General features: G+C 54.4%; 64 protein-coding genes and 1 pseudogene (1 of these 65 cut by a window edge). 26 read left to right on the top strand and 39 right to left on the bottom strand.

The features are described from left to right. Nucleotides 1–228 precede the first annotated feature (228 nt). A complete protein-coding gene (locus BN2106_RS14660; RefSeq protein ID WP_050699294.1) occupies nucleotides 229–1,509 on the bottom strand; it encodes a glycosyl hydrolase family 18 protein in 1,281 nt (426 codons plus the stop codon). A 513-nt stretch (nucleotides 1,510–2,022) separates the two neighbouring features. On the opposite strand from BN2106_RS14660, the gene BN2106_RS14655 reads away from it, so the two are divergent. Together BN2106_RS14655 and abc-f are read left to right on the top strand one after the other, a co-directional pair. Further along, the gene (locus BN2106_RS14655; RefSeq protein ID WP_050699293.1) at nucleotides 2,023–7,563 is read left to right on the top strand and encodes a beta-N-acetylglucosaminidase domain-containing protein; all 5,541 of its coding nucleotides are present in this window, start codon (nucleotides 2,023–2,025) and stop codon (nucleotides 7,561–7,563) included. 566 nt (nucleotides 7,564–8,129) lie between these two features. After that, nucleotides 8,130–9,608 carry a ribosomal protection-like ABC-F family protein gene (abc-f, locus tag BN2106_RS14645; protein WP_050699497.1) on the top strand — a complete coding sequence of 493 codons (1,479 nt, stop codon included), beginning with the start codon at nucleotides 8,130–8,132 and terminating at the stop codon, nucleotides 9,606–9,608. A gap of 139 nt (nucleotides 9,609–9,747) precedes the next feature. Here abc-f and BN2106_RS14640 read toward each other — a convergent pair whose 3' ends face one another. From BN2106_RS14640 to BN2106_RS14610, 7 genes are all read right to left on the bottom strand, one after another. Next, entirely contained in the window at nucleotides 9,748–10,515 is a 768-nt protein-coding gene (locus BN2106_RS14640; protein ID WP_050699291.1) for a sulfite exporter TauE/SafE family protein, read from the bottom strand. 3 nt (nucleotides 10,516–10,518) lie between these two features. Beyond that, the gene (locus BN2106_RS14635) at nucleotides 10,519–10,971 is read right to left on the bottom strand and encodes a MarR family winged helix-turn-helix transcriptional regulator (RefSeq protein ID WP_050699290.1); all 453 of its coding nucleotides are present in this window, start codon (nucleotides 10,969–10,971) and stop codon (nucleotides 10,519–10,521) included. Nucleotides 10,972–11,109: 138 nt separating this feature from the next. Continuing rightward, nucleotides 11,110–11,787 (bottom strand): hypothetical protein, encoded by a 678-nt coding sequence (locus BN2106_RS14630; RefSeq protein ID WP_050699289.1) that lies wholly within the window; start codon nucleotides 11,785–11,787, stop codon nucleotides 11,110–11,112. 108 nt (nucleotides 11,788–11,895) lie between these two features. Beyond that, complete coding sequence (locus BN2106_RS14625; protein WP_050699288.1) at nucleotides 11,896–13,140, bottom strand: ROK family protein; 1,245 nt, start codon at nucleotides 13,138–13,140, stop codon at nucleotides 11,896–11,898. Between the two features lie 453 nt (nucleotides 13,141–13,593). After that, nucleotides 13,594–20,115 carry a cadherin-like beta sandwich domain-containing protein gene (locus BN2106_RS14620; protein WP_050699287.1) on the bottom strand — a complete coding sequence of 2,174 codons (6,522 nt, stop codon included), beginning with the start codon at nucleotides 20,113–20,115 and terminating at the stop codon, nucleotides 13,594–13,596. Nucleotides 20,116–20,741: 626 nt separating this feature from the next. Then, entirely contained in the window at nucleotides 20,742–27,386 is a 6,645-nt protein-coding gene (locus tag BN2106_RS14615) for a cadherin-like beta sandwich domain-containing protein (protein WP_050699286.1), read from the bottom strand. 976 nt (nucleotides 27,387–28,362) lie between these two features. Continuing rightward, nucleotides 28,363–33,780 carry an NPCBM/NEW2 domain-containing protein gene (locus BN2106_RS14610; RefSeq protein ID WP_050699285.1) on the bottom strand — a complete coding sequence of 1,806 codons (5,418 nt, stop codon included), beginning with the start codon at nucleotides 33,778–33,780 and terminating at the stop codon, nucleotides 28,363–28,365. Between the two features lie 569 nt (nucleotides 33,781–34,349). Between BN2106_RS14610 and BN2106_RS14605 the strand changes: the two genes are divergently transcribed. The 4 genes from BN2106_RS14605 (at nucleotide 34,350) to BN2106_RS14590 (ending at nucleotide 38,447) form a co-directional block, all read left to right on the top strand. Next, nucleotides 34,350–34,562 (top strand): DUF378 domain-containing protein, encoded by a 213-nt coding sequence (locus BN2106_RS14605; protein WP_050699284.1) that lies wholly within the window; start codon nucleotides 34,350–34,352, stop codon nucleotides 34,560–34,562. 173 nt (nucleotides 34,563–34,735) lie between these two features. Further along, a complete protein-coding gene (locus BN2106_RS14600; RefSeq protein WP_050699283.1) occupies nucleotides 34,736–35,197 on the top strand; it encodes a VOC family protein in 462 nt (153 codons plus the stop codon). A 4-nt stretch (nucleotides 35,198–35,201) separates the two neighbouring features. Further along, nucleotides 35,202–35,567 carry an MmcQ/YjbR family DNA-binding protein gene (locus tag BN2106_RS14595; protein WP_050699282.1) on the top strand — a complete coding sequence of 122 codons (366 nt, stop codon included), beginning with the start codon at nucleotides 35,202–35,204 and terminating at the stop codon, nucleotides 35,565–35,567. Between the two features lie 276 nt (nucleotides 35,568–35,843). Further along, nucleotides 35,844–38,447, top strand: a complete 2,604-nt coding sequence (locus BN2106_RS14590; RefSeq protein ID WP_050699281.1) for a TasA family protein — start codon at nucleotides 35,844–35,846, stop codon at nucleotides 38,445–38,447. A 221-nt stretch (nucleotides 38,448–38,668) separates the two neighbouring features. Here BN2106_RS14590 and BN2106_RS14585 read toward each other — a convergent pair whose 3' ends face one another. Continuing rightward, nucleotides 38,669–40,051 carry a TrkH family potassium uptake protein gene (locus BN2106_RS14585; protein WP_050699280.1) on the bottom strand — a complete coding sequence of 461 codons (1,383 nt, stop codon included), beginning with the start codon at nucleotides 40,049–40,051 and terminating at the stop codon, nucleotides 38,669–38,671. Nucleotides 40,052–40,095: 44 nt separating this feature from the next. Further along, nucleotides 40,096–40,641, bottom strand: coding sequence for a QueT transporter family protein (locus BN2106_RS14580; protein ID WP_050699279.1), 546 nt, complete (start codon nucleotides 40,639–40,641; stop codon nucleotides 40,096–40,098). Nucleotides 40,642–40,894: 253 nt separating this feature from the next. Here BN2106_RS14580 and BN2106_RS15685 point away from each other — a divergent pair, with 253 nt between their 5' ends. After that, a complete protein-coding gene (locus BN2106_RS15685; RefSeq protein WP_330379849.1) occupies nucleotides 40,895–41,146 on the top strand; it encodes a helix-turn-helix domain-containing protein in 252 nt (83 codons plus the stop codon). Here BN2106_RS15685 and BN2106_RS14575 read toward each other — a convergent pair. Together BN2106_RS14575 and BN2106_RS14570 are read right to left on the bottom strand one after the other, a co-directional pair. Continuing rightward, nucleotides 41,118–41,624, bottom strand: coding sequence for a hypothetical protein (locus BN2106_RS14575; protein ID WP_154666549.1), 507 nt, complete (start codon nucleotides 41,622–41,624; stop codon nucleotides 41,118–41,120). The two genes, BN2106_RS15685 and BN2106_RS14575, sit on opposite strands and share 29 nt — an antisense overlap. 116 nt (nucleotides 41,625–41,740) lie before the next feature. Further along, nucleotides 41,741–43,138, bottom strand: coding sequence for a hemolysin family protein (locus BN2106_RS14570; RefSeq protein WP_082236531.1), 1,398 nt, complete (start codon nucleotides 43,136–43,138; stop codon nucleotides 41,741–41,743). 383 nt (nucleotides 43,139–43,521) lie between these two features. Between BN2106_RS14570 and nifJ the strand changes: the two genes are divergently transcribed. Continuing rightward, nucleotides 43,522–47,085 (top strand): pyruvate:ferredoxin (flavodoxin) oxidoreductase, encoded by a 3,564-nt coding sequence (nifJ, locus tag BN2106_RS14565; RefSeq protein WP_050699277.1) that lies wholly within the window; start codon nucleotides 43,522–43,524, stop codon nucleotides 47,083–47,085. A gap of 676 nt (nucleotides 47,086–47,761) precedes the next feature. Here the strand turns inward: nifJ and BN2106_RS14555 are convergent. Next, entirely contained in the window at nucleotides 47,762–48,901 is a 1,140-nt protein-coding gene (locus BN2106_RS14555) for a M15 family metallopeptidase (protein ID WP_050699275.1), read from the bottom strand. 860 nt (nucleotides 48,902–49,761) lie between these two features. After that, complete coding sequence (locus tag BN2106_RS14545) at nucleotides 49,762–50,721, bottom strand: WG repeat-containing protein (RefSeq protein ID WP_154666548.1); 960 nt, start codon at nucleotides 50,719–50,721, stop codon at nucleotides 49,762–49,764. Nucleotides 50,722–50,924: 203 nt separating this feature from the next. On the opposite strand from BN2106_RS14545, the gene BN2106_RS14540 reads away from it, so the two are divergent. The 4 genes from BN2106_RS14540 to BN2106_RS14525 all read left to right on the top strand — a co-directional run bounded on the left by BN2106_RS14540 (nucleotide 50,925) and on the right by BN2106_RS14525 (nucleotide 56,741). After that, a complete protein-coding gene (locus BN2106_RS14540) occupies nucleotides 50,925–51,644 on the top strand; it encodes a LytR/AlgR family response regulator transcription factor (protein ID WP_050699272.1) in 720 nt (239 codons plus the stop codon). A 605-nt stretch (nucleotides 51,645–52,249) separates the two neighbouring features. Continuing rightward, the gene (locus BN2106_RS16545) at nucleotides 52,250–52,969 is read left to right on the top strand and encodes a sensor histidine kinase (protein WP_195891855.1); all 720 of its coding nucleotides are present in this window, start codon (nucleotides 52,250–52,252) and stop codon (nucleotides 52,967–52,969) included. A 42-nt stretch (nucleotides 52,970–53,011) separates the two neighbouring features. Beyond that, nucleotides 53,012–54,331 (top strand): sensor histidine kinase, encoded by a 1,320-nt coding sequence (locus tag BN2106_RS15850; protein WP_082236529.1) that lies wholly within the window; start codon nucleotides 53,012–53,014, stop codon nucleotides 54,329–54,331. A gap of 166 nt (nucleotides 54,332–54,497) precedes the next feature. Next, nucleotides 54,498–56,741, top strand: a complete 2,244-nt coding sequence (locus BN2106_RS14525) for a vitamin B12-dependent ribonucleotide reductase (RefSeq protein ID WP_050699269.1) — start codon at nucleotides 54,498–54,500, stop codon at nucleotides 56,739–56,741. A 409-nt stretch (nucleotides 56,742–57,150) separates the two neighbouring features. On the opposite strand, the gene BN2106_RS14520 is transcribed toward BN2106_RS14525, so the two are convergent. The 3 genes from BN2106_RS14520 to BN2106_RS14510 all read right to left on the bottom strand — a co-directional run bounded on the left by BN2106_RS14520 (nucleotide 57,151) and on the right by BN2106_RS14510 (nucleotide 59,456). Beyond that, nucleotides 57,151–57,438 (bottom strand): helix-turn-helix domain-containing protein, encoded by a 288-nt coding sequence (locus BN2106_RS14520; RefSeq protein WP_050699268.1) that lies wholly within the window; start codon nucleotides 57,436–57,438, stop codon nucleotides 57,151–57,153. 397 nt (nucleotides 57,439–57,835) lie between these two features. Then, nucleotides 57,836–58,942 carry a hypothetical protein gene (locus tag BN2106_RS14515; RefSeq protein WP_050699267.1) on the bottom strand — a complete coding sequence of 369 codons (1,107 nt, stop codon included), beginning with the start codon at nucleotides 58,940–58,942 and terminating at the stop codon, nucleotides 57,836–57,838. Next, nucleotides 58,929–59,456, bottom strand: a complete 528-nt coding sequence (locus BN2106_RS14510; RefSeq protein ID WP_195891854.1) for an RNA polymerase sigma factor — start codon at nucleotides 59,454–59,456, stop codon at nucleotides 58,929–58,931. The genes BN2106_RS14515 and BN2106_RS14510 overlap by 14 nt, the downstream gene beginning before the upstream one ends. Before the next feature lie 188 nt (nucleotides 59,457–59,644). Here BN2106_RS14510 and BN2106_RS14505 point away from each other — a divergent pair, with 188 nt between their 5' ends. From BN2106_RS14505 to BN2106_RS14490, 4 genes are all read left to right on the top strand, one after another. Beyond that, a complete protein-coding gene (locus BN2106_RS14505) occupies nucleotides 59,645–60,334 on the top strand; it encodes a dihydrofolate reductase family protein (protein WP_050699265.1) in 690 nt (229 codons plus the stop codon). Nucleotides 60,335–60,356: 22 nt separating this feature from the next. Further along, nucleotides 60,357–60,986, top strand: a complete 630-nt coding sequence (locus BN2106_RS14500; RefSeq protein ID WP_050699264.1) for a CatA-like O-acetyltransferase — start codon at nucleotides 60,357–60,359, stop codon at nucleotides 60,984–60,986. A gap of 138 nt (nucleotides 60,987–61,124) precedes the next feature. Beyond that, the gene (locus BN2106_RS14495) at nucleotides 61,125–61,757 is read left to right on the top strand and encodes a GNAT family N-acetyltransferase (RefSeq protein WP_050699263.1); all 633 of its coding nucleotides are present in this window, start codon (nucleotides 61,125–61,127) and stop codon (nucleotides 61,755–61,757) included. A 133-nt stretch (nucleotides 61,758–61,890) separates the two neighbouring features. Continuing rightward, nucleotides 61,891–62,391: a GNAT family N-acetyltransferase gene (locus tag BN2106_RS14490; RefSeq protein ID WP_074017530.1), complete on the top strand. Its 501-nt coding sequence runs from the start codon at nucleotides 61,891–61,893 to the stop codon at nucleotides 62,389–62,391. A gap of 181 nt (nucleotides 62,392–62,572) precedes the next feature. Here BN2106_RS14490 and BN2106_RS14485 read toward each other — a convergent pair whose 3' ends face one another. From BN2106_RS14485 to BN2106_RS14465, 5 genes are all read right to left on the bottom strand, one after another. Then, a complete protein-coding gene (locus BN2106_RS14485; protein ID WP_050699262.1) occupies nucleotides 62,573–63,244 on the bottom strand; it encodes a peptidoglycan recognition protein family protein in 672 nt (223 codons plus the stop codon). A 14-nt stretch (nucleotides 63,245–63,258) separates the two neighbouring features. Continuing rightward, the gene (locus BN2106_RS14480; protein WP_050699261.1) at nucleotides 63,259–63,786 is read right to left on the bottom strand and encodes a cob(I)yrinic acid a,c-diamide adenosyltransferase; all 528 of its coding nucleotides are present in this window, start codon (nucleotides 63,784–63,786) and stop codon (nucleotides 63,259–63,261) included. 57 nt (nucleotides 63,787–63,843) lie between these two features. Then, a complete protein-coding gene (locus BN2106_RS14475) occupies nucleotides 63,844–65,352 on the bottom strand; it encodes a DUF5050 domain-containing protein (RefSeq protein ID WP_050699260.1) in 1,509 nt (502 codons plus the stop codon). Continuing rightward, the gene (locus tag BN2106_RS14470) at nucleotides 65,342–65,833 is read right to left on the bottom strand and encodes an RNA polymerase sigma factor (protein WP_074017529.1); all 492 of its coding nucleotides are present in this window, start codon (nucleotides 65,831–65,833) and stop codon (nucleotides 65,342–65,344) included. The genes BN2106_RS14475 and BN2106_RS14470 overlap by 11 nt, the downstream gene beginning before the upstream one ends. A gap of 138 nt (nucleotides 65,834–65,971) precedes the next feature. Next, nucleotides 65,972–66,271, bottom strand: a complete 300-nt coding sequence (locus tag BN2106_RS14465) for a DUF6809 family protein (protein ID WP_050699259.1) — start codon at nucleotides 66,269–66,271, stop codon at nucleotides 65,972–65,974. Between the two features lie 183 nt (nucleotides 66,272–66,454). On the opposite strand from BN2106_RS14465, the gene BN2106_RS14460 reads away from it, so the two are divergent. After that, nucleotides 66,455–66,661, top strand: coding sequence for a helix-turn-helix transcriptional regulator (locus BN2106_RS14460; protein WP_050699258.1), 207 nt, complete (start codon nucleotides 66,455–66,457; stop codon nucleotides 66,659–66,661). A 58-nt stretch (nucleotides 66,662–66,719) separates the two neighbouring features. Continuing rightward, nucleotides 66,720–66,929: a helix-turn-helix transcriptional regulator gene (locus BN2106_RS14455; RefSeq protein WP_050699257.1), complete on the top strand. Its 210-nt coding sequence runs from the start codon at nucleotides 66,720–66,722 to the stop codon at nucleotides 66,927–66,929. 81 nt (nucleotides 66,930–67,010) lie between these two features. Here the strand turns inward: BN2106_RS14455 and BN2106_RS14450 are convergent, their stop codons facing one another. The 4 genes and pseudogenes from BN2106_RS14450 to BN2106_RS14435 all read right to left on the bottom strand — a co-directional run bounded on the left by BN2106_RS14450 (nucleotide 67,011) and on the right by BN2106_RS14435 (nucleotide 68,592). Further along, nucleotides 67,011–67,376, bottom strand: coding sequence for a hypothetical protein (locus BN2106_RS14450; protein WP_050699256.1), 366 nt, complete (start codon nucleotides 67,374–67,376; stop codon nucleotides 67,011–67,013). A gap of 53 nt (nucleotides 67,377–67,429) precedes the next feature. After that, nucleotides 67,430–67,855: a helix-turn-helix domain-containing protein gene (locus BN2106_RS14445; RefSeq protein ID WP_330379848.1), complete on the bottom strand. Its 426-nt coding sequence runs from the start codon at nucleotides 67,853–67,855 to the stop codon at nucleotides 67,430–67,432. A gap of 205 nt (nucleotides 67,856–68,060) precedes the next feature. Continuing rightward, nucleotides 68,061–68,333, bottom strand: a pseudogene (locus BN2106_RS14440) (type II toxin-antitoxin system RelE/ParE family toxin). Continuing rightward, nucleotides 68,326–68,592 (bottom strand): type II toxin-antitoxin system RelB/DinJ family antitoxin, encoded by a 267-nt coding sequence (locus BN2106_RS14435; protein WP_050699254.1) that lies wholly within the window; start codon nucleotides 68,590–68,592, stop codon nucleotides 68,326–68,328. Before BN2106_RS14435 ends, BN2106_RS14440 begins: the two are co-directional and overlap by 8 nt. Before the next feature lie 447 nt (nucleotides 68,593–69,039). On the opposite strand from BN2106_RS14435, the gene BN2106_RS14430 reads away from it, so the two are divergent. Beyond that, on the top strand, nucleotides 69,040–70,737 hold the full coding sequence (locus tag BN2106_RS14430; RefSeq protein WP_242846341.1) for a S1C family serine protease: 1,698 nt from the start codon (nucleotides 69,040–69,042) through the stop codon (nucleotides 70,735–70,737). 158 nt (nucleotides 70,738–70,895) lie between these two features. Here BN2106_RS14430 and mglC read toward each other — a convergent pair whose 3' ends face one another. Together mglC and BN2106_RS14420 are read right to left on the bottom strand one after the other, a co-directional pair. After that, nucleotides 70,896–72,122 carry a galactose/methyl galactoside ABC transporter permease MglC gene (gene mglC / locus BN2106_RS14425; protein WP_050699253.1) on the bottom strand — a complete coding sequence of 409 codons (1,227 nt, stop codon included), beginning with the start codon at nucleotides 72,120–72,122 and terminating at the stop codon, nucleotides 70,896–70,898. A 33-nt stretch (nucleotides 72,123–72,155) separates the two neighbouring features. Continuing rightward, nucleotides 72,156–73,655, bottom strand: a complete 1,500-nt coding sequence (locus tag BN2106_RS14420) for a sugar ABC transporter ATP-binding protein (RefSeq protein ID WP_050699252.1) — start codon at nucleotides 73,653–73,655, stop codon at nucleotides 72,156–72,158. Between the two features lie 322 nt (nucleotides 73,656–73,977). Between BN2106_RS14420 and BN2106_RS14415 the strand changes: the two genes are divergently transcribed. Beyond that, a complete protein-coding gene (locus BN2106_RS14415) occupies nucleotides 73,978–74,403 on the top strand; it encodes a MarR family winged helix-turn-helix transcriptional regulator (RefSeq protein ID WP_050699251.1) in 426 nt (141 codons plus the stop codon). Nucleotides 74,404–74,484: 81 nt separating this feature from the next. Here the strand turns inward: BN2106_RS14415 and BN2106_RS14410 are convergent, their stop codons facing one another. Next, on the bottom strand, nucleotides 74,485–76,722 hold the full coding sequence (locus BN2106_RS14410; protein WP_050699250.1) for a type 2 periplasmic-binding domain-containing protein: 2,238 nt from the start codon (nucleotides 76,720–76,722) through the stop codon (nucleotides 74,485–74,487). 124 nt (nucleotides 76,723–76,846) lie between these two features. On the opposite strand from BN2106_RS14410, the gene BN2106_RS14405 reads away from it, so the two are divergent. Continuing rightward, nucleotides 76,847–77,551: a response regulator transcription factor gene (locus BN2106_RS14405; protein ID WP_407921753.1), complete on the top strand. Its 705-nt coding sequence runs from the start codon at nucleotides 76,847–76,849 to the stop codon at nucleotides 77,549–77,551. Beyond that, complete coding sequence (locus BN2106_RS14400; protein WP_050699249.1) at nucleotides 77,544–78,836, top strand: sensor histidine kinase; 1,293 nt, start codon at nucleotides 77,544–77,546, stop codon at nucleotides 78,834–78,836. Before BN2106_RS14405 ends, BN2106_RS14400 begins: the two co-directional genes overlap by 8 nt. An 84-nt stretch (nucleotides 78,837–78,920) precedes the next feature. On the opposite strand, the gene BN2106_RS14395 is transcribed toward BN2106_RS14400, so the two are convergent. The 7 genes from BN2106_RS14395 to BN2106_RS14370 form a co-directional block, all read right to left on the bottom strand. Further along, nucleotides 78,921–79,766, bottom strand: a complete 846-nt coding sequence (locus BN2106_RS14395) for a DUF4300 family protein (RefSeq protein ID WP_050699248.1) — start codon at nucleotides 79,764–79,766, stop codon at nucleotides 78,921–78,923. 397 nt (nucleotides 79,767–80,163) lie between these two features. After that, nucleotides 80,164–81,990, bottom strand: coding sequence for a serine hydrolase domain-containing protein (locus BN2106_RS14390; RefSeq protein WP_050699247.1), 1,827 nt, complete (start codon nucleotides 81,988–81,990; stop codon nucleotides 80,164–80,166). Next, nucleotides 81,987–82,475 carry a hypothetical protein gene (locus BN2106_RS14385; RefSeq protein WP_050699246.1) on the bottom strand — a complete coding sequence of 163 codons (489 nt, stop codon included), beginning with the start codon at nucleotides 82,473–82,475 and terminating at the stop codon, nucleotides 81,987–81,989. Before BN2106_RS14385 ends, BN2106_RS14390 begins: the two co-directional genes overlap by 4 nt. Nucleotides 82,476–82,531: 56 nt before the next feature. After that, a complete protein-coding gene (locus BN2106_RS14380) occupies nucleotides 82,532–83,779 on the bottom strand; it encodes a competence/damage-inducible protein A (RefSeq protein ID WP_050699245.1) in 1,248 nt (415 codons plus the stop codon). 16 nt (nucleotides 83,780–83,795) lie between these two features. Further along, nucleotides 83,796–84,383 (bottom strand): tRNA sulfurtransferase, encoded by a 588-nt coding sequence (locus BN2106_RS16980; RefSeq protein ID WP_407921752.1) that lies wholly within the window; start codon nucleotides 84,381–84,383, stop codon nucleotides 83,796–83,798. Further along, nucleotides 84,359–84,952, bottom strand: a complete 594-nt coding sequence (locus tag BN2106_RS16975) for a THUMP domain-containing protein (RefSeq protein WP_407921751.1) — start codon at nucleotides 84,950–84,952, stop codon at nucleotides 84,359–84,361. The genes BN2106_RS16980 and BN2106_RS16975 overlap by 25 nt, the downstream gene beginning before the upstream one ends. 25 nt (nucleotides 84,953–84,977) lie before the next feature. Continuing rightward, nucleotides 84,978–86,117 (bottom strand): cysteine desulfurase family protein, encoded by a 1,140-nt coding sequence (locus tag BN2106_RS14370; protein ID WP_050699244.1) that lies wholly within the window; start codon nucleotides 86,115–86,117, stop codon nucleotides 84,978–84,980. A gap of 1,694 nt (nucleotides 86,118–87,811) precedes the next feature. Here BN2106_RS14370 and BN2106_RS14365 point away from each other — a divergent pair. Genes BN2106_RS14365 through BN2106_RS14355 form a run of 3 tightly spaced genes read left to right on the top strand, consistent with a single transcriptional unit; the run spans nucleotide 87,812 to nucleotide 89,419 of the window. Then, nucleotides 87,812–88,225 carry a Fur family transcriptional regulator gene (locus tag BN2106_RS14365; RefSeq protein WP_050699243.1) on the top strand — a complete coding sequence of 138 codons (414 nt, stop codon included), beginning with the start codon at nucleotides 87,812–87,814 and terminating at the stop codon, nucleotides 88,223–88,225. Beyond that, entirely contained in the window at nucleotides 88,215–88,730 is a 516-nt protein-coding gene (locus BN2106_RS14360; protein ID WP_050699242.1) for a GNAT family N-acetyltransferase, read from the top strand. Before BN2106_RS14365 ends, BN2106_RS14360 begins: the two co-directional genes overlap by 11 nt. Continuing rightward, the gene (locus BN2106_RS14355) at nucleotides 88,727–89,419 is read left to right on the top strand and encodes an aspartate/glutamate racemase family protein (protein WP_050699241.1); all 693 of its coding nucleotides are present in this window, start codon (nucleotides 88,727–88,729) and stop codon (nucleotides 89,417–89,419) included. The genes BN2106_RS14360 and BN2106_RS14355 overlap by 4 nt, the downstream gene beginning before the upstream one ends. 130 nt (nucleotides 89,420–89,549) lie before the next feature. On the opposite strand, the gene BN2106_RS14350 is transcribed toward BN2106_RS14355, so the two are convergent. From BN2106_RS14350 to BN2106_RS14340, 3 genes are read right to left on the bottom strand one after another with little or no spacing between them, the layout of a single operon-like run. After that, on the bottom strand, nucleotides 89,550–89,747 hold the full coding sequence (locus tag BN2106_RS14350; protein ID WP_050699240.1) for a hypothetical protein: 198 nt from the start codon (nucleotides 89,745–89,747) through the stop codon (nucleotides 89,550–89,552). Nucleotides 89,748–89,750: 3 nt separating this feature from the next. Then, complete coding sequence (locus BN2106_RS14345; RefSeq protein WP_050699239.1) at nucleotides 89,751–90,875, bottom strand: MGDG synthase family glycosyltransferase; 1,125 nt, start codon at nucleotides 90,873–90,875, stop codon at nucleotides 89,751–89,753. Then, a complete protein-coding gene (locus BN2106_RS14340; protein ID WP_050699238.1) occupies nucleotides 90,872–92,005 on the bottom strand; it encodes an MGDG synthase family glycosyltransferase in 1,134 nt (377 codons plus the stop codon). The genes BN2106_RS14345 and BN2106_RS14340 overlap by 4 nt, the downstream gene beginning before the upstream one ends. A gap of 425 nt (nucleotides 92,006–92,430) precedes the next feature. On the opposite strand from BN2106_RS14340, the gene BN2106_RS14335 reads away from it, so the two are divergent. Next, nucleotides 92,431–92,759, top strand: partial view of a VanW family protein gene (locus tag BN2106_RS14335; protein ID WP_050699237.1) — the 5' end (the start) only. It continues 1,441 nt past the right edge of the window; 329 of the gene's 1,770 nt are visible here — the first part of the coding sequence; its start codon is at nucleotides 92,431–92,433; its stop codon lies beyond the right edge, outside the window.

Here is a 92,759-nt window from a genome sequence, read left to right as displayed (position 1 = left end):
GCCGGTGGGGGCGCGGGGGGTGGTGGCTGATCGCGGAAAGTGGAGGGGGCTTCGGGAGGAGGAAGAGGGGTACCCCCCGATTGAAAAAAGAGCGGGGCTTTCTCAAACCGCACATTTGGCACAAAATCCGGACAGGATATCAGGACCCCCCCCGCCATAGGCGGGGGGATTTGTCGTTCAGCCGGTTCTGTGTATGCTGCCCATGATGGGACAGACCCTTTTTTGTTCTCAGTCAATGCCGCTCCGGATATGAAACAATGCGTTGAGTACCAGCCAGTTCTGCGGAAAATACCGCATGACGTTCCAATAGCTGACGCCCTGCAATGGATAGCTGTGCGCCAGCACCAGCTTGGACGTGATGCTGCGCGCGTCCTCAAACCAGACTTCGTGTTCCCTGCCGGATGCATCCCAGTACCGAAACCAGGGAGACTGGGCTTTTGGGTCGTACCGGATGACCGCGCCGCGGTCGACCGCCAGCTGTACCGCCGCCGTGTTGGAAATGGAGGGCGCGCGCGACTGCCCATATATATAAGGTAAGGTCCAGTCGTAGCCGTAATTGGGAATGCCCATCAGCAGCTTGGCCGGTTCGATCTGCGTAACAGCGTAATCCATGACCCGGCGCACGCTGTCAAGCGGGGCGATTGCCATCGGCATGCCGGTCGAATAGCCCCACTCATAGGTCATAATCATCACACCGTTGGCGGCGCGGCCAAGGCTTGCATAGTCGTGGCCCGCGTAGAGGACGCCCTTCTGGTCGGAGGAACTCTTTGGGGCCAAAGCGGTAAAGACAACAAGACCGGCGGGGTTCAGTTTGGCGGAAAGCTCGCGCATCAGCGAGGCATAGGCCTCCGCGTCCTCCTCCAGAATGTATTCAAAATCGACGTCGATCCCTGCATAGCCCAACTCCAGGGCGCGGCTATACGTCTGCGCAACCAGCCGTTCGCGCGCTTCAGGGCTGTTCAGAATCCGGTGCGCCAGCTCGCTGTTGAAGCGGTCCTGACAGTCGAGGTTGGAAATCAGCATCAGCGGTGCGGTTCCGTAGGCGCGGGCCGTTGCGATCAGTTCGGCGTCGTCCATGTTTTTGAGCGACCCGTCCGCGTTGGCATGACAGCCGAACAGCGTCAGATAGGTGAGGAAAGGCAGCGTTTTGTACAGGGTGTCCCGGTTGATGAACGGATACGCATAGCCGTTGACGGCGAGCGGGCCGAGCGGCGGCGCCGGATACCGCAATACGACTGACTGCCCGGGCCGCACGGAGCGGTACAGGGCGGGGTTGTTGCGCAGGAGCTGCCGCACCGGCACGCCGAACCGCTGCGCGATCGACGGCAGCGTCTCGCCCGGCTCCGCAGTATGGACCTGTTCCGGGAACAGGATCACAAGCGTTTGTCCCACTGCCAGACGATCCGGCTGGGCAAGCTCGTTGTCGGTGATAATCCGTTCTGCCGGCACACCATAGCGGCGAGCGATGGTATAGATGCTTTCTCCCGGCTGTATCACATGTATCTGCATTTGCGGTCCCTCCCGGTGCGGTTTTTCTCTTCTATACTATGTATGGACAAGGTTTCCCGCATCCGGTTTCGTCAAAATACACGGTTACAGATTGTGGATTTTTTTTGCACCATTCCGGATTTGACTGATCAAAATATGAATAAATATAAGTTAAACTGAAGCTGTATGAATATTTATTCATCTGCGCGGCTGAAATCAAAGAGTGAAAGAGGTTGACCAAAAAAACATTAAGCGGACAAACAAAAAAATAAAAAAACCATCCACCAAAATTTGGCATTTTATCATAATTTCTTGTCCGCAGAAATATGAAAAATAAAAAAACATTAAACCTGTATACAAAATGTCTAAAAATTGACTAGTTTATCCGCTAAAACTATAATATAAATACTATTGGCGTACCGTGAAATGTTGACTGCCTCCGCGTCGTGCGGAGAAAACCAGCAAGGAGGGTGAGGCGTTCATTTGGCTTTTTGAAACTTTAAAGCATGTTTTTGGAAAGAAGGAGATGTGAAAATGAGAAAAAACGGCAGCAAAATCCTGTCCCTGCTCCTGGCGTTCGCATTGCTGATGAGCACCGTTACAATGGCGGCGTCGGCAGCAACAGCGGACTTGTCCGGTCTGCTTGGAACGGCAATCTCCAGCACACAGCCGGAAGACGGCACGAACCTGGCGCTGAACAAAACTGCTTCCGCTTCTGGTGTGGAGAGCGGCACGGGCCATATTGCGCAGCATGCGTTTGATGGTGATGTCAGCGGATCCCGTTGGTCTGTTGATAAAATCCGCAACCACGCGCCGCAGTGGCTGAAGGTGGACTTGGGGGAGGAAATGACCTTCAACCAGGTGCGTATCTACTGGGAAGCCGCGTATGCGAGCGGCTATGAAATCCAGGTATCCAATGACAATACAAATTTTACCACCGTTTATAAAACCGAAGATGGTCAGGGCAAAGCCGAACGGATTACACTGGACGAGCCCGCCACGGGCCGTTATGTGCGCCTGTGGTGCATCACCCGCCCGGATGACGGTTGGGACGGCGTTTCGGTCTATGAGCTGGAGCTTTACCATTTCACCAACGAGGCGATTGTCGACAAAGCGATTGCCAGGCTGAATGTACCGAAGATCATCAACGGCGACTTCAGCGTGATTGTTTCCGATGAGGACGGCGCGTCCATTTCCTGGGAAAGCGACAGCGACCTGCTCAGTATCGACCCGGAGACCGGCAAAGTCACCGTTACCGCGCCGGCGGAATCCACGGACGTTACGCTGACGGCCACGGTCACCTACAAGGATGTCACTAAGACCGTTTCCTTCACGGCGGATGTGCGCAGTGAAGCCGAGCGGCAGATTGAATACACGGTGTATCCGATCCCGCAGCAGATGACGCTGGGCGAGGGCCGCGTCACGCTGACCGAGGAAGTCAACGTTGTGCTGGAAGACGGCATCAGCGAGGTCACCAAGGCCCGTCTGGAAGAGGTTCTGGACAACGCGGGGCTGACCTATTCCTACAGCGCGGCGCCTGTGGCGGATAAGACCAACCTTCTGCTGGGAGTCAACGGTTCCGGCAAGGCGGCGGACGCATATGCCACAGAGCACAATGTCTCCCGCGACGTCTTTGCGCCGGGCGAAAACAAGTTTGACATGCACATCGTCCAGCTGAACAACAACAGCGAGCACGGCGATTTCCTGCTGCTGGGCAGGGATGACGACGCGGCGTTCTACGCCATCGCCACCCTGGAGCAGATGCTTGAACAGAGGATGAATGGGCAATTGACCACCGTCACCTTCGACGATTATGCTAACCAGCAGTACCGCGGCATGGTAGAAGGCTTCTACGGCTATCCGTGGAGCGTTCAGGCCCGTGTGGACTGGTTTGAGTTTGCGAAGAAGCTGAAGCTGAACGTCTTTGTCTATGGCCCGAAGGGTGACCCGTATCATCTGGGCCTGTGGGACGAGGAATACCCCGACACCGTGACCGAACAGGAACGCAAGCAGGGCGTCCTGACCAAGGACGACATCCGCGTCATCACGACAGAAGCGAAAAAATGCAACATCGATTTTGTCTGGGTCGCGCATCCCGCCATGCAGCGCAGGCTGAATATGAGCTCCAAAGCGACGGTAGACAGTGAAATTGATAACCGCTTGCTTCCGAAGTTTGATAGCTTGTATGAATTAGGCGTACGGGAGTTCGGCATTTTTATGGACGATATTAATATCAGCGACGCCTATAGCCAGAGAGAGACCCAGCCGTATCTGATTGACAAGACCCAGCGGCGTCTTTACGAGGTGTACAACACAGAGGATGCGGCAGAAGCAGATAAAGTCAAGCCTCTGTTCTATACCCCGACCTGGTATACCTACGGTTTAGGTTCATCCTCCACACAGAATCAATGTATGGATTATTTTAAAAGAGCGAATGTACACGAGGATGTTGTGATCTGCTTCACCGGCGATGCCGTGTGCGGCCCGATCAACAACAGTTCCTGTGAAAACTTTGCCACCCGCACGGGCCGCAAGCCCTGCATCTGGTGGAACTATCCCGTCAACGACTATGCGGACGCACAGCTCTTTATGGACCGTATCGACGCAAACTTTGCCGTCAGTACGGAGACAAAGGATATGATCGGCGTCATCGCGAACCCCATGAACCAGGCGGAAGCCTCCAAAGTCGCTTTCTTTGGCGTGGCGGACTTCGTCTGGAACACGAAGAAGTTTGACTCTCAGAAGAACTGGGACAACAGTTTCCCATATCTGATTGAAAAGGGCATCCCGGGCGTGTCTAGAGAAGAATTGCAGGAAGCCTACCGCGTGGTCTGCAAAAACATTGTGACCGAGCCGGAAGCAAAGGATATGCAGGAGATGTATACCAGGTTCAAGGCGGAGTATCCGCTCGGAGAACTGGGAACCGCGAAGAAGATGCTGGCGGTATTCAAGGAATTGAACGACGGCATCGCAAAGATCCGTATGATGAAAGATTGTGGAGATGCCTCCTATGAGCTGCTCTATACGGAACTGGAAGGCAACCTGAACCGCCTGTCCGACATGGCGCAGGTCATTGAGAATTCCCTGACTGTTCTGCTGAGCGACGATGACGAAGCCCGCTGGGCGGCGTTCAACGCGGCGTCCAAAATCCAGAACGAAGAGCTTTCCAAGAGCAATAATCCGCGCTACATCGTTCATGCGATGGAGGGCGCCGGGACGGAGTCTTCCTTCAGAGACTACCAGGCAAACCCGTCCAAGAACAACATGCGCCCGTTTGTCAGCTATATTCTGACACAGGCGGAAAGCGCGATCAACAATGTGGCGCCGGTCTCCAGAGAACCGCGCCTCTTCACCAATTCCAACGCGGCGTTTGCGCTGGCAAACAGTGGCAGCAGCCTTTCCGTAACCGTCCCGCAGGGAACCAGCCTGGGCCGGAACGAGTATGTCGGTGTTGCGTTCAATAAGGTGCGCAATCTGACCGGGACTGCCGATCCGCAGGCGGAAGGCCTGACAATGGAATACTCCGTGGACGGCAAGTCCTGGACGGCAATTACCGCCAAAGATGCGGCGCCGGAAGCGGCTTTTGTGAGAGTCAAGAACAACACGCCCGATCCCATTGCGTTGGGCGCCGCGTCCCTGACCTGGACCATAAAACCCGTGGGCCGTTTTGTGAGCGCGTCCGTGGGAGGCGTTGGGATTTATCAGAGCTACGGAACCCAGAACCTGACCGACGGCAACTACAGCACCAAGCTTTGGACCGGAGCGCCGCAGCAGGCGGGCCAGACCGTCACGATGGAATACAGCGATCTGATCAATGTCAACAAGGTCAAGCTGGTGTTCGAAAAAGGAAATGCCGACAGCGCCAAGGCTGCTGTCGTGGAAATTTCCGCGGATAACCTCAATTGGACCGAGCTTGGTTCCTTTACGGAACAGGATCTCAACAACAACGGCGGCATCTATGAGACAACCGGCAACGGACAGCCGGCCAAATATGTGCGCATGCGTCTGACCCAAAGCGCGTCCAACTGGCTGCAGTTCTATGAATTTGAAGTCAACAAGGGCGAGCCGGAGGGCGGAGAAATTCCGCTCGCGGCAACAGAGTCCGGCGCGGACGCCAGCGCGGTATGCGACCGCGATATTGGCACCTCTTACACCGCCAGAAGCGCGGGCCATGTGGACTACAAGCTGTTGCAGGGGCTGAAAGTCAATCAGCTCCGCGTCCTGTTCCAGCCCGGAGCGGCAGGCGAAGCGCCGGCTGTTTCCGTCAAATCGAACGGCGAATGGCAGCAGGTGGGCACACTGACGCAGAATCCCGCGGACTTCGATATTTCCGCCTATGCGAACGTCAGCGACGTCCGTGTATCGTGGACCGACAGCTTCCCGACCATCATGGAGATCATCGAGGACGGCGAGCCGTATGTCGAGCCCGACCGCGTCGACCTGTATCAGTACGTTGCGTATGCCAACGGCCTGAGCGAAGATGATTACACAGCGGACGAGTGGGCCGCCATTCAGACGGCGCTGGCCGCCGCGGAAGCGAAGCTCAACGGCGAGGCGAGCCAGAACGACGTCGATACGGTGAAGAAGGACCTGGAAGAAGCTGTGGGCGGCGTGATCGAACCCACCGCGCATACCCTCACCGTAAACTTCACCACCAACGCAAAACTGACCGCGGAGGACGCGGCGATCGCGAACCTCATCGGCAAATATGAATTGCAGCTCAAGGCGGGCGAGCCGTATGAGCTGACCTTTATCCCGAGAGTGGAAGGCCGCGAATTTGCAAAGGTTCTCGTCGGCGAGGAGGATACCTCCTTCAAGGATACGAAAGCCTTTACCCTTGATGGCACGATGGGCAATGCAAACAGGACCCTGAACGTCCAATTTACCGTGGTCGACAAGCAGGTTCTGCGCCTGACCATTGAGATCGCAGAGGGCTGCGTCGGTTCCGATGAGTATAACGACGCAATCCCGCTGGTGCAGGAAGCGCTTGACAAGGCGCTGGCAGCAGCGAAAAAGGTAGACGCGGACAAAGCAGCAGATCAGGAAGCCATCAACAACGCGTGGAGCAAGCTGATGAAGGTCATGCATTACCTGCAATTTGCCAGCGGCAATAAGGACGGACTGAATGACACGATCATCATGGCGGAGGGCCTGCTCGAAGAGAACTATACCAGCGCGAGCTGGGCGGTTCTGGAGGCTGCCTACGCCAAGGCGCTCGAGGTCCAGGCGGACGAAAACGCTTTGGAAAAGGACGTCAAGGAAGCCGCGGACGCACTCTATCAGGCAATTATGGACCTTGACTTTGCTGCAAATTACAGCTGGCTGGAGCAACTGGTGGAGACTGCCAATGCGCTTGATCTGGATGAATACCTTGACATCGACAAGGACGATTTTAAGACCTTCCGGGATGCGCTGGCAGCAGCGGAAGATATCCTGCTGAACAAGGATACAACACAGGCACAGGTTGACCGGGCGGCTGAGGCGCTTGACAACGCGATGATCGCGCTGCGCAAGATTCCGACCAAGGAAGCGCTGGAAACACGCATTCAAAAAGCGGAATCCATTCCGCTCGGCAAGTACACCGACGACAGCGCCGCCACGCTCGAAAAAGCGCTGAACGATGCGAAAGACCTGATGCGGAACGATCCGGACAACGGACCCGCGCGCGCCAAGGTTTATTATGCACTGGGCGACGCGATGGAAGGCCTGAAGGAAAAGACCGTCCGGAAATCCTCCGGTTCTGCCACGAGAATCACAGATAACAGCTATGGCGTCGCCGGTACGGCGATTGTCGGCGCGGCGGCTCCGTTCGTCCGCTCCGATACCACCGTTGATTTTACCGTCAGAAGGGGCGCGGCATATTGCTTTAAGATGACGGTTGTCAATGGAAACGGCCTGGCCCCGAGCTTTACCGTCGGCAACGGCGGTGTGCTCAAGACCCAGTACGTGACCCGCATCGGCAACGACTATTACTTCCGTGTGTGGGCCGTTGGTACACCGGGCCAGAGCGCGGGTGTGTACACGACCCTGCCGGGCGCCGCTGCTGTTAAGCACTGCACCGTGACAGTTGGCTGAAAATACAACACCGGCTGACGGAAAGGATCGCTTTCACCCTGCGGACAATGTTTAAAACAGGTCTTTCTATGTTTCTAAAAGCGGAAGGAGATGCTTGTTTAGAACGTCGAGCGAGGCTTTAGCCTCAAGTGAGCGGCCCGACCGGAGGTCCCTTCTCTCCTAATGACAATAGCAGAGCGCCCCGGCGGGTTCCGCCGGGGCGTTTCTGCGTTTGGGTGTTGACAAAGAGAAATTCTTTTGTTATATTGAGAAACAGACGGAACGGGCAGACCGTTCTGTGTAGAAATGAAATGATAGGAGTTGGGAACTTGCGTTATTTTTCTTGCTGAGTGTTGTACACGAACGGCGCTGACCAATCGGGGAGAAAGTCTCTCTGGTTTGTTGCGCCCTGCAGGAAGGATACGCTCCCGCAACTCCTTAATCCGGTGGAACCGTCCGCGCGTTCAAACGCTTTGCGCCTGAAAAGGGCCTGTGTTTGATAGGGGCGCGCTGTTTCCGCAGATAAGAGCCGCAGGAGAGCCATGCTTTCCTGCGGCTTATTTATTATGCTGCGGAGGGATGCATTTATGGCAATGATACAGGTAAAACATTTGACTTTTGGATACGATGGAAACCCGGATAATGTATTTGAGGACGTCTCGTTCCAGATGGATACGGATTGGAAGCTGGGCTTTATCGGCCGCAACGGGCGGGGAAAAACGACGTTTTTGAAGCTGCTTTTGGGAGAATATGCGTACAGCGGGCACATTTCCTGCCCGGTTCCGGTATCGTATTTCCCCTATCCCGTGCCGGACGCCGCGTGGAACACGCTGGAAATTGCGGAAGCGCTGGCACCGGAGGCGGAACAGTGGCAGCTTAGCCGGGAGCTGTCCCTTTTACAGGTGGACCAGGATGTGCTCTATCGCCCGTTTGAGACGCTCAGCAACGGCGAGCAGACCAAGGTGCTGCTGGCGGTGCTCTTTCTGCGGGAGAACCGCTTCCTGCTGATCGACGAGCCGACCAACCATCTGGATGAGGAGGCCCGGGAAACGGTCTGCCGTTATTTAAACGGGAAAAAGGGCTTTATCCTGGTTTCCCACGACCGGTGGCTGCTGGACCACTGCGTGGACCACGTGCTGTCCGTCAATCGTGCGGACATTGAAGTGCAGGCGGGCAATTTCAGTTCCTGGCGGGAGAACCGGGAGCGGCAGGATCAGTTTGAGCGCGCGGAACAGGAGAAGCTGAAAAAGGAGGTGGACCGTCTGGCAAAGGCGGCGCGGCGAACCTCCGACTGGAGCGACAAAACGGAAAAAGGAAAGTACAATACGCGCAATTCCGGCCTGCGTCCGGACCGCGGCTACATCGGGCACAAGGCCGCCAAGATGATGCAGCGTTCCAAGACCATCGATCTCCGGCGGGAAACGGCGGTGGAGGAGAAGGCGAAGCTGCTGAAAAACCTGGAGACGGCGGAGCGGCTGGTCCTGCGCCCGATGGAGTATCCCAAGCGCGTGCTGGCGGAGGCAAACGGCCTGTCCGCCTTTTACGGGGAAAAGTGCGTCTTTTCCAATGCGCGGTTCACTATCGAACGCGGAGACCGTATCGCCGTGTGCGGCCGGAACGGCTGCGGGAAATCCACCTTGCTCAAGCTGCTGCTGGGCGAGCCGGTCACGCATACGGGGGAGCTGCAAATTGGCGGCAATCTGGTGTGTTCCTATGTACAGCAGCAGACGGACGGACTGAAAGGGGACCTGCGCGCGTACGCGGAACAGAACGGGCTGGACGAAAGCCTGTTCAAGGCGATCCTGCGCAAACTGGACTTTTCCCGGCAGCAGTTTGAAAAGGATATGGCAGGCTACAGCGACGGGCAGAAAAAGAAGGTCCTGCTTGCCCGGAGTTTGTGTCAGCCCGCGCACCTCTATGTTTGGGACGAGCCGCTCAACTTTATCGACGTATTGTCCCGCATGCAGATGGAGGAACTGATTCTGGACAGCGGTCCCACGCTGTTGTTTGTGGAGCACGACCGCGCCTTCCGGGAGAGAATCGCGACGAAGTTTCTTGTATTATAGGCATTGTATACGAAAACGGAATAAGAAAAATTCCAAGACCGGAGGCAAATCCAGGGAAACACGTATGGGAAGGTATCAAGTGTTCGAAGCACAGGAAAACAGGGCTGTGGATTTACTTCCACAGCCCTGTTTCAAAGACTTATAAATAATTGACCGCCAGTATGGCAACGCCAAGCACGGTCAATACCACGCCGGTCGCCCGGTTGAGGACGATGGGGGAGGCCTTGTTGGCAAATTTGGCGGCGATCCGTGCCCAGAGCAGGGTGCTCAGCACGCAGAGGATCAGGATGACCGGATCGGGCATCCCGCCGATGGCAAAATGGCTGACGGAGCCGGTCAGCGCGGTAAATGTCATAATGAAGACGCTGGTGCCGACTGCCGTTTTCAGCTCGTACCCCAAAACACTGGTCAGAATCAACAACATCATCATACCGCCGCCCGCGCCGACGAAGCCACAGATCAGACCAATCAGCGAGCCGCAGGCAAGGGACTGAATCAAACGCTTTTTAGCGCTGACGCCCTCCATGTTGGCCTTGGTGGTCATGACCGGCTTGACGATGAATTTGATGCCCAGGAACAGCGTCATAAAGGTGGAAAAGCCGCCCATTGCCGTGCCGGGCAGCAGGCTGGAGAGATAACTGCCCACCAGGGTAAAGCAGAGAACGGAGGCCATCATGACCAGGCCGTTCCGAATGTCAAGGTTTTTATTTTTTCCGTAGGTGTATGCGGAGACGGCGCTGGCCAGCACATCACTGGCGAGCGCAATGCCCACTGCCGTGTATGGTTCCACATGCAGGAAGGTGATCAGCATCGGGCTGATCACCGCCGCCGCGCTCATGCCGGCAAAGCCGGTCCCCAGTCCAGCGCCGATTCCCGCGATAAAACAGATAAAAAATGTATAGATCACCTGTTAGGCCTCCGTTTCCACTGGATTCTTTTTTTGCAGTGCGGTCACGACGTTTGCGTCGATGCGCTCCAGGAACTGCCGCAGCGCGCCGCGCTCCTCCGATGTAAACCCCTCCAGCATAAAGGCGAAGCACTGCTGCTGCACCGCGGCGAGCGTGCGAAGCGGCTCGTCCATGGAAGCGGGCAGGGAAAGGCGCTGCACCTTGCGGTTCTCCGGGTCGGTTTCAGAAAGGAGGCAGCCTTTGCGTTTCAGTGCATCCACCGCGGTAGACACGTTTGATTTGGCCACCCCGCGCATGGCGACGATATCGCGCGCCGTATTATACGCCGGATTGTTGTAAAGAAACAGCAGAATATCAATTTCCAGCTGAGAAAGCCCCAACTGTGCGGCAACGGGTTGGAACAGCTGCCCGTATAACCGCTTAAAGTGGCTGACGTAAGCGAGAATCTCCCTCATTCTATCCCTCTCTCTATTTGTTATATTCAGAACGGTTATAATTATAACTTTATAAAGCGCGGTTGTCAACCGTGTGGAATCGCAAAACCGCCGGTGTGAAGCAGCGTTCACACCGGCGGCAAGAGAGCGGATAGAAAATTAGTCCACAGATTCAAGCTCCAAAGAGTCCGTCAGGGATTCGAAGATGGCCTCTCCATCTTCCTGGCTGGAAGTGGGAAATGCGTACGAGAAGGAATAGATGCTGTTGACATCGGTAAAACACAGGTTGTACATATCATAAGAATTTCCGTAAATATCATTTTGATAATGCAGCAGCATAGCGCAGTGGTCAAGAAACGTTCCCTGTTGAACCTCTGCATCCTCCGGATTGGTAACATTTTTCATCAGGCTTTTGGAAAAAGAGGCTAAAGTCACGTAGGCGTCGTTGTCGTTCGACAGATCAATTGTTCCAGTGCTGTCAATCACATGGCTGGTGTTAAACAGTCCGCCCGATGGGGTATGGTGGTTAAACCCTGCCTCATGCGTGTCTGTTGTCCATTCAGCGGGAATCCAATAAGTGGCCTCGCCGATGGTGTAATCCTCCATAGTTTCAAACTCGGTATCTGTTTTTTCGCCGGGTTCTTCACTGGAGACCGGCGGTTCAGACGAGGAGTTTGCTTCTTTTGAAGAAATTTTGGAAGATGGCGCTGTGCTGGAGGACTCCGCCTCGTGACGTGATGACGGCGGTGCGGAAGAGGGGGAAACCGCCGTTTCCCCGCAGGATACGGTGCATAAAAGCATGCCTGCTGCCAAAATGAGGCTAAAAATTTTTTTCATAATCTTCCCTCCTTGTTTTGATTCTAAGACAAGAATTTACAGGAGACAAGAAAAATCCCGCCGTGGTGAAAAACTTTCTCCAACCGGCGGGATTTCTGTTTGATGGGATTAAACTTCCGCGGCTACGGGGACCGCCTGCATCAGCTTGCCGGGGTCCGCCAGTATTTTTTGCGCTGCGATGGCCGCCGCACCCAAGAGTGCGGGGCTGCCCGGCAGGCGGTTAATTTCAATGGCCACGTCGCCGCTGGTCATCGGGTTCACACAGGAGCGCACTTTGGTTTGAACGGTATGAAGCAGCCGTTCCGGTGCGATTTCCGCCAGTTCGTCGCCGATGACGATCAGGCCGGGGTTAAACTGGTTGATCAGGTTGACAATGCCGATCGAGAGGAACCCGCAGACTTCGTCATACTCGCGGCAGGCGACGTCGTCCCCACGGCGGACCGCATCGGCAATGGCGGCGGCGCTCAGGTTTTGCGCCGTAAGAAGGGAGGATTGCCCCGCTTCCAGGCATTTTATGATATTTTCCCGAAGGACGATGGTGGAGCAGTATTTTTCCAGACAGCCGCGGTTGCCGCACGCGCACGGCAGGCCCCGGTAGTCGATAGAGTTATGACCGAACTCGCCCGCAATGCCGCGCTGTCCCATAACAAGTTTGCCGTTAGAGATCATGCCGCAGCCGATGCCTTCGCCCGCCAGTACATAAATCATATCCTGCGTTTCATATGTGTCGCCGTAATACCAGAGCTGCGCAAAGGCGCTGGCATTGGCGTCGTTTGCGATATAGAAGGGGAGGTCCAGGTTTTCCGTCAATGTTTTGCGGATGGGAAAGTCCTGCCATCCGGCAAGTTCCGTCACAAAGAACAGGCAGTCCCGTTCCTCGTGATAGGGGCCGGGCATCGCCATGCAGGCCGCGGCAATTTCCGTATCGGGATTTTCTGCCAGAACAGTTTCAACCGCCGCGCGGATGCGCGGAATGGTCGTTTGGACCGATTCACGGGGCGCGATCGGGTATTCATGCACGCTGGTCAATTTGCCGGACAGACCGGCCAGGGAGATATAAAACGCACTGCGCGTCATGCGGATGCCGATCACCTTGCAGCGTTCCTCGTTTAAAGTGATTCCGATGGAACGCCTGCCTTTCATGCCGCTCATCAGACCGGTTTCCACAACGAGCCCGCATTCAATGAATTCTGCAATAATGTTTGTAATGGTTGCCTGCTTCAGTCCGGAAAGGTGTGCCAGTGTTGCGCGGGAACATACCCCCTGCTGCCGCAGCAGGTCCATAATGAGCGCACGGTTGATAAACTGGCTCCTTTCCTGATTAATACTTTTGCGGTCAATGGAATCGTTCATAATCAATTCTCCAATCCAATTGTTGGCGGCTCGCCCCATGTCCCCATCATGTGGCAAGACCTTTCTGACTCTCAATATACACGATTTTTCGCAAATATTAGTTCTAATTCGATATTAACATTAATTTGAACAAATTTATATATCGAATAAACTGTATGGTGTATATTATCTATTATCTCTATAAATTATTGACAATAAAAATCAGAAGCGGTTTAAATAGATGAGAAATTACGGGAGCTAATGTTTAATGGATAAATGCTTTAATGAATCCTATTTGAAGATAGATGAAACAGCGGGCCGCCGTGCAGCAAATTCGCACGGCGGCCCGTATCCTTTTTCAGTTAGCGTCAAGGTGGAATGTTCAGGAAACAAACCCAAAGCGTATGGGCGTGCGGTCTTTTACACGGATACACAGCGTCCAACACCGTTTAGCGTGCGCTTCAGTAGAAGCAATCAGCGGATAGTTACCGTGCAGTGCTTCACCGGACTTTGTCCGCTCAGGGCCGTGTATACGCCGGTGCTCTGGCCCGGTGCGCCGGTTGCCCAGACTCTGTAATAGTAATCGTTGCCGACTTTGGCCACATACTGCGTCTTGAGGACGGAGCCGTCGCCCACGGTGAAGTTCGGGACGGTATTGCCGTTGACAACCGTCATCTTGAAGCAATACGCCTGCCCTCTCTTGAGAGTGAAGTTCATCGTGGTATCGGAACGGACATACGCCGCCGCATTTTGTACGGAACCTGCCGCGCTGATCACGCCCGTATTGCCGTAGCTGTTATCCTGCATCTTGCTGGAGCTGCCCTTGCCGCTGTTGTTCGGCTTCGGCGTGTCTTTCCGCTCCAGCGCCTGATAGGCGGTGGTCAGCTCGTCGTTTGCCGCGTCGACCTCTTTCTGGTCGGCGGTGTCGCTGTTCAGAACGGAGAGTGCGTTGGAGAGTGCCCGGTTCAGCCGCTGGACGGATTCTGCGGTGTACTTGCCGGAATCGACGGCCTGTGCGGCTTTGACGTTTTCTTCCAGATAGGATTTATCCGGGATGATGCGCAGGGCCATCATCGCGTTGGTCAGACGGTCGAGCGCCGCGTTGATTTCCGCCGGTGTATTCGCACTGGTGATCTTCCTGGCGGCTTCCAGAGCGGCGAGGAATTCTTCCTGGCCTACCGCCAGATACTGGTCCTTCAGCAGGGGAACAATGGCGTCCGCCTGGTCGATGACCGTCTGCAAGGAGCTCAGGTCATTCTGGCGGACCAGGCTTTCCACGGCCGCGCGCAGCTCTTTGTATGCTTTGTCCACGTCTGCCTTGAGCGGCTCTTTGTCGGAGAGGACCACGTTCGCCGCCTGTAGCCTGGCCTGCATGGCCGCCCAGCTTTCCGCGGTGTAGTCGCCTTCGGTGAGCATACCGGCGGATTCCACCAGCTCTTTCAGGCTGTCGGTGTTGCCCAGCTCGAAGCTCAGCAGGTGGATGGCGTCGATCAGATTGCCCCATGCCGTGTCAATTGCCGCCTGCGTTGCGGTCTTGTTGCCCTCGACGGCCTGCGCCGCCGCCAGCTTGTTCCGCAGATTGGTCTGCACGGTCGGCGTGGCGAGCTGGAATTCGTCGCTGTCGATCAGCTGGTCCGCGGTATCGATCACCGTGCGCAGGATCATCTTGTTGACAACGGTGAAGTCGATCTTGACGTTTGCATCCTGGGTCAGATTGGCAAAGGTCATAGAGAAGGCGTTCGGCGTGAAGGTTTCCTGTGCGGCGCCGTTGACGGTTACGCCCGCAAATTCTCTGCCTTCCACCGCCGGGGCGAAGGACAGGACGCTGGTTGCGTTGGGCTGGAGCGTCGCCTGATAGGAACCGATGAGGTCCGCAAGCTTCTGGGCCTCGCCGTCCACGGTCAGCTTGGCCTGACGGCCGCTGTAGCTGACGGAGATGCTGTGTTCGGTGGGTTGCGTCTCTTCCTTGCCAAAGGCCTCGATCTCTGTGATGCAGGTGTTGCCCCATCCCGCAAGACCGGCTTTCAGCACCATGCGCAGATTCGTTACATCGGTGACCGGCTGAGCCAGAGAAACAACTTTATTCTCATGTTCTTTCGTCTCGTATTTCCATTCCGCGGTGACGTCCGCCGCAACGGTTTCCCAGGTGTCGCCGTTGTCTTTGGAAATCTGGTAGTCCCACTTGGTCGGGCCCTGCTTTGCACCGTAGAAGGTCCAGACTGCGATGTGCTGGAAGCTCTGCGGCTCGTCCCAATGGAGGGTAATCAGGTTGTTTTCGCCGCCGGGAGCCACAGTAATGTGAGTATCGGAGGAACCGTCCTTGCCGTGATGGCCGTCGATCAGGCTCATCGGGTTGGTCGCCGGGCCCTGGATGCGGGTTGCGGTGACATCGCTGGCCTTCAGCGCCACGTTTTCATAATCGCCCATGCTGGTGACGGTCAGTGTATAAGTGGTTTTGGTTGTCTGATACTGGGACTTGACGACGACCGGGATCACCTTGGTATCAAAAGCATTCATATTTAAAGTATAGCTTTCGCCCGGCAGAACCTTGGTGCCGTTGACATAGACGGTGGCGGTTTCGCTGCTGGCGTCCGGCGTGATTGCGATCGCACCGCCCTCGGAGCCTACATCGAGCGTATAGTCCAGGACGTCTTTTTGGAATTCTTTGTCGAAAGTTCCTTTGTTGACAGAAATGCCGTTCAAGCTGGAATCCTTGTCGCCCTCCTGTAAGTCGGCGGCGTTTTCCTTGGTGGAAACCCAAGCCGGCAGGCCTGCCGCAACAAGAGCGGATTTATCGCCGTCGTAGAACTTGACAGTCACATGGGTGTCATGGTTGACCTGTACGCTGACGTTGGATACCACATCTTCGTTCGGTGTAATCACCAAGCCGCCGTCCTTCTGCTCGACGGAGCAGTTATAGGCTTCAAAGCTGCCGTCCGCATTCTGTGCGACATAGGCCTTGGTCAGGGCGACTTCACCCAGCGCTTTAAAGATTTCGTGTACGTCGTTGTCGCATGCCGCGCCCTGTGTGCCGGTGCCGTAGCCCGGAACCCAGGTGTTCTTCGGCGCTCTCCACCAATAGGAGATCATATCGACGTATTCCTCACCGATGACCGTATCGATGTATTTGCCCTTGATCACGTCGCCCTGAGAGGCTTCCTCATCCTTGACCCACTGCCTGGTCTTGCGGTACGGGTCGGGGACAAAGGCCCAGCGCAGGGTTCCGTCAAAGCTCATCAGCTGTGCGCAGGAGCCCATGGCGTTCATGCCGCGCTCCAGATACTGCTGGTCGCCGGTCAATTCGTACAGGTTGAACAGCGCGTAGATATTCCAGCCGGACCAGCCATGCGGGGAGTTCATCATATTCGGTGAATCCTCCGTCGGCCAGATGTTGACGTCGTACTGTGCCTCCCAGAAGCGCAGGGTGCCGCCGTTGATGCGAGAATCCGGAATGATGGACTGCTGGTGCGAGGTGTGGAAGCCCATGATCTTCAAGGCGGCGTTGGTGTATTTCTCCCGTTCCGGGGAGCCCTCCGGGAACATCAGTGCAAATTCGGTGAGCTGTGTGGCGGAGCAGGAGTTCGCGCCGTCCTCAAAGGTCTGCTGGCCTTCCGTCTCAAAATGGCCGTCGCGGCGGACCAGATTGTCCATCGCACGCGTCACGGAGGCAAAATGGCGCTCATAGCGTTCCGCCCATTTGGCGCGGTCCTCTGCCGTCAGGCTGGGGTCGTCTTGCAATGCTTGTTCCACATGCATCAGTTCCATGATGGACTTGGCGGGGTAAATGACGGAGGTGTAATCCGTGCCGCCGTTATAATAGCCGCCGCTTTCCCTCTGGCTGGAGATAACATATTCCGCCAGATTGACCGCGCTCTCCAGATCGCTCCAGTTGCCGGAGCTTTGGAATTTATCCACAAACACGCCCAGCATACCGGAATGGTTCTGGATGCGGGACTGCTCCGCGGTCGGCAGGTCGGTGGTGACGTCGTACATCAGGGGATAGATTTCCTCAAATTTCTCGTCGATGGCGTCGTCCAGCTCGGCGTCCGGGAAATATTTCTTTGCAATATAAGCGGAGTACAGGCCGTACCAGGACTCCGTATGGGAAGCCGCCTTCTGCGGCGCTTCCACCGCGGCCTTGCGGGCCTGCTGGGTGTACCAGGACCAGGATTTGCGGATGGAGAACGTGCCTTCCGACTTGTAGCCCGCTTCGTTTTCCGCCCAGAGCTTGTAAACGCCCTCGTCCTTGTCCGCCGCGTCAAACACACAGGAGAAGCTTCCGTCGCCGTTGTCGGCTGCGTCAATTGTGCTCTGTGTGCCGTCGGGCGCCACCAGCGTGGCCTTGCCGTCCTTCAGCGGTGTTTCGGATAGAATCGTGACGCGGGATTGTTCGCCCTCCGCCATGGTGTACCGGTCGGCGTCGATGGTGGGCAGCCCGGTGCTTTCCGCGATGGTGGGCTTGATTTTTTCGATCGCGTTCAGGTCTTCCACGGGTTTCAGATAGACGTTCCAGGTCTTGGTTTCCTTGGCGCCGAGGTGATCCAGGTCCTCCGGATGGCGTTCCGGCAGCTCGCCGGCTTGGAGCACGTCGAGGGAAGCCGTATAGATGCGGTGTGCGCCGCTCTGGTAATCCAGAGAGTAGGAGGCAACCGGCGCGTCGGTCGCAACCGTCATCAGCCGTCCGGACGGGGTGGAGAAATAGCCCCACAGATGGGTTTTCTCACAGCGCAGCAGGGTGGGGAAGAGCTGGTCGTTGTACTGCGGATAGCGTTCCAGATAGGTGTTGAAGCCCAGGTTCAGGGAGAGCTTGTCCACCGGCTGTTCGGTATCCTTGTTATTGGTGACGGAGGCGGTGATGACCAGCTGCTTTTCTTCACTGACGGAATAGCGCATGGTAAAGGTCAGATCCTCGCCGTTTTTCTGGTAGCGGGCGCTGTACGCGGAGACATTGCCGTCCGGGTCGGCGTCGCCGGAAACCAGAGGGATGTCTGTTCCATTGTATTTCCACAGGAATCCGCCGCGCTCATCGGTGCGGACCGGAATGGTGTACATTTCCCCGGCGATTTTGGCTTTCAAAGATTGAAGCTGTCCGCCGGTATGGTCGACTTCCCAATCCTCCGTTGTGATCTTTTCGTTGGCGGAGACCGGCGCGGTATCGGAGAGGGTAACCGCCTGAATGGACATGTTGCCCCATTTTGTGTCATAAACTTCGGAGGTCAGCACGCGCACCTCCACGGTGTCGTCCGCGCTGGGGGTGCTGTACTGCAAACGGGCAACGTTGCAGACGGCGGGCGTGCCCGCGGTGGTGACGTCGCTACCGTACGTTTCGCTGTACTGCACTTCTCCGTTGACCAGCAGTTCCAGCGTGACATCCGCCGCCCACTCGCCGGTATAGAGGCTCAGGTATTTCATATCCGGGCCGCCGGGGACGTTAAAGGAAACGCCGCCGCCGTCGCCGACGAATACATATCCCTCGTGCAGGTCGCTGCCGCTGGCTGGATTGGTTCCGTCGGTAAAGCGGTAGCCGGTTTTGCCGTTGTTCATGACCGGGTCCGCGCGCGGCGTTCCATGCGGCTCCACATCGGTAATCAGGGTGGAATCGACAGCTTTCCGGTTGTATTCACCGAACGTCTTGCTGTTGAAATACGCCCAGTCCAGATTTCCCTCTTTGGTCAGGTTTGCGTACAGCGGCGCGCTGGATACCTTGCCGCCGACGATGCTGCCGTCGTCCTCGACCAGGCAGTCGCTGAGCGCGATGGCGGAGATATTCATATTCCCCCAATTGGAATCGTAGGTGTGGGAGGGCCAGAGCTTGACGGTCACTTCGTCGTCGGCCTCCGGGGTTTGATACGCGATGCGAAGCATATTGTATTTGGCGGGCGTACCGGGTGTCGTTACGCTGCTGCCGTAGGTCTCCGTGTACTGCACTTCGCCGTTTATGGACAATTCCGCGGTGATGTCCGCCGCCCACGCGCCGGTGAAGATGGTCAGATAGCGAATTTCCTCACTGGCAGGCACGGTGAATTCCATACCGTTGTCCTGCCCGGTGAAGACCAGCGCTTTGTGATTTCCCTCCAAAACCTGCTCCGGGGAGGTGCCGTCCACAAAGATAAAGCTGGACACTGCTTTTGTGTCGATACTGTTGCCGCTGCCCAGATGCTTCAGGTTGGAGATTGCCGGAGTTTCCGTGTTTTTATGGTTGAACCGCTCAAAATTGGTGTTGTCCAGGTTTACCCAGTCCAGGTTTCCCAGCTTGGTCAAATTGGCAACCGCCGGTACGTCCAGCACTTCACCGCTGGCAAGGTTGGAATCCCCCGGAAGCTGGTCGGAAAGCGCGATGGCCTGGATGCTCATATTGCCGCCATTGCTGAAGGTATCGGTGATCTCAACGGTTACCGTCACGTCGTCGCTTTCGGAATCGGTCTGATATTGGATTGCGGAAAGGAAACAATCCGCGCCCGAACTGGTTGCCGATTTACCAAATGATTTGCTGTAGGCAGCCTCGCCGTTAACGGAAAGGGTCAAAGTCACTTCCGAAGCCCAGGAGCCGATGTACGTCCGCAGGTAGCGGGGCTCGGTGCTGCCCGGGACGTGGAATGTAAAGCTGCCGCCCTTCCCGTTGACCACCTGTCCTTTGGTGTTTTTAGCGTCCGCCCCGGGATACACAAAATTGGTCCGGGTGTCTTCGGCGATCTGCGCCATGGTGCCGGAAAACGCGTAATCGGTGATTTGGTTGTTGCCGTCCATCTTCGCGCAGTCGTCCAGAACCTTATTGTTGAAGTGAATCCAGCCGAGCGGCCCCAGCTCCTCCAAATTGGCTTTTGTGGGCGCGGTGCGCAGCGTGCCTGTGACGCCGGCGGCCACCGCCTGTACGGAAATGCTCTGTGCGGCGTCTGCGGAGACAGTCTCCGCGGCAGCATTTGCGATGCCCGTGCCGGAAGCCGCCATCAGGGTGGCCAGCATCAGGGCGATCGCTCTTTTTCTCATTTCAATCATCTTTCTCCTCCTAAATGCTTTTCAAAATTCCTCATCCATCGTTTCGCTCCCAGAGCGAGTGGCAGATTCCTTTCCCCCTTCCCGGTAAGAGAAGTCCGCGCTTCCCAAACGCTTGTCTGAGTGCGCAGCCAGTGCATTTTAAATTTACTATATCAGGCGAATTTAAAATGACACGAGTTTAATAGTTTTTTCAGTTAAATCGTAATTTTATTAAAACATTTGCTTTTTAGATTGTCAACTAATTTATAATAATTTTGTACAGATAACGGAAATTCAAGCTATATTGCCAAAAAGGAGAGCGGGATTTATGAAAAATCCCCTTCAGCCAGAGGACGAATCCACGGCTGAAGGGGAATTTTTTTGATCTTTTTATGCGGTTTTCAGTGGGAGCAGTCAGCAAACGATTCCCGTGGACCTGCGGTCAGCACGCGGACGCGCAGCGTCCATCACACCTACGGTGCTTTTCAGTGAAAGCCTCTTTCAAAGCAGGGTATTTCCATGCTCTGTTTTAAAAGAGGCGATTCTCTCAATCGGCTCAAACGAATCTCTTAGCCAATTGTAACCACATAGTGTTGCTGCGGACGTACAACGTCATTCGCACCTACGGTGGTTTTCAGTGGCAGCAATCAGCCAACCGTTACCACACAGTGCTGTTGCGGTGCTTCACCCGCCATCGTGGTATACACGCCGGTGCTCTGGCCCGGTGTGCCGGTCGCCCAGACTCTGTAATAGTAGTCGTTGCCGACTTTGGCCACATACTGCGTCTTGAGGACGGAGCCGTCGCCCACGGTGAAGTTCGGGGCGGTATTGCCGTTGGCAACCGTCATCTTGAAGCAATACGCCTGCCCTCTCTTGAGAGTGAAGTTCATTGTGGTATCGGAACGGACATACGCCGCCGCGTTCTGTACGGAACCTGCCGCACTGATCACGCCCGTATTGCCGTAGCTGTTATCCTGCATCTTGCTGGAGCTGCCCTTGCCGCTGTTGTTCGGCTTCGGCGCGTCTTTCCGCTCCAGCGCCTGGTAGGCGGTAGTCAGCTCGTCGTTTGCCGCATCGACCTCTTTCTGGTCGGCGGTGTCGCTGTTCAACACGGAGAGTGCGTTGGAGAGTGCCCGGTTCAGCCGCTGGACGGATTCCGCGGTGTACTTGCCGGAATCGACGGCCTGTGCGGCTTTGACGTTCTCTTCCAGATAGGATTTATCCGGGATGATGCGCAGGGCCATCATCGCGTTGGTCAGGCGGTCGAGCGCCGCGTTGATTTCCGCCGGTGTATTCGTGCCGGTGATCTTCCTGGCGGCTTCCAGAGCGGCGAGGAATTCTTCCTGTCCCACCGCAAGATACTGGTCCTTCAGCAGGGGAACAATGGCGTCCGCCTGGTCGATGACCGTCTGCAAGGAGCTCAGGTCATTCTGGCGGACCAGGCTTTCCACAGCCACGCGCAGCTCTTTGTATGCTTTGTCCACCTCTGCCTTGAGCGGCTCTTTGTCGGCAAGAACCACATTTGCAGCTTGCAGTTTGGCCTGCATGGCCGCCCAGCTTTCCGCGGTGTAGTCGCCTTCGGTGAGCATACCGGCGGATTCCACCAGCTCTTTCAGGCTGTCGGTGTTGCCCAGCTCGAAGCTCAGCAGGTGGATGGCGTCGATCAGATTGCCCCATGCCGTGTCAATTGCCGCCTGCGTTGCGGTCTTGTTGCCCTCGACGGCCTGCGCCGCCGCCAGCTTGTTCCGCAGATTGGTCTGCACGGTCGGCGTGGCGAGCTGGAATTCGTCGCTGTCGATCAGCTGGTCCGCGGTATCGATCACCGTGCGCAGGATCATCTTGTTGACAACGGTGAAGTCGATCTTGACGTTTGCATCCTGGGTCAGATTGGCAAAGGTCATAGAGAAGGCGTTCGGCGTGAAGGTTTCCTGTGCGGCGCCGTTGACGGTTACGCCCGCAAATTCTCTGCCTTCCACCGCCGGGGCGAAGGACAGGACGCTGGTTGCGTTGGGCTGGAGCGTCGCCTGATAGGAACCGATGAGGTCCGCAAGCTTCTGGGCCTCGCCGTCCACGGTCAGCTTGGCCTGACGGCCGCTGTAGCTGACGGAGATGCTGTGTTCGGTGGGCTTGACATCCTTCTTGCCGAAGGCCTCGATCTCTGTAATACAGGTGTTGCCCCAGGCGTGCAGGCCTTCCTTGAGAACCATGCGCAGGTTGGTGACGCCGGTGAGCGGCTCGTCGAAGGAGACCGTATAGCTCTCTTGCGTCTTATCTTCCTTTTCCCAGGTGGCGGTTACGTCTGCCGCGACAGTCTCCCAGGTGTCGCCGTTGTCTTTGGAAATCTGGTAGTCCCATTTGGTCGGGCCCTGCTTTGCGCCGTAGAAGGTCCAGACGAGTACCTTCTCGAAGCTCTGCGGCGCATCCCAGTTGAGGGTGATCCAGTTGTCCGGCGTGCCGTCCGGTGCAACGGTGATATGGGTGCTGCTGGAGCCGTCCAGGCCGTGGTGGCCGTCGATCAGGCTCATCGGATTGGTCGCCGGGCCCTGGATGCGGGTCGCGGTGACACTGCTGGCCTTGCGAGCGACGTTTTCATAGCCGCCCATGGTGGAAACAGTGACGGTATAGGTGGTTTCGGCCGCCTGATACTGCGACTTTACCACGATCGGAATGGTTTTTTCCTGCATCGCGCCGTCAACCGTGACAGTATAACTCTCTCCCGGCAGGACGCGTGTGCCGTTGACATAAACAACCGCGTGCTCGCTGTTTGCGGCGGGGGTGATGTCCACACTGCCGGCTTCCGCGCCGATGTCCACCGTGTAAGCGGTGACGTCCGCCTGGAAGGCCGGGCTGAGCTCGCCCTTGCTGACGGTCAGGCCGCGCAGGCTGGAATCTTTGTCCGCGTTTTCAAGGTCAGCGGCGTTTTCCTTGGTGGAAACCCAAGCCGGCAGGCCCGCCGCAACAACGGCGGATTTATCGCCGTCGTAGAACTTGACGGTCACGTTGGTGTCATTGTTGACCTGTACGCTGACGTTGGATACCACATCTTCATTCGGTGTAATCACCAGGCCGCCGTCCTTCTGTTCGACGGAGCAGTTGTAGGCTTCAAAGCTGCCGTCTTCCTTCTGGGAGACATAGGCCTTGGTCAGGGCGACTTCGCCCAGCGCTTTAAAGATTTCATGCACGTCGTTGTCGCACGCCGCGCCCTGTGTGACAGAGCCGCCCATGCCGGTGTAGCCCGGTACCCAGGTGTTCTTCGGCGCTCTCCACCAGTAGGAGATCATATCGACGTATTCCTCTCCGATGACCGCATCCACATGCTTGCCCTTGATGACGTCGCCCTGAGAAGCTTCTTCGTCTTTCACCCAGAGCTTTGTTTCACGGTACGGGTCTGCGATAAAGGCCCAGCGCAGGGTTCCGTCAAAGCTCATCAGCTGTGCGCAGGAGCCCATAGCGTTCATGCCGCGCTCCAGGTACTGCTGGTCGCCGGTCAGCTCATACAGATTGAACAGCGCGTAGATGCTCCAGGCGGACCAGCCGTGCGGGGAGTTCATCATATTCGGGGAGCCGCTGGTCAGGCCCATCTCCACGTCGTACTGGGCTTCCCAGAAGCGCAGGGTGCCACCGTTGATGCGGGAATCCGGAATGATGGACTGCTGGTGCGAGGTGTGGAAGTTGATGATTTTCAGCGCGGCGTTGGTGTATTTCTCGCGCTCGGCGGAACCCGCCGGGAACATCAGCGCAAATTCGCTGAGCTGGGTGGCGGAGCAGGAGTTCGCGCCGTCCTCAAAGGTCTGCTGGCCTTCCGTTTCAAAATGGCCGTCCAGACGGACCAGATTATCCATGGCGCGGGTCACGGACGCAAAGTGGCGGTCGTAGCGTTCCGCCCATTTGGCGCGCTCGTCTTCGGTCAGGCTTGCGTCGTCCTTGAGGTCCTTTTCCACATGGATCAGCTCCATGATGGACTTGGCCGGGTAGATGACGGAGGTGTAATCCGTGCCGCCGTTGTAATAGCCGCCGTTATCCTTTTGCTTGGTCAGCAGGAAATCCGCCAGATTGACCGCGCTCTCCAGATCGCTCCAGTTGCCGGAGCTCTGGTATTTGTCCACGAAGATGCCCAGCATGGCGGAATGGTTCTGGATGCGGTTTTCCCAGGAGGTGGGCAGGTCGGTGGTGACGTCGTACATCAGCGGATAAATTTCTTCAAACTTCTCGTCGATGGCCATATCAAGTTCATCGTCCGGGAAATATTTCTTTGCGATGTAAGCAGAATACAGGCCGTAGAATTCTTCCGAATGGGACCCGCCTTTTTGCGGCGCTTCCACAGCGGCTTTACGGGCCTGCTGGGTGTACCAGGACCAGGATTTACGGATGGAGAACATGCCCTCCGACTTATAGCCCGCTTCGTTTTCCGCCCAGAGCTTATAGACGCCCTCGGCCTTGTCTGCCGCGTCAAAAGTGCAGTGATAGACGCCCTTTCCGTTGTCCACGGTGTCGAGTGCGGTTTCCGTGCCATCCGGCGCAACCAGTGTGACCTTGCCGTTTTTCAGCGGGGACTGGGAGTAGATCGTGATTTGGGAGGACTCGCCCTCCGCCATGGTATAGCGGTCCGCGTCGATCATCGGCAGCAGGGTGTTGTTGGAAATGGTCGGCTTGACGTCCTCAATGGCGTTCAGGTCCTCAACAGGTTTGAGGTAGACATTCCAGGTTTTTGTTTCGTTCGCGCCAATGTGGTCCGCGTTCTCAGGATGGCGCTCCGGCAGTTCGCCGGATTGCAGCATGTCGAGGGAAGCGGTGCGGATGCGGTGTGCGCCCCATTCGTAGTCCAGCGTATAGGAGGCAACCGGTGCGTCGGTGGAAACGGTCATCAGCCGGCCGGACGGGGTGGAGAGATAGCCCCACATATGGGTCTTTTCACAGCGCAGCAGGGTGGGGAAGAGCTGGTCGTTGTACTGCGGGTAGCTTTCCAGATAGGTGTTGAAGCCCAGGTTCAGGGAGAGCTTGTCCACCTGCTGCTCGGTATCCTTGTTATTGGTGACAGAGGCGGTGACCACCAGCTGCTTTTGTTCGTCCACCGAATAGCGGATGGTGAAAGACAGGTCCTCCGAAGCAGTGCGGGAACGGCCTGTATAGGTAATGGTTCCATCTTCATCGGTCTCGCCCGCGGTCATGGCGATCTGGCGGCCGTTGTAATTCCAGACGAAACCGCCGCGGTCGTCCGTGCGCATCGGAATGGTGTACAGTTCGCCGCCGATCATGGTCTTCAGGGACTGGATCTGGCCGCCGGTGTGGTTGACCTCCCACTCGGGCGTGGTGATCTTTTCGTCCAGGCTAGCGGGGGCGGTGTCGGACAGGGTAACCGCCTGGATGCTCATGTTGCCCCAATCGCTGTCGTAAGCGTTTGAGATCAGCGCGCGCACCTCCACGGTATCGTCCGCGCTGGGCGTGCTGTATTGCAGGCGGGCCACATGGCACACGGCGGGCGTGCCGCCCGTGGTAACGCTGCTGCCGTAGGTTTCGCTGTACTGTACCTCACCGTTGACCACCAGCTCCAGGGTGATATCGGAGGCCCATTCGCCGGTGTAGACGTTCAGGTACTTCATATCCGGGCCGCCGGGGACGTTGAAGGTTACGCCGCTGCCTTCTTTGACAAAGACAAAGCCGTTATGTACGCCGGCCTCGGACTCCGGGCTGACGCCGTCCGTGTAGCTGTAGGAAGTTTTTGCGTCCTTGATAATGGGCTGGCTTTGCTGGGTGCCAACATTTGTGACGTTGGTAATCAGGGAATCCGCCAGATTTTTCCGGTTGTAGTTGCCAAAGGTAGCGTTGTTAAAGTATGCCCAATCCAGATTTCCTTCGCTGGACAGGTCGGCGGCGATTGGTGCGCTGGACGCTTTACCGGATACAATGGAGCCGTCGTCTTCTATCTGGCGGTCGCTCAGCGCAATGGCGGAGATATTCATATTGCCCCACTGGCTGCTGTACGCCTTGGAGACCCAGAGCTTCACCTTGACCTCGTCGTTTGCATCCGCCGCCTGATACTGGATGGAAAGCAGGTTGTATTTGGCGGGCGTACCGCTTGTGGTGTCGCTGCTGCCGTATGTTTCCGTATATTGTACTTCGCCGTTGACGGAGACCTCCGCCGTGACGTCCGCCGCCCATGCGCCGGTGTAGATGTTCAGGTACTGGGGGGTGAGGCTGGCCGGAACGGTAAACTCCAGGCCATTGTTTTCACCGGTGAATACCAGGCCCTTGTGGTTGTCGTCTCCCAGGGACTGCACGGGGGACAATCCGTCCAGATACAGGAAGTTGGTCTGCGTGTTCTTTGTGACATAGTCCTGTTTACCGATCAGCGTGAGGCCGCCGATCGCCGGGTCCTCGGTGTCCTTGCGGTTGAACGCGTCAAAGTCGGTGGAGTCGAGCATGACCCAGTCGACATTTCCCTGTTTGGTCAGGTTGGCGGTTGCCGGTGCGTCCAGCACCTCGCCGGAAGCGAGCGCGTCCTCTTTTACAGGCGCTTCGTCTGTGACGGCGATGGCCTGTATGCTCATGTTGCCGTAGACCTCGTCCATCACTGCGGTGACTTCAGCAGTAACCGTGACAACATCGTCTTCGGAATCCGTTTGATACTCGATGGTGGAAAGGTAGCTGTTCGCGCCGGAAGAGGTCTCCGTTTTGCCGTAGACGCGGCTGTACTGCTCATCGCCGTTCACCGCGACGGTCAGCGTGATCTGGGAGGCCCAGGAGCCGGTGTATAAACGTACATACCGCGGGTCCGTGCTGCCCGGCAGGTCAAAGGAAACCCTGCCGCCTTTTCCATTGATCACCTGGCCTTTGGAGTTCTTTTCCGCGGCATCGGTATAAAGGAAGTTGGTGGCGGCGTCGGTGGCGATCTGCGCCAGCGTGCCGGAGAGCTTCAGGTTGGAAATCGCGCTGCCTTCGCCCATCTGCGCGCAGTCCTCCAGTGTTTTGCTGTTAAAGTGAAACCAGCCGAGCGGCCCTTCCGCTTCGAGGTCCGCCTCAGCGGGGGCGGTGCGCAGCGTGCCCTTGACGGCCGCCGCCGCGGCCTGCATGGAGACGCCCTGTGTGATGCCGGTGGAGGACACGACTGCCGAGGGCTCTTTTAAAATAATCCCTTTTCCATCCAGATAAATTTTTGTCGTGGACTGCATGGAGACGCCCTGTGTGATGCCGGTGGAGGACAGCTCCACAGCGGCGCTTGCGATGCCCGTGCCGGAAGCCGCCATCAGGGTGGCCAGCATCAGGGCGATCGCTCTTTTTCTCATCTCAATCATCTTTCTCCTCCTAAGTTGTCTTCCTGTAAAACCCGGTTGATTTCCCATTCCCAGGGGATAAGTCCAGTTGTTTTGGCCGCCTCCTTCCCGTCTGTGCCAAGCTGCGCCTTTTGCAGTGAAGTGTGGTCCCGCACAGCCCCGTGCCTCTTTACATTTTTTGTAAAATGATATGACACGAGTTTAATAGTTATTTCAGTTAAAGTGTAATCTTATTAAAGCATAAGGGTTTTGGAAAGTCAACCAATTTCATGAAAAAGGTAAAAGAATCGGTAAAACTTCCGTATATTTTGTATTTAAGCAGATTAACAGGGCGCGAAAAACGCTTGTTACGAGACTTATAAAAGATACTTATGTAAGAATATGCGAAAAGTATAGCGCGGAGGTGGCGATTTGTCAATGGAGTTTGAAAAATAATTGGATAAAAGCTTGTGGGAGATAGAATCGCGTGAAAAACAAAGAATCCCTGCCAACAGGCCGTGGCCCATTGACAGGGGTTCTGGAATGCATAAACCGGTCTTTACATTGCAGTTCTGACGCGGATCACGAGCCGAATCGTGTCTGCGCGGTGTTGTTCGCGTCTACGGTGATCCTTTGTTTGCCATAACTGTGTATCGCCCGGGAGGCGGACGCGCAGCATCGTTCGCGTCTGCGATGATGTTCCGTGACAGCCTCTTTTAGAGTAGAGCACCTTCCGGCGCTGTTCATAAACAGGCGGTTCACTGGATCGATCCATACAAGTTTTTAGCCGATGGTTACCATACAGCGCTGCGGCGGTGCGGCGGACGCGCAGCGTCCATCACACCTACAGTGCTTTTCAGTGGAAGCCTCTTTCAAAACAGGGTATTTCCAAGCTCTGTTCGCCAAGAGGCGACTCTCTCAATTGGCTCAAACGAATCTCTTAGCCAATTGTAACTACACAATGCTTCTGCGGACGTACAACGTCATTCGCACCTACGGTGGTTTTCAGTGGCAGCAATCAGCCAACCGTTACCACACAGTGCTGTTGCGGTGCTTCACCTGCCAGCGTGGTGTACACACCCGTGCTCTGGCCCGGTGCGCCGACGGCGTAGACTCTGTAATAGTAATCGCTGCCGATCTTCGCCACAAACTGGGTCTTGAGCACATTGCCGTTGCCGACGGTGAAGTTCGGGGTCGCATTGCTGCCGTTGATAACCGTCATCTTGAAGCAGTATGCGCTGCCTCTCTTCAGGGTGAAGTCAACGGTGGTGTCGGAACGGACGGAAGCGGTTGTTACAATGTTCTGCGCCGCGTTCACAACCGCGACACCCTGTGCACCGTAAAGGTTGCCGTAGGACGGTGTACGGCTGCTGGAGCCCTTGGAGGTGTTGTTTTCCGGCTTCAGCTTCAAGCTGCTATAAGCGTTGGTGACAAGCTCAAATGCATCCGCGACTTCCTCGTCGGTTGCGTTCGGATCATCCAGCACGCCGTTCGCCAGATTGATAGACGCTTTCAGCGCCGCAACACTGGTATCCGTGTACTTGCTGTAATCCAACGCTTCGACCATGCCGAGCAGGTCCTTCAGGGCGTCTCTGCTCGGGATCAGGCGGAGCGCCGACATGGCGTCGGCCAGGTTCTGTTCCGCTTCGTTGATCTGCTTCTGGGTGGCTTTTTCGTTTTCGAGAACGTCTTCCGCCGCCGCCAGCATGTCGCTGAAGTGCGCCTTGCCGTCGTCCAGGTACTTGTCGAGGTCAAGGTTCTGTGCTTCTGTCACCAGGGTGCGCAGGCTGTCCTTGTCCGCCAGGTACTTCAGGGAAGTGGCGGCCTTCATCAGATCGTCGTAAGCCTTGTCGATGTCCTTTTGCAGGGCGTCTTCATCGTCCGCGACTGCCTGTGCTTCTGCGAGAGCCGTCTCGTAGGCCGCCCAGCTCTCCGCGGTGTAGTCTTCTTCGACGAACAGCGCGCAGTTCTCCAGCAGTGCGTTCAGCGCGGTCTTGTCGCCCGCCTGGAAGCTGAGCATCTGGATCGCCTTGAGCATGTCTTTCCACGCGTTGTCGATGGCAGTCTGGGTGGCCGCCTTGTCGGTTTCCACCTTGACAGCCGCATCCAGAGATTTGTCGAAGAACTTCTTGACTGTCGGGATAGCGGTCTTGTACTCGTTGCCCTCCTGGAGGCTCTCGGCGGTTTCGATTGTGGAACGCAGGATCATCTTGTTGACGATCGTAAAGTCGAAGCGCAGCGTGGTGTCCGCGTTCGGCATGGTGAAGTCATAAGAGAAGGCTGCGGAGTCGGTCACCGTCTGCGCCTGTTCGTTGACAGATACACCGGCGATCTCTCTGCCTTCCACCGCCGGCGCAAAGGCCAGCAGCAGCTCCGTCTTGGAGAGGACGTCCGCCTTGTAGGAACCGAGCAGGTCCGCCAGGCGCTGTTCCTCACCGTCCACGGTCAGGCTGACTTTCTTACCGCTGTAGTTGACGGTCAGCGCGCGCTCCGTGGGTACGTCCGCCTCGAATTCCGCATCCGCGGCGACGTCCGCCTGGACGTTCTCCACGGTGTAGGTATTGTCCGCGGTCAGGGTAACGGCTTCGCCGTTGATGGTCGCGGTCTTGACACGGTATCCATCGTTGGGGGTAAAGGTAAAGGTGATATTTGTTCCGGCAGCTACCTTTGTGCCCGCAACGATTTCGCCACTGTCTGTAGCTGCCGAAATCTTACCGTTAACGGGCTCCGAAAAATTTACAGTTACCTGATTGTCTGTCTTGGAATTCATGCCAAAGGCCTGGAACTCGGTGATTACGCCGCCGTTCCACTTGAGGTTGGCCTTGTTGACCATGATGCGCAGGACGTTCACGTTCTTTGCGGTCTCACTGAAGACGACCTCTTTCACGGCCTGCTCTCTTTCCGTAGACGGGGACGGCCAGTTGATGTCGCCGGAAGACGCTGCTTTTGTAAAGGTTGCGCCGCCGTCGGAGGAAACCAGCACGTCAAAATTGGTAACGCCCTGATCCTTCGCAAAGTACGTATAGAGTTTTACGCTGTCGAGATCGACCGGGTTGTCCCAGGTGAGGTCCAGATATTTTTTGTCCGCGGTTGTGTTGCTTGCGAACGCGAATACGCCGTTGCCGTTTGCACCCGGCTCCTGGTCGTCAAAGATGTTGTCGTTGATAAAGCCGGCTTGCTTACCAGAGGCAGCAGCGCCGCTCGGGCAGCTTGCGGTTGCTTCCGGCGCAACGTTGCGCGCGGTTTCTTCGCCGACATTGACAACGGCCTTCACTTCCACGCCGTTGCTGTTGACAATGCAGGCTGGCAGCGTCAGCATACCGGTGATCGTCTGTGCGCCGGACTGAACCGGGCTGTAATCCTCGCTGTTCCAGACAACCGGAACCGTCGCGGTCAGGCCGCCTTCCAGCTGCAGGGCGAGTGTCTTCGGCAGGTTAAGCGAAGCAAACGCAGTGCCAAAATCGACTTCCTGCGCGTCCACGGAACCGGCGGAAACGATGGCCTTCTGTGTGCCGGTTTCGCCTTCCTTGACAAATTCAGCGGAAATGTCCAGATCCGTCTTGACGTTGGATACGGTGTGCTGGTTGTTTACCGGAACGACGACCTCGTTGTTGACGATCGCCATGTGGGTGGTATAACCCTCGTCCGGCGTAAAGGTAACGGTTACCGGCATGCCGTCCATAACAGTATCGGCGGGATCGGTTGTAACAGTACCATTGAGCGTATCAGCAATGTTGATCTGATAGGTCTTCACGTCGTCCGTCTTTGTCAGGGTTGCATCCGCCCAGTCGCCGTGGTCGGAACCGATGCCGTCGCCCGCGTCGCCGATGTGCAGGGTCAAAACGCGGCAATCGGTAATGTTAAGGTTGACCTCTTTGCGCTCGTTGGCCTTCATGACGCCGGAGTTGTAGATGCTCTTGCCGTCGGCCAGAACCTCGAACTCAATGCTGGAGGTATCAACCTGCATCTCCTGGTCCACACCAATGAAGGAATGGAAGTTGTAGCTGCCGCCGCCCAGATAAAGGGTGATGTCAGAGACGGCGTGTACGCCGATACCGGAGGTGTAGGTTTCGCCGCCCAGGCGAAGCACATTGCCATCGATGGACTTGTTGCGCTTGATGGTTCCCCAGCCGGTGGTGGAGCTCAGCCACGGATGGTCGCCCAGCTTGGTCACCGTATTCTGCGGCGCCACGGCGACTTTGATCGCCTTGGTGGCGAGCTTTGAGGTATCCTCAGTGTCGCCGTCGTAGCGATAGGAAGCCGTTGCGGAAAGAATATAATCGTCCGCGGGCTTCGCAATGGTGTTGGAAGCCGTTTCCGGCATGGTTACCTCAAAGGTAACGGTTTTCTTCTCATTCAGAGCCAGAGCGTCGATGGTCTCGCCGCCGGTGATCGTAAAGCCTTCCGGTGCGCTGAACGCGACGTTGACATTTTTCATGGTTTCCCTGCCGACGTTTTCAACAACTACGCCGACGGAAGCGGTTTCTCCCGCGCTGAAAACCGTGTTGGGCATATCGATCTTGATGGTGCCCAGCTTGTCGACCGAACCAGCCTCCACTTTGCTGACGCGGTACATCTGCGTGCCGTGCGTCGGAATCGCACCGGAATTCAGAGAAGTGCCGATTACGGCTTCTTCACCGCTCCACAGATCCTTCACTTTATAAGCAGAAGCGGAGGGAAGTGTAATGCGGTCATCCATCTCTGCCAGAGCAGAGAGGTCGATGCTGGCGGACGCGCCGTTAGCCGCATTTTTGTTCAGGAAGAGAACAGCCGCATCGCCGCCGGAAAGCGGCTTGACCAGGATGTCAATGCCGTCCGCGGTGGAAATGCGCTTGCCCTGCAGGAGCAGCGGGTCCTGATTGATGTCGATAACATCCTGATTGGTGATGATGTCATACGCGTTGTTGTTGGCAGAATGGTCCACACCGTCCGGGCTTTCCGGATCCACAAAGTTACGGACGTCGCAACCGAGAATCAGCGGGGAGTTCATCATGCACCACAGGGAGAAGTGCGCCTGGTTTTCATCCGCTGTCAGATTGCCGACGCCGACTTCGAGCATATCGGGGTCGTTATAGGTGCCCGGCTTCTGATAAGACCAAAGATTTACGTTTATCTCATAGTTGCCGATCATGGAACTCCAACTGTCGGAGATGTCGTGGGTGGTTCGCCAGGAGTTGGCAAAATCGCCGGCCCAGGTCCAAGGGCTGGTTCTGCCGTGCTCACACACGGAGAAGAAAAGCGGCTTTTCCGGATTGCCGGTTTCCTCCGCGACCTGCGCGGTTGATTCCTTGAGCGCATTTCCCATCTTGCTGTAGCGGCGGATGGAGTCCGCCTTCTGGCCGTCGATGGGATTGAAAATTTTAATGGTATTTTCGCCGGCTTCCAGATCAATATACATCTGCTGTCTGCCGGTGCCGCTCCAGCCGCTGGTGCGCGGAATCTCGGTGTCATATACCTTGCCGCCGTTTACCTGTGCAGAAATAAATTTGGAAACGATGGATGCCGACTTGTGGAAGCCAACGGTCAGCACATAGCGGCCCGCCTCTTCCACGGTCTTTTTGAATGTGATCGCACCGCCGTTGGCGTTCAGGCCGGTTACATAGCCGGTGCCGTCGCATTTGCCGCAACGGACAGTGGATGCTGCGCCGGAGAGTTCGGCGGTCTCCGCCTGGATTCTTTCTCCCTCAGGCGTGCCGGCCTTTGCAACGGAGAGGTAATCCACATCGGGTGCTTTAATGCTGTGTGTATAAGAATCGGTTTCCATGTCCACTACATGGCAGTAGTCGTATTTGAGGTATTCGACGCCCCACTCGGCAAAAGTCCGGGCGTCTTTTTCCTCGTAGCCTGCTGCGCCGGGCATGTCCTCACAGGTGAGGTCGCCGCAGGAGCTGTACACGCCGACACGGAGCGGATGCTCGGAATCCGGGCCCGCGAGGGCATTGACGTTCTTGATGAACTGCGGGCCGCTCGGGAAGCCCGTCAGGTCAAACTGCATGTTGCCGTTTTCGTCGCGCATACTGGACTGCCAGCAGTCGTCCAGGTTGAAATAGACATAGCCGTGCTCGTTCAGGCCGGTGCTCACCAATGCTTTGGCGGCGTCCATGGCCTTTTCCTCATTGATCTTTTCACGGAAGAAATTCCAGGTGGACCAACCCATCTGGGGCGGCAGCTTCCCGGCTGCCTCTGCTTCCTGCTGTGCCAGCAGGTCCTCTTTTGCTTTTGCGCTTTCCGCTGTTTCTCCAACAATCCTGTTGGAGCCGGAAAGGGTCAGGGTATTCTGCGCAACGCCCGCGGCTGCCGTGGGCAGCGTCGTCAGGATGTGCGGTGCAACTTCGCTCGGTGCGGTGATGTCCGATGCGGCAAAGGCCGCGGTGGACGCCGGGCAGAGCAGTGCGGCGCAGAGCAGGATACTAATGAGTTTCTTTGCTCTCTTCACTTTTCTCTCTCCTTCTCACAGATAATGACAACAGTCTGTCTATGCAAAAAACGGCTGCTGGGCCGCTTTTACATCTGGATAAAAAATGCCAGGGAATGGAGGTTTCGATAAATTTATATAAAAATAAAATCACAAATAAATTAATTTATATTAACATTTTTACATCAAAAAGGAAGATGTTTCTAAGAAATTAAGACATAAATACATATATTGGCAACAAAAATCCATAAAAGCATAAATTGTGACAAGTTTGTAAAACGGTTCGTTTTGTGGAGGGGTTGTGTTTTGATCAAAAAACCGCCAAAAGCCTGCAAACGCAGGCCTTTGGCGGTTGAGGGATGCTTCTATTTTAAAATTCAGGAAAGCGAGCGGATGGTTTTTCTGTTTTCTATCATACCCTTGTTAAATAAAGGGAACGTTTTGATCCGGTTAAATTTGGTTTAAAAACAACCGTTTTTCGGAAGCCTTCGCCGATGAACGTATAATTTGCACCAAACGGGAAAAACTTTCAGCGTGCGGATTGTTCCGCTAAAATCCATTTTGAATGAAACATTCAAAGGAGAGAGATTATGCTTGATAAAATTGCCTTGACTCTGCTGATCATCGGCGGATTAAACTGGGGCCTTGTAGGCCTGTTCCAGTTTGACCTGGTCGCCTGGATCGGCGGCGGTACGGCGGGATTGATCAGCCGCATCATCTATGTGATCGTTGCGCTCTCCGCCGTCTGGTGCGTTTCCATGCTGTTCCGTCACAACGACGACTACGTGCCGCACGCCAGTTAGCGGACCGTGATTTCGTGAAAAGGACTCCGTTTTCCGCCTGTCATTCCGGCAGGCAGAAAATGGAGCCTTTTTGCATATGGAGGAAGTCTGTTTTTTACAATTCCGCGAATACCCCGCCGCCTATAATATATATAAGGTAAGCTTTTACCAAAAAAATTGTTGAGGTGAAGGATATGACATTTTGTGCGCCTTTAATCGCAGTAAAAGATGTGGAAGTTTCTAAGAAGTTTTACGGAGAGTTGTTTGGCCAGAAGGTCGCTATGGATCACGGCCTGAATGTTGTGATGGACGGCGGTTTCTCCCTACAGCAGGATTATGCGTGGCTGACAGGCCTGCCGGCGGATTCCATTCTGGAAAGACCCCACAATATGGAATTGTATTTTGAAACGGACGATTTTGACGGGTTCCTTGCATTGTTGAAAGCGCATCCGGAGGTCGAATGGGTTCATGAGGTGAAGACATACGACTGGAAACAGCGTGTTATCCGCATTTACGACCCGGACAAGCACATCATCGAGGTGGGCGAGTCCATGGTATATCTGGCGAAAAAGTTTTTGGCGGAGGGCAATACCCCGGAGCAGGTCGCGGAGATGATCCAGCATCCGATCGGGTTTGTCCGGATGTGCATGCAGTAAGGCGATGGAGACAAATTATTCATGGATTCCCGCGTATTGCCTGGAGAAGAAGGGCGCGGTGCAGGAGTATAAGGCTGAGTGGGAGGCGGAACGCTTCCTGATCGGCGGCAAGATGTTTGCCATGCTGGGCGGCGATAAGACCGGAAAACCCATCTTTACGATCAAGCTGGAACCGGCGTTTGGGCAGTTCCTGCGCGCGCAGTACCCAAAGGTAGTGCCGGGATACTACATGAACAAAGAACATTGGAACTCCCTGTATCTGGACGCCGATGTGCCGGACGAAACGGTTCGGGAGATGATCGACCAGGCATACCGGCTGGTGCTGTCCAGCCTGCCAAAGAAAAAGCAGGCAGAGTTTTTGCAGGTCTGAATAGGATCGATTTTTTAAAAATGCAGATGCCGCTGTGGAGCTGTAGCTCTACGGCGGCCTTTTGCTGTAAAAAACAAATAGGGAACAAGAGGATTGCTTGACAGGCTAAGGAATATTTTCGGTTAGACAAAATGTATAAAGGACTACGGGTGTTGTGACTGACATTTTTTGTATAAATTACTGGTAATTTGCAGGAAATTACCGGGTAATGATGCTATAATATATCTAAATATCCTGAAAAATCAGGAAATTTGAAACTGTCAGGAGGAAGAACGTATGAAAGCAAGCAAAAAGAGAATCGCACTGTCCGGTCTCTCCATTCTGCTGGTGCTGAGCCTGTTGGTGGGCGGAACCATGGCGTGGTTTACGGACACAGAGAAGGTGAACGCCAACTTTGCGGCGGGTGTGCTGGACATCTCTGTCACCCCGGATAAGCCGGCCGGCGCGGAACTGGAGTTCAAAAACCTGCGCCCGCTGACCCTTGGTCAGTTCGATGCTGAACTAAAGGTCAATGAAGACGGCTCCATCTCCAACACAAATCAGGAAGGTTTTTCAAGCTACACACCGGTGTATTTCCAGCCGGTAACCGTCCACAACGGCGGCACGTTGCCCGCGGTAATCAATTTTTCCGTGCAGGACATGGGCCCGATGACGGACGACGTGATCAATGTGGTGGACAACGGCACGGGCGGCGTCAAGCAGGACGGCGTTTTGAAATGCAACGAAGCACCCTATGTTTTGAAAGAAGTGCTTCAGATCGTTGTCTATGAAAACACGGCGGCAGAGGGAGAAAAAGCAAACTGGGTGCGCGTGGAAGGCGTCAACCTGAATGAGACAGCAAAAGATGAGCCGCAGGGCTACACCCTGCCGCAGGTTCTCGGCGCGGATGAGAGCGTACAGTATGTAATCGGCGGCTATCTGCCGGATAACACGGACAACAAGTACCAGGCCAAGCACTTCCACGGCTGGTTTACCGTGAACGCGTATCAGGCGGACGATCCGGGCGCGGGCGAGATCACCCCGCCGGAAAAACCAGTGACAAAAGACGTCGAAGTCAAATGGGCCACAGAGGATGGAACACAGGTGGAGAGCACCTATACGCATAAGGTGACTTTCCTGAATGGCGCGACCGAGACGAAGCTTTTCCCGAATACGGCAAAGCTGGACAACCATTATGAACTGGTTACGCCGGGCGATTCCCGCGACATTACGCTGGACAAGGAAGCCGGAACGGTCGATCCCGCGTCCGTTACCTTTACCGTCAAGCTGAAAGAGGGCGGCGGCACCGATCCCGACCCGGATAAGAATCCGGAAGCGTACCAGGTGCTTGTTAAGTTTGCTGACAAAGAGAATCAAGAGACCGTTTATACCACGAAAACCTATTCTGGCTTAGTAAAGGGAGCCTATCTCTTTAAGGCCGCGGATGCGGAAGGTGTAGCTGGCAATGTGTATTCTGTGGCGGCCCCGGACGGCTATGAATACGATCCCGCGGCGGCAGACCAGCAGGAACAAAATGTAGCGATCCCGGTAGCGAACGGCCCGGCAGTCGTAACCTTCACGGTCAAGGTGAAGGAGGGCGGCACCGATCCCGACCCGGGCGAACACCCGGAGGCCTACCAGGTGCGCGTAGATTTTGTCGATAAAGAAAACACGGCAAATGTATTGACAACAAAAGTCTATTCCGGTCTGGTAAAAGGAACTTATCTCTTTAAGGCTGCGGATGAGGAAGGTCTGGAAGATACGACCTACCTGGTGGCAGTCCCGGACGGCTATGAATACGATCCTGTGGCGGCAAGCCAGCAGGAGCAAAATGTATCCATTCCAGTGGAAAACGGCCCGGCAGTCGTAACTTTCACGGTGAAGGTAAAGCAGGGCGGCACCGATCCGGAAGAACCGGATAATCCGGACTGCCCGGACCCGACGTATAAGCATGTGATTAAGACTGCGGCAGACTTTGATAACATTCGAAACCATCCGCACTGCAAGTTTATTCTGGCGGACGACATCGACCTGAGCACCGATTTCCCCAATTGGACACCGATTGGCGAGTTAAACAGAATTGACGATCCCTGGAATGGAACGTCATACGAGCCGAGCGAAAACGTTTTCACCGGTGATCTGAACGGCAACGGAAAGAGCATTACAGGGATGAATGTCGGAACACTGAAAAGCTTCAACGGTCTGTTCAGCTATTCCTCTGGAACAATTCACAATTTGAAATTGGACGGCGCGGTCAATGCGCACAGCAATTCCGGTATGCTGGTGGGTTGGAATCAGGGTAAAATTGAAAACTGTTCCATCAGCGGCAATATCACGGCAGGAGATTGGACGAAGAATATCTGGGAAGTCGGCGGCATTGTCGGATGGAACGATACAACTGGAGTCATCAAAGGCTGTTCATCCTCTGCAAATGTAAAGGCGAATCCGGGCACAGGCTATCAAGCAACCGCTCATTACTACTATGGCGGCCTTACTGGCAGCAACAACGGTACGCTGATCAACAGCTATTCCACTGGTACAGTGAAAGGTGCGCGGGCAGGCGGCCTGTGCGGCTACAATTCTGGCAGCATTTCCTATTGCTATACTACAAGTAAGGTGTACGCGCTGACTGACAGCTATGGTAATACGGATACCTGGACGCACCCGACGGTTGGCGAAATGGAGAATGGTACCACGGAAAAGATCATTGCCAATACGGTCTTCTTCCAGAAGGGCAACCTGTACCGCAACAACCAGGTTTATACTGGTTGGGATACCGACAAATATCGCGGCTTGGGCAAAACGGCGGAAGAGATGCAAACCGCCGCTACCTACACGGGCGCGGGCTGGAACGGCTCCATCTGGAACATTGCGGACGGCGGTTATCCGACGCTTAAGTAAAGAAAGCAAAAATCGTACTCTTAAAATAAAGCAAAACAATCGGCAAGGGCCGGTTCCCGTTAAAACTACGGGGACCGGCCCTTGCTTGTTCGATAACAGATTCTTTAAACAACAAACTGGAAATTAAAATATAATATATACGATTTGTATATAAAAACAGAATAGAAAACCGCCTCACGTTGGACTTTCATTTCCAGCAGGAGGCGGTGTATTCTTTTTGATCAACCGACGACGACCTTGCCCTCCGGCAAAACGGACCCCTTATACCGCGCGCGCTTCATGGCGATTGCCAGCGCCAAGGAGATCGGCCCGACGCGCCCGATAAACATGGTAAAGCTGACGGCCAGCTTCGACGCAAAACTCAAATGGGGCGTGACGCCTGCGGTCAGGCCCACCGTGCCGAAGGCGGAAGTCGCTTCAAACAGCGCGTCGACCGCGCTGATCGGGTGTGTGTTCAGGGAGAGGATCAATCCGGTGGTACAGAGGACCACCAAAAGGCCCACGGTGACAATGGCGAGCGATTTGTAAACCGTACTTTTATCAATGCGCCGGTGTTGAATCGTCGTGTCCTCGTTGCCGCGCATCACGCTGTATACTGTGGCCAGCAGTACGACAAAGGTGGTCACCTTGATACCGCCGCCCGTGCCGGCGGGCGCCGCGCCGATGAACATCAAGATAATGGTAAACAGCTTGGTGATGTCGTGTTCGCCCGCGATGTCGATGGAGGCGAAGCCCGCCGTCCGCGCGCTGGTGGACTGGAAGAACGATGCCAGAACTTTCTCTCCAACGTTCATACTGTGCAGAGTGTTGTTCCACTCAAACAACAAAAATCCAATGGTGCCGATCACCAGCAGGATCAATGTCATGCGCAGGACGATGCAGGAATGCAGATTGAGGTGCATCATGTTTTTTTTATGAAATTTGGGGGACAGCTTGGCAAAGTAGATGTCGTTGATGACAATAAAACCGAGGCCGCCCAGAATGATCAGCAGTGCCACGGGGATGCATACCAGCGGGTCCCCGGCGTAGTTCATCAGGCTGGCGTCCGGCGTTTGAAAGCCGAGAATGTCAAATCCCGCGTTGCAATAGGCTGAAACGGCAATGAACAGGGAAACCCAAACGCCGCGCATGCCGAACTGCGGGACAAAACGCAGCATCAGCACCAGCGCACCGATCAGTTCACAGGAGATCGTGAAGGCGAGAATGATCTTGACCAGCTGGTATACGTGCATGGTGTTCCCGGCCGTGTTTTCGCTGGCGAGCTGCAGCTCCCGCAGGCCCAGCTTCCGGCGGGCCAGCAGAGTAAAGCCGGTGGTAAAGGTCACGACGCCCAAGCCGCCGATCTGGATCAGGAACAGAATGACAATCTGCCCAAAGCCGTTCCAATGCGTCCAGGTGTCAAAGGGGACAAGACCCGTGACGCAGGTGGCGGAGGTGGCGGTGAACAACGCGTCCACGTAGTGCGTCGCCTCGCCGCTGTGCGTGGCGAAGGGCGTTGCCAGCAGTGCGGAACCAACCAGGATAATCAAAAGGAAGCTGGCGACGATCAGACGAACAGGGGCGGTGCTTTTGACACGTTTGAATAAAGACGGACCTTCCTGCAACTCAAATCACCTCGGTTGTTATTAAAGAAGCGCGTAATATGGAATCAGCGGTGCAGCGATGGAACCGGTTCCGTGGAAAGGTAGCGGACCAGGCCGGTGCGTTCCAGCAGAATGGCGAGCGGCAGGCCCAGCAGATAGCAGACCGCCAGTTCGCCCAGGCCGACGGAAAGCGCGGCGGCGGTAAAGCCGGACCACAGGAACCCGCCCGGGGTCAGAATCGCGATCTCCGCGCCGATGATGGCTGCGTTAAACAGCACCGGCGGCAGGGGCGCGAGCCAAGGGATGTTTTTTATACGAACGTTCCGCAGCATGCGGGTCCCCACGGCCGCCAGGAAAGTGGCCAGCGTGCCGAAGATCATATCCGCCGCGCCGTATCCGCTGAAAATGTTGCTCAGCAGGCAGCCGAGCGTCAAACCGGGAATGGCGGCGGGTGTGAACAGGGGAAGGATGGTCAGCGCTTCCGAGAATCGGAACTGGACCGGGCCGTAGGCCAGGTTCAGCGCGGCGGCCATCAGGGTGAGCACGGTGTAGACGGCGGCGATCATGGCGCCCTGCGCCAGAAACACCGCACTGCGGGACTGTTTTCTCATTTTGAATTCCTCCGTAGTTTTCTTTAAGGTCAGGAGCTTGCGACTGACCCCGCCTGATTGCAAATGATATTTCAGGCAGTTCTCTTAATGTACTACAATTCATAGATAAAAGCAAGGTGTCCATTAAGATTTCATAAAGCCGCGGAGTGAGAGGTCAAAAAACCTCACAAATTTGGGAACACATCAGTGATAAATCACTGATGTGAAAGGACTCGCTGTGTTATGATACAGATAATCTTTTAATACTGGAGAGATGACACAGATGGTCTATCAAAGGCTGCGGGATTTGAGAGAAGATCATGATTTATCACAGAGCAAAATAGCGAAGCTGCTGCACGTGGCGCAGTCAAGGTATTCGGACTATGAGCGTGGAGTATCTAATATGCCGTTGGACTGCCTGGTGTGTTGGGCGGATTATTATGGTGTGAGTACGGATTATTTACTGGGGCGTACCTATATAAGCAAACCATATCCAATCATAAAGCAGAGGCGTAAAAAGGAATAAAAACAGCCGGAGACATAGCGTTATCGTATGCATCCGGCTGGGAGATATAAATATGTTTTTTAATAATGAAATAATAATGGGGATTTCGCCCGCTGCGGCGTGCGACCAAAGGCTCTGCCTTTGGAATCTGCAATTTTTCGAGAAAAATTGAGTAAAGCTTTACGTGGATGTGCAGGACAGTCTTTTTTGTTTGCAGCGCTGAGTGAAAGGTAAAATGTGTTTTACCGCTTTTCTGGACCTCCAGTCGGGACGCGCCTACGGCGGAAACCGTTTTTACCTTGCGGACAATTCTTAACATATGTCTAAAGGCGGCGAGGATCATTTTTACCTTGCAGGTGATAGTCAAAACGTGTTTCTCCACCTTTCTGAAAGGTGGCAGGTTCAAAGGGCAGCGCCCTTTGCCGCTCCTCGCAAGGAGCGGAACTCTCTTCCTGAGAAGAGCGAGTGGGAACGAGTGATATGGTTCTTTGCGAGGCATCCAGTTCCTTCTGTGGCTTTTCTCTGTTCTCCGGCTTTCGCCGGGGACTATATGTCGCTTTAAAAAGAGACAGCAAAGACTTCATGCAAAACGTGTGTTTGCATCTGCGCTCTGTCCTATTCGTCCTCGTCCTCTTCGCCATCCGGTTCTGGGACATGTTTTTCGATCAACAGCTTTGCAATGCGCCGGTCGTCCACCGCCATCACGGTCAGGGTCAACCGGTCAAAATCGATGCTCGGGTGCTCCTCCGGTTTGGGAATGCGGCCCAGCTGCTCCACCATGAAGCCCGCGATGGTATCGTAGTCGCCCTCCGGGAGTTCCACACCGACCAGGTCGGAGATTTCATCGATGGGCGTGGTGCCGTCGACAGTGAATTTGTTATCGCCCACCTGAAAAATGTCCTCTTCCTCGTGGTCGTATTCGTCCTGAATATTTCCCACAATGGATTCCAGAAGGTCCTCCATGGTGATAATGCCTTCCGTGCCGCCGTATTCGTCCACGATAATGGCAATCTGCACCTTGCGCTCCGTCATCTCCGTAAAGAGCTGGCTGCAGCGCTTGGTTTCCGGCACAAAATAGGCGGTGCGCATCAGGCTGGTAATGGGGGTGTCCTGCCGGGCCTCTTTGCCCACATACTGCAAAAGGTCCTTGACGTAGACGATGCCCAGAATGGTATCCAGGTCCTCGTGGTACACGGGGATGCGGGAGAAGCCCTCCTCAATGGAGAGGTTTACCACGTCCTGGATGGTGGCGGTATCCTCTACGGCGGAAACGTCGGTGCGGTGCGTCATCACCTCGTCGACGGTGGAATCGCTGAAGTCAAAAATATTGGAAATCATGTCCTTGGCGCTCTCGCCGATCACGCCCTTTTCCTCGCCCTGGTCCACCATCATGAGAATTTCTTCCTCGGTGACGGTCTGTTCGTTCTGGTGGGGGTCAAAGCCCATCAGGCGCAGCACCAGGTTGGTGGAGTGCGTCAGAAACGAGATGAACGGATGGAACGCGGCGGAAACCCAGCGCAGGACCCCGACAAAGCGGAACGCCAGCTTTTCCGCGCGCTGCATGGCGATCTTTTTGGGGACCAGCTCGCCGAAAATCAGCGAGAAATAGGAAAGCACCAGCGTGACCAGCACGGTGGAAACGCCGGACAGCACGTCGTATGGAATGGGCAGAAAGGAAAACAGGCCCGCCAGCTTTCCGGCAAAGGTCTGCGCGGCTGCGGCGGAGGTCAAAAAGCCCGCCAGCGTCACGCCCACCTGAATGGTGGCGAGGAAACGGCTGGAGTCCTTGGTCAGCTTCAAAATGCGTTTGGCCTTCTTGTTGCCCTCCTCCGCCATCTTTTTGATGCGGTTGTCGTTCAACGTGATGATGGCGATCTCCGACGCGGCGAAAAACGCGTTGATCAGGATCAGGACGATCAGCAGGAGGATCGGAAGGATGACGCTGGAGCTTTCAGCCGTCTGCACGGCCTGCGCCCCCATGGACAGTAGATGGCCCGCGGGTTCGGGAGGCATAAATTTTCCCCTTTCGGCAGGAAAAACCTGCATATTATAATGTTAGTATGGTAATTCTTATTGTAGCCTATTCAGCCGCCGGCTGTCAAACAGGCTGCGGACGCGCGGGGCCGCAACGCAACGCGCGGCGGCGAGGTCTGGAGGGCGCAGTACCGCAATCGGACGGAAACCGGCCCTGCGTGCCCCAAACGGGGGAATTCCGCCCAAAGCCGGATGCAAAAGGAATTTTCTGGAAGCCACCCGTTTGTTTCTTCCGACTTTATCCATACAAATCCCGTTTTTTCCTTTACATGCGCCATAAAAGATGCTAAAATTTAGATTGGTACAGTGTGGGTGTATTGTACCGGAAGAAATACAATATCCTTAAAGGAGGAAAATATTATATGGCAAGACAGAGAAAAACCATGGATGGCAACACGGCTGCCGCGCACGTATCGTATGCGTTTACAGACGTTGCTGCTATCTACCCGATCACCCCGTCCTCTCCGATGGCAGATGAGACGGACAAGTATGCCGCAGTAGGCAGAAAGAACCTCTTTGGAAGAGAAGTACAGGTCACCGAGATGCAGTCCGAGGCCGGCGCGGCAGGTGCGGTGCACGGCGCTCTTTCCGCCGGCGCGCTGACCACCACGTATACCGCTTCCCAGGGCCTTCTCCTGATGATCCCGAACATGTATAAGATGGCCGGCGAATTCCTGCCGGGCGTTATCCATTGCTCCGCCCGTTCCCTCGCTACCCATGCGCTGAGCATCTTTGGCGATCACACCGACATTAACGCGTGCCGCCAGACCGGTTATGCAATGCTCTGCTCCAACAGCCCGCAGGAGGTCATGGACCTGGGCGCTGTAGCGCATCTTGCCGCTATCAAAGGCCGTGTGCCGTTCCTCCATTTCTTCGATGGTTTCCGTACATCCCACGAAGTTCAGAAGATTGAAACCTGGGACTATGAGGATCTGGCGGACATGCTGGATTGGGATGCGGTTGACGCATACCGCCGCCGTTCCCTGAACCCGGAGCATCCGGTTACCCGCGGCACCGCGCAGAACGACGATACGTTCTTCCAGGCGAGCGAGGCCGGCAACAAGTTCTACGATGCGCTTCCGGCGATCGTTGTGGACTACATGAACCAGGTCAACGCGAAGATCGGCACCGATTACAAGCCCTTCAACTACTATGGCGCGCCGGATGCGGACAAGGTCATCATCGCGATGGGCTCCGTCTGCGAGTGTGCGGAAGAAGTTGTGGACTACATGAACGCTGCCGGCGAGAAGGTCGGTATGGTCAAGGTACACCTGTATCGCCCGTTTGTCGCGGATTATCTGGTCGACTCCCTGCCGGAGACGGTCAAGACCATCTCCGTGCTTGACAGAACCAGAGAGCCGGGCTCCGTTGGCGAGCCGCTGTATCTGGACGTTCTGGCTGCTCTGAGCGGCACCAAGTTCGACGGCGTAAAGGTTCTGACCGGCCGTTACGGCCTCGGTTCCAAGGACACCACCCCGGCGCACATCGTTTCCGTATTCCGTAACATGGAGAGCGATTCCCCGAAGAAGCGCTTCACCATCGGCATCGTGGACGACGTCACCAACCTGTCCCTGGAAGTCAAAGAGAATCCGGATACCACGCCGAAGGGTATCACCTCCTGTAAATTCTGGGGCCTTGGCGCGGACGGCACCGTCGGCGCGAACAAGAACTCCATCAAGATCATCGGCGATCACACCGATATGTACGCACAGGGTTACTTCGCTTACGACTCCAAGAAGTCCGGCGGCCTGACGGTTTCCCACCTGCGTTTTGGCGACAAGCCGATTAAATCCACCTATTATGTCAGCAAGGCCGACTTTGTGGCCTGCCATAAGCCCTCCTATGTCGACGAGTACGACATGGTGCAGGATGTCAAGCCGGGCGGCAGCTTCCTGCTGAACTGCCTGTGGAGCGACGAAGAGCTGGATCAGCATCTGCCGGCTAAGATGAAGAAGTATATCGCGGAAAACAACGTGAACTTCTACACCATCGACGGCGTGAAGCTGGGCAAGGAAATCGGACTGGGCAGCCGTATCAATACGATCCTGCAGTCCGCATTCTTCAGCATTGCCAATATCATCCCGAAGGATGAGGCAATCCAGTATATGAAGGACGCCGCTACCAAGTCCTACAGCAAGAAGGGCGAGAAGATTGTCGCCATGAACCATGCGGCGATCGAGCGCGGCGCGACCGAGTATCACAAGGTCAACGTGCCGGAGTCCTGGAAGAACGCTGTGGACGCGGAGAAGGTTGTCGCCGCGACCGAGGGCAACCCGGATACCGTCGCCTATGTGGACGGCTTCCTGAATCCCTGCAACAAATATAAGGGCAACGAACTGCCGGTTTCTGCCTTTGTCAACCTGGGCATGGAAGACGGCACCGCGCCGAACGGCTCCTCCGCTTATGAGAAGCGCTGCATCGCGATCGATGTTCCGCAGTGGGTGCCGGAAAATTGTATCCAGTGTAACTTCTGCTCCTATGTCTGCCCGCACGCGGTTATCCGCCCGGCGGTCATGACAGAGGAAGAGGCGAAGAACGCGCCGGAAAGCCAGAAGGTTAAGGACATGACCGGTATGCCGGGCATGAAGTTTGCTATCACGATCTCCGCGATGGACTGCACAGGCTGCGGTTCCTGCGCACAGGTTTGCCCGGGCATGAAGGGCGAGAAGGCTCTCGTCATGAAGCCGATGGAATCCCAGCTGCCGAGCCAGGAAGGCTTCAACTACGGCCGCAATCTGGCTCCGAAGCCGGAAGTCCTCGAGAAGTTCAAGGAGGCCACCGTCAAGGGCAGCCAGTTCAAGCAGCCGCTGCTTGAGTTCTCCGGCGCATGCGCAGGCTGCGGTGAGACTCCGTATGCCAAGCTGGTGACCCAGCTCTTCGGCGATAGAATGTTTATCGCCAATGCGACGGGCTGTTCCTCCATCTGGGGCGGTTCCGCACCGTCTACCCCGTACACCATGAACGAAAAGGGTCACGGCCCGGCATGGTCCAACTCCCTGTTTGAGGACAACGCAGAGTTCGGCCTTGGCATGACGCTGGCACAGAACGCTGTGCGCGGCAGACTGGCTGAGTATGTGGAGAAGATTGCTGCTTCCGAGCAGGCCTCTGCAGAGATGAAGGATGCTTGCAAGACCTATCTGGATACCTTTGACAACAGCAGCACCAACCGCGCCGCCACCGACGCTCTGATTCCGGAGCTGGAGAAGGCTGCTGCGGCAGGCTGTGAGCTGTCCCAGAAGACCCTGAAGGACAAAGACTTCCTCGCGAAGAAGTCCATGTGGATCTTCGGCGGCGACGGCTGGGCATATGATATCGGCTTCGGCGGCCTGGATCATGTCATTGCTTCCGGCGAGAACGTGAACATCCTGGTCTTCGATACCGAAGTGTACTCCAACACCGGCGGACAGGCTTCCAAGTCCACCCCGATCGGCTCCGTGGCGCAGTTCGCGGCGACCGGTAAGGCGACGAAGAAGAAGGATCTCCCGGCAATTGCCATGAGCTACGGTTATGTTTATGTGGCACACATCGCGATGGGTGCTGACATGAACCAGACCATCAAGGCGATCAAGGAAGCGGAGAGCTACAACGGCCCGTCCCTGATCATCGCTTACGCGCCCTGCATCAACCACGGCATTAAGGGCGGTATGAGCATCGCGCAGAAGGAAGAGAAGAAGGCGGTTGAGGCCGGTTACTGGCAGAACTTCCGCTACGACCCGAGACTCAAGGAAGAGGGCAAGAATCCGTTCATGCTCGACAGCAAGGCGCCGACCGCCAGCTATCGCGACTTCATCATGGGCGAGGTTCGTTACAACTCCCTGACCCGTGCGTTCCCGGAGCGTGCAGAGAAGCTCTTCACAGAAGCGGAGCAGGTTGCCAAGGAGAACTACGAGCATCTTGAGAAGCTCGCAAAAGGCATTACCGAATAAGATAAATGCAAAATTCAGCATAGACCTTTTTGACGGAACAGGTGAGCCCCCGGCTGCAATCGCAGCCGGGGGCTTTTTAATGCGCGGAGATGAAAACACCCTGAAAGGGGCGTTGCAAAACAGTCTCTGTTTTGCTTGTGTCGTAGGGCAAACGCGTTTTTCCGCTTTTTTGAAAAGCGGGACCTCCGGTCGGGACGTGCCTACGGCAAGGACCATTTTCACCTTGTGGAAATTCTTTACATTTGTCTTTCTACGTTTCTAAAGGCGGCGAGAAACATTTTTACATCACGAGCAATGCTTAAAATATGTCTTTCTCTGTTTTTGAAAAGCGGCGATGGTCGTTTAGAGTGTCGAGCGAGGCTTTAGCCTTTGGCGAGCGTCCCGACCGGAGATCCTCTTTTCCTGAGAAGAGCGAGAGGGAACGAGTGATATTGCATTTATAAGGCAACATGCTGTCTCTGGGGCTTTTTCTGCTTTCCCAACGTATACTTTAAGGCGTGTTGCAAAATAGCTCTTTAGGAAAAACTGCACAAACATGCCTCTGAATCTGGCTGTGAAAGGCCATTTTCAAAGGCGTTTTTTCTTATAAAAAATTGTTTCTTTGTACGATTTGGCATCATTTCATTTTGCAACGAGATCCATCCGGGCCGTTCAACAAAATGTGGCATACGCGGTGTTAAGAAACCGTTACCGAGCAATAGCTGACCGGTGTTTGTCCGGGAAAGGAGGCATACACGTTGGTGCTGCCCGGGGCGGCGCCCCGCACGGAGACGTAGTAATTGCCGCCGCGGTAAACCAGGCCGCAGGTGGCGAGCACCTCCCCGTTGCCGGTGGTGAAGGTCGGAACCTGCAAAGCGCCCTGCGGCTTGAGCAGGAAGGTATAAGTGTCTCCGGCCTTTACGGAGATTTGTCCCGGCGTATCGCTGGTCAGGGAGGGAGTTCCGGACGCATTGCCGGTTAAAAAGATGGCGCAGTATTCATCCAGCGTGATGCCGAGGTTGTAAATAGCCGTCGCGGCTTCCTTCCCCACGTACCGCCAGTGCCATTCCTCCGTTTTATAGCCGGTGATCGATTGTGTTCCCTCTGGATAGTGGATAATAAAGCCATATTTGTGAATGTTGTCCTTCGCCCACTGGTATTCGGCGGTTTGTCCAAAGCGGTTATAGGGCTGTGTGGCGTTTTTGACGTCGACGACCAGGCCAGTCTGGTGGTCCGAGTGGCCCGCCCGTGCGCTGTAGACATCCGCGCCCGCGGCCCCGTCCCGCGCGGCATAGCGCGCATACAGGGATTTTTGCGTGGAATAACTGCGGTAGGCCGACTGTGCCCGGATGGTATAGCCCGCCGCTTTGGCGTCGGCGCACAGGGCTTCAAAGGCGTCCGCCGCTTCGCGCCGCATCTGGTTGGCGGACCCGGCGGCCAGCCCGGAGGAAAGGCTGCGCAGGTCGGCAGGCGCGTAACCGTCCGGCAGCTTCCGGTATTTGTTGCAGAGCACCAGCAGGCTATTGGGGTCGTCCACGGTCTGGATTCCCGTGTAAAACGGACGGTTCAGGCCGATGTTGACCTGCGTCACCACATCCCATGCGTTCAGCTCCGGGTGTTTTTGCTGATAGGCAAGGTAATCCGTCCGGTTGCTTTCCAGATAATGCAGGCAGGCGGCATATTGGTCGGGTTCCGGACTGTTGTACCGGGCCGTTTCGTGGTAGGGCGTGTCCACGGGCGGCGCGGTGTCAGGCGTCTGCTTGGAAAAGGGCGCGGTTGACAGCAGGGGGAGGAAAAGGGCCGTTGTCACCAGTAAAAATTGTTTTAAGGAATACATGGTTTTGTTTCTCGCTTTCTGTATGTATGGCTGCTGTGATTGAGCGGTAGATGCTTCCGTAAGGGGTTCTGAGGAATTATCTCTATTTTACGCCTTTTACGAAGCGGATGGAAGCCTGTCCAAAGATTTTTGTCCAGACAAGGTGTTGGCTGCCCCGCCGCATGGGCTGGGGCAGAAGAACCAGGAAGAACCATCTCATATTTCAGAACCTCTGATTTTAATACCGGTCAGAAGAAGGTTTTCTTGCAGGATGTGTAAAAATATCAAGTGAAAAACGGCACTCTTGGCGATTTCTTAAGCGCCAAGAGTGCCGTTTTTGCACATGTTTTTCAATAACGACATAAAATATTAATAACATCCTGTCAGATTATTAATATTAACTGTTAAGTTACCATCTAAAACCAAAGAGATAAGCGATTCCTGCGCCAAACGCTGTTAAAAAACACGCTGGACAGAGACACGATCCACCATGCCAATTCATGATTTCCCCTCCTTTTTATATGAATTGTTAAGTTAATTTACGTTATGATTATAGACAGGTATAATCATAATGTTCATATTAAGAATATATATGTTTGTTACGCGATAGCAAAGAAGAAAACGGCAACGCATCCGACGAGGACAGCAAGGAGGCATAGAAAAATACCCCCAAATACTTCACCGTCTCTTATCGAATTTATTGCTGCAATTAGTACAACGACAGCTCCAATTCCTGAGAGGATCCCCAAAACAGTGAGAACCGGAGTCCAAATGCTCATAACGAATAAAAGAATGATAACCACCCAAAACCAAAACATTAGGCCACCTTCTTTCTTGAGGTATTATTAAGAATGTATAATACCATTTCCAAAACCGAATTTTTAAGATGTTGTTTTTTGGGGTTCTCCTACCATGACTCCTTTCTTATCATAAGTAACTTTATATTTTTTATCATCTGCACCTATAATCTCGAAATGAACGAGTCCTTGATCATCGTAGGTCATTGTGCTCGGAGAGGAAATGATTTGAAATCCATCCTTTTTTTGGGATGTCCCCCAAAGAACCTCTCCACTACTGGAAATCCATCGATATATATCGGTGGACTGTATGCAAATAATATCATTGGACCATTTTGAAAAGAAAGTAATGTCATCGTGTAATGGATTGGTCTCCATGGTTCCTGTCTGCACTCCATTTGAATTATAAATTTTAGCGCTTTCAAAACTGCCAAATAAACAATAACCACCATCAAATCCTGTGAAGGGATGACGGCCTATACCTTTAACTTCCACGCTGGTTAATATGGTTCCTGTGGTGTCAATAATATCGTAGGTGACATCATTCCGAGCACTTGTATCGACATACATAATAGCTCGTTCATCGGAAAAATCATTTACGCCTTTCCATCGACGATTTATAGGAATGACTAAATCTCCGGATTCGTCAATAAAGCCATATCCATAAGCGGTTTCGTTATAAGTTGAAAGATTTTTCTTTACCCACATAAGCCCATCATGAAAATTTGATCCATGCGATTCGTATTCTTCCAATTTTTCATATAATGGATTTGTGGATGAAGAAGGCATCGAAGATTCCTCTGCATAGACTGCTTCTGAATTACTGGAATTAGCCTTGGTTTCTGGAAGAACCTGCGAATTTTCAATATCAGAGCTTGTAGTACTTTCAGTGTTCACTGAAGAGATAGGAGCCATATTCGTTTGGGAATTGGAGGAAACTGTATTTGTGGGAATTGATCCAGTGTTAGAAGAAATGTTTGCAACTCCGCATGCACATAGTAAAATAAATAAGATAACATTGACAGAGACTATTAACTTTTTCACAATTTATTTCTTCCTCGCTTTCTGAAATTTTTAGTAAGTAATAATATTATAATAGCAGAAAAAACACTTTGTGAAAGACGTTTTACATGAAGTGCAAAGTTAATGTCATGATTAACCAAAACAATCTGGTTGCGAATTTTGGAATCATTCGTTAAAATAAGTCTATATGCGGTTTGTAGATATTTTAGCGGGGAGGGGTGCCTGTGTTGTACATAGCGGTGTGTGACGACCTTGCCCAGGATTTAGCTATTCTCCAGGATGCGGTGGATCAGGTACTGGCGCTTCAGCCGCACCGCATCCTGACGTATGCCAGCGCCCAGGAATTGCTCGATGATCAGGAGCACTGTGAAAAACTGCATATAGCGCTTCTGGATATATCGCTGGCGGAAAAAGAAATGGATGGGATTGCGCTTGCCCGGCACATCAACCAGGAAAATCCTGTATGCAGGATCATATTTGTCACAGGCCATCTCAATTATGCGACAGAGGTGTACAGCGCAAATCATGTGTATTTTATATTGAAAACGGAACTGAAAGCAAGATTGCCCGAAGCGATCGAAAAGGCAAAGGACACGTATGTGCAGGGGTCTTCCAAATTGACCGTGTACCAGAAAGAGGGGAAAATATTTCTGTCCCTTGGCGACATTATGTACATGGAACGCATATCGCGGAAGACATTCATCCATTGTAAACAGGAGAAAATTGTTGAGACTTCGGAGAATCTGGACGGATTGATAGAAAGGTCGTCCTCCTTTGCCTTTATCCGCTGTCACCGGAGTTACGTGGTCAATGCCGCATATGTTGACCGCTGTTTAAGGACGGAAGCTTACCTGAGCAACGGCCAGAGGATCGCTGTCGGCAGAAAATACTATGACAACATGAAGAAAAGCATGTTAAAATTTGCGGGGGATGTTTTAGTATGAAAATGAGGGGCTTGGGAGCAAGAGCTGTATCAGGTCCACTGGAAATCTATTTGGCTGCCGAAGTGATCCTGCTGATTATGCGGACAACCTATTATGTCTCGGTCCTGACGCCAAAGCGCCGGAAACCAGCAACCTTCTTGTTGGCGATGCTTGGCGGTTTAGTCATCTGCTTTTTGGCGGCCTTGTTTTATGAATATCTGTGGTTAAAACAGGCACTTTATCTTTCGTTGGGTTTTCTGCTTTTGACACTGCTTTTCAGAGATAAATGGAATAAAAGATTGTTTGTTGTTTTTTCCGACGATATTATGATAGGATTGTCGGAAACCGCCGTCTCTGTATGGGTCATAGGATCATCGGAAAACGCGCTTGGAGGAGTCGCAGAAAATTCTGAAACTGCATTCTATTTCCATTTGCTGATGTGTTGCTGTTTAGCGGTACTATATTACTTAATGTCCATGTTTCTCAATCGAAAGGTTCATTCCCTGGATCAAAGGAGCTTTGCCTATTTCAGCATTTTCCCTTTAAGCCAGTTGATCCTGCTGGCCTTCTTTCACACGATGCTTATAAATGGAGACCCCCTTTATACCGAAAAATACAGACTGTTTTTGCTGATAGCGGTAGCGGGCTGCTTTGTAGCGGACTTTTCTCTTTTAAAGGTCATCCAGAGCGTTGCAAGGAAAAAGGAGCTGGAGGTTCAAAATCACTATTTGCAGGAGGAAAAGACCTTGCAAAAACAGCATTATATGGAGCTGCAAATAGAAGAACAGGCGGTCAAAAAACTGCGGCACGATATTGTCAATCACATGTATACCATCCATACGCTGCTGGAGAAAAACCAAGCGGACTATGCAAATGCGTACGCGCAAAAACTGGAGAAGAAGTATCAAAAAAGTACCGGCATCAGTTATTGTGAAAACTGGATTGTCGACGCTGTTCTGTATAGTAAAATCAGGAAAGCACATTCGTCAGGTATTCAGACGGCTGTGGACGTGTCTGTTGCCCGGGATTCGGCAATCGACGATTTGGATTTAATGTGCGTGTTTTCCAATTTGCTGGATAACGCAATAGAAGCGAATGAGGAAGAAGCGGTCGAGGACAAGTATCTTTCTATAACCGCGCAGAATAACGCGGGGTTTTTGGTTATCAAGGTAGAGAATTCCTGTGATCCTACCGCAAAGCCCAAAAGCAAGGAAGGGAAATATCACCGTCTTGGGTTGAAAATAGTGAAAGAGATGGCGGAAAAATATGACGGCGCTCTGGAGTTGATCCAAAGGGGAAATACTTATATTACGTTGGTGTCAATGAGGGAAGCAATAATAGACTGATCAGTTTTGAGTAGTAATGACCGTGAATCAAGGGGAACAATTATGTTTGATTTGGAAGAGATAACAAGTACATCTTTTTTAATTGCAGTAATTGGGAATGCTACAATGGCTATGATCAGAGCGGTATATTACGGCTATGTTCTAACGCCCAAGACCCACAAATCAGTTATACTGGGATTACAAAGTCTTTTTCTTTTTCTTTTAAGCTGCAGTGTTCTGGCCATTTACGACAACCTCTTACTGAAGCAAGCACTGGGTTTGTTTTTTGTAATATCATTTGTTTTTTTCCTTTTTTCTGATAGCTTTGGGAAAAAGGTATTTGCTGTTCTCACGGATAGTATCGTATTAGGCTTATCAGAGCTTACCGTTGTTATGACTTCATCAATAACTGGAATTACGATCAGGTATATAGAAAAAAATCCTCAATATATGATTTTAATGATTTCGTTTGATTGTTGTATTATGGCGATATTATACTATTTGACAGGAATCTTCATTAAGAGAAATACACATTCAATTAATTTGAAAATGTTTGTATGTTTTAGTGTTTTTCCTTTAAGCCAGTTGATATTGATGGTGGTTATCTATGCTACAGGCGATAAGCTTATGAAGGCGTATCCTGCGTATGTAGATCAATATGTTCCTATCATAATGTTGGGTACGATCATTTGCTTTACAGCAGATTTCCTTCTTCTAAAAGTCATTCAAAGTGTTACAAGAAAAAAAGAGCTGGAGGTTCAAAATTATTATTTGAAAGAAGAACAGGAACTGCAAAAGCAGCATTACATGGAGATGCAAATAGAAGAACAAACTGTAAAAAAATTGCGGCATGACATTGTCAACCACATGTATACCATCCGTACGCTGCTGGAGAAAAACCAGGCGGACCATGCAAACGCTTATGCGCAGGAGCTGGAGAAGAAATATCAGAAAAGCACTGGCATCAGTTATTGTGAAAACTGGATTGTCGACGCCGTCTTGTATGATAAAATCCGGAAAGCGCATTCGTTGGGGATTCAGACGGTGGTGGACGTGTCTGTTGCCCGGGATTCGCCTATTGACGATTTAGATTTAATGTGCGTGTTTTCCAATTTGCTGGATAACGCGATAGAAGCAAATGAGGGAGAAGTTGTCAAAGACAAGTATCTTTCCATAACGGCGCAGAATAACGCAGGTTTCTTGGTTATCAAGGTGGAAAATTCCTGTGATTCCACCGCGAAGCCCAAAAGCAAGGAAGGGAAATATCACCGTCTTGGGTTGAAAATAGTGAAAGAGATGGCGGAAAAATATGACGGCGCTTTGGAATTAATCTCAAAGGAGGATATTTATATTACATTAGTGTCAATGAGGGAATCAGAATAAATGACGGCGTTTAAAGACAAAGGTTAAATTTTTTATATGATCACAATTTGTTGATTTTCTGAGATCATGTGGTACAATATATGGTATGCCACGGCGGAGCAAAGGAAACAGACCCCCACAGGGGCCGCCGGCCAAACAGATAAGTGATACGGAAGGATGACATCCCATGGGAGTTTCAGAAAATGCCAGACTGGTGCTGGAAAAACGATATTTGATCCGGGACGCGGAGGGCAACACCGTGGAGACGGTAGACGGCATGTTCCAGCGTGTGGCGGGCGCGATTGCCTCGGCGGACCTGCTGCACGATAAAAACGCGGATGTGGAGCAGACGAAAAAAACATTTTATGACCTGATGACCAATTTGGAGTTCCTGCCGAACTCTCCCACGCTGATGAATGCGGGCCGCCCGTTGGGGCAGCTCTCCGCGTGCTTTGTGCTGCCGGTGGAGGACAGCATGGACGCGATCTTCGAGGCGATCAAACAGGCCGCGCTGATTCACAAGAGCGGCGGCGGCACGGGTTTTTCTTTCTCGCGATTGCGTCAAAAGGGCAGTACCGTCAACTCGACCGGCGGTGTGGCGTCCGGGCCGATCAGCTTTATGAAGGTGTTCAATATGGCGACGGAGGCTGTCAAACAGGGCGGCACCCGGCGCGGGGCCAATATGGGAATCCTGCGCGTGGACCATCCGGATATCCTGGAGTTTATCGACTGCAAGAGCAGCAACGCGGAGATCACCAATTTCAATATTTCCGTCGGCCTGACGGAGGCATTCATGAACGCGGTTGAGACCGGCGGCGACTATGAGCTGGTGGACCCGCACACCCGGCAGGTGGTGAAGAAGCTGCGCGCGCGGGATGTGTTTGATCGGATTGTGGACGCGGCGTGGCGCAATGGCGAACCGGGTATCATCTTCCTGGACCGCCTCAATCGAGACAATATTGTGCCGTCCCAGGGGGAGATTGAATCCACCAACCCCTGCGGTGAGCAGCCGCTGCTGCCGTACGAGTCCTGCAATCTGGGATCCATCAACCTGACCCGGATGCTGAAGGAGCAGGGCGGTACATATGCGTTCGAATGGGAGAAGCTGGAGCGCACCGTCAAACTGGCGGTGCATTTCCTGGACAATGTGATTGATGTCAACAAATACCCGCTGGACAGCATCGACTTTGTGACCAAGCAGACGCGCAAAATCGGACTGGGCGTAATGGGCTGGGCGGACAGCCTGCTGTTGATGGGCATCCCCTACAATTCCGATGAGGCGGTTACCCTGGGTGAAAAAGTGATGAAGTTTATCACGGCCTGCGGGCGTGAGGAGAGCGCGGCCCTTGCGGTGCAGCGCGGCGCGTTTCCGCTGTTTGAAGAGAGCATCCTGCCGCAGGAGACGCCCCAGCGCAACGGGACCATCACGACCATCGCGCCCACGGGCACCCTCTCCATCATTGCGGGCTGTTCCTCCGGTGTGGAGCCGGTATTCGGCTACGTCTATATCCGCAATATCATGGACGGCATGGAGATGGTGGAGGTCAATCCCATCCTGCGGGCGGAGCTGGAAAAGCGCGGCCTGTATTCCGACGAACTGATGAAGCGGATTGTAAAAGAGGGAACCATTGCGCACATAGAAGAGCTGCCGGAGGATCTGCGCCGTGTATTCGTATCCGCGCACGATATCAGTCCGGAAGACCATATCTGTATGCAGGCGGCGTTTCAGCGCGGCACGGATAACGCGGTTTCCAAAACGGTTAATTTCTGTCACGATGCAACGCGGAAAGAAGTGGCGGAGGTGTACAGTTTGGCATTCCATCTGGGCTGCAAGGGTGTCACCATCTACCGCGACGGCAGCCGCAGCGAGCAGGTGCTGAACATCGGCAAGGTCAAAAAGGACGGGGAAGCCGAATCCGGGGAGCCGTCGGGTCCGATTGTGCCGCGCCCGCGCCCGGATCTGGTGCAGGGGATTACGGAGCGCGTGCAGATTGGCTGCGGCAACCTGTATATCACCGTGAATTACGACGACAAGGGCATCTGTGAGGTGTTCACCAACACCGGCAAGGCCGGAGGCTGCCCGTCCCAGAGCGAGGCGACGGCCCGCCTGGTCTCCATTTCTCTGCGCAGCGGGATCGATGTGAAGACCATTATCAACCAGCTGCGCGGGATCCGCTGCCCGTCGACCATCCGGCAGCCGGGGCTGAAATGCACTTCTTGCCCAGATGCGATTGCCCGGGTGATCGAAAAGGTGTGGAAGCAGCAGGTGGAGCTGGGAAACTGGAAGGAATTTGCCGCGCCCGCGCCGCAGCCGCGCGGCAAGGTCGACATCGCGGGCCGGATGCATTTCTGCCCGGAGTGCGGCGAAAAGTTGGAGCACGAGGGCGGCTGTGTGACCTGCCGCCAGTGCGGATATTCGCATTGCTCTTAAACGGGACCTCCGGTCGGCTCGCACCTACGGCGAGGATCATTTTCATCTTGCAGGTAATGGTCAAAACGTGTTTTTCCGCTTTTCTGAAAAGCGGCGGAATCAAAGGGCAGAGGACTTCCAGTCGGGACGCGCCTCCGGCGATGGTCGTTTAGAGCGTCGAGCGAGGCTTTAGCCTCAAGCGAGCGTCCCGACCGGAGGTCAAGAGCGAGTGGGAACGAGTGATATGGTTCTTTATAGACCTTTTGTGCTTCCGGGTGGGTTTCTGGGATCGTTGCAGAATGCAAACGGGTAACGGCCCCTTGGTTTATTTCAATAAGAGGCTGTTTCACAATTGGAGGGTACACAAAATTCGGCTGGATCAGAGCGATCCAGCCAATTTTTTTGCAATCATGCCTTGTGATACAGTCCCTTATTCTTCTTTTAATACACGAATATAATTTTTAACCAGTTCGATTTTCTGTCCCGATAAATCGCTGACATCCACCGTCTTCTCAACAATGCCGTAAAACCTTGAGATTGGCACATGAAAAAATCTCGCCAGCTTCACCAGATTTTGCTGCGAGATATTTGTTCTTTGACTTTCATAGTTTGCAATTGTTGACTGTGGGATTCCCACCGTTTCAGCCAGATCTTTCTGAGAGAGCCGTTGTGCGGTTCTCAATGTATACAGGGCTTGGCTAAATGTTGGATAGGCCATGAATGGTAACCCCTTTCCAACAATCTGACAGTGGCGGAATACGAGTGGTAATAGAGTGATTGTAAATTGTTTTGTTCAAGTCTCTATCTTCAGAGGAAAGCAGCCGTTCCCTATCTTTGAAATCACCCATCGGTACCCACCTTTCTGCTTTATATATGAATCATTATATTACCGCAGGAACTTGAAAACAATTCACATAAGTTAGCTAAGGTTCATGTACTTATTAAGCTTAGGAAAGGCGGCCTGGATGTGGGAAAGTCTATCATAGGGGGGGAAAACAGCTACCTGGCCGGAAAACAAAAAGAAGCCGCCCTGAAACAGCTTCTGCAAGCTGTTTCAGGGCGGCTCTTTTGCGCAAAGGGCTATTTTATCAGGGACTTTGTATCGGCCGGAATGTTTAGCTTAACAAAATGGACTTCGCGGTGATCACGCCATTTTCATCGCGGCTGAACTGGACGGCGATACGCTTGCCGTCGTTTTCAAACTCGTGCGGGAATTCCGAGGGGCCGGTCTGCCCTTCCGCGAAGAGCATGGAGGGGTCGATGGCGACTTCCGCTCCGTCAAAGCTGTAATGCGCCATACCAAGTTCGTCATAGGTGACTTCTTTTTCAGAGCCGGGGATGACCGTGCCGTTGGCAAGCTCTGCTTCCCAGTCGGCATCTGATTGGCTTTCCGGTTCGGGCTCTTCCGGCGGACTCAACAGGGCGTCCAGATAGGCGTCCGCCTTTTCAGGATCGGCCTTGGATACGTCTAGAGGAAGGTCGAACAGCGCGCACGCGCCGTTGTAGGAGGGATTGGCGCGCACTTCGCCGCTCGATTCGTCGTAATCAAAGGCGTTGGTGTCGTAAAAGCTGCTGGTGCTGACGCAGAGATACAATCCCCGGTCCGCGAACATCTCAATGCCGTCGCATTCGATCAGGCGGTATAATACGCCGTCGCTGACAATTTCCTGATAGCCGCCGTTCATGGAAGCAATGTTGACCTGCCACGGCTTCTGGCCCTTGATCAGGGGAGAGACAAAGAACGGCGGGTCGCCATAATTCTCATCCTGTGAGCTGGGCATGGCGGAACCGTCCTGTCTGGCGATGGAGAACACCGCATAGGTGCGGTCCGATTGCAGATAATCCGCTGAGCTGGCGAAATCGCTCAGCCCTTCCCCTGTGACAATACCGTGCAGGGTAAAATGATAGTCTCCGGAATCAATGCTTTTGTTGATGGCGACGGCGTCTTCGCTTTCAAATGCCGCGGCGAGGGCGGTGTTGCCGGTTGCCTTTTCTGCGGCGTCCCTTGCGGACAGCAGCCGCCACGAGGCGAAGGCCGTCAGGGAAAGCGCCAGAATGAGCGCCGCCGCCAGCGCGACGGACAGGAATCGTTTATGGTTGGATGTAGACATCGTTTTTCTCTCCTTTATCCGGTCAATGGTCGTTTGATTCAGGGCTTTGGAAGGGACCTGAGCCGGGGAAAGGGCCTGCCGCAGCAGACGGTCCAAATCATGCTCGTTCATATTGTCTGGCCTCCAAATCTTGTTTCATCGCTTTGCGAGCGTGGTGCAGCCTGCTTTTGACCGTCCCTTGGGGGATGTGCAGCGCGGAAGCGATCTGTTCCACGGACAGGTCCGCCGTGTAATACAGGTACAGGGGGACCCGGTACCGTTCCGGCAGATTGTCCGCCGCGCGCCACACCCATTCGCAGAGCTCATGCGAAAGAACGATCTCCTCCGGAGTGAGTTCGTCGGTGCAGACGCAGTCGGTTTCCTCGCTCAGCGCTTCCGTCGGCGCGATCCGCTGCCGGCGTGCCAATTTGCGGCGGCGGTCCTTCCACAGGCGCAGTGTGATGGAAAACAGGAATCCCTTCGGGTTGCCGTCCGGGTCGATTCGCTGACGCAGCTCGGTCGCCTTCAGGAAGGTTTCCTGGTACAGGTCGTCCGCGTCGGACTGGTTTTTTGTCAATTGCCAGCAGAAGCTGTAGATGGCTTTGCCGTACAGCTCAATGCATTGGCTCAATTCGGTACAATTCAAATCGTCCATCCTTTCCGAATGGGAATCCTTGTTTAGGGGAGGTTGGTCCCCGCGGCCCTTCACCCTGTAATGGACGCAGAGAGAAAAGCGGTTCACAGTTTTCTGAAAAAGTTCGGTTGACTTTTAAAGGAGCAGCGTGTAAAGTTAACATAAAAACGAAGCTGTTTCGTTGAAAGGGGCGAGAGCGTATGGCGAAGAGGCCCATTGTTACCCTGTTTTTGATGACCTCGGTGGATGGAAAAATCAGCACGGGCGCCTCCGATTTACTGGATGTCGACCGGGACTTTTCCACGCTGGACGGTGTAAAGGAAGGCCTGCATCAGTACTACGAACTTGAGGCGCAGACGGATTTGTGGTCTCTCAACACCGGCAGGGTGATGCAGAAAATCGGCGTCAATGAACGGACGGAAGCGCCGGAGCCGATGGGCGTATCCTTTGTGATTGTGGACAACCGTCCGCATCTCGATCAGAACGGGGTTTCCTATCTATGTCGGTGGGTGCGGAATCTGGTTTTGGTTACCACAAACCGGGAACATCCCGCGTTTTCCATCCAGGAGAAAAACCTGCGGATCATTTATCAGGAAAACCTGCATTTAACACAGCTTTTGGAGCAGCTGGCGGAGGAACACAACGTGGAGCGGCTGACGGTACAGTCCGGCGGGACGCTGAACGGGCTGTTCTTGCGGGAAAAGCTGCTGGATTATGTCAATATCGTGGTGGCGCCGGTTTTAATCGGCGGGAAGGACACCTCGTCTTTAATCGACGGCCCTTCCATTACGGAACGGTCTCAGCTGGACCGCCTGGGTGTTTTACAATTGGAACGGTGCGAAGTGCTGGCGCATTCTTACCTGCACCTGTGTTACCGGGTTGTCCGTTAAAATGAAAAAGGAGGCCTCCCCTATGTCGACCTATCGGGAAATTGACCTGCAAACCTGGAAGCGCGCGCTGCACTGTCAGGTGTTTCGGAACAGCGCACAACCGCAGTACGGCGTGAGCTTCGAGCTGGATATTGCAAACTTTTTGCCCAAAATCCGGGAAAAAGGGCTGTCGTTCACCTTTTCACTGATCCATACCGTCACAAAATGCGCCAACTCCATTGAGGAGTTTCGCTATCGCTTTGAGGACGGCAAGGTGGTCCTGTACGATCAGATCCACACATCGTTCACCTACCTGAACCCGGAAACGGAGCTGTTCAAGGTCGTCAATGTGGAAATGCGGGACAGTCTGGAAGAATACGCGGCCCTCGCTGCGGAGACGGAGCGGAACCAGGCCTGCTATTTCCCGGAGACTGCGATGCGCAGCGACGTGTACCAGTTCTCGCCGTTCCCGTGGGTGTCCTTTACTCACATTTCCCACACCGATTCCGGCAAGAAGGACAGCGCGACCCCGCTGTTTGACTGGGGAAAGTATTTTGAGCGGGATGGGAAAATTTTGCTTCCGTTCTCTGTACAGGTGCATCATTCCTTCGTGGATGGCATCCATATCGGGAAGCTGGCGGAGGCCCTGCAACATGCGTTGGACACCATCTGATTCTGATGTTAAGAATAGCCGCGTTTTACCGGTTTCTGCGTGTTTTCCGGTTGCCCGGTCGAAAAGGATTTTTTGTTGTGTTCAGCGGACTGGTTGTACAACAGATTTTATAGATAAGATAAAGGGGGAGATTGTACAATGCTCATAAGAAATGAAGTAGCGTCTGATTATAGAGAAGTGGAAGAACTGACCAGGAAGGCTTTTTGGAATCTCTATGTTCCCGGATGTATCGAGCATTATCTTGTGCATATCATGCGCAATCATAAAGATTTTTTGCCTGCGCTTGATTTGGTAATGGAATGCGATCACTCTATTATAGCAAATATCATGTACACAAAAGCAAGGCTTGTTGATGAAAAAGGAAAGGAAAAGTCGGTTTTAACCTTTGGACCACTCAGTGTGCTGCCCGCCTATCAGCGAAAAGGCTATGGTAAAAAATTATTGGAATATTCCTTTCAAAAAGCAGTGGAACTGGGCTATGACGCCATTGTAATCCTCGGAAACCCCGAAAACTATATCAGCAGCGGTTTTAAAAGCAGCAAGCGTTATAATATTTGCACCGGTGACAAGATCTTTCCCACCGCTTTACTGGTAAAGGAACTTTGTGAGGGGGCAATTCCAAAGGGAAACTGGACGTTTCAGGAGAGTCCTGTTTTTGAATTTGATCCCCAAGCCGCCGAGGCGTTTGATCAAACATTTGAAAAACTTGAGAAGAAATATCAGGTAAGTCAGGAGCTTTTTTATATATACAGCCATTCACAAGTGTTTTAAACAGAGGGTATGGGCACTTTACAGAACCGTGTCGTTATAGGATTAAAGAAAATGCCCGTTTCATGCGGGCTTGCAGGGCTGTCTCAGGCGGATAAGGAAAACTCGACAAATCGGAAATCGTAAAGGTGATAAAATGAACATGATAGAATTAGCTAAAAAAGAGGAAGCAGAATTGTGTGGCGAAATCCTTAATAATGGGAGAAAATTTCAACAAGAACAAGGCTTTGTTCAGTGGACAGAGGATTATCCTAATATAGATACAGTTTACAAAGATATTGAAACTGAAAAGGGATATGTCATTAAAATAGATGGAAAAATTGCTGGGTATATGTGCATCGATTTTTCTGGCGAACCAGCTTACGCAGATATTAAAGGCGCATGGAGTATCGAAAAGGAGTATGCGGTAGTGCATCGTATGGCTTTTAGTAAAGAATTTATCGGTATTGGATTAGCGGACATAGCATTTGGACTCATTGAAAAAGTTTGTCATAATAGAAAAGTTCCGTATATTCGTATTGATACCGATTTTCCCAATAAGCGAATGCAACACATTCTTGAAAAAAATGGTTTTGTTAAATGTGGTGTAGTCGTTTTTCAAGGTAGTGAGAAAATTGCCTATGATAAGTTGTTATAAAATTAAATAAAATCCAGTTTATCGGACTGATTCAGAGGCGCCTTATTGAGCATAAGGCGCACTTCTTTTTAGCCGTTCTTAATGGTGGCAGGCAGGGCACAACGGCAGAAAGATTTTTGTTGTGTTCAAAAGTGGAAAAGAACAACCGCCCGCGGCTGTATCGCTGCGGGCGGTTGTTTTTTTACGCTTCGGCTTCCTCCAGCAGGTTCCGGTATTCCTGTACTTTATCGAGAAACTCCTGCCAGCGCCCGGTGTCGCGGATGGTTTCCGGGCAGTTCTTTTCCATAAAATCCGCGTGCTGCTTGACGTCTTTCAGGTCCAGATGGTAGGTGTCCAGCAGATAGGCGGTCAACCGCGCGCCATTGTCGAAGGTCTTTTCAAAATCGCCGTCCGCGTTGACGCAGAGCTCCACGCCGATGCCGCCCATATTGCCGCCGCCACGCGTGCGTTTGTCCCCGGCGTGCCAGGCGATCTCATCGTCCGGGATGTGGTGGTAAATCTCGTGGTCGTCCACCGTGTAATGCCAGGAGGTCGTCCCGCTGTTGCCGCTGAGCAGGTAGGCGCTGTGGCTTTGGGCGCCGGAGCCCTCGGAAGCGTTGCCCGTCTCGTGGATCACGACATATTGCACTGCGCGCTTGTCGCCGGGGCGCGCGGGCAGGGTTTCCGGGACCAGCTCCGTATGTACCGGGATGCCGAATACTTCCTCCGGAAACACAGGGTCCACCGGCGGGCGGCTTTGGAAGGAAAAGGTGACGATACAAAAAGCCGCCGCGATCACAATAAAAAGCGCAATGGGAACCGCGATGGCCCATCTGCGCCACGCGGCTCCCCGAAAATCATTCCAGTAATGCAAATTGCAGGACTCCTCTAGTATTCAATTCCCCTGCGGGCGGAAATCCCCGCGTCGTAGGGATGCCTGATCTTTTGAATTTCGGAAACGTAGTCCGCCAGCCGTACAATTGATTCCGGCGGGTTGCGCCCGGTGAGGACAAGTTCCAGCTCCGGCGGTTTGTGTGCGAGGAAATCGAGCACTTCCGATTCCTTCAACATGCCGGTGGACAACGCGCCGAAGCATTCATCCAGTACCAGCAGGTCGCACGAACCCGCGTTTGCCGCCGTCCGCGCCTCTTGCAGCATCCGCGCGCATTTTTCGGCGGTCTCCTGCTTTTCCGTATCGTTCATCTGGAAGGTGAATTTCACAAGCTTTTGCGGAGGGATTTCCGAAAAGCCGGGGAGTTGGCGCAGCACGTTCAACTCGCTGGAGGAGCCGTCCTTCAAAAACTGGCCCAGCAGGACGCGCTTTCCCGCGCCGCAGGCCCGCACGATCAACCCCATGGCCGCCGTGGTTTTGCCCTTGCCGTCCCCACAATAGAGATGCAGCAGTCCTTTTTCCATAGGAACCTCCTGAAAGGCTTGGCGCGGTTCCAGCCGGTAAAATCAACTGAAACCGCCCTAACCCAGTTGTTTCAATTCTTTTGTTGAGATGGAATAGCGGTACGCCGTCCCATCGGACGTGGTCAGGAACAGGTGATCCGAAGCAGGATAGAGCCGGCGGAAATCCTCCGCGCCGTCCCACACCTGGGAGATCGCGCCGCGGTTCAAGTCGAGCGCGTAGAGGCTGTTTCCCTCCGTGGAATGCGCGTCCGGGCCCAGCATAAAGTAGACGACATCGCCCAGCAGGGCAATATTGGAGATCGCCGCTTCGCCGGTGAGCCGTTCGCCGCCGGAGCCGTCCGTCTGAATCGAACAGAGGTAATTCTCCGCGTCCAGGTAGAGCAGCTCGTTTTTCCATACATAGAACGGTTCGGCGGTTGTGTTGCTGGAAAGCCAGCGCGCCACACCACCGTTCGCGTTCAGCGCGTAGAACCCGCCTCCGGAGAGGGAATAGTAGAGGGTATTGCCGCTCAGCACAGCCTGGGAAACCGTTCCGCCCGCGGTTTTGCCGTCCGCGGAAAACAGGATTTTTTCCGTTTTTCCATCTGTCGAAACGCGCAGGATCGTGTAGGGAAGCGTTTCCTTCCACGGCTCGCTGCTGTTGGCGTACAAATATAAATATGCGCCGCTTCTTCCAAATAGATGCACGGTAAATTTTTGATTGGGGAGAAGCGCTTCGCTGCTGAAGTCGCGCAGTAATGCGGCGTTTTTGCCGTTTGTGACATGGTACAGCTTGTTCGCGGCGGTGTAGTAAAAGCTGTCGGGAGCTGCAAGCAGGCTGTCCGCACCGGCAATTCCGGTGTCGGTCAGAACTGACCCGTTCCAAAACTGAATCGTTTTTCCGCCCGGCTGGTATCCAAAGGCGGAGCCGCTGGCGGAAGCGAGCGGGGCCTCCAGACGGAGCGCCGCACCGATTAGGGGCATGGCGTCGTTCTGCACGGGGGCCTGCGGTTTGACACCCCTTGCGGCGGGGGGCGGGACTTCAGAAGAGCCGCCTGCCGAACGATATTCCACGGATGGGCCGGATTCCAAAGCGGATTGTTCCTCCTTTGGTTCCGCTGTTCCGCCATCCAGCTGGTCGCCGGCCTCCTGCGTAAATTCCTTGCGGTTTTCGGTTGCGTCGTTCGCGCTTTTTTCCGGGGTAATCTTTCCGGAGTATAACTCGACCCCCGGCGCGGAGTAAAAGGACGTTCCGTCCAGCTCCTCCTGGGTGTCCGGAAGCGCTTCCATTCTGGCCATTTCCGGTGTGGCCATCGGCGCGGATTCGTTCAGCCCCATCGGCAGAATAAACAGTGTGCTCAGGACGAAGACGAATAACAGTGCAAAACAGACCTGTGCGGCGGGCCGCCGGTAAAGCGGCTTTGCCTTCCAGGCGTCGCGTGCCGCCTGGCGCTCCTGTAATTGGGCGGCTTTTTGCTCCGCCAGTTCCAGCGTGCGGCGTTCAAAATCCTGCGGCAGGGAAAGGTGGTCCATCGCCGCGCGATAGGTTTCCCGGTTGTCAATCTGGTCAAATGCGTCAGGCTTCATCGTCAAATCCTCCTTTCAACGCACTTTTTAAGGCCGTGCGCCCACGCGCCAGCCAGGTGCCCACCGTAGCGGGCTTTTTATGCAGAAGGTCGGCAATCTCGTTGATGCTGTATCCTTCATAATAATAGAGGTGAATGGCGTTGCGGTAATTTTTGGGCAGCTTTAAAACCTCTTCCAGTACGCCGGTTTCTTCCTTCGGCATGTAGCTCAGGTCCTCGGAAAGGCCCTCCGTCCGCTTATTCCAAAAGCTCTTGGCGTGGTTGCGGCATCGGTTGATGGTGACGCGGATCAGCCACGCCTTTTCGTGCTCCTCGCTCTCAAATTGAGGCTGCTTGGTCAGCACGCTCAGGAAGACGTCCTGTGCGATGTCCTGCGCGTCCTGCATGTTCTTCACGTTGGCGAACGCGACGCGCAGCACCATAGCGGAATACTTTTGCAGCAGCTCCGGGAATTCCGGAAATGCCTGCTCCAATTTTTCCACACTGGCGTCCTCCTCTCTATGTATGATACAAATCAATCGGCCCGAATTTTTCATCCGCCAGAAACTGGCAGCAAAAACCGGAAGCAAGTCCTATTATAAGATAAAATGTCCCTTTATACAACAGGGGAAGAAAGGGATTCAGGATTCCACAAGGGAGCGGGTGCGTTCGGATTCCTCCGTGAGGATCTCCAGCATGATGCGTGCGCCGGTGCGGAACCCGTCGAGATATGTTTCCTCGATGGTGATGGTTTGCATCTGGCTTTCCGCCTGCTGGTAGCGTTTCATATAGTCCTTTAGCGGTTCTTCCAGATGCGTCAGCAGATGATCCTCGCATTCAAAGAGCGTTTTTACGGCTTTGTTATAGGCAGAGGTTGCATAAAAAGGTCTTTCGTTGGGGCAGAGGTTGCCGTAGTAGAGGTCTGATAAAATTTTTTTCATTTCTCATCCATCGCTTTCTTATGTTATAGTATCACGCTTGTTAGTTATAAAATATCATTTTTTACTTATATTGTCAAGGCGTATGTATAATTTAAAAGTTATTTTATAGCGCTTTTACGTTTGAAATTTATATTTTTAAACGTTATACTTATGAAAAATGAAATTTAAAGGAAATAAATTGATATGATGACAGAAAAGATTAAGGTTCTTTTAGTAAAGAAAAATATGACGTCGGTGCAATTGGCAAAGCTGTTGGGAACATCATCATCTAACCTGTATGGGAAGTATAAGCGCGATAATTTTTCTGAAAATGAATTGAAGAAAATTGCAGAAGTGTTGGGCTGCAAATATGAAGGCTTCTTCTTTTTGGATAACAATGAGAAAATCTAAAATAGAATTATAAATACACTAAGAAATAAGCTTGCAAAAAATGAGGGGACTGTAGCGTATGGCAATGGCAGAAAAGATAAAAATACTATTAGTAAAAAAACAAATGACGGCAGTACAGTTAGCGAAAAAATTGGGTACGTCCCCTTCAAATCTATATAATAAATTTAAACGTGACAATTTCTCTGAAAAGGAACTTGTGGAAATTGCAGAAGCGATGGGCTGTAAATATGAAGGCTTTTTCTTTTTGGATGATGATGAAAAAGTCTGAGTTGGTGAAAACACAATTGATTATTGCTTATAATAAAGAAGGGCGGCGTCCGCGGACGCCGCCCTCTTTATTTGGCTGAAATCAGCCGTTTCTATCGATTTCATCTAAGATTAGGGTTTCGGAAAAACGCACCGCCGTAATCATTTTTTGGAAGCGCCTGTAATGCGGCGTCCCCTCCGTGAACTTGCGTTGTGCCTTTTCGCACTTGCTGATGATGGAGGAAAGGGGCGGCAATGCTTTTAATAGATCTTCCTTTGTATAAGAGTCCGAAACGGATTCATTTAATAACAGGGATTTCGCGATGGTCAGCGCTTTGATCCGGTTGCGGAGCAGGGAGTGCTGCGGGGTTCCCTCCGTAAATTTGGGCTGGATATTCTCGCACCGGCGGAGGGTTGAAACGAGAACCTGTAAAGCGTTGTTCCGTTCTTCTTTTGTATCGTCGCGCATTTTCGCGGCTCCTTTTCCTTTTATATGTGTATCGGGCAAGCGGGCCGGTTCACTTATTCTTTATCTTGTAATGTATCAATCGCCAGGCAGGTCAAACCGATTCCCAGCATCGTTATGCCTGATTTTGCTTCCAATCCATCCAAAACGGACAGGACAACCACAGCAATTCCCATTGCCAGAGCGACCCCTTTGAATAGCAGTCGAATAATCTCTTTGACGTTCTTTTTGGGAGAGCGGTTCTCCGTTTTACTTTGCATCAGTTCATTGACAGAGACATTGAGAACATCCGCCAGATGGGGAAACGCGTTTACATCCGGGCAGGACAGATCCCGTTCCCACTTTGAAACAGCCTTATCGGTGACGCCCATTTTATTTGCAAGGTCAAGCTGTGTCATACCCTGATTTTTTCGTAATTCGGCAATCATCATGCCGAGTGTTTTTCTCTCCATTAGCAGCACCCCCAGTATATTTGCTTTCATAATATCATCATCATGCTGTCGCATGCAACCGATTGCTGGTTGAATCGTGTAATCCGTTGGTTTAGTTATGGTTTAGCCGCAACCGGGTGGAAGTTTCGGGGGTAAAAATCAGATTTTACGGTTTAAAAAGAGGAATACAGGGCAATAGCTGGAAAGGGCGGCATCTACGGACGCCGCCCCTATTCATTAAGATGTAAGTGATATTTTAAAACAAATCGCTATGCGTACCAGTACGGGTTAATAATAAGGTTACCATTTCACGCTCAATCTTATAGATCAACAGTCAGTCCGGTGTGATGTGACATTCTCTATGCCCTTCGTAGTTACCGGATAGATTGTGATCCTTATATTTGGGGGGCAAGGGCTGTTCACTGCAAAGAAGTTCCAAAACCGCTTGCAGCAATTGGGGAAGATAGCCGCGCTTGATAACAGCTTTATAGTCCTTTTTAAATTTGGCTGAATAGCGGATGTCAAGCATTTAAATCCTCCATCAGCTCCTTCACGCTGTGGAACGGTTTGCTGAGGTTGCGACCGTTATTTACATCGTCAATTGCGGCCAAAGTTTCCGCGTTGGGAACGTCAAGCGCTACATCGAAAGGAATTCTTTGCTGCCGCACCATGGTTTTTGCAAAAATATTGAACGCCGTTGACATGTTTAAACCGAGTTCGTTGCAAAGGTGGTCGAACTGCCGCTTCAGATTTTCATCCATGCGGATATTGATATTTGTCTGTGCCATACATAGCGCCCCCTTTTCAATCTGTTATATACAGAATAGCATGATTTATTAATAGTGTAAACACAATGTCAATAAATTTATTTGCAAAATGCATTTTGCAATAGCTCTGACAACATGAAAGGTCTATATACAACAATATCACTCGTTCCCACTCGCTCTTCTCAGGAACAAGAATTTCGTTCTCTGCGGAGAACGACAAAGGGCCCTGCCCTTTGAACCCGCCACCTTTTAGAAAGGTGGAGAAACACATTTTGAATCGTTATCTGTCAGGTGAAAACGATTATCGCCGTAGGCGCGGCCTGACCGGAGGTCTTCGCCTATTTGTCAGCAAAACATAAAACAGCCTTCACACAGCGGTCACAATGCACTGCGATAATAAAGACACACCAAAGAGAACAGAATAAACCACATGACGATAAAACTTTTTTGGAAAGGATTTGAGGTCTTATGTATAATCCGAACGAAATGAACCATACTCCCAATGAAGGCTTCGACAACAGCCTGGAACACGATACAGCGGAACCGATGAACGCTTCCACGCAGGAATCCACCACAAACAGCGCGCCTGTGGAAAACAGCGAATACCATTGGAGCGCGGCGGAATCCCATTCCGAACCGGCGGCGGAAGCCGCGGCTCCGGAAGAACCCCAAACGGAACCCGTTATGAATGCCTGGCAGGCGGACAACGCGGGCCAGTACACGCAGAACCAGCCGGAGCAGGGCAATTACTCCTGCTATGGGTCGAACGGCCCGGCAAACGGCCAGCAGTACCCCTACGGCGCGTACTCCAATCTGCACGGCGGTTCCCAGCAGTATACCTACGGCGGTTCCTACCAACCGCAGCAGCAGCCGAACAACTACAGCGGACGTCAGAACCAGGTGATGTGGCAGGGCGATTACTACCACAGCTACCAGAGTCCGCAGCCGGCTTACGCGGCGCAGCCCAAGCCCAAAAAGGAAAAGAAACCCATGGGCAAGGGCAAGAAGACCGCGCTGAAAGTCATCGCGGGTGTGATGGCCTGCCTGATGATCTCCGTCGGTTCCATCGGCGGGTTTGTGGCACTGATCAACAACGGGTATATCTCTGTGAACAACTCCGGCAGCTCGACGGATCCGGCCTTCACCATTAACAAGCTGGTGGATAACAACCAGCCCACCGCAACCATTAACGGCCAGCTGACGTTACAGCAGATCGCGGAAAAGGTGATTCCCTCCGTCGTCTGCATTCAGAATTATCAGAAGTCCACCAACAGCTACGAATACTTCTTCGGCGGACGCCAGCAGGAAGAAGCGGGCGATGAGGTTTCCCCGGTCGGTGAAGGCTCCGGCGTGATCGCCACCAGCGACGGCTACATTATCACCAACGCGCACGTGGTGGACGGCGCAACCTCTTTGAAAGTGATTACCTCCGACGGCAAGAGCTATGAGGCAAAACTCATCGGCAGCGATACCATTACAGACCTCGCCGTCATTAAAATAGAAGCCACCGGCCTGACCGCCGCCGAATTCGGCTCCTCCAGTGACCTGAAGGTCGCGGACACGGTCATGGCAATCGGCAACCCGGGCGGCCTGGAGCTGAGCTCCAGCGTTACAGTCGGATATATTTCCGCGCTGAACCGCCAGATCACCAACAGTGAAAACGGCTACACCATGGACTGCATCCAGACGGACGCTGCGATCAACCCCGGCAACTCCGGCGGCGCGCTGGTCAACATGTATGGCCAGGTGGTCGGCATCAACTCCAGCAAGATTGTTGCAACCGGCTATGAGGGACTCGGCTTTGCCATCCCGATCGATGACGCACAGCCTGTGATCAGCAACCTCAAGGATTACGGTTACGTCAAGGACCGCGCGGTGCTCGGCATCTCCGGCCAGTATCTGGACAGCATGTCCGCTCGTTTTTACGGCCTGACCCCCGGCATGTATGTCGCGTCCATCAACAACCAGTCGGTTGCCGACGCGGGTATTACGCAGGGCTGCATCATCACCAAGATCGACGACAAAGCGATCACCAGCAGCTCCACGATTACCTCGTACGTCAGCAAGAAGAAACCGGGTGAAAAAGTGACGCTCACGGTGGTCAACGACCTGACGGGTAAAACCTTTACGGCGGATGTCGCGCTGGTACAGGCCAGCGGCCAGTAACGCCGAATCAAAATGCTTGCAAGACTCTTTTTCATAAATTCTTCCTTATCCAAAACCGGAAGGGCGGGGCCGCAATGGCTCCGCCCTTTCCGGTTTATACAGGGAGAACGGGGGACGCCCTGCAGGCGTCCCCCGTTCCACACTTTCATGAGAATTCCTTATTTTCTCTTGTACTTTGACATATCGATGGCAACCGCGACGGCGATGATCACGCCTTTGATGATCTGCTGCCACATCGGGCTGATGCCGATGAACTGCAGGCCGTACTGGATGACGGTGAAGATCAGCACGCCGCTGACGATGCCGCCGACCGTACCAATGCCGCCGTTCAGGGAAACGCCGCCGACCACGCAGGACGCGATGGCGTCCGTCTCATAGCCGTTGCCATAGTTGTTGGTTGCGCCCGCGGTTCTGGCAGCCTCTAAAACGCCGCCCACGCCGTACATAAAGGACGCGAGAATAAAGATGAACAGGATGGTTTTGAACACATTGACGCCGGACACGACCGCCGCTTCGCGGTTGCCGCCGATGGCGTAGACGTTCTTGCCAAACACGGTTTTATTCAAAACGAACCAGATCGCGACGGTAAACAGCACAGCGATCGGGATCAGGATGGAAATGCCGTTGAAAGAGCCAATCTGGAAGAGCCGGGTCTGGCCCAGCGCGGTGAAGTCGGCGCGGACGCCGCCAATCGGCTGGGAGTTGTTCGGAGGCAGGTCGAAGTACAGGGAGCACGCGCCATAGATCATGACCTGTACCGCCAGCGTCGCAATAAAGGGGTGCATGTCGTATTTGGCCACCAAAAAGCCGTTCAGCGCGCCGAAGAGCATACAAGCCGCGATTGCCGCAATAATCGGGATAAACACCGGAATCTGGGGCAGGTCGGGATAGAAGCGGTTGGCGTATGTAGCCGTTTGCAGCATGGAGGTGGAGATGACCGCCGCCAGGCCGACCATGCGACCGGCGGACAGGTCCGTGCCGGCGATCAGCAGGGCAAAGCAGATGCCCAGGGCGATGATCAGGCGGGTGGAGGACTGCGTCAGGATGTCCAGCAGCACCTGAATCTGCATAAAGCGCGGCTCAAGGAAGCAGATCACAACGATCAGTACCATGAGTGCCAACATGATCGCGTTGTTGGTCAGGAACCGCTTGGCGGTTTTTCCGGAAAAGGCGATGGTGGGGGTGAGGCGGGTGCCCTTGGTGAGCTGGAAAACGCCGTACAGCACGGCGGCCAGTCCAATGCCCAGGATGAACCAGGGCAGGTCAAAGGTTTTGGTTGCGTCTAAAATGAAATGCAGGAGAATGCCGAGCACGGCGAGTACCGCTCCGGTACCGACAAATGCCAGCGCGAACGATCTGCGCTGGACGGTTTTTCCTTCTTGCATGCGAATGATCCTTTCTTTCTTCAAATTTAAAAGTTATTTCATAAACGCGGTTGCCAGGCGCATGACCTGGACAGAGTCGGCCTCTTCGCGGCTGAGGATGCCGGTGACGCGGCCTTCGCACATGACCATAACGCGGTCTGCCATGCCCAGCAGCTCCGGCATCTCAGAGGAGATCATGATGATCGATTTGCCCTCTTTAATCAGGTCGTGCATGATGGTGTAGATTTCGTACTTCGCACCGACGTCGATGCCGCGCGTCGGTTCGTCCAGAATCAGGATATCCGGATGCGTCAGCAGCCAGCGGGCGATCAACACCTTCTGCTGGTTACCGCCGGACAGGTTCTGCATCAGCTCTTCCATGCTCGGCGTCTTTGTGCGCATGCTCTCGTTGGACTCCTTTGCCGCCTTGTAGCGCTTGCCTTCCTGCAGCACGCCGTTTCTTGCAAAGTCCTTCTGCGCCGCAATGACCGTGTTGTCCTCAATCGACAGAATGCCGAACACGCCGCTCGCACGCCGCTCTTCCGTCAGCAGGGCCAGTCCATGCGCCTTTGCGTCGCGAACCGACTTGATGTGGAACGGCTTGCCGTCCTTCTCCACCTTGCCGGATACAATCTCACGCAGACCAAACAAAGCCTCGACCATCTCGGTACGCTGTGCGCCTACCAGACCGCCGATGCCCAGAATTTCTCCCTTGTGCAGGTCAAACGACACATGCTGGAACGACTTCGGCAGCGGCGAACAGATATCGTCCACCTTCAAAACCACTTCCGTGCCCGGCGTGTATGTCTTCGGCGGGAACCGGTTCGTCATGTCTCGTCCAACCATGCGGTTGATGATCAGGTCCGTTGTCAGTTCCTTCGCCGGCCATGTGCCTACATACTGGCCGTCTCTCATGATCGTGACTTCGTCCGAAATCTTCAGAATCTCTTCCATCTTGTGGGAGATGTAGATGATTGCGCAGCCTTTCGATTGCAGCTGCCGTATAATTTTAAACAGGTGCTCCGTCTCGTTGTCCGTCAGGGACGACGTCGGCTCATCCATGATGATTATCTTCGAGTTATAGCTGACGGCCTTCGCAATCTCCACCAACTGCAGGTTGGACGCAGACAGCGTTCCCGCCAATACCTCCGGATCGATGTCCAGGTCTACTTCTTTAAACAGTTCCTTTGTCTGCTTGATCATCGCCTTTTTGTTCACCGCGATGCCGCGCATCGGGAACCGTCCCAGCCAGATGTTTTCCATGACCGGGCGGAATCGGATCGGGTGCAATTCCTGGTGTATCATCGAAATTCCCAGATCCAAAGCTTCCTTGGATGTGTTTATGGTGCGCTTCTTTCCATCAAAGATGATTTCTCCGCCATCTTCGTGGTATATGCCGAACAAACATTTCATCAAGGTCGATTTTCCCGCGCCGTTCTCTCCCATCAGAGCATGCACGCTGCCGGGCCGCACTTTCAAAGTGACTCCATCCAGTGCTTTTACACCGGGGAATACTTTCGTTATGTTGTTCATTTCCAGCACATATTCGCCCATACAGCCGCACCTCCCTTTTTGCTTTTTCGCTTCATTTTACCAGACTCCTCACAAAAGTAATAGTGGCACGTACAACTATATGAGTAATAAAATAGGCTTTATTCCACGGAATAAAGCTGGAAAATAGTTGCAACACCAATAAATATAGTATAAAAGGCTTTTCGCGAAGTGTCAAGAATTTCTTTGCAATATCCGCGTATTTTGTGTAGAATTTGGGCAAAGATTTCTGGGCGATTTGCAAAAATTCGTTGACAGGAAGTTTGATCGGAGATAAAATAAATGTGGCATATGAAACAAATGGAGGCGGGGAAGTTTGAAATCAATGGCGAGGGATTACGGCAAATTTATTATGATTTTTTCAGTCATTTACTGGCAGTCGCAGGGCTATTGCGGCAAGCGCCTCAAGGAACTGGGGATTACCTGCGGGCAGTTTATGTACATCCTCTGCATCTGCGAAAACCCGGGCTGTTCGCAGGAGCAGGTCGCGGAGAGCACGTATATTGACAAGAGCACCGTGGCCAAGGCGATACAGCAGCTCCTGAAGGCCGGGTATATCACGCGCAGGGTCAGCCCGGAGGACCGGCGGGTCAACCAGCTCTATCCCACGGAGAAGGCGATGGAGGTGTATCCAAAAATCGTACAGACGCTGAAGGATTACAACACGGAGTACCTGCGCGGCCTGACGGACATTGAACAGGACATCTTTATGCGCCTGCTGGAAAAGATGTTTACCGCGCTGGACCTGTGAGACAGGATGTATGATCAGCCAAAGAAGCGAGCAGGGCACATCCGGCCGGATGTGCCCTGCTCGCTTCTTTGATTGTTTGGATTACCCCTGCGCCAGATAAAGGCGGATCTTTTGCAGCAGGCTGTCCATGGTATCCGCCAGGGAGCGTGTTCCCTGAAAATACGCGCCGGTGTCCGCCTGCAAAATTGCTAAAATGGTGCTGTCGTTCTGCCGCGGCGGCGTGAGGGACCGGAACAGCGCCTGCATCTCCTCCTGGTACTCTTTTGGGGGAAAGTTGATGTTTAACGTGAAGTATTGTTCTTTGCCGGTTTCGTCCCGCACGCTGCTTCCATAGAAGGAGAAGCGGTCGGTTCCATGCTCATTCTGCACGCGGACCGACGCAGAAAAGGCCTCCGCGTTGACCGGCATACCGTCGTCAAAGTTATAACGCTGGACCGGCTCGGAAAGAGCGCAGGCCAGAAACGCTTTGGCGGTTTCCACATGGGCGCTGCCCGCGTTGACCCCTAAAATGGTTTGAGGAAGGAAGAGGTTGGCATAAAAGAGGGGCGCCGCTTTGCCTGTTCCCATATTTTTCATGGCCTGCCAGGGGGCGTAAATATGATCGAAACTGGAAACCGTTCCGATATTGACCGCTACGAAGTTTTTCATCCAGCTCATGCAGTCAAAGGCGTAGTTTGGGTGATAGTCCCAGCCGTCGTTGTTGGGCGGCAGCAGATCATAAATGCGTTTGATATCGCGGAGGAATGCGTTTAGTCCGTCTGCGTCGACGGAACCGTCTTCCTTGGTAAAGGAGGACGCGCAAACCGGATAAAACAGCTCTAAAATCTGCTGGTAATCCTTGATATGGAGCGGCATGTAATAGGAAGACCGGTTTTGCTCCAGCCAACCGGCGAGGCCGCCCAGGCTGTCCGCGGCGTCGATGGTTTCATCAAAGCCCTGCATCATCGGCACCTGGAAGCGCGCGGGGATCGCTGGCAGCGTGCCGTCCGCCTCACGGTAGGTTTCCGCCACGTTGGAAAGAAGCCGGCCGGAAGAAAATTCCTCATTGATCAACGGGGCCAAATCGAGAAGAACGCCCTTGTCCCGGTAGGAATCAATGGGCAGACCGTCCAGCATCAGAATGTCCGGCCCTTTGCCTGCCAGCAGTTCCGCCGCAAGCACGCGGAGCGCGTCGCTGCGCGTGACGGATTCTCCGGACAGTCCCACCTGGAAGGAGAGATAAACAGAGGGGTTCTGACGCTGAAAGGTGCCCATTGCCTGCCGAATAGTGGCATTGTCCTCCAGCGCATAGACCTTCAGCTCTGTTTCCGGGAGAGTGGGTACGTCCGCCCGGTACAGATAGGAGAGGAGCTTGAATTCCGAATCGGCAAAACAGACGGCCAGGAACCGCTCCCCGTCTATGACCAGGGCAACCCGTGTCAGCGAAGGCGTGTTCAGAGAGGTCAGCGTGCCGTCGATCAGCTGTTCCTGTAGGGGACTTCCGTCGTTCCAGCGGAACAGCCCCCGCCGGTCCGCATAATAGAGCGCGCCGTCCGCGCCTTTTGTCATGATGCGCGACGCATCTCCCGGAATGGTATCGGCGGTTGCAGCGCTGGGCTGGCCGTTTGTCTGCGCGGCACAGGGGAGCGTTTCCACTTCCATGCCGCTGTCCAAATTGTAAAGGTGGATGCTGTCGCCATAAGACGCCGCGGCTGTATTGCCATAGGCGAGGACAGTGACGGTCTCTGTTGCGTTGGAGAGCAGCGTATGCTTGACCGCACCGGTTTTGCTGTCCACTTGCAGCAGGCTGAAAAAGTGGTTCATCAAAAGGTCGCCGTTTTCCGCCACCTGCATGTCGTGGATCCCCGATCCATCCGGTGATTCCGGCGGCTGCCAGGGCAAGCGCGACTGATTGTCCTGCGGGTCGATATAAGAGAGAAAAGGCGGCAGTTCCGGCTGGGCCTGGTCGGAACAATACAAATACATGCCTCCGTTGTGATCCCATGCGGCTGCATCCACCACGATGCTGGATTCTTCCGCGTTGAAGGCGTCGATCCACGGCGCGGCCTGTTTTTCCCAACTGGCGCCGCCATCGGTGGATTGCAGCAGGGTCAGTTCGATCTGTTGGTTTTCCAGCTCCATATAGCAGAGCGCGTCGATTCCCGCATCGGCAGTCCGTATGTTTAATAAGGAAAAAATCTTGCCGGGAAAGGCGTATTCCGTTTCCACATAGCGCCCCATGGCGGTTTTTCCGGTGTCAGGGGCCCCGGTGGAGCAGCCGGCGGTCAAAAGCAGAACGGCAGCCAGCAGAGCTGCCGCAAAGGATTTCCATCGTTTCATGATTCAGCCTCCCTAAGCTTGATAGAAGCATCATACAGGAGAAATCTCTCAGGAAATCTCTAATTTTCAGATAATTTAGAGACAGCGATGCTATAATGGAAAAACAGAAATGAGGAGCGTCCGATTGAAGACGCGGAAAGGCGCTGCGATGAGGATTTTGATGGTGGAAGACGATAAAAAACTGTGCGAGGCGGTCTGTTACCGGCTGGAACAGGAAGGATATACGGTGGACGTCTGCAACGATGGCGATGATGGGCTGCGCTGGATTCGTCAACAGGCCCATGACCTGATCCTGTTGGACCGGATGCTTCCGACGCTCAGCGGGACAACCGTGCTGGAACGGATGCGGTCCGACGGGATCACCACGCCGGTGTTGGTGGTAACGGCGCTGGATACCGTTCACGACCGTGTTTCCGGATTGGATGCCGGTGCGGACGATTATCTGACAAAGCCCTTTGCCATGGAGGAGCTGCTGGCACGCATCCGGGCGATGAGCCGCCGGCCGCATCAGTGGGAAAATCTGGCGCGGATCCGCTGGGGCGACGTCACGCTCGACCTGAACGAACGGTTCCTGACCGGGGCGGGCGGCGTCTGCACGCTGTCCCGGCGGGAAGCCGGCCTGCTGGAATCCTTTCTGCGCAATGCGGGGCAAACCCTGCCGCGCGCCGTGCTGTTGGCGCGCGTGTGGGGGCCGGATGCCGCCGTGGAAGAGGGCAATCTGGATAACTATGTGTATTTTCTCCGGCGCAGGCTGCAGTCGGTGGGAAGCCGGATGCAAATAAAAAATGTGCGCGGCGTGGGATACCTTTTGGAGGGTCCGCATGTTTAAACGGCTGCGGGTGCGCCTTGCCCTGCTGTGTATCATTGGCACGGGTGTGATTCTTCTGGGAATGGCGGGCGCATCCCTGCTCTATGCGCAGAAGCAGCTGAATGAGCGCGGTGAGGCGGCATTCACGGGAAGCGTCAATGCGATCCTGTACCATATCCAGGGGCAAAGCATTTTGGACCATACCTGGCTTTCGCAGACGGAAGCGTCCGCCAACCTGCTTCTCTATATAGAAGCGCAGGGGCAGCCGCTGCTGTATGGTCAGCGGGAAGACGGCAAACACCGGAAGGAACTGATGCGCCGCGCGCGGGAAACCGCGTTGGGAGAACACGGTTTTACACTGCGTTTGCCGCCGGAGTCCCGCCTGCAGGCCGACCAGGTGCGTTTTACCTTCAAAGATGAACAGGGGCAGCAATATTATGCCGCCGCCGCTAACGTTTCTCAAAAAGAGGGCTGGGTGGGCGTCCTTGTGGTCAAATCGATGCGCGCGGAACAGGAGGAGCTTGCCATGCAGCGGTGGGCCTTTATCGGCCTGGCCGTACTGTCCGCAGTGCTGCTTTCTTTATTTGCGTGGATTTTTACAGGCCGCGCGATCCGTCCGGTGGAAGAGAGCCGCCGCCGGCAAACCGCGTTTGTTTCGGCTGCGTCCCACGAGCTGCGTTCCCCGCTGGCAGTTATTCAGGCCAGCCTGTCCGCCATGCAGGCCGCGCCGCCGGACCGGGCAAAGCGGTTCGCAGAATCGGCGGCGTCGGAGTGTACGCGCATGGCCCGGCTGGTGGGAGACCTGCTCGTTCTGGCCGGGGCGGACAGTGATTCCTGGAGCATGCAGTATGAGGAGACAGAGCTGGAAACGCTGCTGCTGGACGTCTATGAATCCTTTGAACCGGTCGCTGCGGAACATGGGCTGCGTTTCCATGTATCTCTGCCGGAAACGCCGCTGCCACGTTGTCTTTGTGACCCGGGGCGGATCACCCAGGTATTGTCCATCCTGCTGGATAACGGCTTTTCCTACACGCCCAGGGGAGGAACCGTTTGCCTGTCGGCGCAGGCCTGCCGCGGGGGCATACAGCTGGAGGTGGAGGACAGCGGACCCGGCATTCCGGATGCGGAAAAGACGCGTATTTTTGAGCGGTTCCACCGTTTGGATGCTTCGCGCAGCGGCCGGGAACACTTTGGCCTGGGGTTGTGTATTGCCATGGAGATCGTCCTGCGTCACCGTGGAAAAATATGGGCCGATGATGCATCGATTGGCGGCGCGCGGCTGGTGGTTTTCCTGCCGCTGGAATAAAAACGGCAAAGGGCGCGTTGCAGAATACAAGCTGCAACGCGCCCTTCTTTTGGATAAATATCGTAAAAGAAAAGAGGAGAAAGGTTAAAAAGGCTGGTCGTTGAGAAGCAGAAAAGGTTTTGCTGTTACGTCCGGTACATAATGGGCTTCAAAACGGTGCATCAGGTATTGCCTGAGCTGCTCCCGGCTGGCAAATTTCGCCGCTTGGTAGGGATTCGTGGGGGAGAGCTTTTCCACAAAGAGCAGGCCCTCGCCGTCTTCGATCAGGACGCCTGCGTGGCCGACAAACGCCATGCTGTCCAGATCGTCGCTGACAATGACGCTGACCAGCTTGGCTGCCCCGTCGGAAAAGGAAATACCGCGTTCCTTCCATTCGGACAAAACCGCTTTTTCAACTTCTTTTTCGTCGGTGGTGAGCTGGATGGGAACGGGATTGAACAGCGTGTAGAACGCGACGGTTTCCTCCGGTGTGTACTGAGTGACAGGATTGTTCTCCAGTGCATCGATGTCAAACATGAGGAAATTGTCTGCGGGAAGCGTTTTTTCCGCTTGGATCCATCCCTTTAGCAGTCCGAAGGCCGTCAGGCGGCAATTGGTATCGCTGTAGACGCGTTCCTCCTGCCACTTTTCCAGGCAGTCCTGGTCAGGTGCTTCCAGCCCGTCAATGACCGTAAAGCCGTCCAGCGGATCGGTATCGGCAAAGGCGTTGTAATCCTCAACCCACTGGAAAAAACGGTCGATGGATTCAGCGCTGAGCTTCTGGTTTTCCAGCCGTTTTCGGACTTCATCGCGGGAGGATGCGTCCGTCAGGGTGGCGTATGTGAGTTGGTTGTCTCTGGGAGCGCCGCCGGTATCCCGCGCCGGCTGGCAGCCCGGCAGCAGGGCGGCGATGGTCAGGATACAGAGCAGTCCGGTTAAAAATCGTTTCAATGGAATTTCCCCTTTGTATTGGTTTCTGTGTATTAGATACGCAGGGATGAAAATAGTTTAAAGAATGCAAAGGCTTTTTACAACAAAAAGGGGCCGTTGCAAAATACAAACTGCAACGGCCTCGGAAGCATAAAAGATTTGTAAAGAACCGTATCACTCGTTCCCACTCGCTCTTCTCAGGAAAAAGAGTTTCGTTCTCTGTGGAGAACGACCAAAGGCGCCGCCTTTGGAAACCGCCGCTTTTCAGAAAAGCGGAAAAACACATTTTGTTCTACACCACAATCGAGTTTTGCAACGCACCCTTTGTAAAGTGCAATGCTGCGACGAAGAAGTGCGGACAGACGGTATGTTTCCCGGCTGGTTATGGAGCATTCCAACAGCGCCGGTCAAACAGCAGTCAATCTGCATTGATCCGCGTGCCGCGCACGCGCGGGCGGGAAACCTCCGCGACGCGCTGGTCCAGCCGCTGCTGGCCGAGGGTGTCGAGAAACAGCTTGTTCAGGCTGCTCTGCGATTCCCGGCCGCCCACCAGGGAGAACAGCACCTCAATGGCGGCCTCCACGCTGGGCAGCTCGTCGAACCGGATCAAAATCCGATCCGGACTGACCTGTATAATTTTCATAATCCGTACGCTCGGCGTTTCAATAAAGCAGATAAACACTTTGAGCACCGGGCGGTCGTCTTCATCGGCGGTGACGCGCGCGGTGCAGCCCACGGCGTAGATTTCGCCGTTCAGGCTGACGCAGCCCCTGCGCGGCGTGCCGTCCATCCCGGCAACGATCGGATTGGTATCCGTCCCGTCGGTGAGGGTGATCCGGCATTCCCCGGGGAAGAATTCCAGGCCGATCTGTGTCAGGCTGCTGCCAAAATTGTTGGTAGTGCCCTGCAAAATCAGCGGCATCAGTGCGGCGCTGTTGGGCTCCAGCGCAAATTGCCCGTGATTCAGCGGGAGAACCGCTTCCGGGACAGCGGGCGGGGGCGATTCCTTTTCCGGAACAAACCGGCGCAGCAGCCGCGCCATCAGCGGCGGCGTGCGCTTTGGTTTCGGCGCGGTCTCGCGGATGGCGTACAGCTGGCCCAGCGCTTCCCGCAGGGCGCGCAAGGCCTTGATATCGTTCGGCAGGGGCGCTTCGGAGAGGTCCGAAGCGTCGTCGCCAAAGTATTTTTCAATGATGGGGCAGGTTTCATCCGCAAACAGGCTGGGACTGCCGCTGGTGATCGCAATGACCATGTCGCGCTCCGGCAGGACCACCACATACTGGCCCAGCATTCCGTTGAACTGGAATGCGCTTTTGGCGCCGAAGCTCCAGATCTGATAGCCATAGCCGGTGGAATAGTCGCCCTCGTGCGTCGGCGTGTCCATTTTGGTGGAAGCCTCGATCCAGCTTTCTGAGACAAGCTGCTTTTCCACGCCGTCCACCACCCAGCGCCCCTTTTGCAGGTAGAGCTGGCCCAGTTTCGCCATGTCCACGATGCGCAGCCACAGCCCCCAGCCGCCCTTTTCGATGCCCAGCGGGCACACGTCCCAGTGTACGTCTTGAATCCCCAATGGCTCAAACAGGCGCGGCGTCAGGTATTCCACCAGCCCCATGCCGGTTTTCCGGTTAAGGATGGCGCTCAGCAGGTAGGTGTTCATGCTGTTGTAGCTGAATTCTGTGCCCGGTTCAAAGGCACAGTCGGACTGTAAAATGCCGCGCACCCAGTCCTTTTCCACCACGGAATTGACCTCGTTGCATTTCAGGCCGGAGGTCATGTTCAACAGGTGCAGGATGGTGATGTTGTTGATCTTCGGGCTGCGGAACAGCGCGTTTTTGTCCTGAAAAAAGCTGACGGCCTTGTCCTCCAGGGACAGGAGGCCTTCTTCCACCGCGCAGCCCACCGCAAAGCTGACCACGCTCTTGGAAAGGGAAAACATCATATGCGGATAGCTGCCGGAATACGGCTTCCAGCTTCCCTCCGCGATGATCCTGCCGTGGCGCAGTACCATTGCGCTGTGTACATGGATGAACGCGCAGTTGTCCAGCTCTTCAAAAAAGCGCTGGACCTGCTTGCTGGGGATGCCCTCCCGCTCCGGCGTGGAGCGGGGCAGGCCGCCGGAATCCGCGTTGGGTATGTTCTTCTGTTTTTGCGGGGTGAAGGGGTATGGATTGATATGCTGCATGTCGCCCCGGAAGAGCTTCATCAGCAGGTCCACCATCTTCATTTGGGAAATTAAGTCCATCATAACTGCGCCTCCGCGAAGGAGCGGTCGACCAGCGCTTCATAGTCGATCCTGGCTTTGGGCTTGGGCGGCTCCAGGCCGAATTTTTCCGCAAGGCGGCGTTCCGCGCCCGGCAGCTGAATATTCAGCTCGTCCGGCAGGTCCGGCAGCAGCAGAATCGCCTGTGTGCGGCTTTCCAGCAGGTAGCCGTCGGCGTCAAAGCCGGGCAGCGGTTTCACGCGTTCCGGTTCGCCGCGCGCATTCAGCGGCACGTGCAGCGCCTGGCAGACGGGCGGTATGCTCAACAGCCGGCCGTCTCCTACGGCGCCGATCAGGTAGACCAGCGGATAGTCCCTCAAAAAAGCGGCGAGCGCCCGGCAGAGGCCGTCCGCCCTGGCGCTGGCGTTGACCGAGGCGACGTCGATCCGCAGGCGCGCCGCGTGTTTTTTAACCGCCTGTTCGCATAAAGCGGTGCGGTGTGCCTGGTAGAATAAAAGTCCCGCGTTCATCAGTCATTCCCTCCCTCGCGGAAAAATCAAACCAAAGAGGTTTCAAAAGATCCAATTTATTCGATGGGCAGGCCGCAAAGGTAGCGGCGCACCATGTCCAGTGCATAGTTGGCGGCTCGATCGCGCACCCATTCGCGGCTTTTTACCTGGCCAACAGGCGGCATGCGGAGCACCCAGGTCTGCTTCCCGTCGCTCAGCGCCATGTGTACCAGCCCTACCGGCTTTTCCGGCGTGCCGCCGTTCGGCCCCGCCAGGCCGGTGATGCCCAGCCCCAGTTCGCTGCCGGATTTTTTCTGTACGCCCTCCGCCATCGCGCGCGCCACGGGCTCGCTGACCGCGCCATACGCGGGGAACAGGTCCTCCGGCACGCCGAGCAGCTGGCTTTTGATCTCGTTGGAATAGGTGACCGCGCCCATGGAGAAGACCTCCGACGCGCCGGAAATATCCGTCAGACGCTTTGCAACCAGGCCGCCGGTGCAGGATTCCGCCGTTGCCAGGTGCAGGCCCTTTTCCGCCAGCAGGCGGACGACCACCTCTTCGAGGCTTTCCACGTCGACGCCGTAGACGGAATCGCCCAGACGCGCGCAGACTTCCCGCACCAGCGGTTCGCAGAGCGCGGCGGCTTCCTCTTCGCTGGGAGCCTTGGCGGTCACGCGGACGAACATTTCGTTTTCCTTGGCGTAGGTGGCGACGGTCGGGTTGGAACCGGTGGTCAGATCGGCAATCTTTTCTTCCGCCGCGCCCTCGCCGATGCCGAACACCCGGATCATGCGGGAAACCAGCACCGCGTTGGACAGCTCGGCCAGGTAGGGCATGACGTGGTTTTGCAGCATGGGAACCAGCTCCGACGGCGGGCCGGGCAGCATAATCAGGATTTTGCCGTCCGCGTTTTTAACGCCGCAGCCGGGCGCGGTGCCGCAGTCGTTCTGGAAAACGGTGCAGCCCTGCGGCAGATAGGCCTGTTTATACTGGTTTTCGCCGCAGTAACGGTGTTTGAAATAGGTTTCGATCCGCTGCCGGCTTTCCTCGTGCAGGACGAGCGGGACCCCCGCCACCTCGGCGATGGTTTCTTTGGTCAGGTCGTCGCCCGTCGGCCCGAGACCGCCAGTGGTAATGACGATGTCGCTCCGGGAAAGCGCGTCCTGCAGCGCGGTGCGCAAACGCTCCGGGTTGTCTCCAACCGTGCAGGCGTACAGCAGGTCGATGCCCAGCGTGGACAGCTCCCGCGCCACAAAGGTGGTGTCGGTATTGACCGTGTGGCCGAGCAGCAGCTCCGTTCCAACAGAGATGATTTCCGCATGCATAGAAAAATGCCCCCAATCAATGATATGGCGTAATTTTGCGCACCGTCGTGCGGGCGATGCAGTCGCCGAGCAGCGCCTCGCAGTCCAGCGCCGCTTCCGCCTCCAGTACCTTTTGCAGGTCCGGGCGGGTATTCGGATGCTTGGGTGTGAAGACGGTGCAGCAGTCCTCATAGGGCTGTATGGATAAGTCAAAGGTATCGATTCTCCGCGCGGTGGCGACGATCTCGCTCTTGTCGGAACCGATCAGCGGACGGAATACCGGCATGGCCGCCGCCGCGTCCGTGCAGACGATGGCGGGCAGCGTCTGGCTAGCCACCTGTCCCAGGCTCTCGCCGGTGATCAGCGCTTCGCATTCCTCGCGGCGGGCGATGCGCTCCGCCGCGCGCACCATAAAGCGGCGCATGATGATTGTAAAATACTCTTCCGGGCATTTTGCCATAATCTCTTCTTGGATTTTGGCAAACGGCACGGTGAACATGAACATGCGGCCGGCGTATTGGCTGACCTTTTCCAGCAGCTCGACCACCTTCTGCTCCGCTCGCTCGCTGGTATAGGGCGGGCTGGCGAAGTGCACGGCGGTCAGTTCCAGGCCGCGCTTGGCCATCTGCCACGCCGCGACCGGGCTGTCGATGCCGCGCCGCCGGTGCCGACCGGAATGCCGCCCGCGCCGGGCAGCGGCTGGCCGTGAATGTACGCGCCGAAGTCGCGGATTTCCACGCGGACGACAAGGTCCGGGTTGTGAACGTCGACGTGCAGGTTTGGGAATTGTTCCAGCAGGTATTCACCCACCTGCGCGGAAATTTCCGGCGATTTCAATGGGAAGCGCTTGTCAGAGCGCTTGCTTTCCACCTTAAAGGAGGAGATGCTGCTCAGCTGGCCGCACAGGTAGTCCGCCGTGGCCTCCAGAATCTTTGGCATTTCCTTTTCCACAACGCAGGCGCGCGAAAAGGCGATCACGCCGAACACCTTGGAAACCAGTTCCGCGGCCTCCTCCAGATCGATGGAATCGTCCAGCGGCTCCACGTAGATGGTGGACTGTGCCTCCCGGATTTGAAACCGGCCCAGATGGTTCAGACGGCGGCGCATATTGCGGATCAACGCGGCGGAAAAACTCTGCCGGTTGAGTCCCTTCAATACAATTTCACCCAATTTAATCAAAATAATCTCTTGCATATCATTTCCCTTATCTTTCCTGTGTTTAGAGCGGACGGGCGGCAAGGGTCGAGAGCCCCTCCCGCAGTGCGCCGATCAAAGCATCGACGTCGTCCATTGTGTTAAAACGCGAGAAGCTGACCCGCAGGGCGGAATCAATGCGCGCCTTCGGCAGCTTCATGGCTTCCAGTACCGGGCTTTTCTTCCCCTTGGAGCATGCGGAGCCGGACGAGACATAGATGCCCCTGGAGGCCAGAAAGTGCAGCATGGTTTCCGCGCGAACAGTCCCCGCGCTGAAATTGACGATGCAGGGGAGCGCGTCCTCCGGAGAGTTCAGCACAACGCCGGGCAGTTCCAAAAGCTGTTCCCGGCAGGCGCGGGAAAGCGCGGACATGTGTTCCTGCGCGGCGCTGACCGGCGGCAGAGCTTCCACCGCCATGCCGAATCCGCCGATGCCCGGAACGGCTTCCGTCCCGGCGCGCATGCCGTTTTCGTGAGAGCCGCCGAACGAGTGCGGCACAATGCGCACGCCCTTGCGCAGATACAGCGCCCCAACGCCCTTCGGCCCGTGCACCTTGTGCGCGCTGACGCTCATCAGATCGATTTTCATGCGGCCCGGCTTCAGGTCCAGTTTGCCGAACGCTTGCACGGCGTCCACATGGAGCAGGGCGGGGGCCTTTTTTGCGGCGATGGCCCGCGCGGCGGCCTCGATGGGAAGGATGCTGCCGACCTCGTTGTTCACCGCCATCATGCTGACCAGAATGGTATCGGGCTGGACGGCCTCCAGCACCTGTTCCGGGGAAATATGGCCCCAGCGGTCGGGCTGCAGCCAGGTGACGGAGAAGCCCTCCTTTTCCAGCTGACGGACGGTGTTCCCCACGGAAGCATGCTCAATCGCCGTCGTGACGATGTGGTTGCCGTTCCGGCGGCGTGCATGCGCCGCGCCGAGCAGGGCGAGGTTGTTGCTCTCCGTACCGCCGGAGGTAAATATGATTTCCTCTTCCTTTGCACCCAATGCAGCTGCCACGCTGCGCCGCGCGGCGGTGAGCGCCTGCTCGGCCTGGAAGCCCAGCGTGTGCAGAGAGGAGGGATTGCCGTAGTGCTCCGTCATAAGCTCCATCACCTTCGCCGCGGCTTCTTCACAAACGCGCGTGGTGGAGGAGTTGTCCAAATAATGTTCCTGCAAAAGTAAAGACCTCCCGATGCTCTTTAATGAAATAATCTTTATTATACACCAACGCGGTGCCGAGGGCAACGCGCGGATTTTTCAGGGCGACCATTCTTATTATATAAGTGCGGTTTTTCTGTACCTGGTCGCCGTGGATTGACAATCGAAAAAAAGAAGGCTATGCTATAATAAAAACGTAAGGTGCTACCGGCAGACGGTTGCCCCTCAGTTGCGTTAAGAATTAGCCGCTAACTTTGTGAGGGTTGGGCGGCTATTTCTTTTTTGTGTGAGTTGCAACAGTCCAAACGAACGTCGCAATGCCGGGAGGCATACTGCAAAGCTGAAACAGCTCGGAGTATGTAATCATGGCCTTACCTCCCCTCGTGCAGAGGGGAAAAGACCTCCGGTCGGGATGCTCGCTTGAGGCTAAAGCCTCGCTCGATGTTCTAAACGACTATCTGCCGTTTTAAAAAGAAGAAAACATATTTTAGGCATTGTCAGCCAAAAGAAACGTGTTTTCAAAGTATAAATTCCTTTTTGCGATTAAATGGCTGCGTGGTAGCTGTGGATTGACAACCGAAAAAAAGAAAGCTATAATGAAAACGTAAGGTGCTACCAGTAGACGGTTGCCCCTCAAGAACGACTTAAGAAGTAGCCGCTAGTGTAGGAGCTGGGCGGCTATTTCTTTTTTGTGTGAGTTGCAACCGTCCAGACGAACGTCGCAATGCCGAGAAGCACACTGCAAAGCTGAAACAGCTCGGAGTATGTAATCATGGCCTCACCTCCCCTCGCGCAGAGGGGAAAAGAAATGATCCCCTCCGGAAGTGGAGGGGCAACCGCCCAATGGTCCAGGTAACACCTTACGCAAATAGCATAGCACAACAGGAAGATGTTGACAAGAACCGCCCTTTTTCGAGAATACTGTTTTATTTTATGTTTTTATTTTTCAAAAATTACAGATTTTTAATATAATAAAAGTTTACTATTTTTAATAGTCCTATTGTTTTATAAAATCAAAGAATTTCAGTATATGCGCAATGTAAAAGAACGTTTTGATGAGAGTTGTTTTACTTTTTAAAAGTAAAACGGTCTTTGCTGTCGCTTTTCAAAGCGACGTAGTTCCCCGGCAAAAGCCGGGGAATCTGGAAAAGCCCCAGAGGAAATATGCTGCCCCAGGAACAACTATATCACTCGTTCCCACTCGCTCTTGACCTCCGGTCGGGACGCTCGCTAGAGGCTAAAGCCTCGCTCGACACTCTAAACGACCATCGCCGCTTTTTAGAAACGTAGAAGAATATATTTTAAGAATTGCCTGCATGGTAAAAATGGTTTTCGCTGCTTTTAGAAACGTAGAAAGACCTATTTTAAGCATGATTTGCAAGGTGAAAATGTTCCTCGCCGGAGGCGCGTCCCGACTGGAAGTCCGCGTCCCGACCGGAGGTCCGCGACCTGACCGGAGGTCCCGCTTTTCAGAAAAGCGGAAAAACGCGTTTTAATTAGTAGCTGTCAGATAAAGTATGTCTCGGGAGCTTGTCCCGTCCGTCCCGCCACTACGATTCCATCTTGTGTATGGATACCCCCGTACAGTGGGATATAAAAGATTATTTCTTTTATGAAGACTCACTGGGAAAACCGCCGGAGGCGCGAAAGACGTTGCACGTCCGGGCCGTGCCGACCGCAGGTCCGCAGGTCCAGAAGGGAGCCGCAGATGCATGAAAAACACCAAACAGCGTGAAGCCCTGCTTCACATTCTCCAGCACTCCACCGAACCGATGAGCGCGGAAGAACTTTTTGCGCAGATGAAAGCGGCGTTTCCCACCCTGGCCCTGTCCACCATCTACCGGAATCTGGAACGGTTCGCCGCCGCGTCCCTGGTGGATAAGGACGTTTTCGGAGACGGTATCGTTCGGTACTCCTTTGCACGGGCGCATCACGGCCACTATCTGGTGTGTACCGGCTGTAATGCAAAAATCAAGCTCTGCGATTGCCCGCTTTCCGGCATGGAACAGGAAATCGCGAGGGAAACCGGCTATTCCATCGAAAGCCATACCCTGACCATCTATGGAAAATGTCCGCAATGTGTACATGAGACGGAGAAAAAAGGAGGAAATTCCCATGGAATTTGAACTGAGAGCGTGGAAGCCCGAAGATGTGGACAGTGTTGCCCGGTACGCCAATAACCCGAAAATCGCGGCAAACCTGCGGGACGCGTTTCCTTATCCGTACACCCACGAGGATGCGGAAACGTACGTCGGGAGCTGTGTGAATGAGGATTCCACATGCCAGCTGACCCGCGCCATCGTCGTCAACGGAGAAGTGGTCGGCAGCATCGGCGTGTTTCTCGGCACGGACGTGTACCGCAAATCCGCCGAACTTGGGTACTGGCTGGCGGAACCATTCTGGAAAAATGGAATCATGAGCGCCGCCGTCCGGCAAATCTGTGAAGATGCGTTTGCACGGTTCGATATTGTGCGGATTCACGCGGAGCCGTTTGCATTTAACAAGGGGTCCCGCCGGGTGCTGGAAAAAGCGGGCTTTGCGCTGGAAGGCACGCTGCGAAAAAGCGTGTATAAAAACGGCGCGATGCAGGATTCCTGCTTATATGCGCTGCTGAGGGAGGATGTCCAATGAAAACCATCGGGCTGATCGGCGGAATGAGCTGGGAAAGCACCGTCGGCTATTACCAGATCATCAATACCGTTGTCAAGGAAACCATGGGCGGACTGCACTCCGCGAAATGTCTGCTGTACAGCGTCGATTTTGCGGAAATAGAAGCCTGCCAATCCAGCGGGGACTGGGATAAAAGTGCACGGATTCTGACTGACGCGGCGCAGAGTCTGGAGCGCGCGGGCGCGGACCTTGTATTGATCTGCACCAACACCATGCATAAGGTGGCGGATCAGGTCGCCGCGGGAATCAGTATCCCGCTTCTGCATATCGCGGAGGTTACAGCACAGGAACTTTTGCGCCAGGATGTCCGCCGCGTGGGATTGCTGGGTACTCAATATACCATGGAACAGGCGTTTTATAAGGCGAAGCTTGCCGAACAAAACATTGAAGTCCTGGTTCCGGGCGAAACAGACCGGAAATACATCAACAATGTGATCTTTCAGGAGCTTTGCCTGGGCGAGCTGAAGGAAGCGTCCAGGCAGGAGTTCCTGCGCATCATTGCCGGGCTGGCGGAACAGGGCGCACAGGGTGTCATTCTGGGCTGTACAGAGATCGGGCTGCTGGTACGGCAGGAGGATACAAAGGTTCCGCTGTTCGATACGACGCAGATTCACGCGGAGAGCGCCGCGCATATGGCGATGCAAGGCTGAATAGGGTTGGTTGTACAATTGGCAGAATACATAAAAATCGGCTGAATATGATGATTCCCCCCGCCACCGGCGGGGGGAATCGCGCGTATAGGAACTGTGTTTTGTGCAAATGCGGGTTAAAACCGCCTTTTTATTTGCCGGATTTGTCTTTCCCCGGTTTTTTGTTGACGGTCTTGTAGATCATGTAAATGATGAAGCCCAGCAGCACCACGTCCAGGCCGATGCCCGGCGCGTTGACATCTTTAATGTCAAGGACCAGCAGGACCAGCACGATGACGCCCATGACGCCGTAGCCGGTCAGGTTGATTTTAATATCTGGCAGTTTCATTTGTTACTCCTTTTTCCCGCCCGTCAGCTCCAAAATGAGCGACAGGATTTTTTGATTGCCGTCCGATTTGTCAAACGCGCGGCAGGCGTCCCGCATTTCCTCCAGCCGGCGCGGGTCCAGCAGGAGGGAACGGATGGCGAAGGTGCAGCTTGCGCCGCTTTTGAGACGCACACCCATGTTGTGCCGCTGCAAAAAGTCGGCGTTGTCCTCCTCTTGCCCGGGGATTGCGTCAAACACCGCCATTGGCAGGCCGCTGGCCAGCGCCTCAGAGACGGTCAGCCCGCCCGGTTTTGTGATGAGCAGGTCGGCGGCGTGCATGTACTTGTGCACCTCGCTGGTGAAGGCGACCAGTTCAGTCCGTTTGGAATTAATTGCGATCTCTTTTTGAAAGGCCTTGTACAGCTTTTCATTTTTTCCTGTGATGACAATCATCTGAAAATCCGCGCCCAGCATCACAATGTCCCGGAAAACCTCCAGAATGTGGTTGACGCCGAAGCTGCCCGCCATAATCAGGACGGTTGGCACGCCGGGAACCAGGTTCATCTGACGAAGCAGCGCGTCCTTGTCGTCCTGCGCGAAAAACTCCTCAAAGACGGGGATACCGAAGGGGTGGATTTTTTCCCGCGGCGCGCCCATCTGCGCGAACTGATCCGCCATTTCATCCGAAGCGACGACATAGGCGTCCGCATGCGGCGCAAGCCAGGCCATGTGCGGGCCGTAGTCCGTCAGAATATTGACCAGCGGCACCTTTGTCAGACCCTTTTCCTTCAGGGTGGAGATCATCTGCCCCGCGAAATGGTAGGTATCCAGCACGATGTCCGGCTGGAATTCCTCCAACAGCGCGAGCAGTTTTTTGCTGAGCAGGGCGTTGATACGGGGCAGCAGGGCTGCTAACCGGGTCGGCTTGTTCGTGTTCCGGTACAGCGTCCCGAAAACACCCGGCGCGTGCTTGGCGGAAAAACGATAGCCGTCGCAGCAGATTGAGTCCACCAGTTTACCGGCGTATTTGAGTGCGTCTTCCACACGGACCTCCGCGCCCTCCAAATGTGTGTTCAAATATGCTTCCAGCGCCTGTGCGGCCCGCTTGTGGCCTCCGCCCGCGGAAGCGTAGAGCAGTAATATTTTCAATGGGCATCCTTCCTTTCGGGTTCGGTCAGCCTGCGCATCAGCCAGAAGATATTTTCCCCCGACCGCGACTTGTCAAAGCGCTCGCAGGAAGTCCGCATGTTTTCCAGGCGGAGGTTGTCCTTCAACAGCGTGCGGATTGTTGTGCCGCAGCTTTCTCCGGCATGCAGGCGCACGGCCATATTGTGGGAGAGCAGAAAGTCGGCGTTATCCTCCTCCTGCCCGGGGATGGCGTCAAAGACCGCCAGCGGGATATTGCAGGCCAGCGCCTCGGAGACGGTCAGCCCGCCCGGTTTGGTCACCAGCAGGTCGGCGGCGTGCATGTATTTCTCCACTTCGTTGGTAAAGAAGATCAGCTTGGCCCGCCGGGTACTGTGCGAAAGCTCGTCCCGGAACGCCTCGTAAAGTTTTTCGTTCCGACCGGTGATCACAATGATCTGGAAACGCAGGTCCAGGGCGTCAATTTCCCGGTAAATCCGCATGATGCCGGATACACCGAAGCTGCCCGCCATAAATAAAATGGTCGGGACTCCCGGTTCCAACTGCATTTCTTCCAGCAGGGCAGTCTTGTCCTTTTGATCAAAGAAAACGTCCTCTACGGGGATGCCAAAGGGATAGATGCTGTCCCGCGGCGCGCCCATCTCCACCATCTCCGGAATCATATCCTCATTGCTGACAACATATGCGTCCACGCGCGGCGCGATCCAGGCGCGGTGCGGGCCGTAGTCCGTCATCAGGCAGATCAGAGGAGTGGACAAAACGCCCTTTTCCTTCAAATGGGAGATCATCTCCGTGGCGAACGGATGCGTGGAAAGGATGAGGTCCGGGTTTTGTTCGCGCAGCATAGGGATCAGGCGCAGGCCGAACAGGCCGCTGAAATGTGTCATCAGCGCGTTCAGCGGGCTTTCCTCATTGGTTGCGCGGTACAACTGCCCAAATATCCTGGGCGTCTTGGTTGCCAGAAAGCGGTAGCCGTCGCAGCAGGTCTTGTCCAGCAAAGTGCCGACACACTTGAGCGCGTCCACCACCTCAACGGTGCTGTCCGGGTCGTTTTCCCGGATATACGATTGAATGGCGCGAGCGGCGCGCAGGTGTCCGCCGCCGGTCGCGGCGGAAAGTATCAGGATTTTCACGGAATCCCTCCCATGTACAATTGAAATCCTGGCGTTCATTTGTTTCGACAACGCTTTTGATTGTTTTATTATATCATAAAAAAGGCGCAGCCTCCATCACAATTTACGGACCTGGAAACAGGCTGCTCATAGGAAACGATAAATCTGTATAACAGATCATAAAATTAAGGGAAGGGTTTTACAGCCGGAAGCTTTGCTTCCGGGAACGCCATGCGGTTATTGCGGTTATTATAACATAGTTTGGAGGCGATTCAACAAGAAACAGGGGGAATTTCTGTTATCCAATCAAAAAGGGGACAGATTGGTGATAAAGCTGTAACTTTACAATTGGCGAAAAAGGATATATGATATAAAGACATTAGAATGCATCAAATTGTCTTTAAGGGTTATCCGATAGAGGCCGACCGCAACACAGGAGGAACAATATGAGCGGCAATCGTTACAGGAATCAGCAGGACAACGGGCGCGAGATTTATTCCGGTGCGCCTGTTGGCGATAAGAGGAAATGGTGGATCATCGGCGGCTGCGTATTGGCGGCGGTCGTGATCATTTGTCTGGTGGGCGCGGGCATCGGCATGCTCCGCACGGATGGGACGGAATCTCAGCCGGAGAGCCTGCCGCAGTCACAGGTGGCCGACGATACCTTTTATAAAGGCGTTGTCGTGGAAGGCGTCGACCTTGGCGGCATGACCATGGAGGAAGCCGCCGCAAAGCTGAAGGATGTGGAAGCCACGCTCGGCGCGGACTGCCGCGT

The sequence above is a fragment of the Anaeromassilibacillus senegalensis genome, assembly GCF_001261775.1.
GTDB lineage: Bacteria > Bacillota > Clostridia > Oscillospirales > Acutalibacteraceae > Anaeromassilibacillus > Anaeromassilibacillus senegalensis.
This window is presented reverse-complemented; position numbering and strand designations above follow the sequence as displayed.

What these genes read in the sequence shown, in the direction of transcription:
- BN2106_RS14660 (WP_050699294.1), bottom strand. Translation starts at nt 1,509, where the DNA reads ATGCAGATACATGTGATACAGCCGGGAGAAAGCATCTATACCATCGCT.
- BN2106_RS14655 (WP_050699293.1), top strand. Translation starts at nt 2,023, where the DNA reads ATGAGAAAAAACGGCAGCAAAATCCTGTCCCTGCTCCTGGCGTTCGCA.
- abc-f (WP_050699497.1), top strand. Translation starts at nt 8,130, where the DNA reads ATGGCAATGATACAGGTAAAACATTTGACTTTTGGATACGATGGAAAC.
- BN2106_RS14635 (WP_050699290.1), bottom strand. Translation starts at nt 10,971, where the DNA reads ATGAGGGAGATTCTCGCTTACGTCAGCCACTTTAAGCGGTTATACGGG.
- BN2106_RS14630 (WP_050699289.1), bottom strand. Translation starts at nt 11,787, where the DNA reads ATGAAAAAAATTTTTAGCCTCATTTTGGCAGCAGGCATGCTTTTATGC.
- BN2106_RS14625 (WP_050699288.1), bottom strand. Translation starts at nt 13,140, where the DNA reads ATGAACGATTCCATTGACCGCAAAAGTATTAATCAGGAAAGGAGCCAG.
- BN2106_RS14620 (WP_050699287.1), bottom strand. Translation starts at nt 20,115, where the DNA reads ATGATTGAAATGAGAAAAAGAGCGATCGCCCTGATGCTGGCCACCCTG.
- BN2106_RS14615 (WP_050699286.1), bottom strand. Translation starts at nt 27,386, where the DNA reads ATGATTGAGATGAGAAAAAGAGCGATCGCCCTGATGCTGGCCACCCTG.
- BN2106_RS14605 (WP_050699284.1), top strand. Translation starts at nt 34,350, where the DNA reads ATGCTTGATAAAATTGCCTTGACTCTGCTGATCATCGGCGGATTAAAC.
- BN2106_RS14600 (WP_050699283.1), top strand. Translation starts at nt 34,736, where the DNA reads ATGACATTTTGTGCGCCTTTAATCGCAGTAAAAGATGTGGAAGTTTCT.
- BN2106_RS14595 (WP_050699282.1), top strand. Translation starts at nt 35,202, where the DNA reads ATGGAGACAAATTATTCATGGATTCCCGCGTATTGCCTGGAGAAGAAG.
- BN2106_RS14590 (WP_050699281.1), top strand. Translation starts at nt 35,844, where the DNA reads ATGAAAGCAAGCAAAAAGAGAATCGCACTGTCCGGTCTCTCCATTCTG.
- BN2106_RS14580 (WP_050699279.1), bottom strand. Translation starts at nt 40,641, where the DNA reads ATGAGAAAACAGTCCCGCAGTGCGGTGTTTCTGGCGCAGGGCGCCATG.
- BN2106_RS15685 (WP_330379849.1), top strand. Translation starts at nt 40,895, where the DNA reads ATGACACAGATGGTCTATCAAAGGCTGCGGGATTTGAGAGAAGATCAT.
- BN2106_RS14575 (WP_154666549.1), bottom strand. Translation starts at nt 41,624, where the DNA reads ATGCCTCGCAAAGAACCATATCACTCGTTCCCACTCGCTCTTCTCAGG.
- BN2106_RS14570 (WP_082236531.1), bottom strand. Translation starts at nt 43,138, where the DNA reads ATGCCTCCCGAACCCGCGGGCCATCTACTGTCCATGGGGGCGCAGGCC.
- nifJ (WP_050699277.1), top strand. Translation starts at nt 43,522, where the DNA reads ATGGCAAGACAGAGAAAAACCATGGATGGCAACACGGCTGCCGCGCAC.
- BN2106_RS14555 (WP_050699275.1), bottom strand. Translation starts at nt 48,901, where the DNA reads ATGTATTCCTTAAAACAATTTTTACTGGTGACAACGGCCCTTTTCCTC.
- BN2106_RS15850 (WP_082236529.1), top strand. Translation starts at nt 53,012, where the DNA reads ATGTTTGATTTGGAAGAGATAACAAGTACATCTTTTTTAATTGCAGTA.
- BN2106_RS14525 (WP_050699269.1), top strand. Translation starts at nt 54,498, where the DNA reads ATGGGAGTTTCAGAAAATGCCAGACTGGTGCTGGAAAAACGATATTTG.
- BN2106_RS14520 (WP_050699268.1), bottom strand. Translation starts at nt 57,438, where the DNA reads ATGGCCTATCCAACATTTAGCCAAGCCCTGTATACATTGAGAACCGCA.
- BN2106_RS14515 (WP_050699267.1), bottom strand. Translation starts at nt 58,942, where the DNA reads ATGAACGAGCATGATTTGGACCGTCTGCTGCGGCAGGCCCTTTCCCCG.
- BN2106_RS14505 (WP_050699265.1), top strand. Translation starts at nt 59,645, where the DNA reads ATGGCGAAGAGGCCCATTGTTACCCTGTTTTTGATGACCTCGGTGGAT.
- BN2106_RS14500 (WP_050699264.1), top strand. Translation starts at nt 60,357, where the DNA reads ATGTCGACCTATCGGGAAATTGACCTGCAAACCTGGAAGCGCGCGCTG.
- BN2106_RS14495 (WP_050699263.1), top strand. Translation starts at nt 61,125, where the DNA reads ATGCTCATAAGAAATGAAGTAGCGTCTGATTATAGAGAAGTGGAAGAA.
- BN2106_RS14490 (WP_074017530.1), top strand. Translation starts at nt 61,891, where the DNA reads ATGAACATGATAGAATTAGCTAAAAAAGAGGAAGCAGAATTGTGTGGC.
- BN2106_RS14480 (WP_050699261.1), bottom strand. Translation starts at nt 63,786, where the DNA reads ATGGAAAAAGGACTGCTGCATCTCTATTGTGGGGACGGCAAGGGCAAA.
- BN2106_RS14475 (WP_050699260.1), bottom strand. Translation starts at nt 65,352, where the DNA reads ATGAAGCCTGACGCATTTGACCAGATTGACAACCGGGAAACCTATCGC.
- BN2106_RS14465 (WP_050699259.1), bottom strand. Translation starts at nt 66,271, where the DNA reads ATGAAAAAAATTTTATCAGACCTCTACTACGGCAACCTCTGCCCCAAC.
- BN2106_RS14460 (WP_050699258.1), top strand. Translation starts at nt 66,455, where the DNA reads ATGATGACAGAAAAGATTAAGGTTCTTTTAGTAAAGAAAAATATGACG.
- BN2106_RS14455 (WP_050699257.1), top strand. Translation starts at nt 66,720, where the DNA reads ATGGCAATGGCAGAAAAGATAAAAATACTATTAGTAAAAAAACAAATG.
- BN2106_RS14450 (WP_050699256.1), bottom strand. Translation starts at nt 67,376, where the DNA reads ATGCGCGACGATACAAAAGAAGAACGGAACAACGCTTTACAGGTTCTC.
- BN2106_RS14445 (WP_330379848.1), bottom strand. Translation starts at nt 67,855, where the DNA reads ATGAAAGCAAATATACTGGGGGTGCTGCTAATGGAGAGAAAAACACTC.
- BN2106_RS14435 (WP_050699254.1), bottom strand. Translation starts at nt 68,592, where the DNA reads ATGGCACAGACAAATATCAATATCCGCATGGATGAAAATCTGAAGCGG.
- BN2106_RS14430 (WP_242846341.1), top strand. Translation starts at nt 69,040, where the DNA reads ATGTATAATCCGAACGAAATGAACCATACTCCCAATGAAGGCTTCGAC.
- mglC (WP_050699253.1), bottom strand. Translation starts at nt 72,122, where the DNA reads ATGCAAGAAGGAAAAACCGTCCAGCGCAGATCGTTCGCGCTGGCATTT.
- BN2106_RS14420 (WP_050699252.1), bottom strand. Translation starts at nt 73,655, where the DNA reads ATGGGCGAATATGTGCTGGAAATGAACAACATAACGAAAGTATTCCCC.
- BN2106_RS14415 (WP_050699251.1), top strand. Translation starts at nt 73,978, where the DNA reads ATGGCGAGGGATTACGGCAAATTTATTATGATTTTTTCAGTCATTTAC.
- BN2106_RS14410 (WP_050699250.1), bottom strand. Translation starts at nt 76,722, where the DNA reads ATGAAACGATGGAAATCCTTTGCGGCAGCTCTGCTGGCTGCCGTTCTG.
- BN2106_RS14400 (WP_050699249.1), top strand. Translation starts at nt 77,544, where the DNA reads ATGTTTAAACGGCTGCGGGTGCGCCTTGCCCTGCTGTGTATCATTGGC.
- BN2106_RS14390 (WP_050699247.1), bottom strand. Translation starts at nt 81,990, where the DNA reads ATGATGGACTTAATTTCCCAAATGAAGATGGTGGACCTGCTGATGAAG.
- BN2106_RS14385 (WP_050699246.1), bottom strand. Translation starts at nt 82,475, where the DNA reads ATGAACGCGGGACTTTTATTCTACCAGGCACACCGCACCGCTTTATGC.
- BN2106_RS14380 (WP_050699245.1), bottom strand. Translation starts at nt 83,779, where the DNA reads ATGCATGCGGAAATCATCTCTGTTGGAACGGAGCTGCTGCTCGGCCAC.
- BN2106_RS16980 (WP_407921752.1), bottom strand. Translation starts at nt 84,383, where the DNA reads ATGGCCAAGCGCGGCCTGGAACTGACCGCCGTGCACTTCGCCAGCCCG.
- BN2106_RS16975 (WP_407921751.1), bottom strand. Translation starts at nt 84,952, where the DNA reads ATGCAAGAGATTATTTTGATTAAATTGGGTGAAATTGTATTGAAGGGA.
- BN2106_RS14365 (WP_050699243.1), top strand. Translation starts at nt 87,812, where the DNA reads ATGAAAAACACCAAACAGCGTGAAGCCCTGCTTCACATTCTCCAGCAC.
- BN2106_RS14360 (WP_050699242.1), top strand. Translation starts at nt 88,215, where the DNA reads ATGGAATTTGAACTGAGAGCGTGGAAGCCCGAAGATGTGGACAGTGTT.
- BN2106_RS14355 (WP_050699241.1), top strand. Translation starts at nt 88,727, where the DNA reads ATGAAAACCATCGGGCTGATCGGCGGAATGAGCTGGGAAAGCACCGTC.
- BN2106_RS14350 (WP_050699240.1), bottom strand. Translation starts at nt 89,747, where the DNA reads ATGAAACTGCCAGATATTAAAATCAACCTGACCGGCTACGGCGTCATG.